The 115343-nt window shown below is 49.1% G+C and carries 102 protein-coding genes and 2 riboswitches (1 of these 104 running past the window's edge); of the genes, 39 read left to right on the top strand and 63 right to left on the bottom strand.

What is annotated here, in order from left to right:
* A protein-coding gene (locus tag OCV68_RS09085) for a hypothetical protein (RefSeq protein WP_022474728.1) crosses the window boundary here: on the bottom strand, window positions 1-149 show its 5' end (the start). Its footprint begins 1387 nt before the window's first position; the window shows 149 of its 1536 coding nt (coding positions 1-149); its start codon is at window positions 147-149; its stop codon lies beyond the left edge, outside the window.
* A 53-nt stretch (window positions 150-202) separates the two neighbouring features.
* Window positions 203-859 (bottom strand): orotate phosphoribosyltransferase, encoded by a 657-nt coding sequence (gene pyrE, locus OCV68_RS09080; RefSeq protein WP_022474727.1) that lies wholly within the window; start codon window positions 857-859, stop codon window positions 203-205.
* A gap of 318 nt (window positions 860-1177) precedes the next feature.
* On the opposite strand from pyrE, the gene murD reads away from it, so the two are divergent.
* From murD to ftsH, 16 genes are all read left to right on the top strand, one after another.
* A complete protein-coding gene (murD, locus tag OCV68_RS09075) occupies window positions 1178-2572 on the top strand; it encodes a UDP-N-acetylmuramoyl-L-alanine--D-glutamate ligase (RefSeq protein ID WP_147621889.1) in 1395 nt (464 codons plus the stop codon).
* 22 nt (window positions 2573-2594) lie between these two features.
* Window positions 2595-3629 (top strand): M42 family metallopeptidase, encoded by a 1035-nt coding sequence (locus OCV68_RS09070; RefSeq protein WP_022474725.1) that lies wholly within the window; start codon window positions 2595-2597, stop codon window positions 3627-3629.
* Window positions 3626-4672 (top strand): M42 family metallopeptidase, encoded by a 1047-nt coding sequence (locus OCV68_RS09065; protein ID WP_262572127.1) that lies wholly within the window; start codon window positions 3626-3628, stop codon window positions 4670-4672. Before OCV68_RS09070 ends, OCV68_RS09065 begins: the two co-directional genes overlap by 4 nt.
* A gap of 17 nt (window positions 4673-4689) precedes the next feature.
* On the top strand, window positions 4690-5433 hold the full coding sequence (locus OCV68_RS09060; protein WP_147621892.1) for a GNAT family N-acetyltransferase: 744 nt from the start codon (window positions 4690-4692) through the stop codon (window positions 5431-5433).
* A gap of 13 nt (window positions 5434-5446) precedes the next feature.
* Window positions 5447-6745, top strand: coding sequence for a methionine gamma-lyase family protein (locus tag OCV68_RS09055; RefSeq protein ID WP_022474722.1), 1299 nt, complete (start codon window positions 5447-5449; stop codon window positions 6743-6745).
* 20 nt (window positions 6746-6765) lie between these two features.
* Window positions 6766-7893, top strand: coding sequence for a glycoside hydrolase family 5 protein (locus OCV68_RS09050; RefSeq protein WP_262572126.1), 1128 nt, complete (start codon window positions 6766-6768; stop codon window positions 7891-7893).
* The gene (locus tag OCV68_RS09045; protein ID WP_262572125.1) at window positions 7890-8696 is read left to right on the top strand and encodes an alpha/beta hydrolase; all 807 of its coding nucleotides are present in this window, start codon (window positions 7890-7892) and stop codon (window positions 8694-8696) included. Before OCV68_RS09050 ends, OCV68_RS09045 begins: the two co-directional genes overlap by 4 nt.
* Window positions 8693-9184, top strand: a complete 492-nt coding sequence (locus tag OCV68_RS09040; protein ID WP_262572123.1) for a GNAT family N-acetyltransferase — start codon at window positions 8693-8695, stop codon at window positions 9182-9184. Before OCV68_RS09045 ends, OCV68_RS09040 begins: the two co-directional genes overlap by 4 nt.
* A gap of 957 nt (window positions 9185-10141) precedes the next feature.
* The gene (locus tag OCV68_RS09035) at window positions 10142-11923 is read left to right on the top strand and encodes a ribonuclease J (protein WP_394803507.1); all 1782 of its coding nucleotides are present in this window, start codon (window positions 10142-10144) and stop codon (window positions 11921-11923) included.
* 22 nt (window positions 11924-11945) lie between these two features.
* Window positions 11946-13931 carry a DHH family phosphoesterase gene (locus tag OCV68_RS09030; RefSeq protein ID WP_147621897.1) on the top strand — a complete coding sequence of 662 codons (1986 nt, stop codon included), beginning with the start codon at window positions 11946-11948 and terminating at the stop codon, window positions 13929-13931.
* A gap of 11 nt (window positions 13932-13942) precedes the next feature.
* Window positions 13943-14707, top strand: a complete 765-nt coding sequence (locus OCV68_RS09025) for a suppressor of fused domain protein (protein WP_262572121.1) — start codon at window positions 13943-13945, stop codon at window positions 14705-14707.
* Window positions 14708-14741: 34 nt separating this feature from the next.
* Complete coding sequence (rplI, locus tag OCV68_RS09020; RefSeq protein WP_022474715.1) at window positions 14742-15188, top strand: 50S ribosomal protein L9; 447 nt, start codon at window positions 14742-14744, stop codon at window positions 15186-15188.
* Between the two features lie 71 nt (window positions 15189-15259).
* Window positions 15260-16612 carry a replicative DNA helicase gene (gene dnaB, locus OCV68_RS09015; RefSeq protein WP_022474714.1) on the top strand — a complete coding sequence of 451 codons (1353 nt, stop codon included), beginning with the start codon at window positions 15260-15262 and terminating at the stop codon, window positions 16610-16612.
* Between the two features lie 9 nt (window positions 16613-16621).
* The gene (gene tilS / locus OCV68_RS09010) at window positions 16622-17971 is read left to right on the top strand and encodes a tRNA lysidine(34) synthetase TilS (RefSeq protein WP_262572119.1); all 1350 of its coding nucleotides are present in this window, start codon (window positions 16622-16624) and stop codon (window positions 17969-17971) included.
* Entirely contained in the window at window positions 17961-18524 is a 564-nt protein-coding gene (gene hpt, locus OCV68_RS09005) for a hypoxanthine phosphoribosyltransferase (RefSeq protein ID WP_262572118.1), read from the top strand. Before tilS ends, hpt begins: the two co-directional genes overlap by 11 nt.
* Window positions 18525-18612: 88 nt before the next feature.
* Window positions 18613-20580 carry an ATP-dependent zinc metalloprotease FtsH gene (gene ftsH, locus OCV68_RS09000; protein ID WP_262572117.1) on the top strand — a complete coding sequence of 656 codons (1968 nt, stop codon included), beginning with the start codon at window positions 18613-18615 and terminating at the stop codon, window positions 20578-20580.
* Between the two features lie 152 nt (window positions 20581-20732).
* Here the strand turns inward: ftsH and OCV68_RS08995 are convergent, their stop codons facing one another.
* The 6 genes from OCV68_RS08995 to OCV68_RS08970 form a co-directional block, all read right to left on the bottom strand.
* Window positions 20733-21353, bottom strand: a complete 621-nt coding sequence (locus OCV68_RS08995; RefSeq protein WP_262572116.1) for a flavin reductase — start codon at window positions 21351-21353, stop codon at window positions 20733-20735.
* Between the two features lie 10 nt (window positions 21354-21363).
* Window positions 21364-21837 carry a 2-C-methyl-D-erythritol 2,4-cyclodiphosphate synthase gene (gene ispF / locus OCV68_RS08990; RefSeq protein ID WP_262572147.1) on the bottom strand — a complete coding sequence of 158 codons (474 nt, stop codon included), beginning with the start codon at window positions 21835-21837 and terminating at the stop codon, window positions 21364-21366.
* An 18-nt stretch (window positions 21838-21855) separates the two neighbouring features.
* The gene (gene ispD, locus OCV68_RS08985) at window positions 21856-22533 is read right to left on the bottom strand and encodes a 2-C-methyl-D-erythritol 4-phosphate cytidylyltransferase (protein WP_022474708.1); all 678 of its coding nucleotides are present in this window, start codon (window positions 22531-22533) and stop codon (window positions 21856-21858) included.
* Between the two features lie 3 nt (window positions 22534-22536).
* Window positions 22537-22884: a hypothetical protein gene (locus tag OCV68_RS08980; protein WP_262572114.1), complete on the bottom strand. Its 348-nt coding sequence runs from the start codon at window positions 22882-22884 to the stop codon at window positions 22537-22539.
* 28 nt (window positions 22885-22912) lie between these two features.
* Window positions 22913-23662, bottom strand: a complete 750-nt coding sequence (locus OCV68_RS08975) for a TPM domain-containing protein (RefSeq protein ID WP_262572113.1) — start codon at window positions 23660-23662, stop codon at window positions 22913-22915.
* A gap of 129 nt (window positions 23663-23791) precedes the next feature.
* Window positions 23792-24859, bottom strand: coding sequence for a zinc ribbon domain-containing protein (locus OCV68_RS08970; RefSeq protein ID WP_262572112.1), 1068 nt, complete (start codon window positions 24857-24859; stop codon window positions 23792-23794).
* A 202-nt stretch (window positions 24860-25061) separates the two neighbouring features.
* Here OCV68_RS08970 and OCV68_RS08965 point away from each other — a divergent pair, with 202 nt between their 5' ends.
* Window positions 25062-25892 (top strand): purine-nucleoside phosphorylase, encoded by an 831-nt coding sequence (locus tag OCV68_RS08965; RefSeq protein WP_147621908.1) that lies wholly within the window; start codon window positions 25062-25064, stop codon window positions 25890-25892.
* A 75-nt stretch (window positions 25893-25967) separates the two neighbouring features.
* Here the strand turns inward: OCV68_RS08965 and OCV68_RS08960 are convergent, their stop codons facing one another.
* The 32 genes from OCV68_RS08960 to rapZ form a co-directional block, all read right to left on the bottom strand.
* Entirely contained in the window at window positions 25968-28940 is a 2973-nt protein-coding gene (locus tag OCV68_RS08960; protein ID WP_262572111.1) for a hybrid sensor histidine kinase/response regulator, read from the bottom strand.
* A 56-nt stretch (window positions 28941-28996) separates the two neighbouring features.
* Entirely contained in the window at window positions 28997-30484 is a 1488-nt protein-coding gene (locus tag OCV68_RS08955) for an extracellular solute-binding protein (RefSeq protein ID WP_262572110.1), read from the bottom strand.
* A 435-nt stretch (window positions 30485-30919) separates the two neighbouring features.
* Window positions 30920-33175, bottom strand: coding sequence for a YfbK domain-containing protein (locus tag OCV68_RS08950; protein ID WP_262572108.1), 2256 nt, complete (start codon window positions 33173-33175; stop codon window positions 30920-30922).
* A gap of 196 nt (window positions 33176-33371) precedes the next feature.
* Entirely contained in the window at window positions 33372-34052 is a 681-nt protein-coding gene (locus OCV68_RS08945) for a DUF6796 family protein (protein ID WP_262572106.1), read from the bottom strand.
* A 209-nt stretch (window positions 34053-34261) separates the two neighbouring features.
* Window positions 34262-35191 carry a translation elongation factor Ts gene (tsf, locus tag OCV68_RS08940; protein WP_262572105.1) on the bottom strand — a complete coding sequence of 310 codons (930 nt, stop codon included), beginning with the start codon at window positions 35189-35191 and terminating at the stop codon, window positions 34262-34264.
* Window positions 35192-35306: 115 nt separating this feature from the next.
* The gene (gene rpsB / locus OCV68_RS08935) at window positions 35307-36041 is read right to left on the bottom strand and encodes a 30S ribosomal protein S2 (protein WP_022474432.1); all 735 of its coding nucleotides are present in this window, start codon (window positions 36039-36041) and stop codon (window positions 35307-35309) included.
* 163 nt (window positions 36042-36204) lie between these two features.
* Window positions 36205-36492 carry a PRC-barrel domain-containing protein gene (locus tag OCV68_RS08930; RefSeq protein WP_262572104.1) on the bottom strand — a complete coding sequence of 96 codons (288 nt, stop codon included), beginning with the start codon at window positions 36490-36492 and terminating at the stop codon, window positions 36205-36207.
* 65 nt (window positions 36493-36557) lie between these two features.
* Window positions 36558-36650, bottom strand: coding sequence for a stage V sporulation protein SpoVM (gene spoVM / locus OCV68_RS08925; RefSeq protein ID WP_022474430.1), 93 nt, complete (start codon window positions 36648-36650; stop codon window positions 36558-36560).
* A gap of 57 nt (window positions 36651-36707) precedes the next feature.
* The gene (locus OCV68_RS08920; protein ID WP_262572103.1) at window positions 36708-37316 is read right to left on the bottom strand and encodes a thiamine diphosphokinase; all 609 of its coding nucleotides are present in this window, start codon (window positions 37314-37316) and stop codon (window positions 36708-36710) included.
* Entirely contained in the window at window positions 37313-38179 is an 867-nt protein-coding gene (gene rsgA, locus OCV68_RS08915; RefSeq protein ID WP_262572102.1) for a ribosome small subunit-dependent GTPase A, read from the bottom strand. The genes OCV68_RS08920 and rsgA overlap by 4 nt, the downstream gene beginning before the upstream one ends.
* 75 nt (window positions 38180-38254) lie before the next feature.
* Window positions 38255-40501, bottom strand: a complete 2247-nt coding sequence (gene pknB, locus OCV68_RS08910; protein WP_262572101.1) for a Stk1 family PASTA domain-containing Ser/Thr kinase — start codon at window positions 40499-40501, stop codon at window positions 38255-38257.
* A gap of 40 nt (window positions 40502-40541) precedes the next feature.
* A complete protein-coding gene (locus OCV68_RS08905; protein ID WP_147621916.1) occupies window positions 40542-41261 on the bottom strand; it encodes a Stp1/IreP family PP2C-type Ser/Thr phosphatase in 720 nt (239 codons plus the stop codon).
* 51 nt (window positions 41262-41312) lie between these two features.
* Window positions 41313-42341: a 23S rRNA (adenine(2503)-C(2))-methyltransferase RlmN gene (gene rlmN, locus OCV68_RS08900; protein WP_022474426.1), complete on the bottom strand. Its 1029-nt coding sequence runs from the start codon at window positions 42339-42341 to the stop codon at window positions 41313-41315.
* Window positions 42341-43663: a 16S rRNA (cytosine(967)-C(5))-methyltransferase RsmB gene (gene rsmB, locus OCV68_RS08895; protein ID WP_262572100.1), complete on the bottom strand. Its 1323-nt coding sequence runs from the start codon at window positions 43661-43663 to the stop codon at window positions 42341-42343. Before rsmB ends, rlmN begins: the two co-directional genes overlap by 1 nt.
* Before the next feature lie 24 nt (window positions 43664-43687).
* Window positions 43688-44365: a zinc metallopeptidase gene (locus OCV68_RS08890; protein WP_262572098.1), complete on the bottom strand. Its 678-nt coding sequence runs from the start codon at window positions 44363-44365 to the stop codon at window positions 43688-43690.
* A 32-nt stretch (window positions 44366-44397) separates the two neighbouring features.
* A complete protein-coding gene (locus OCV68_RS08885; protein WP_262572097.1) occupies window positions 44398-45084 on the bottom strand; it encodes a zinc metallopeptidase in 687 nt (228 codons plus the stop codon).
* Between the two features lie 26 nt (window positions 45085-45110).
* Complete coding sequence (fmt, locus tag OCV68_RS08880; protein WP_178086066.1) at window positions 45111-46031, bottom strand: methionyl-tRNA formyltransferase; 921 nt, start codon at window positions 46029-46031, stop codon at window positions 45111-45113.
* A 23-nt stretch (window positions 46032-46054) separates the two neighbouring features.
* Window positions 46055-46573 (bottom strand): peptide deformylase, encoded by a 519-nt coding sequence (def, locus tag OCV68_RS08875; protein ID WP_022474421.1) that lies wholly within the window; start codon window positions 46571-46573, stop codon window positions 46055-46057.
* A 17-nt stretch (window positions 46574-46590) separates the two neighbouring features.
* The gene (gene priA, locus OCV68_RS08870) at window positions 46591-49011 is read right to left on the bottom strand and encodes a replication restart helicase PriA (RefSeq protein WP_262572096.1); all 2421 of its coding nucleotides are present in this window, start codon (window positions 49009-49011) and stop codon (window positions 46591-46593) included.
* A 5-nt stretch (window positions 49012-49016) separates the two neighbouring features.
* A complete protein-coding gene (locus OCV68_RS08865; RefSeq protein ID WP_022474419.1) occupies window positions 49017-49247 on the bottom strand; it encodes a DNA-directed RNA polymerase subunit omega in 231 nt (76 codons plus the stop codon).
* Between the two features lie 18 nt (window positions 49248-49265).
* Window positions 49266-49868, bottom strand: coding sequence for a guanylate kinase (gmk, locus tag OCV68_RS08860; RefSeq protein WP_022474418.1), 603 nt, complete (start codon window positions 49866-49868; stop codon window positions 49266-49268).
* 38 nt (window positions 49869-49906) lie between these two features.
* Complete coding sequence (locus tag OCV68_RS08855) at window positions 49907-50164, bottom strand: DUF370 domain-containing protein (RefSeq protein WP_022474417.1); 258 nt, start codon at window positions 50162-50164, stop codon at window positions 49907-49909.
* 17 nt (window positions 50165-50181) lie between these two features.
* Window positions 50182-51060 (bottom strand): YicC/YloC family endoribonuclease, encoded by an 879-nt coding sequence (locus OCV68_RS08850; protein ID WP_022474416.1) that lies wholly within the window; start codon window positions 51058-51060, stop codon window positions 50182-50184.
* Between the two features lie 226 nt (window positions 51061-51286).
* On the bottom strand, window positions 51287-52147 hold the full coding sequence (locus OCV68_RS08845; RefSeq protein ID WP_147621919.1) for a YesL family protein: 861 nt from the start codon (window positions 52145-52147) through the stop codon (window positions 51287-51289).
* 78 nt (window positions 52148-52225) lie between these two features.
* The gene (locus tag OCV68_RS08840; RefSeq protein WP_147621920.1) at window positions 52226-52816 is read right to left on the bottom strand and encodes a hypothetical protein; all 591 of its coding nucleotides are present in this window, start codon (window positions 52814-52816) and stop codon (window positions 52226-52228) included.
* Window positions 52817-52893: 77 nt separating this feature from the next.
* Entirely contained in the window at window positions 52894-53691 is a 798-nt protein-coding gene (gene proC / locus OCV68_RS08835) for a pyrroline-5-carboxylate reductase (protein ID WP_262572095.1), read from the bottom strand.
* Window positions 53692-53706: 15 nt separating this feature from the next.
* On the bottom strand, window positions 53707-54333 hold the full coding sequence (locus tag OCV68_RS08830) for a folate family ECF transporter S component (RefSeq protein WP_022474412.1): 627 nt from the start codon (window positions 54331-54333) through the stop codon (window positions 53707-53709).
* Window positions 54334-54419: 86 nt separating this feature from the next.
* Window positions 54420-54551: riboswitch (THF riboswitch) on the bottom strand.
* A 12-nt stretch (window positions 54552-54563) separates the two neighbouring features.
* Window positions 54564-55529, bottom strand: coding sequence for a 6-phosphofructokinase (gene pfkA / locus OCV68_RS08825; protein WP_022474411.1), 966 nt, complete (start codon window positions 55527-55529; stop codon window positions 54564-54566).
* A gap of 194 nt (window positions 55530-55723) precedes the next feature.
* Window positions 55724-59146: a DNA polymerase III subunit alpha gene (locus OCV68_RS08820; protein WP_262572093.1), complete on the bottom strand. Its 3423-nt coding sequence runs from the start codon at window positions 59144-59146 to the stop codon at window positions 55724-55726.
* Window positions 59147-59194: 48 nt separating this feature from the next.
* Window positions 59195-59623: a hypothetical protein gene (locus OCV68_RS08815; RefSeq protein WP_262572092.1), complete on the bottom strand. Its 429-nt coding sequence runs from the start codon at window positions 59621-59623 to the stop codon at window positions 59195-59197.
* A 16-nt stretch (window positions 59624-59639) separates the two neighbouring features.
* Entirely contained in the window at window positions 59640-60572 is a 933-nt protein-coding gene (gene whiA, locus OCV68_RS08810; protein ID WP_262572090.1) for a DNA-binding protein WhiA, read from the bottom strand.
* A 26-nt stretch (window positions 60573-60598) separates the two neighbouring features.
* Entirely contained in the window at window positions 60599-61465 is an 867-nt protein-coding gene (gene rapZ / locus OCV68_RS08805; RefSeq protein ID WP_147621926.1) for an RNase adapter RapZ, read from the bottom strand.
* 356 nt (window positions 61466-61821) lie between these two features.
* Here rapZ and OCV68_RS08800 point away from each other — a divergent pair, with 356 nt between their 5' ends.
* The 5 genes from OCV68_RS08800 (at window position 61822) to OCV68_RS08780 (ending at window position 67375) form a co-directional block, all read left to right on the top strand.
* Window positions 61822-62397, top strand: coding sequence for a xanthine phosphoribosyltransferase (locus OCV68_RS08800; RefSeq protein ID WP_147621927.1), 576 nt, complete (start codon window positions 61822-61824; stop codon window positions 62395-62397).
* Between the two features lie 69 nt (window positions 62398-62466).
* The gene (locus OCV68_RS08795) at window positions 62467-63645 is read left to right on the top strand and encodes a BMP family ABC transporter substrate-binding protein (protein ID WP_262572089.1); all 1179 of its coding nucleotides are present in this window, start codon (window positions 62467-62469) and stop codon (window positions 63643-63645) included.
* 140 nt (window positions 63646-63785) lie between these two features.
* The gene (locus OCV68_RS08790; RefSeq protein ID WP_022474404.1) at window positions 63786-65312 is read left to right on the top strand and encodes an ABC transporter ATP-binding protein; all 1527 of its coding nucleotides are present in this window, start codon (window positions 63786-63788) and stop codon (window positions 65310-65312) included.
* A complete protein-coding gene (locus OCV68_RS08785; protein WP_262572088.1) occupies window positions 65305-66414 on the top strand; it encodes an ABC transporter permease in 1110 nt (369 codons plus the stop codon). The genes OCV68_RS08790 and OCV68_RS08785 overlap by 8 nt, the downstream gene beginning before the upstream one ends.
* Before the next feature lies 1 nt (window position 66415).
* The gene (locus OCV68_RS08780) at window positions 66416-67375 is read left to right on the top strand and encodes an ABC transporter permease (protein WP_022474402.1); all 960 of its coding nucleotides are present in this window, start codon (window positions 66416-66418) and stop codon (window positions 67373-67375) included.
* Window positions 67376-67589: 214 nt separating this feature from the next.
* Here OCV68_RS08780 and OCV68_RS08775 read toward each other — a convergent pair whose 3' ends face one another.
* Window positions 67590-68924: an MATE family efflux transporter gene (locus OCV68_RS08775; protein WP_262572087.1), complete on the bottom strand. Its 1335-nt coding sequence runs from the start codon at window positions 68922-68924 to the stop codon at window positions 67590-67592.
* A 181-nt stretch (window positions 68925-69105) separates the two neighbouring features.
* Between OCV68_RS08775 and OCV68_RS08770 the strand changes: the two genes are divergently transcribed.
* From OCV68_RS08770 to OCV68_RS08760, 3 genes are read left to right on the top strand one after another with little or no spacing between them, the layout of a single operon-like run.
* On the top strand, window positions 69106-70782 hold the full coding sequence (locus OCV68_RS08770) for an Hsp70 family protein (RefSeq protein ID WP_262572086.1): 1677 nt from the start codon (window positions 69106-69108) through the stop codon (window positions 70780-70782).
* 1 nt (window position 70783) lies between these two features.
* Complete coding sequence (locus tag OCV68_RS08765) at window positions 70784-71542, top strand: J domain-containing protein (RefSeq protein ID WP_262572084.1); 759 nt, start codon at window positions 70784-70786, stop codon at window positions 71540-71542.
* A gap of 31 nt (window positions 71543-71573) precedes the next feature.
* Window positions 71574-73268, top strand: coding sequence for a J domain-containing protein (locus tag OCV68_RS08760; RefSeq protein ID WP_262572083.1), 1695 nt, complete (start codon window positions 71574-71576; stop codon window positions 73266-73268).
* Window positions 73269-73770: 502 nt separating this feature from the next.
* Here OCV68_RS08760 and OCV68_RS08755 read toward each other — a convergent pair.
* Window positions 73771-74553, bottom strand: coding sequence for an alpha/beta hydrolase (locus OCV68_RS08755; protein WP_262572081.1), 783 nt, complete (start codon window positions 74551-74553; stop codon window positions 73771-73773).
* Between the two features lie 122 nt (window positions 74554-74675).
* Between OCV68_RS08755 and OCV68_RS08750 the strand changes: the two genes are divergently transcribed.
* The 6 genes from OCV68_RS08750 to OCV68_RS08725 all read left to right on the top strand — a co-directional run bounded on the left by OCV68_RS08750 (window position 74676) and on the right by OCV68_RS08725 (window position 82799).
* A complete protein-coding gene (locus tag OCV68_RS08750) occupies window positions 74676-75584 on the top strand; it encodes a tyrosine-type recombinase/integrase (protein ID WP_262572079.1) in 909 nt (302 codons plus the stop codon).
* A 126-nt stretch (window positions 75585-75710) separates the two neighbouring features.
* Entirely contained in the window at window positions 75711-77657 is a 1947-nt protein-coding gene (locus OCV68_RS08745) for an NAD(+) synthase (protein WP_262572078.1), read from the top strand.
* A gap of 11 nt (window positions 77658-77668) precedes the next feature.
* Complete coding sequence (locus OCV68_RS08740; protein ID WP_262572077.1) at window positions 77669-80326, top strand: ABC transporter permease; 2658 nt, start codon at window positions 77669-77671, stop codon at window positions 80324-80326.
* A gap of 9 nt (window positions 80327-80335) precedes the next feature.
* On the top strand, window positions 80336-81001 hold the full coding sequence (locus OCV68_RS08735) for a hypothetical protein (RefSeq protein ID WP_262572076.1): 666 nt from the start codon (window positions 80336-80338) through the stop codon (window positions 80999-81001).
* Between the two features lie 125 nt (window positions 81002-81126).
* Window positions 81127-82350 (top strand): DUF975 family protein, encoded by a 1224-nt coding sequence (locus OCV68_RS08730; RefSeq protein WP_262572075.1) that lies wholly within the window; start codon window positions 81127-81129, stop codon window positions 82348-82350.
* Between the two features lie 86 nt (window positions 82351-82436).
* Window positions 82437-82799 (top strand): nuclear transport factor 2 family protein, encoded by a 363-nt coding sequence (locus tag OCV68_RS08725; RefSeq protein ID WP_262572074.1) that lies wholly within the window; start codon window positions 82437-82439, stop codon window positions 82797-82799.
* A gap of 49 nt (window positions 82800-82848) precedes the next feature.
* Here the strand turns inward: OCV68_RS08725 and OCV68_RS08720 are convergent, their stop codons facing one another.
* The 17 genes from OCV68_RS08720 to OCV68_RS08640 all read right to left on the bottom strand — a co-directional run bounded on the left by OCV68_RS08720 (window position 82849) and on the right by OCV68_RS08640 (window position 99917).
* Window positions 82849-83301, bottom strand: coding sequence for a nucleoside deaminase (locus OCV68_RS08720; protein ID WP_147621941.1), 453 nt, complete (start codon window positions 83299-83301; stop codon window positions 82849-82851).
* The gene (locus OCV68_RS08715; RefSeq protein WP_147621942.1) at window positions 83298-84545 is read right to left on the bottom strand and encodes a signal peptidase I; all 1248 of its coding nucleotides are present in this window, start codon (window positions 84543-84545) and stop codon (window positions 83298-83300) included. Before OCV68_RS08715 ends, OCV68_RS08720 begins: the two co-directional genes overlap by 4 nt.
* 229 nt (window positions 84546-84774) lie before the next feature.
* Entirely contained in the window at window positions 84775-86562 is a 1788-nt protein-coding gene (locus tag OCV68_RS08710) for an ammonium transporter (RefSeq protein WP_147621943.1), read from the bottom strand.
* Between the two features lie 340 nt (window positions 86563-86902).
* Complete coding sequence (phoU, locus tag OCV68_RS08705; RefSeq protein ID WP_317259210.1) at window positions 86903-87565, bottom strand: phosphate signaling complex protein PhoU; 663 nt, start codon at window positions 87563-87565, stop codon at window positions 86903-86905.
* Window positions 87566-87575: 10 nt separating this feature from the next.
* Window positions 87576-88355, bottom strand: coding sequence for a phosphate ABC transporter ATP-binding protein PstB (pstB, locus tag OCV68_RS08700; RefSeq protein ID WP_022474386.1), 780 nt, complete (start codon window positions 88353-88355; stop codon window positions 87576-87578).
* Window positions 88356-88377: 22 nt separating this feature from the next.
* Complete coding sequence (gene pstA, locus OCV68_RS08695; RefSeq protein ID WP_262572071.1) at window positions 88378-89268, bottom strand: phosphate ABC transporter permease PstA; 891 nt, start codon at window positions 89266-89268, stop codon at window positions 88378-88380.
* 11 nt (window positions 89269-89279) lie between these two features.
* Complete coding sequence (pstC, locus tag OCV68_RS08690; protein ID WP_449555766.1) at window positions 89280-90155, bottom strand: phosphate ABC transporter permease subunit PstC; 876 nt, start codon at window positions 90153-90155, stop codon at window positions 89280-89282.
* A 35-nt stretch (window positions 90156-90190) separates the two neighbouring features.
* Window positions 90191-91132: a substrate-binding domain-containing protein gene (locus tag OCV68_RS08685; RefSeq protein ID WP_262572069.1), complete on the bottom strand. Its 942-nt coding sequence runs from the start codon at window positions 91130-91132 to the stop codon at window positions 90191-90193.
* Between the two features lie 214 nt (window positions 91133-91346).
* Window positions 91347-91967, bottom strand: coding sequence for a GDSL-type esterase/lipase family protein (locus OCV68_RS08680; protein WP_262572067.1), 621 nt, complete (start codon window positions 91965-91967; stop codon window positions 91347-91349).
* Between the two features lie 288 nt (window positions 91968-92255).
* Entirely contained in the window at window positions 92256-93164 is a 909-nt protein-coding gene (locus OCV68_RS08675; protein ID WP_262572065.1) for a hypothetical protein, read from the bottom strand.
* A gap of 174 nt (window positions 93165-93338) precedes the next feature.
* Window positions 93339-94544 carry a cation:proton antiporter gene (locus tag OCV68_RS08670; RefSeq protein WP_262572064.1) on the bottom strand — a complete coding sequence of 402 codons (1206 nt, stop codon included), beginning with the start codon at window positions 94542-94544 and terminating at the stop codon, window positions 93339-93341.
* A gap of 42 nt (window positions 94545-94586) precedes the next feature.
* Window positions 94587-94657, bottom strand: a riboswitch (Fluoride riboswitch).
* A 48-nt stretch (window positions 94658-94705) separates the two neighbouring features.
* Window positions 94706-95128, bottom strand: a complete 423-nt coding sequence (gene sufU / locus OCV68_RS08665; RefSeq protein ID WP_022474378.1) for a Fe-S cluster assembly sulfur transfer protein SufU — start codon at window positions 95126-95128, stop codon at window positions 94706-94708.
* Window positions 95106-96338, bottom strand: a complete 1233-nt coding sequence (locus OCV68_RS08660) for an aminotransferase class V-fold PLP-dependent enzyme (RefSeq protein ID WP_178086069.1) — start codon at window positions 96336-96338, stop codon at window positions 95106-95108. The genes sufU and OCV68_RS08660 overlap by 23 nt, the downstream gene beginning before the upstream one ends.
* Window positions 96339-96341: 3 nt before the next feature.
* Window positions 96342-97247: a SufB/SufD family protein gene (locus tag OCV68_RS08655; protein WP_262572063.1), complete on the bottom strand. Its 906-nt coding sequence runs from the start codon at window positions 97245-97247 to the stop codon at window positions 96342-96344.
* Window positions 97248-97262: 15 nt separating this feature from the next.
* The gene (sufB, locus tag OCV68_RS08650) at window positions 97263-98669 is read right to left on the bottom strand and encodes a Fe-S cluster assembly protein SufB (RefSeq protein WP_022474375.1); all 1407 of its coding nucleotides are present in this window, start codon (window positions 98667-98669) and stop codon (window positions 97263-97265) included.
* 24 nt (window positions 98670-98693) lie between these two features.
* On the bottom strand, window positions 98694-99446 hold the full coding sequence (sufC, locus tag OCV68_RS08645; protein ID WP_262572062.1) for a Fe-S cluster assembly ATPase SufC: 753 nt from the start codon (window positions 99444-99446) through the stop codon (window positions 98694-98696).
* Between the two features lie 18 nt (window positions 99447-99464).
* Window positions 99465-99917 carry an RrF2 family transcriptional regulator gene (locus OCV68_RS08640; protein ID WP_262572061.1) on the bottom strand — a complete coding sequence of 151 codons (453 nt, stop codon included), beginning with the start codon at window positions 99915-99917 and terminating at the stop codon, window positions 99465-99467.
* 480 nt (window positions 99918-100397) lie between these two features.
* On the opposite strand from OCV68_RS08640, the gene OCV68_RS08635 reads away from it, so the two are divergent.
* Together OCV68_RS08635 and OCV68_RS08630 are read left to right on the top strand one after the other, a co-directional pair.
* Entirely contained in the window at window positions 100398-102281 is a 1884-nt protein-coding gene (locus OCV68_RS08635) for an ATP-binding protein (protein ID WP_262572060.1), read from the top strand.
* Window positions 102282-102411: 130 nt separating this feature from the next.
* Window positions 102412-105090 carry a cation-translocating P-type ATPase gene (locus tag OCV68_RS08630; RefSeq protein WP_262572059.1) on the top strand — a complete coding sequence of 893 codons (2679 nt, stop codon included), beginning with the start codon at window positions 102412-102414 and terminating at the stop codon, window positions 105088-105090.
* Window positions 105091-105181: 91 nt separating this feature from the next.
* Here the strand turns inward: OCV68_RS08630 and OCV68_RS08625 are convergent, their stop codons facing one another.
* The 4 genes from OCV68_RS08625 to OCV68_RS08610 are packed head-to-tail and all read right to left on the bottom strand — an operon-like array spanning window position 105182 to window position 108255.
* Window positions 105182-105676, bottom strand: a complete 495-nt coding sequence (locus tag OCV68_RS08625; protein ID WP_262572058.1) for a YunG family protein — start codon at window positions 105674-105676, stop codon at window positions 105182-105184.
* Between the two features lies 1 nt (window position 105677).
* A complete protein-coding gene (locus OCV68_RS08620) occupies window positions 105678-106112 on the bottom strand; it encodes a YaiI/YqxD family protein (protein ID WP_262572057.1) in 435 nt (144 codons plus the stop codon).
* A gap of 1 nt (window position 106113) precedes the next feature.
* Complete coding sequence (locus OCV68_RS08615; RefSeq protein ID WP_147621954.1) at window positions 106114-107550, bottom strand: nicotinate phosphoribosyltransferase; 1437 nt, start codon at window positions 107548-107550, stop codon at window positions 106114-106116.
* 36 nt (window positions 107551-107586) lie between these two features.
* Window positions 107587-108255 carry a cysteine hydrolase family protein gene (locus tag OCV68_RS08610; protein WP_262572056.1) on the bottom strand — a complete coding sequence of 223 codons (669 nt, stop codon included), beginning with the start codon at window positions 108253-108255 and terminating at the stop codon, window positions 107587-107589.
* Between the two features lie 256 nt (window positions 108256-108511).
* On the opposite strand from OCV68_RS08610, the gene OCV68_RS08605 reads away from it, so the two are divergent.
* The 6 genes from OCV68_RS08605 to OCV68_RS08585 form a co-directional block, all read left to right on the top strand.
* Complete coding sequence (locus OCV68_RS08605) at window positions 108512-109834, top strand: threonine/serine exporter family protein (RefSeq protein WP_262572055.1); 1323 nt, start codon at window positions 108512-108514, stop codon at window positions 109832-109834.
* Between the two features lie 867 nt (window positions 109835-110701).
* Complete coding sequence (locus OCV68_RS08600; protein WP_262572054.1) at window positions 110702-111106, top strand: hypothetical protein; 405 nt, start codon at window positions 110702-110704, stop codon at window positions 111104-111106.
* 240 nt (window positions 111107-111346) lie between these two features.
* Window positions 111347-111637 (top strand): hypothetical protein, encoded by a 291-nt coding sequence (locus tag OCV68_RS08595; RefSeq protein WP_262572053.1) that lies wholly within the window; start codon window positions 111347-111349, stop codon window positions 111635-111637.
* A gap of 59 nt (window positions 111638-111696) precedes the next feature.
* Window positions 111697-111822: an RNA polymerase sigma factor sigma-70 region 4 domain-containing protein gene (locus tag OCV68_RS14770; RefSeq protein WP_394803506.1), complete on the top strand. Its 126-nt coding sequence runs from the start codon at window positions 111697-111699 to the stop codon at window positions 111820-111822.
* A gap of 108 nt (window positions 111823-111930) precedes the next feature.
* Window positions 111931-113886, top strand: coding sequence for a phage portal protein (locus OCV68_RS08590; protein ID WP_262572052.1), 1956 nt, complete (start codon window positions 111931-111933; stop codon window positions 113884-113886).
* The coding region (locus tag OCV68_RS08585; protein ID WP_262572051.1) for a phage minor capsid protein at window positions 113886-115343 on the top strand (1458 nt) is incomplete at its 3' end. The genes OCV68_RS08590 and OCV68_RS08585, both read left to right, overlap by 1 nt.

Raw genomic sequence — 115343 nt, 5'->3', positions numbered from 1 at the left:
GAAGAGGAAAGATGTCCCGTTGCGTTGAAGTCGCTGAGGATAGCCTCTATCTCCTCCTTGAAAGCTGCATAGGACGGAGAATTATCCATGTAGATAACTGCATCCATAAGCTGGGGTGTGATCGCTGTAAGGTCAAAACGTACGCTCATTTATCAAGACAGTCCTTTCGGTTTAATTTTTTAAGATATATTTTACTCCTGAATCAGTTTACTCCATAGGTCTTGCGGTATTCCCTCATCTTTTCAAGGTACTCCTTGCCGTCAACAACGCCCTCCTCGATAGCTGCGATGATGTCGTTGATGTTAACGATGGAATATACTCTGATGCCGTAATCCTTATAAGCCTGCTGAACGGCGGAAAGCTCGGTATCAAGAGCCTTTTCCATTCTGTCAACGGTGATTATCATGCCTGTGATATCAACATCGGCAGCGTCCTTGAGCTTGGGATATACTTCCTTGAGAGCCTTGCCTGAGGTCATAACGTCCTCGATGATAACGACCTTTTCACCCTTTGCAGGCTGCTTGCCTACGAAAAGGCCGCCCTCGCCGTGATCCTTTACTTCCTTGCGGTCGAAGCAAAAGCTTACGTCCTTGTTATATTTCTCCGCCAGAGCGATGGCTGCACAGGAAGCAAGGGGGATACCCTTGTATGCGGGGCCGAAAAGGCACTCAACGTCGATATTATGCTCCATGATGCAGTCTGCATAGAAGCCGCCAAGCTTTGCCAGCTGTGCGCCTGTTTTATAGTTGCCCGTATTGATGAAATAGGGGGCCTTTCTGCCGCTCTTGAGGGTGAAATCACCGAAGGTCAGCACGCCGCAGTCTGCCATGAATTTGATAAAATCGTTTTTGTAGCTCATTTTTTTTACAACCTTTCAAACCTGAAACTGATACTCCACTGCTCTGCTTTCGGGGCAGAAATCCAGTGTAGTCATACATATGAAATAATTATATCATATTTTTCCGTCATTTTCAACAGTCAGGAGAAATATTGGCATAAAATATTTAAGCAATAAATTGTATATTTTGCGGCATTGTGATGCTTTACCCGCCAGGATATGTATAAGACCGTATATTTCCATGTACAGGAATTTATAAATAAAATCTATTGCCATTTTGGGAAAACAGTAGTATAATATATTGTGAGTTACTATTTTTATATGGAGGACTTTTTGAATATGAGAACGAAAGCCGAGATCTTTTTTGAAAATATGAAGGATAAAAAAATAGCGTTCATAGGCGTGGGTGTCAGCCACACCGACCTTATCAAGCTCTTTCTGAAAAAGGGGCTGAACGTTACCGTATGCGACAAGAAAACTGCGGAGCAGATGAAGGAATACGAGGAGCTTAAAGCCGCAGGTGCTGCCTTTTCTCTCGGAGAAAGCTACCTTGACGGCATGGCAGAGGGAAAATATGACGTTGTTTTCCGTACCCCCGGAATGTACTATAATAATGAAACACTTACTCAGGCAAGGCTTCACGGCACTGCCGTCACTTCCGAAATGGAGGTATTCTTCGACCTTTGTCCCTGCCCCATCTACGCAGTGACAGGCTCCGACGGAAAGACCACCACTACCACCATCATCGCCGAGCTGCTGGCAGCCGAGGGCGTTACCGTTCACAAGGGCGGAAACATCGGCCGTGCGCTGCTCCCTATCATCGAGGAGGTAAAGGATGACGATGCGGCTGTTGTGGAGCTTTCCAGCTTCCAGCTCATTTCCATGAGGAAGTCCCCCGATGTGGCGGCTATCACAAATATCCGCCCCAACCACCTGAACGTCCACAAGGATATGCAGGAATACATTGATTCAAAGGCAAATCTGCTGCTTCATCAGAATGCCTTTTCAAGAGCAGTGCTGAGCTACGACAACGAAACTGCCCGTGACCTTTCCCCTCTGGTGAGAGGTCAGCTTGCATATTTCAGCCGCTTTGAAAAGCCCGAAAACGGCGCATTCCTGGCTGATAACGGTATGCTCTGCTACAATGACTACGGCAAAGTCACCGAGATACTTGACATGAAGGATATCAAGATACCCGGTATGCACAACGTTGAAAATTACCTCACCGCCATTGCAGTCACATGGGGAAAAGTAAAGCCCGAGACCGTGAGAAAGATAGCAAAGGAATTCGGCGGCGTTGAGCACCGTATCGAATTTGTAAGGGAGCTGGACGGCGTAAAATACTACAACAACTCCATCGCATCAAGCCCCACAAGAGTTATCGCCTGCCTCAACACCTTCCCCCAGAAGCAGATAATGATAATGGGCGGCTCCGACAAGGGCATTTCCTTTGAGCCTATGGCAGACCTGGTATGCGAAAAGGTAAAGCTCCTTATCCTTATGGGTCAGACCAAGGAAAAGATAAAGGCAGCTGTGGAGGCATCTTCCAAGTTTGCTGACAGCGGCCTTGAAATAATCATCGTAAACGACATGGCGGAAGCTGTTAACACCGCAAGGGCAAAGGCAAAGGAGGGCGACATCGTTTCCCTTTCCCCTGCCTGCGCAAGCTTTGATATGTACAGAATGTTCGAGGACAGAGGAAACCACTTCAAGAGCCTTGTCAATGCGTTATAAGAAAGGAAAAGTAAGGAAAACTATGGATAAAAAGGAACTTACATCTCTTATAAAGCAGATAGCGGACTGCAGGGGCGTTTCGGGCAGTGAGGAGCCTGTGGCTCAGCTGTGCCGTGACATCATGAGCCGCTACACCTGCAATGCTGAGATAAAAAACGGCAACGTACTCGCCCACTTCGGCAGCCGCTCCCCCGAAAAGCCCCATGTGCTCATTGACGCTCACCTTGACAGGGTGGGTCTCATTGCCACATACATCACCGAGGAGGGCTTTGTAAAGGCAGACTGCCTCGGCGGTCTCGACAGAAGAATATTTCCTGCACAGAGGGTCATCATTCACGGAGAAGAGGACATCTGCGGAGTTATCTGCACCCTGCCCCCTCACCTGAAAAAAGACAGCTCCGTAATGGATAAGGATCAGATATATATTGACACCATGCTTTCCCCCGCAAGGGCACGAAAGCTCATTCACCCGGGCGACGGCATTTCATTTGACTCCCCCTGCCACGAGCTTATCCCGGACAGCGGCAGGATATGCGGAGCGGCTCTTGATGACCGCTGCGGAATTGCCTGCATAATTGCGGCTGTTGATGCTCTGGGCGGAAAGTATGATGAGCTGCCCTTTACCTTTACGGTAATGTTCTCCACTCAGGAGGAGCTGGGCGAAAGGGGTGCCTGCATAGGCGCATTTGAAGTTGATCCCGATATTTCCATTGCGGTAGATGTAAGCTTTGCCATGAGCATGGGCGAAAATCCCAGAAAGTGCGGAGAAATGGCAAAGGGCTGTATGATAGGCTATGCTCCCTCTCTTGACCGCAGGCTTTCAAAGTGGTTCACCGAATATGCCGAAAAGAACAATATCCCATTCCAGTATGAGGTGATGAACGGCACTACGGGAACCAATGCGGACAGATTTTCCGTAAACCGCTGCGGCTCAAGGGCAGTCACCCTGTCCATACCCCTCAGATATATGCACACCCCTGCCGAGGTAATCGACGCAGAGGACGTTATCCTTACCGCAAAGCTTATAACTGCATTTTTAAAGGAGGGCGCAATATGAACATCAACAAGGAACTGCTGCGCACTCTCTTAAAAGAGCTGTGCGAGATAAACGGCGCTTCGGGACGAGAAGATAATGTACGTGAATATATCCTCGATAAAATAAGAGACAAGTGCAGCTGCACCATACTCCCCTCGGGCTGCATAGTGGCAGAATACAAGGGCAGAAAAACGCCCGAAAAGAAGCTTATGATATCCGCCCACATGGACGAGGTGGGGCTTATCATCACAGGGATAAACTCCGACGGAACGCTGGCTTTCAACTGTGTGGGCGGCGTTGAGGCGGACGCTGTTATCGGCAGGCAGGTAATGACCGAAAACGGCATTTACGGCTCTGTGGGCTCCAAGGCTGTTCACAACATGACCGAGGACGAGAGAAAAGCTCCCCCTAAATTCGACGGGCTTTACATCGACATCGGCGCAAAGGACAAGGCGGAAGCCGAGAAATTTATCCGCCCAGGCGATTATGCTTATTACACCTGCGGATATGCCCTTTCGCAGGACGGCTATGTGCGCTCCAAGGCAATAGACGACCGTGCAGGCTGTGCGGTAATGATTGCAATGATACTGGAGGATATTCCCGAGTACGACTGCACATTTACCTTTGTGACCCAGGAAGAGATAGGTCTCAGAGGCGCAAGGACGGCAGCATTTTATGCCGCTCCCGATTTTGCCATAGTGCTCGAAGCTACCACAGCGGCGGATATTCCCCTTTCCGAGGGCGACAAGCGCTGCTGCCTGCTGGGAAAAGGCCCCGTGGTATCCTATATGGACCGCTCCACCGTTTATGACAGGAAGCTTTTTGACCTGTCGCAGGAAATCGCAAAGGACAACAGCATCGGCTGGCAGACAAAAACACTCATCGCAGGCGGAAACGACAGCGGCGCAATTCACATCAGCCGCAGCGGCGTGAGAACGATAGCAATATCCGTTCCCTGCCGATATCTGCACACCCCCTGCTGCGTTATAGACGAAAACGACTACTTCGATACATTTGCCCTTGCCTGCGCAATGGCGGATAAGATACTTGACTCCGAGATCTGAAAGGTAAGGGACATTCAATGATATTGCGGGCATACGAGCGCTCCGAACTGAGACTGACTGACGACTATTACTGCGGTAAAATTGAGGCCGCGGTAAATGCCTACGGAATGAGCTACGATTTTTGCAGGCTATATTCCGTAAACGAGGGGCTTACATGGGGAAATATCCTGCTGTATAACTCCGCCGCAGTGCTGGGCGGCAGCCTGATAAATGAAGACGAGCTGGCGGATTTTATCCGCATAAACGCTCCCCAGACGGTGGAATGCCCCAGATATACGGGAAATCATCTGGCCATAGAGGGATATGAGCAGAAAAAGCGCCTGCTTTTCAGAATGGTGCCCGACAAGGATTTTGACGAAAAGGAATTTGTAAAGGGCGTTGACAAGCCCGTATCTCTCCAGCAGATGTTCATTATCCTGAACAGCAGCTTTCAGGGGCTGCAATACGACCTGTGGTATGCGGATATGTCCCACAGGATAAGGCACGAGGTGTCAAGGGCGTTCACGTACAAGTCCGCTTCCTGCGCAAATATTGAGTTCTGCCTCAACGGAAAGGCATATATCTCAAGCGTGGCAACACTTCCCGCCGCAAGAGGACATGGCGGAGCGTCGGGGCTTTTAAAGCACATTGCCGCCATGCTGTCCCGCTACAAAATTGAAGGCTATCTGTGGTGCTATGAGGAGCTGGCAGATTTTTACACAAAGCTGGGCTTCAAGCTCACAGATGATGATATCATACTTATAAAAAAAGATAACACATGAAAGGAAAATTCTGATGGCTGAAATATTTGACCCCAAGCCCGTTGTTCAGAAGGGCTTTGAAATTGAAGAAAGAATACTTAAAGCGGCTGCAAAGGCAGAGGAATCCTGCGAGGCTGCATTCAAGGAGATCGACCGCACAGCACGATACAACGGCGAAAAGGTACTGAAAGCTTTTATCGACAACAAGGTAAGCGATGTCTGCATGAAGGGCAGCTCGGGCTACGGCTACGGCGACGTGGGCAGAGACACCCTTGACGCTGTTTTTGCTCAGGCAGTGGGCGCTGAGGACGCTCTTGTGCGCCACAGCATAGTTTCGGGCACACATGCTCTCACCATTGCGCTGTTCGGACTGCTTAGAAAGGGCGACAGAATGGTATCCCTTACAGGCAGACCCTACGATACTCTTGAAGAGGTCATCGGTCTGAGAGGTTCGGGCAACGGCTCTCTGGCTGACTACGGCGTGGAATATGAGCAGGTTGACCTTACCCCCGAGGGCAAGCCCAACGTTGCGGAGATATTCCAGAAGGTAAAGGGCGCAAAGCTTGCTTATATCCAGCGTTCAAGAGGCTACAGCCTCCGTCCCTCCCTTACCGTAAGCGACATTGCCGAGATAGTAAAGGCTGCAAAGGGCGCAAACCCAGATATCATCGTAATGGTAGATAACTGCTACGGTGAATTTACCGAAAAGACCGAGCCTGTTTCCGCAGGTGCCGATATCATCGTCGGCTCACTTATCAAGAACCCGGGCGGCGGGATCGCCGAAACAGGCGGATATATCGCAGGAACAAAGAAGCTGGTGGAGCAGTGCTCCTACAGGCTCACCTGCCCAGGCGTGGGAAGAGAAGCAGGCTGCTCTCTTGACCAGAACAAGCGTATGTATCAGGGACTTTTCTTTGCTCCCGAGGTAGTGGCAAACGCTCTCAAAACAGCTACATTCACCGCTGCGATAATGACACAGCTGGGCTTTGAGTGCTTCCCCAAGCCCAATGAGCCAAGAGGAGATATCATCACAGCAGTGCTTATGAAAAATCCCGAAAATCTCATCGCATTCTGTCAGGGCGTTCAGAAAGGCTCCCCTGTTGACAGCTTTGTTGCTCCCGAGCCTTGGGATATGCCCGGCTACGACAGCCAGGTGATCATGGCGGCAGGCGCATTCAACAACGGCGCTTCCATCGAGCTTTCCGCCGATGCTCCTCTCCGTGAGCCCTATGCGGCTTATGTTCAGGGCGGACTTACCTACGCAACAGGCAGAATGGGCATTCTCTGCGCACTTCAGGAAATGTTCGAGAAAAGATGCCTTAAACTTTTCTGATAATAAAAAGGACTGATAATATGAAGCTCTTCCGACTGGCAGCCGCTGTAATGTCTGCGGCAATGCTCTTTACCTCCTGTGGGGCTGATACGACTGAGCCAAAGGACTACAGCTCCCGCAGCTCTGCCGATATAGTCAGCAATATGAAGATAGGCTGGAACCTGGGCAACACCCTTGACGTGTGCGCCGCCGACAGAGACGGTGACGGCATCATCAACGATGTTCCCGAAAACGGCATCGTTGACGAGACGCTGTGGGGCAATCCCATGACCGACAGCTCACTTTTTGAGGCACTGAAAGCTGACGGAATAAACGCCGTGAGAATACCTATTACCTGGCGTGACCATCTGGGCGACGCTCCCGACTACAAAGTAGATGAGGACTGGATGAACCGTGTCAAGGAAGTTGTGAACTACGCCTACGACCTTGATATGTACGTTATCATAAACATTCACCACGACGGCGGAGACGACAGCAAGTTCGGCGCATGGGTACGCAGCGCATCGGAGGATTATGACAAATTCAGCGAAAAATATAATGCTCTCTGGAAGCAGATATGCGCAGAGTTTTCCGAGTATGACGACCGCCTTATTATGGAGAGCGCCAACGAGATAGGCTTTGACGACCTCCCTCAGGACGACGCATATGCGCTTCTGAACAAGATAAATCAGCAGTTTGTCGATCTGGTAAGAGCAAGCGGAGGCTACAACGCAACCCGTCCCCTGCTTATTGCAGGCTACTGGACGGATATCGCAAAGACCTGCGACAGCCGCTATCAGATGCCCGCAGACCCTGCAAATAATCTTATTCTTTCCGTTCATTACTACACTCCCTGGGAGTTCTGCATCATCAACAAAAAGATGACATGGGGCAGCGAGGCTGATGTTAAGGAGCTTGAAAGGAACATGAACAAGCTGAAAGAAAACTTCGTTGACAAGGGCGTTCCCGTTATCATCGGAGAGTACGGCTTCAATAATGGAGTTCAGCCCGAGAGCAAGGTGAAATTCGCCTCTGCAGTCTCAAAGACCTGCTATGATATGGGAATACGCACATTCCTGTGGGATAACGGCGAGGTATATGACCGCACAAACCACGTATGGCGTGTGGAAGGTCTTATAGAAGCTCTCAGAGAAAGCGTGGGCTTATGATAACGAAAACGATCCCCCTTACACCGCCATACGAAAAGGCAGGACTAAACAGTGAAGGTCTTTCCCCCACCCTCACCTGCATTATCCACGACAGCCAGCCCGAAAGGAAATATCCCGCTCTTATAGCTATCCCCGGCGGAAGCTATGAGCACTGCTCCAAGCGAGAGGGAGAGCCATGCGCCGCAAGGTGGTATTCCTACGGCTACAACGGCTTTGTGCCGGACTACAGCTGCGTGAACAAGCCGTTCCCCACGGCTTTGCTGGAGCTGTGCGCTGCGGTGGAATATATAAAAAGCCATGCAGATGAGCTTTGCTGTGACGGCAGAGTTATCCTCTGTGGATTTTCTGCGGGAGGTCATCTGGCGGCAAGTCTGGGAGTGCATTTCGGAAAATATCAGGAGCTTTTTAAAGAAAATATCCGCCCTGACGGCATGGTGCTGTGCTACCCTGTGATAACAGCGGGAAAATACACTCACCCGTTATCAGCGCAGAATATTGCTCCCACGGAAGAGCTTAGGAAGCTCGCTTCGCTGGAAGATCACGTTTCGGCTGACGTTTGCCCCACATTCATCTGGCACTGTGCGGACGACAACATCGTCCCTGTGGAAAACAGCCTGATGTTTGCATCGGCGCTGTCGGGAAGCAATGTTCCCTTTGAACTGCATATTTTCCCCAAGGGCGGTCACGGAATAGCCATGTGCGACATAACCACCATAAAGGACGGAAACGAAAGATATCTTAATCCCACTGCGGCACAGTGGTTCGCCCTTGCCCTGGACTGGGCAGAAAGGATACTGAAATGAATATCGAGATGAGAAGAATAACCTCGGAGAAAGTTCACGAGGCAGTTATGATATGGAACAAGGTAGTTGAGGACGGCGTGGCATTCCCCCAGACAGAGCCTCTTGATGACGACACGGGAGCGGAGTTCTTTGCCTCTCAGGACTACACAGCCGTTGCCTTTGACACCGATACAGCCGAGGTAGTGGGAATGTACATTCTTCACCCCAACAACGTGGGCAGATGCGGTCATATCTGCAACGCAAGCTATGCAGTGCGCTCCGATATGAGAGGAAAGCACATAGGCGAGCTGCTTGTCACAGACTGCCTTAAAAAGGCAAAGGAGCTTGGCTACAAGATACTCCAGTTCAATGCGGTAGTTGCCACAAACACCTCTGCCCTGGAGCTTTACAAGAAGCTGGGCTTTGTTCAGCTGGGCGTTATCCCGGGCGGATTTTTAATGAAGGACGGTCACTACGAGGATATCATCGTTCATTATCATACCCTGTAAAAGGCTGTCGGACAAGGGCGCTTTTACGGTATATATGCGTTTTGTTAAAAAGAAATTTGCTTGACAAAACAGGATAGATACGGTATAATAAAAATAATTATTGTGTTCGGATATTATGCGGATATTCCCGTGAGGTATTATCGGAATTTCCGTGATTGATTATTGATTGTTGAATTGCCGCTGTTTTTTGTGATGTTTTGCGGTGCGCTGAAATTATGTCTCCGCCGTTTTTGCTGTTGTTATTTAATGGTGCGGGGAATGATAGTTTTTGTTTGGTTTGCGGAAGAGGGATCGTTATGCTTCCGTATGATGTTTTATGCGCCGATAAATGCGGACAGGCTGTCGGATCGTTTTAACCATGTGATCTCCGAACATAATAACAAATAACAGGCAGAGTTTTTTATGTGCGTTTATCGGAAACCTGCCATATGTATTGGAAACCTGCTATAAATATGCAGTCAGATGAATTGATTTGAAATGAGGTATTTAAAATTGTCAGAAAACCAGAATAAGGGAAACGATATCGCCGTTAACGAGTACGGCGAAAGAATTGCTCCGAAGCCTGAAAAATCGGAAAACACAGCAAGAAACAATGCTTCGGCAAATAACAGATCCTACAGCAGATATCAGAAGCCTTTCCGCCGCCCCGCTCTCCCTCCCAAGGGAGTTTCCGCCGCAGCTTTCGGCAGGCAGCAGGCTGAAAATGCAAGCAATAATAACAATAATGTAAATGCGGAAGCACCCGAAAAGCCCCATCAGGAATATCAGCAGCAGAACGGCTACAGATCTTACCGCAATAAGCCTTACAACAAGAACTATAACAAGAATTATAAGGCTCCCCGCCAGCAGAATGACGCTGCGGTAACTGAGATACCCGCTCAGCCCTTTACCTTTGAAAAGACCGCTTTTGAAAAGAGCTATGAGCAGAGCAAGCCCTACGGCAGAAAGAATCAGGAGATAAAGAACTACAATCAGGAGAGAAGATATCAGCCCAGAAACAATTACAGGGACGATCAGCAGGCTGCTCCCGAGGAAAAGTATCAGCACGTTGTTTATCACTCCAACCACAGGGCTGTAAAGCGCACACCCCTTAGAATAATCCCCCTGGGCGGACTTAACGAGATAGGCAAGAACATGACCGTTTTCGAGTGCGGAAACGATATGTTCATCGTTGACTGCGGTCTTGCTTTCCCAGACAGCGATATGCCGGGCGTTGACCTTGTTATCCCCGATTTCACCTATGTTGAGCAGAACATCGACAAGGTAAGAGGCATCGTTATCACCCACGGTCATGAGGACCACATCGGCGGACTTGCATATCTGCTGAAAAAGGTGAATATCCCCGTTTATGCCACCCGTCTTACCATCGGTCTTATCGAGGGCAAGCTCAAGGAGCATAATCTTCTGAGCCAGACAAAGCTGAACGTTGTAACTCCCAGACAGACCGTTAAAATGGGCTGCATGGCAGTTGAATTTATCCACGTAAACCACTCTATCCCCGACGCTGTGGGTCTTGCAATCCACACTCCTGCGGGAATAGTTATCCACACAGGAGACTTCAAGGTGGATTTCACACCCATTGAGGGCGGAATTATCGACCTTGCACGCTTCGGCGAGCTGGGCAACAGGGGCGTTCTTGCACTCATGTCCGACTCCACAAATGCCGAGAAGCCCGGTCACACCGCTTCCGAGCGCAAGGTAGGCAGCTCCTTTGAAAACCTCTTTGCAAAGGCTGAGGGCAAGCGTATCATCATTGCGACATTTGCTTCAAATATCCACAGAATACAGCAGATAATCAACAACGCTGTCCGCACGGACAGAAAGGTCGCTGTTTTCGGAAGAAGTATGCTCAACGTTATCTCCACAGCTATGGAGCTGGGATATCTGAGCGTGCCCGAGGGCGTTATCATTGATCTGGAGGCTATGAACAAGTATCCTCCCGAGAAGATAGTTCTTATCACCACAGGCAGCCAGGGCGAGCCTATGTCTGCACTTACCAGAATGGCGATGAACGAGCACAGAAGCGTCACCATCACACCCATGGACTATATCATCATCAGCGCAACTCCTATCCCCGGCAACGAGAAGTACGTTACAAGAGTTGTGAACGAGCTGCTCAAGGCAGGGGCTGAGGTAATTTACGAATCTATGTATGATGTTCACGTTTCGGGTCATGCGTGCCAGGAAGAGCTGAAGCTTATAATGGCTCTCACCCGCCCCAGATTTTTCATTCCCGTTCACGGCGAGTACAAGCACCTGAAAAAGAGCGCAGGCCTTGCAAATTCCATCGGTATCCCCGAGAGCAATATCATCATCGGCTCCATAGGCGATGTTATCGAAACTGACGGCACCGACCTGAGAATAACAGGCAAGGTAACGGCAGGCAGAGTTCTGGTTGACGGTCTGGGCGTTGGCGATGTTGGTTCTATCGTGCTCCGTGACAGAAAGCATCTTGCTGAGGACGGCCTTATCGTTGTAGTTGCCACTATTGAGAGCGAGAGCGGCACTATCCTTGCAGGACCCGACATTCTTTCAAGAGGTTTTGTATATGTCCGTGAGAGCGAGGAAATGATGGAAGCCGCAAGGGATATCCTTAGAAAAACTCTGGAAAGCTGCCTTGCAGGCGGAGTAAGGGACTGGAACGGCATCAAGTCCAGCCTGAGAGACTCCCTCAGCGACTATATTTATATGAAAACAAAGCGCAATCCCATGATCCTCCCCATTATCGAGGAAATATGAAATCGAAAGCAGGTGATATTCAATGACAGGCAGAGGCTGGCGGCTTTTTAAGCTGGTTTCAATGCTCCTCGTGGCGGCGGCTGTTTCATGCGCCTTTTCACTGGCAGGCACGGACGAGGTGAAGTTCTGGTCCATGCTGGCGGTGGTATGCCTGATAAGCCTTGCGTACATCGCACTGTTTATCCGCTGTGAGCAGAACCTCCACAGCTTCGTTTCGGAAATGGAATCGCAACTGAACCTTACCGAAAGGGACTCACTGTACAAATTCCCCGCTCCCGCACTTATCGTTGACAGCGACGGGATAATCATATGGTTCAACAAGGCGTTCACCGAGCAGATACACGCTTCTGATGCTTACGGAGTCCACCTGAGCCAGATCATTGATATCGACCTTTCAACAACATTTTCAAAAATAGACACTGTAGTGGAATATAACGCAGGCCACTACAGGATAAGAGCTGTCACAACCGAGAAAAAGGACGAGAGCAACACTCCCGTCTCCGAGCTTACCCTCCTTTATTTCCAGGACGTAAGCGAGCTTATCGACGTGAAGAACGAGTATGCACGCAGCCGAAACTGGGTGGCAATGCTGCTCATCGACAGCTACGACGAGCTTTTTGCCAAGGTAAAGGACTCTGACAAGGCTCACATCACCATGCAGATAGACAAGCTGGCGGAATCTTTCATTGAAGAGCACAACGGTCTTATGAAAAAGATATCCTCCGACCGCTATTTTGCCATAATCAGCGAAAATGAACTGATAAAGCTTGAAGAGGAAAAGTTCAAGTCAATTCTCGATAAGGTGCATCAGATACTTGTTGCCGAGCATACTCCAGTTACCCTTTCCATCGGTATCGGCAGAGGCGGCAGCAACCTGAGGGAAAGCGAGGAAATGGCACGTCAGGCGCTGGATATGACCCAGGGCAGAGGCGGCGACCAGGTAGCTGTAAAGGACGAAAAGGACTTCACCTTCTTCGGCGGCAACTCCTCGGGAATCGAAAAGAGCACAAAGGTAAAGACACGTATATTCAGCTCGGGTCTTATAAGCCTTATCCGTGCGGCTGACAGGACTATCCTTATGGGCCACGCATGGGGCGACCTTGACGCAATAGGCGCAGCTGCGGGTCTGTGCGGCGCAATAAGAGCCATAGGCGCAGATGCCTATGTGTTCTCAGACACCGACCACACCCTTGCAATGCCCATAATCGACCGCCTGAGAGAAAACCTTGAAGACGGCTCCGACCTTATCATAAACGAGGAAACCGCCCTTGAAATGATGACAGAGAACACTCTGCTCATCATCTGCGACACAAACAACAAGGACCTGCTGGACAGCAGGCAGATATACGAAAAAGCAAAGAACATTGTATTCATCGACCACCACAGGCAGGTCGTTAACTGCATAGACAATGCAGTTCTCAGCCTCCACGAGCCATACGCATCTTCCGCCAGCGAAATGGTGGCGGAGGTCATTCAGTATTTCGGCTACGAGCAGCTTTCCAGCTATTACGCCGACGCAATGCTTGCGGGCATAATGCTGGATACCAAGGATTTCGTTATGAAAACAGGCGTGCGCACCTTTGAGGCTGCGGCTTACCTGAAAAAGCTCGGTGCGGACACCGTTGCGGTAAAGAGGCTTTTTGCCATCTCCATCGAAACGGGCATAAAGCGCTCTCAGCTTGTCGAAACAGCAGAGATATACAACCGCTGCGCCATTGCTGCCAGCGAGGATTCCTCCGACGGCATACGCATTGCCACTTCTCAGGCAGCCGATGAGCTGCTGGGCATTCAGGGCGTTGACGCAAGCTTTGTCATCTATGCGGCAGGCACAGGCGCAAACATCTCCGCACGCTCCTTCGGCATAATGAACGTTCAGATAATCATGGAGCATCTGGGCGGCGGCGGTCATCAGACCATGGCGGCGGCTCAGCTGAAGGATATCTCGGTATCCGACGCCAAGAAGCAGCTTATGGCAGCCATCGACGAATACATCAGAAGCATAAGCTGACAGGAGCAGATATGGGATTAAAACAAGTTATCTATGCAGCAATAGGAATGTTCAGGATACTTACAAAAAAGGTGGCTCCCACCGTTTATATGGAAGAGATCGAGGATCATTTCTCCGAACTTTTCGATATAAAGGAAGAGGATCACCGTGTGATACATGAGCTTATGTCCGAAAAGGTGCATATCGACCTGCACATCATAGCTCCCGATGAAAACAGACCCTTTTACGTGGTATTCACCACAGGAATGAGCGACCTGCCCATGACCATGGGCGAGGACGTTCCATGGGATCTGCGCAAGACCCACGAAAGGGCAGAGCTTTTCTGCCTGCTCCCTCCCGACTGGAAAACGGAGTTTTCAAAGGGCAGTCAAAAGGACTATGACCGCTTCTGGTGGATATTTGCCGCAATAAAGCAGGCGGCACGCTATCCACACCTTTCAGGCACATGGATAGGAAGCAATCACACTCTCCAGTATTCCGAGGATAACACCCCATTCCACGAAAGCACAAAGCTGTGCTCCGCTATCTTCCTCCACCTTGACGAGAAGGACTTCGGCGGAAAGTACGGCGACCGCATGAACTACATGCGAACCAAAGACGGCAGCTACATAAATCTGCTGTGCTTCATTCCTCTGTATGCGGAGGAAATAGATTTCAAGCTTGATAACGGCTCGGACGAGCTGTTTATGAGAATGTTCGGCAGCACGGTAACGGATATGCTCCAGCTGGTGCTGGATCCCCAAAGAAAAAATTACTGCACTGCCGAAACAGCATAAATTTGCAGAAAGCTATAAGAAAGGATAGATAATCATGAAAGTAATTTTTGTACAGGACGTTAAAGGCTCAGGCAAAAAGGGCGAAGTAAAGGAAGTTTCCGACGGCTACGCAAGAAATTTCCTTATCGGCAAAGGTCTTGCAGTTGAAGCTACCGCAAAGAACCTCTCCGACCTTAACGGAAAGAAATCCTCCGAGCAGCACAAGGCTGACGTTGCAAAGCAGGAAGCTATCGACAACGCCGCTAAGATAAAGGGCAAGAGCGTTACCATCAAGGGCAAGGCAGGCGCAGGCGGAAAGCTCTTCGGAGCAGTTACCGCAGGCCACGTTGCCGACGCTATCGCTGAGCAGCTGGGCGTTAAGGTAGAAAAGAAAAAGGTAACACTCAATATGGAAATAAAGGCATTCGGCGGCTACACCGCAGAGATAAAGCTTTACCCCGGCATTTCCGAAAAGATCACGGTAAGTGTTGTCGAGGCATAATTTCCGATATCCGTTGACGTCGGTGCTCCCGACGTCAATTCTGCGTATAATAAGAGTAAAGGAGAGCGTTTATGGAATTTGATGATATTTCCGCCAGAGAAATGCCCCACAGCATAGAAGCCGAACAGACCGTTCTGGGCGCTGTTTTGCTGGACTCGGAGCTGCTGGGCACGGTTATGAACTACGTAAAGCCCGAAAGCTTTTACGTTTCAAAGCACCGTGAGCTTTTTTCCATAATCCTCCGACAGTTCACTCTGGGAGTAAACTCGGACATTATCACCGTTCTGAACGAAGCCGTTCAGGAGGGCATTTTCGAGGACTCCGCATCGGGAAAGGAATATCTTGGCGCAATAACCGAGAGCATTCCCTCCCTTGCAAACATCGAAAGCTACTGCAAGATAGTCGAGGAAAAATATTACCTGCGCTCCCTTGCTGAAGCTGCAAAAAAGATAATCTCCAACTGCACCGAAAGCGCCGAGCCTGCTTCCGTCATACTTGATTCCGCCGAGCAGATGATATATGACATCAGGCAGGGCAAGGAGGTCGATGGCCTTACAAAGGTAGATGAAGTTCTGCTTGAGACCTATGACCACTTGAACCGAATATCTGGCGCTGACAAGGAAAAATATCAGGGTGCAAAATCAGGCTATGCCGACCTGGACAGCGTTATAAGCGGTCTCAACAAATCCGACCTGCTTATCCTTGCTGCCCGTCCCGGTATGGGAAAAACTTCATTTGCGCTGAACATTGCCTCCAACGTGTGCCGCAGAAGCACCGACAAAGAGGTCGTGGTGTTCTCGCTGGAAATGTCAAAGGAGCAGCTTGTAACACGTATGCTCTCCGCCGAGAGCCTTGTTACCAGCGACCACCTTATCAAGGGCAACATCGACGAAAAGGACTGGGAAAAGCTTGCTCAGGGCGCTGACCGCATGGCTGGCATGAACCTGTACCTTGACGATACGGCGGGCATCACCGTAGTTCAGATGAAAGCAAAGCTCAGACGTCTTAAAAACGTGGGGCTTGTTATCATCGACTACTTACAGCTCATGAACTCCAGCAAGCGCATCGATAACCGTGTAAACGAAATTTCCGATATCACCCGTCAGCTCAAGCTTATGGCAAAGGAGCTGAACGTTCCCGTTATCACCCTTTCACAGCTTTCACGTTCCGTTGAGTCACGTCCCGACAAGCGGCCTCTGCTCTCCGACCTGAGAGAATCAGGCTCTATCGAGCAGGATGCGGATATCGTAATGTTCCTCTACCGTGACGGCTACTACAACAAGGACAAGGTGGAGGACGTTAACCTTGCGGAATGTATCGTTGCCAAGAACCGTCACGGCGAAACAGGCACTGTAAACCTCAGGTGGAACGGTCAATATACCCTGTTCCTCAGCGAGGACAGACGGCCTGCTCCCGCAGAATAAGAGGTCGGCATGAACGTTTCGGACAAGGTGCGTGAGACAATAACACGCCGCTGTATGATACAAAAGGGCGACACTGTTACCGCAGGGCTTTCGGGCGGTGCGGACAGCGTTTGCCTTGTAACAGTCCTGCATGGGCTTTCCCATGAAATGGGCTTTACGCTGATGGCAGTTCACGTAAATCACTGCCTGAGAGGCGAGGAAAGTGACCGTGACCAGCATTTCTGCGAGGAGCTGTGCAAAAGGCTTGATATCCCCCTTGAAGTCTGCCGAGTAGATGTGACGGGCTTTGCCAAGGAAAGCGGAAGATCCACCGAGGAGGCCGCACGTATCCTGCGTTACGGCGCATTTGACAAGGTTTCCTGCGGGGGAAAGACAGCCACCGCTCACAATAAAAATGACAACGCCGAAACGGTGCTTTTCAACATCGTAAGAGGCTCGGGGCTTAAAGGTCTCGGGGGCATACCATATGTGAGAGGGAACATTATCCGTCCCCTGCTGGACGTTTCCAGGAGCGAGATAGAGGAATACCTCTCCCAAATGGGTCAGGGCTTTGTCACCGACAGCACCAATCTCACCGAAGATTACTCACGAAACAAGCTGCGCAGGCGTATCATACCCCAGCTTGAAGAGATAAATGCAGATGTCACCGACGCACTTTGCAGGCTTTCACTATCGGCAGAGGAGGACGAGTCATTTCTCTCTCAGCTGACAGACGATATCGACCCACAGCGCCTTTGTGAATATGCACCGTCTCTGCGGAAAAGGTATATACGCAGGCTGCTGAGCGAAAACAATATCCCCATAAGCCGTGACAGGATAGAGGAAATAGACGCAGCTGTCAAATCAGGCAGAAAAACACGCTTTGACCTCAGCCGTGATATTTTCGCCGTAACTGACGGAAAAAGCGTTGTTATAAGGAAAATGAGCAGAACGGAAAACTTCCGCACAAATGTTGTTTTCAGCAGTGATAAAGAGATAATTGTCCCCGAATATGATAAAAAGGTGATAATTGAACGACCTTCAAATGATATTTTTCAAAAGCAGGGCATTGTTAAAGGAAAATTAACAAACGGACTTGTAAATTATGATAAAATACAAGGTGTTGTTATTCTACGGAATAAGCAGGACGGCGACAGCATAAGGTTTGCCCGCCGTGATCATACCACAAAGCTGAAAAAGCTGTACAACTCCCTTAAACTGACCGATGAGGAAAGGCAGTCCGCCCTTGTTATGGAGGACGATGAGGGAATATTCTGGAGCGAATACGGCGGCGCAAGCGACCGTGTTTCCCCCGATAAAAATGAAACTTCGGAAAATTTATATATTATTTCAGTAAGGCGGAAGATAAATGATAACTAAGGAAAATGCACCCGTTGCCGAGGATTACGGCTACGGCTCCATCAAGAGAGTTCTTATCACCGAGGAAGAGATCGCACAGGCTGTAAAGAAAACAGGTCAGCTCATTTCCGAGGAATATGCGGGCAAGCCCCTGCTTATCATCGGCATTCTCAAGGGCTGCTATGTTTTTATTGCGGACTTCTGCAGAGCTATCAAGATTCCCTGCGAGATCGCATTCATGGCTGCTGAAAGCTATGGTCAAAGCTCCGTTTCCTCAGGCGATGTAAAGATAACACTGGACCTGAAATGCGATATCTCCAAATATCACGTAATAATTGCTGAGGATATCGTTGACACAGGCAACACCCTCTCCAAAATATGCAAAATACTGAAGGAGAGAAATCCCCTTTCGCTGAAGGTTTACACCCTTCTCAACAAGCCCGACCGCAGAACAGTGGATTTTACGCCGGATTATTCCATTTTCACTATCCCCGACCTTTTTGTTGTGGGATACGGTCTCGACTACGGCGAGCAGATGCGCAACCTGCCTTACATTGCTGAGGCTGAGCTGTAAGCGCACATCAGGCACGACAGAATATTTTTAACGGACGGTATCGGAAGTGACTGCAATCCGATATCGGGAAAAGGAAGGTTTTAGTCACATGAAAAAAGGCAGCGGTTTATTTATCTACATCATAATTGCCATTGTGCTGATGTTTTCAATGGTATATTTCCTTAGGCAGTCCTCTCACCCCCAGGCTGAGTACACCTATTCCGAGATAATGTCCTACTTCGACAACTATCAGGTATCGCAGTACACATTTGATCTTGGCACAGGCGATCTGGAAATGACTGTTGACGATAACGGCACAAGCAAGCAGATCAGCTACACCGTTCCCAACGTTAATCTCTTCGTTGACGAGATCCAGTACAGCCAGAGCGGCGAGGACAACTACCGTCAGGCTTACAACAAGCTCCACCCCGATGCTCCCCTGAACCAGGAATACTACAAGATACAGGATACCTCATGGCTCTACAATCTTCTCCCCTCACTGATAATGCTTATCCTCATGTTCGTGCTCTTCTTCTTTATGATGAGGCAGGCAGGCGGCGGAGCTAAGATCAACAGCTTCGGCAAGGCAAATATCAAGAACCAGTCCAAGAAGAAAAACACATTTAAGGACGTTGCAGGCGCAGATGAAGAAAAGCAGGAGCTTGCGGAGATCGTTGATTTCCTCAAGAACCCCAAGAAATATAACGACATCGGCGCAAGAATCCCCAAGGGCGTTCTGCTCATGGGCCCTCCGGGTACAGGTAAAACACTGCTTGCAAAGGCAGTCGCAGGTGAAGCAGGCGTTCCCTTCTTCTCCATCTCAGGTTCAGACTTCGTTGAGATGTTTGTCGGCGTCGGTGCTTCCAGAGTAAGAGACCTTTTTGAAACAGCAAAGAAAAACGCTCCCTCTATCATCTTCATCGACGAGATCGACGCAGTAGGCCGCCAGAGAGGCGCAGGACTGGGCGGCGGTCACGATGAGCGTGAGCAGACCCTTAACCAGCTCCTTGTTGAAATGGACGGCTTTGAGGGCAACGAGGGCGTTATCGTAATTGCGGCAACAAACCGCCGTGATATCCTTGACCCCGCACTTCTCCGTCCCGGACGTTTCGACAGAGAGGTAATGGTAGGCTATCCCGATGTTAAGGGAAGAGAGGAGATACTCAAGGTACACGCAAAGAACAAGCCCCTTGCTCCCGACGTTGACCTTAACGTTATCGCAAAGACAACTCAGCAGTTCACAGGTGCTGACCTGGAAAACCTGCTTAACGAGGCTGCCCTCCTTGCCGCAAGAAACGACCGCAAGGCAATCACCGAGGCAGATATCGAGGAAGCTACCGTCAAGGTCGTTTCAGGCCCCGAAAAGAGATCTCACATCGTTACCGACCGTGACAGACGCATCACCGCTTATCACGAGGCAGGCCATGCAGTTGCTGCATATAACCTCCCCCTCGCAGATAAGGTGCACATGGTAACAATTATCCCCAGAGGCGATGCAGGCGGCTTTACAATGGCTCGTCCCACAACAGACGACCAGTTCAAGACCAAAAATCAGCTCATCCAGCAGATCGTATGGGCAATGGGCGGCCGTGTTGCCGAGTCGATCGTATTTGACGACATCACATGGGGCGCATCGGGCGATATCCAGTCCGCAACAAGAATCGCAAAGACAATGATAACCAGATGCGGCTTCTCAGAAAAGCTTGGACCTATCCAGTACGGCAGCAGCGACGAGGTATTCCTCGGCAGAGACTTCGGTCACACTCAGGATTACAGCGAAAGCACTGCAGCTCTCATTGATGACGAGGTAAAGAACATCGTGGAAAGTGCATATGCAGACTGCGAAAAGATACTCAAGGAACACCGTCACCAGCTTGACGAGCTTGCAGATTACCTGCTTGAATACGAAAAGATCGACGGTGAAAGCTTTGATAAGCTTATGAAAGACCAGCTCGACTGGCGCAAGGATATCAAGAAGGCTGAACCTGCAGCAGAGCCTGTAAAGGAAACTGAAACAGAAGCTCCCGCAGAGACAGATTCCCCCGCAGAAGCTGACGAAAACAAAACAGAAGAATAAATATCAAATGAGCTGTTGCACAAGATGCAGCAGCTCATTTTTTATGTCCGCAAAGAGAAAAGTACACACAAATAAGGCACAGGTACGGACAAATAAAAGGGCTTTTGCGGTGTTAAGCTGCAAAAGCCCTTTTATTTATGCGTTATAAAATATCAGCCTATCTTTTCAAAATCCACAGCACCGTGCTTGCATATCGGACAAACAAAATCAGCAGGAAGCTCTTCTCCCTCATAGATGTATCCGCATATCTTGCAAACCCAGCCCTTTTTCTTTTCAGCCTGAGCAGGCTTAGGCTTTACATTGCTGTGATAATACTCGTATGTCATTGAGGGATTGCCTGAAAGCACTGCTCCGTCTGTCATTTCAGCAATGAACATGGTGTGAGTGCCAAGGTCAATCTCACGAACCACCTTGCCCGACATAAAGGCGTTTGTACCGCTCTTTACATAAAGCAGACCGTTATCGCTGTAGTGCGGGGCAAATTTGTAGGAATCGGAAGTGCCGAACTTCTGCACCTCTCTGCCGCTCTGGAAGCCGAAATGCCTGAACAATCCGAAATCGGCAGTCTTATCAATGACAGAAACGTTGAACTTGCCTGTGTTCTTTATCATATCGTGGGTAAGATTTGCCTTGTTCACAGTGACGGCTATCTGCATGGGGCTGCTTGTAAGCTGGATAAGAGTGTTTATGATGCAGCCGTTATCCTTGTCTCCCTCCGAAGCCGTCAGCACATACAGTCCGTATGATATCTTGTAAACAGATTTAGCGTCCATATTAGCCTCCTTATTTTTTCACGATAATGCACACCGCATGGGCGGAAATGCCCTCACCCGAGCCTGTGAAGCCCAGCTTTTCCTCTGTGGTGGCTTTGACACTTACGTTGTCAATGTCCGTTCCGCAGGCGTTGGCAATGTTTCTGCGCATATTTTCAATATACGGCGCAAGCTTGGGGCGCTGGCAGATGATCGTGCTGTCGATGTTCCCTACCTTATAACCCTTTTCACCGATAAGCTCAATTACATGACGGAGCATTTTAATGCTGTCCGCACCGATCCACTTCTCGTCAGTGTCGGGGAAATGCTCTCCGATGTCCCCCAGAGCACAGGCTCCGAGAAGTGCGTCCATCACCGCATGAGTCAGAACGTCCGCATCGGAATGCCCCAACAGACCCAGCTCGTAAGGTATCTCCTCGCCGCCGATAATAAGCTTTCGATTCTCCACAAGCCTGTGAACGTCATATCCGTGACCTATCCTCATCATATCCGCCTTTCAATATCACTGGTTCATTATGGCTTCTGCTATAGCCATGTCTTCGGGAGTGGTTATCTTGATGTTCTTGTAGTCAGAGGGGGTCATGTTTATCTTGACGCCCATTGCCTCCACAAGCTGGCAGTCGTCTGTAAAATCAAGGTCATGCTCGGCGGCAAAGTTCACGCCGTCAAAGTAATACTTTTTCTTGAATATCTGAGGTGTCTGGGTGATGTAAAGCTTGCTCCTGTCGGGAGTGTCGCATATCATTCCGCCCTCAACGTGCTTGATGGTGTCCTTTACGGGAACGCCCAGCACTGCTCCCCCGAATATGGAAGCGTCCCTTATGCACTGCCTGATATTATCGGAATTTACCAGAGGACGTGCCGCATCATGCACAGCTATGAGAGTAGTCTCCCTGGAAACCAGCTTCAGCGCATTTATAACCGACTGCTGACGGGTCTCTCCCCCGCCTGCACAGCCTGCAAACTTGGTTATGCCGTTATCAAGAGCGATGTTTGCGATAATGTCCGCATCGCACTCACGGGCAGCGACGATTATCTCGCTGACCTCCTCCACAGCCTGAAAAGCAAGCATAGAATAAGCAATAACAGGCTTTCCTTTGAGCATAGCAAGCTGCTTGTTAAGCCCCTGCATACGCTCAGCATGACCTGCTGCCGCAATAATTACCGAAACCGTATCCATACCTTAATATCCTTTCTTCAAGGTCACAGTTACCTCGGGCGAAATATTGCTGCCCGCAAAGCTGTAATGAACCGTGTATTTTTCTTCGTTGACCGTTATCCCGTAGTTTTCCTCAAGATATGAAAGTTCCTCGGGATATGCCCCCTCAGCCGCATAGCACATAGCCGCAGCCCTGACGATATTCTGCCGCAGACTGCTTGTCATATATGCGCTTTCCGCACTTTCGGAGCGGTCTATACCCACTGCTGCGATCACTGCGACAGCGGCAAATATCATAAGTGGGATAGCAGTGCAGAACCTGACAGCATAAAAGCTCAGTTTCTTTCGCTTTCCCGTCCATATGTTTTTCATATTATTATACCCGCTTTAAGGCAATGTATCAGAAGCTTCCGCTGGAATGTCCGCTGTCGCTGCTTCCCGAGGAGTCGGAATCAGTCTCACGCTTTGTTCTGGTGATGCTGGTGTAAAGGAAAATATCCCTTGCCCTGTCAAGGCTGAATCCGTCCTTTCGCAGATACTCGTTTGCCATGGGATTTGTTTTGAGGGTGTTCATCTGGCTCTTCATAATAAGCACAGTTATAAGAGCAATGACCAGTCCGCAGCCGATTCCGATGGGAACAGCATATGAAGGCTCGGCGTTGGGGCCGTTCTCATATACGTTGTATATTTCCTCTTCCACCTTGTCGGCATAGCCCATAAAGGCGGTGTAATACTCACCGTCGGTGAGATAAGGCTGAAGATCGGACGCAAGGTCGTTACGAATGCTCTTTATCATTATCTCATCTTTCATCTGACCGAAAGCGTAGATATCATACTTGCGCTCGTTCATCGCCACAAGATAGATGATTCCGCTGCCGTTTATGCCTGCGTCCAGCTCGGAAGCCAGCCGTTCATTGTAGCTTTCCACCTCATAGCCCTCAAGGTCATCAGTGGTATAAACAATAACGTCCTGACTGTATGTGTATGCGATCTCCTCAAGGCGTGTCTCGATCTCACGAGCATCCTCCTCGGCAAGGAGACCGGCCTCATCATAAAGCTTGTATTCGCTTTCTGCGCTTACAGCCACACCTGACATAAGCATAACAGCCGCCGCTGAAATCGCACAGAATATCTTTGATACTTTTTTCATGCCATGTCCCCCTTACTTGTCATTGCGCTTATTCAGCTTGATAAGCAGAACGTTCACTGCCGCAGAAGTCAGGGCAGCAACGGCAAATGTAACAACGATCTTCATAAAATTAGACATACCGCAGCCTCCTTATATGCCAAGCATACCGAGTATCAGAGCTATAATAACAGCCGATACCGCAGCCACAGCCACAAACATTGCCGCTGCACGCCTGGGGGACACGGGAAGCTCACCCACGAATCTGCCTGTCTGACCGTTCATTGCAAAAGTATATTTCTTATCGCCGAACTGTACGGACATGAGCCACATGGGCATAAGGGCATATCCCGTCTTGCCGTCCTTCATTCTGAGGTTGGCGCTTTCCACGGTCACGGCTGAATAATCTGCCGTGGTAGCCATGAAAGCGTTCTCGGTGCTTACCTTGATACGCTGATTTGCACGCTCACGGCAGTCCTCGGCGGGAATATCATATCTGTCGGCAAGGTAGCCGGAAAGATACGCCGCATTATAGCCCGTAGCTGCGTCCATGGCAAAAGGCTCGATAGCTTCCGTTATCTCGCTGCCAAGCTTTGTGGTTCCGTCAACGGGAACGTGCTCAAAGCCTACCTTTCCGCCTCTTATGAGCAGGAAATGGTCGGTCTTTGTAACGTCATAATCACCCTCTGTCCAGCTGGTGACCTTTTCGCCTCTGAAACGATAGTCAGCGTCAACATCGCAGTCGAAAAGCCAGTAGGGAACATACATTCCCTCTACCTTTTCGATCCTGTTGCCGTTTATAAAATCAGAGGGAAGCAGGGGGCGGCCCTTGCAGAATGACTTGAACTTCTCAACTGCCTGCTCCTTGCTCACCTTGAAGGGAATAACATAATCGGGACGGAGCATACCGTCAAACTTGTCGTTCATTACAAAGGGATTGCCGCAGTAGGGGCAGTATGTGGCGCCAAGGCTCTTATCGCCTGTGACCTCTGCTCCGCAGGAAGAGCAGGTGTATGTGCAGATGTCGCCGTCCATATCAACAGTAGTGTCACTGTGGTCGCTCCACTCCATATCAGTGCTTGAAGGCTCGGCTGACGAAAGGGCATTAACGGCCTCAACGTCCAGCTCGGTGCCGCAGTATTCGCATGTCATTTTCTGGGACTGTGATGAGAATGTCAGCTCCGCACCACAGCAGGGGCATTTAAATGCAGTTGTACTCATATGATGTCCACCTTTCCGACATTTGTTGAAAATATCTGATTAAAAGCGTATATTACTGCTATTATTTTACCATATTATTACATTTAAGTCAATAGAATTTATAAATTTGGCAAAGTGCAGGGCGTTATCATTCTCCTCCCCTTGCAAATCACAGCCCGATAGTGTATAATGATAACAAACAAATCTGAAAGGCGGCTGTTATATGTCAAAGGTTTATGAAAGACTTTTAAAATGCTACCAATGCTTCAAGGAAAAGATCGACTTTACCCCCAAGATAGCACTTATCCTCGGCTCGGGACTGGGCGATTACGCTGAGCAGGCGGATATAAAGGCTGTGCTTGATTACAAGGACATCGAGGGCTTCCCCGTTTCCACCGCTCCCGGTCACAAGGGCCGCTTTGTTTTCGGCTACGTGGGCGGCGTTCCCGTGGTAATTATGCAGGGAAGAGTGCATTATTACGAGGGCTACTCCATGGAGGACGTTGTGCTCCCCACCAGACTTATGAAGATGATGGGTGCAGAGGTATTGTTCCTTACCAATGCGGCAGGCGGCGTGAACTGGCAGTTTGAATGCGGCGATTTTATGCTCATCAACGACCAGATCTGCATGGCTCCCTCTCCCCTTATCGGCGAAAATCCCGATGAGCTTGGCCCCCGCTTCCCCGATATGAGCGAGATATACAGCAAGGAGCTGCGTGAGGTGATCCGCCACACTGCAAGAGACCTTGACATCAGGCTCAGAGAGGGTGTATATATCCAGCTCACAGGCCCCAATTACGAGTCACCCTCTGAGGTAAGAATGGTGCGCACCCTTGGCGCAGACGCCGTGGGAATGTCCACCGCCTGCGAAGCCATTGCGGCAAATCACATGGGAATGAAGATAGCGGGGATCTCCTGCATCTCGAACCTTGCCTGCGGCGTATCCAACCGTCCTCTTTCCCATGCGGAGGTGCAGGAAACAGCTGACAAAGCTGCTCCCCTTTTCACAAAGCTTATCACCGAGTCCATAAAGAATATTTACGCACAGATGTGATAATAACCAAAATAAAACGCATACATCAAAAAATCCATGGAAGTTTTCCTTTCCATGGATTTTTTGTTTGCATTATCAGCTGAGCCATTTTTGCAGCACCTTGACAAGCTTATCAATGTCAAGAGGCTTTGCAATGTGTTCGTCCATGCCTGAGCTGCGGGCTTTCTTAACGTCCTCAGCAAAGGCATCGGCAGTCATGGCGATGATAGGTATGGTTCGTGCGTCCGCTCTGGGCTGGCTCCTGATGGTAAGGGCGGCGTTATAGCCGTTCATCACAGGCATCTGGATATCCATAAAGATAAGTCCGTAATAGCCTGCCTTTGAAGCCAGGAACTTATCCACAGCCTCCTGACCGTTCTCCGCCATTTCAACGGTTATGCCTGTCATTTCAAGCAACTCGCCTGCTATTTCACGGTTAAGCTCATTATCATCTACCAGCAGCACCCGCTTGTCCTTGAAATGGGCTTTTTTAAGGTTATCCACATTTTTCGAAGATGGTGTGAGGGCTGTGGGAAGCGCATTTCCGCCGTTGCCGCCGAATTTAAGGAACAGCGTAACGGTGAACACAGTGCCCTTTCCCGGCTTGCTCTTTACCTGGATATCGCCGTTCATCATCTTAACAAGGTTGTAGGTTATCGCCATGCCAAGACCTGTGCCCTGCTGCTTGTTGACACGCTCGTCATCTGCTCTTTCAAAAGGCTCGAAGATGTTTTTCAGGAATTCTTCCGACATTCCTATGCCGTTGTCCTTGAAAACAAACTCATAGCAGCCAACGTTCTTGTTGCCCACAGGCTTTTCGGTAACGTCAATGGTGATAGTGCCGCCGTTGTTGGTGTATTTGACAGAGTTGCTTACGATATTCACGAACATCTGCTGTATTCTCAGTCCGTCGCCTATGACTGTGGGGTGAACTATGTCGTGCTTGTGCATGATTATCTGGTGATCCTTTGCCTTGGCATCGGGCTTCACCATTTCAAGCAGGCTGTCAAGGAGGGCATTAAGGTCTATCTTATCCTCGATAAGCTCAAACTTGCCTGATTCGATCTTGCTCATATCAAGAACATCGTTCAGTATTGAAAGCAGATAATTGCCCGATACGGATATTTTTTCAAGGCAGTCCGCAACCTTTTCCTTGTCGTCGATATGGCTGTTTGCGATAACGGTCATGCCCACAATGGCGTTCATAGGCGTTCTGATATCGTGGCTCATTCTGGAAAGGAAGTCAGTCTTGGCATTGTCCGCACGCCTTGCGTTCTCGTAAGCGTCACGGAGCGCTCTGTTTGCCTTCAGGAGCTTTTCGGTGTACTCATTGTCCTTGTACTCGGCTATCTTCTTCTTTTCGGCAACAGTTTCGGAAATATCCTGAACAAGTCCGATAACGTCCTTGTTTAGAGTGGAAAGGGTTATCTTGTACCACACTTCCTTGCCGTTCTTTTCTCTCTTTATCTCCACGCTGCTTCCCGATTCTGGAACGGAAGCGGCATCGCAGTACTGCTCAAGTATCTTTCCGTCAGTGTCTATCTTCTCGAACTGGTGACTGAATATCTCCTCGGAAACGGTGATGTCGCTGTGAGGGATATCGTCAAAATCCATTATCCTTGTAAGGCTTTCGCTGACGAAAACGGTGTGGGCACGCATATTTACCATGAATACGCCTATCTTGCTATCCGTAAGGGTGATTATCCTTGACACACGGGAGGCATATTCATTGGCGCTGACTTGGAGCTGGACTATTGCCGAAGCCAGCCTGTCGATCTCGGTGATGCCCGAGTTGCCGAAGTTCAGCAGCGCACCCTCGTTCTGCTGTGCGTTGTTGAGGGTGTTTATCATAGCCGCAACGGGCTTGCTTATCTTGCGTCCTGTGTAAAATGAGAACGCAATGCCGCACACTACCGTAATAGACACGGATATGATGAACACATTGATAAGGAACCAGTAAATACTCAGTATCCCCGACTTATCCGCCGCAGATATCAGCGCCCAGTGCTGCTGATTATAGGGTGAGCCTGAGTTATAGATGTTCATTCGCTGTATGCAGCCGAGGGATGAGCTTTTGTGCCCTGCCGCAAATTCATAAATGCCGTAGCTGTTGTCCGCATTTTCATCAAACACGGTATCAGCGCTCACAAGTCTTGTGTAGATAGGGCCTGAGTGAAGCTCGGGAGTATATATGCCGTCTCCCTCAATATCGCTGCTGATGATATAGCAGGCAGACTCATTGAAGAAGTCGTTTGCGGGTATATTTTTAAGTATTGTCTTTTCCATAAGACCAATTCCTACAACGCCATACACACGGCCGTCAGATGAAACCAGGGGAAAGGTATATTTCATGCTCTTCTGAGCCGAAGGGGATATTTTGGAAAATCCGCTCCAGTAGCCCAGATTATACACGGGCTTGTCTGGATAAAGCTCCTTAGACTCCATGGGAACTGTGTAAAAGCTGAAATCATTATCATCATTTATCACCAGATGCGGCGCCCATTCGGAATCGAGAGCCGTTCCAAGCTCATGTGCGATATCAGAGCTGCCCATCTCCATGTATATGTCCTTTATATCTGTGGTGCTGTTCTCATAGGCATCCGTATCACGCAGATACAGTCCCGCACGTACGGTATCCGTATCGGTATCGTAAAGGCTGCCCGTATCGAGAATGATAAAGGCATCGTTCACCATATCTCTTCTGATAAGGGATACAATGGCATCTGATGAACGTATCAGCAGCTCCTTGTTTACCTCCTTATCCTCCGAAAGCTGATCCAGCGTAATGCCGTTTTCGTCCAGATATTCCTCGGTTATATGGTTTATCTCCACCGCAGTCTCATATACCGGCGAGGTCTTCTGATTGAGCATATACTCCACATAGCTTGCTCTGTTGGCTGTCTTTTCGATAAGCAGATTATAGGAATATTTCTTTATGTAGGTAAGCTCGCCGCTGACCAGCATTACTATCGCAAAAACAGCTACCTCCAGGATACCGAGTATAAGCATTGGAATCATTACCTTGGAGAGCATTGATTTTCCATGTACCTTTTCAGACTTACCGTTCATACCCGAAACCTCCTTTCACGTTATACCGTTCTCAACAGCTCTTATTATCAGTTTGTTCAGCTGATCGCAAAGCCGGAATTTTTAACATTGCCAAGACCTGCCGCAAAATCGCTGTACCACTTTTCAAAAGCGGCATCATTGGTGTATTCGTCCTGCACAGCAGTGCGGTCCTCGCCTGCGTCTATCCTGCTGCTTGCCTCTTCATAAGCGTCCTTTGCGGTGTTTGTGAGAGTGCTGTCAATGTAGGAACGAACATCGGCGGAAGCCTCATAAGGCACGCTGGTGTAAAGATTGTAGCTGTTTATCTCGCCGATAGCCACCTCAAAGGTGCCCTTGAGATTGTCGGAGATATCACTCTTGTAGCTTATGATCTTGTTGATGTCATTTGCAGACTTCTTAACAGGCAGATAGCCGGAGTTTACGGCAAACTCAATGTTTCTCTCTTCCTCGGTGAACCATTTGAGGAACACAGCGCAGGCATATTCGGTCTTGTCGTCCGACTTTACAACGGACATTCCCGCACCCTGCTGAACGATATATGGGTCGCAGCCCTCGAAATTGGGCACCTGAAGCACGGCAATGTCAATGGGATAGGTATGGTCATCGTTGATAGTTACCTCGTTGGGGCAGTAGGAAGCGGCTGAGTTGGAGCATACCATGGCAATGATATTGCCTGTTTTCATATCATCGCTCCTGAAACGGCTGTCCGCAGCGTAATATCCCTTAACAAAGGGAACGTAGTAGTTTTCCCACAGGCGGCGGAGAACTTCCTTGTCAGCACTGACCACAACGTTTCCGTCACCGTCAGGCTCGGCAAATGCACAGCCCAGCTGCTTTGCGCCTGTTACCATGTAGTTTGCGATGGAATCCCTGCCGAAAAATGCCTTGCCGTCGTTGGGGATATCGGGGGTAAGTCCGTCGGTGTAGTTGTAATACTTCTCGGCGGTGGCTGCCAGACCCTCCCATGTGGAAAGATCATCAAAGAAAACATTCTCAGCCTCGGCAAATTTTGCCCAGTCTGTAACGTTTATCATCATTATCTCGGTGCTTTTCGCAACGGGGAAAATTTTAAGGGACTCATCACCGCTGCCTGAATTTATCCTGCCCTCGGCTATGTATTCGTCAACATATTCACCAAGCTCCTCATCGGTGAAGAACCTTGATATATCAGCCAGAGCGCCCTTTTTATCTGCGATATAAGCTGTCTCGGCGTATGTTCCGAAGATATTGGGGAGTGTATCGGCGCCCGCATCATTGTTGAGAGAAGCCACAACGCTGTCTGCCAGCTCGTTTACGGAGTTCTTGGAAAAAGCCTCCACGATAATGCCCTTTTCCATTCCCACGGTGTTGTTGAACTCAGCCACCATATCGTCAAACTGGGTCTGCTGGATACCGTTATAGTAATGCCAGATGGTTATTGCCACTGGCGAATCCTTATCAAGGAGCTTATCGTAATTTTTTGTTCCTGTATCTCCGCAACCCGAAAGAACAGACGAAAGAATGACGCAGGCAGCGGCAAGCGCTGTTTTTCTGTAATTTCTCATTTATTTTCCCCTTTTCTTTATTTGTATGCCCCACAGAACTGCTGTCTCATCAGAGCATGAAAAGACATACTGTAATTATAGCGCACTATTGTTAATAAAGTCTTGTATTTAAAATAAAATCGAATAAATAATTATGGATTTTATTTCAGGCTGACAACAAAAATCCGCCTGCCCCGAAAGACAGACGGATTTTTAGAACCTGTCTTCATAAGAAATGTGTGCGGATTTTCGAGCATAATTTTGTTGCAGAGTAGGCAAAAATCCGCAGGCGGGCTTTCGTCCGGCAAGGATTTTTAACGCAGTCTAAGGCAAAATTTGCCGAAAAGACGTTCGCATACGCTTGTGAAGACAGGTTCTTATTTGTGATCAGTATAACACCTCAAAAATGCCGCCCCAAAGCATTGCTCCGGAGCGGCATGTCATACTGATCTTTAATTATTCACCGTATTTTTCCTCGTAAAGCCTTACAAGCTCTTCAAGATCATCACTGCAGCCGATCTTGCTTCCTATGCCCGAAAGCAGCTTTTTGATGTCGGAAAGGCTTGCCGTGCCCTTGTAGTCGCTGTCTTTAAGTATAAGCCCGAACTCGGTGACAGCGCAGGCAAACCTCATTCTTGTGCTCATCTTCTCCGCAGGCGAGTACAGGCTGCCCTTTATGGCTGCGGATATCATTCTGGACTTTGTTTCCTCCGGGAGCTTGTAGCGCACCTTTAATGTACACCACTCGTCGGAATTTTTGCCTGTGTTCTGCTGATATTTAAGTCCGCCTGTTTTGCTGCCGTCGGCGGGGATTATCTCGTAAAGCACGGTCACGCTGTGACCTGCGCCCACATCTCCTGCGTCCTTATCATCATTTTCAAAGTCCTCATTGTTAAGTCTGCGGTTGTCATAGCCTACCAGGCGATAGCTCTTAACGTTCTGCGGATTGAACTCCACCTGGAGCTTAACGTCCTTGGCAATGGTGTAAATGGTGCTGTTCCGCTCCTCCAAAAGAACCTTTTGTGCTTCCTTTGCGGAGTCGATATAGTGATAGCTTCCGTTGCCGTTGTCAGCCAGGGCTTCCATCTTCTCGTCCTTGAGATTATCTCCGCCGAAGCCCAGAGTGGTGAGATATATGCCGCTCTCACGCTTTTCCTCAATAAGCTTCACCAGCTCGTCGGTGTCGGTTATGCCCACGTTAAGGTCGCCGTCGGAGGCGAGGATAATGCGGTTGTTGCCACCCTTGATGTAATACTTCTCAGCCAGCTCATATGCAGCCCTTATGCCGCTTTCGCCGTCAGTACAGCCGTTTGCATCAAGCATACCTGTCACAGTTTCCACAGTCTTTGTCTGATTGCCCCTTGCCCCTGCAAGAACAATGCGCTCATTGCCCGAATAGGTTATGACGGAGATCCTGTCATTCTCCGTCATAGTGTCCATAAGAGTGTTCACGGACTTGATTACCAGCGGCAGCTTATCATCGCTGTACATCGAACCGCTGACATCAATAAGGAACACCAGATTTGAATCGGGAGTTTTCTCCTCGGGGATATCCCTGCCCTGAACGCCTATCATCATAAGCTTGCTGTCCTTGTTCCAGGGGCAGTCGGAAAGCTCATAGGTAAGGGAAAAGGGCGACTCTCCCGTGGGCTGAACGTAGTTGTAGTCAAAATAATTGAGCATTTCCTCAATGCGGACAGCATCTTCGGGGATAGTATCTCCGCCCTTTATGAGCCGCCTGAGATTTGCGTATGAAGCCGTATCCACGTCAGCGGAGAATGTGGACACAGGGTCGGTAGCGGCATTTTTATAACCGCTTTCCTTTGCGTCGGAATATTCCTCGGTATTTTCGGCATAGCGCTCACTGTCATAATAATCATCTGTTTCTTCCAATATTTCCGAACCCTCGCTAGCAACGCCCTCTCCCGCATCAATGTCGATTCCTCCGTGATTGGACGGCCGTGGACGTCTCACCTTTACTGTGTTTGAAAAAGCTGTCTCGACCTTTTCGCCCTCATCGGTCACAGCAACTGCGGTTATGCAGTATTCCGCCGATTTTCCCACATAATCTTCGTATTCCGTCCCGAACAGTGATGCGTCAAGAGAATATTCCTTTTCTCCATTTTTCTTGACATAAATATTGTAATACAGCGCATTTTTCACAGGCTTCCAGTAAAGCTCCACTCTGTTGCTGCCCTCTTGGAGACCGCCTTTGAGCCTGGGCTTTGACTTTTTGAAAGCCTTTACAGCCGTTTCATCAGATGAAAGGGTGGAAACAGATGCGTGCACAGTGTTTGAAAAACCCGTCTCCACCATCTCATCGTCATAGGTAAAGGTTACGGCTGTGACACGATAGGACGTGAATTTGTAGATATTCTCACTGTAATTCGTGTCAAAAGTCGCTTCGACAAGCTTGTAACCGTAATCTCCGACTTTCTTGTAAACATTGTAATACAGTGCATTTTTGACAGGCTCCCACTCCAGACTTACCTCTGCAAATGCGCCCTCCCAGTTCATATAACCGCTGTCGGGCTTCTCACAGGTGACGGCAAGCCTGGGCTTTGATTCCTTAAAACTCTTTACCGCCTTTGTATCAGAAGAAATTGGCGTGGGAAGCTCATTCATATCTATCTCAGCCGATGTATTCCCTGCCATGGGTACAGTTCCTGCCGCAATAAGCACTGCAAGTAAAAATGACGCTGCCTTTTTCAAAATACGACACTCCTTTATGACAAATGAAAATCCAAATAATATTTTGTAATTTCATTATACAACATATTACCGATATTTTCAACAATTATTAAATTTTGTAACCGTATTTTGATAAAAAAAAGAGCGGAACAAAATGTCCCGCCCTTTGCAGTTTCCTACAGTATTTCTCCGAACCCATAAAGCCTTTTTTATAAACTTATTTTTTGCGGTTTATAATTATGATCCATACGGTGAAAATTATTATTGCGCCAAGGCTCATATTGGAGCAGGCAACGCCGTTCCAGAATGCAGATGTGCTCAGCTTTCCAAGCATATTAAGCAGTATTTTGAACATCAGCGGATTGATTAGCCATAGACAACTCGGGAGCATAGTTTTTTTCTTGGCAATGATAATGATAAACGTTACGACATTCACTAAATATGCTGCAAAGAAAATTACCATACAAGGAATAACATATCCGCCCTGCTCGTTCAGTATGACTGTCATCATATCGGACTGGCTTGTACCTGTTTCAAGGGCTTTTTTCATGCCAGTAACAAGGTAGCAGCAGATTATATGTATCGCACCGCCGAAAGCGATAAATCCATAGACAGAAGCCTTGTAAAGCTTTGCAAGAGTTGTTGTTTTATCGCCCATAAGCTCATATAATGCAAAATATCCGAACGCTGTAATGGGGATACCCACAAATCCGAATGAGCCTGCAAGACCTATTCTTGTGTAGCTGAGCTTTTCTGCGGCAATGATATACTGTCCGAGAGTGCCCTCTGCTCCCACCGAATCAACGCCCAGCAGCAGGAAGTCGCCAATCATTGTCAGTATTGCGCCGATCAGGCCATAGATAAGGTATCGGCTCTGTTTGGCATAAGTTTTATCCATAAATAAATCTCCTTTCACAAAACAGCCCAAACCTGTGTTGACCTCAGGTTTGGGCTGTTGAGTTTTTTTATTAAGGCTCTTCATTGTTTTAAAGAGCGGTATAACACAAATCGCAGGTTAATGTGTAAGAAGCATATCTGTTTCAGGCACACTGAGGAAGCCCTCGCTTGCGGTTTGCTTCAAACACCCGCTTTATAGGGATCCTTAAATCAATTGCCCTTAGCCATTGCAGCAACTTCAGCAGCGAAATCGTCTGCCTTCTTCTCAACGCCTTCGCCACGCTCGTAACGAATGCACTCAACAACTTCGATGGTGCCGCCCAGCTTCTTAGCTGCATCTGCAACATACTTAGCAACAGTGCCGTCGAAAAGGTCGCTTCTTACGAAGGTCTGCTCGAGGAGGCAGTTCTCAGAGTAGTACTTGCCAACCTTGCCTTCAGCGATCTTAGCTCTTACCTGCTCGGGCTTGGAAGCCATCTTAGGATCCTCAGCCATCTGAGCCATGATGATGGTCTTTTCGTTCTCGAGAACTTCAGCAGGAACAGCCTCTCTGTTGAGGTAGGAAGCGTTCATAGCAGCGGACTGCATTGCAACGTTCTTACCAACTTCTGCAACCTGGTCAGCAGTAAGATTGGTTTCCATTCTTACGAGAACGCCGATAGAACCGCCATTGTGGATATAGGAAGCGAGAACGCCCTCTCTTCTCTCGAAACGACGGATAACGATGTTTTCTCTGATCTTCATACCAGCAAGCTCAGTGAGAACTTCGCCAACGGTGGAAGTACCGCCGCTGATGGTCTTGGTCTTGAGGTCCTCAACGTCAGCAGGATTGGTCTCGATGATAGTCTTAGCAACAGCAGCAACGAAGTTCTTGATATCGTCAGTGTTAGCTGCGAAGTCAGTCTCGGTGTTTACCTCGAGAAGAACGCCCACATTGCCGTCAACGATAGCGGTAACGATACCCTCTGCTGCAGCTCTGCCGCTCTTCTTAGCCTGGGTAGCGAGACCCTTTTCACGGAGAAGAGTGATTGCCTTTTCCTTATCGCCGTCAGCCTCTTCGATAGCCTTCTTGCACTCCATCATGCCAACGCCGGTTGCTTTCATAAGTTCCTTGATTTCAGCAGGTGATGCCTTTGCCATAACTTTATCCTCCTAAAATTTTTCGAGTTTTCGTATTTTATCTTACATTCTTAAAATGCCCGAACGCTTTTCGGTCATTCGGGCATTTCGCATTACATTTATTGCTATTGCTTGATTATTCAGCAGCCTCTTCGGACTCAGCCTCAGCAGCTTCTGCAGCCTGCTGCTCGCCCTGTCTGCCTTCGATGATAGCGTCAGCCATTGCGCCTGCAATGAGCTTAACGGCTCTGATAGCATCATCGTTGCCGGGGATCACATAATCAGCGTCATCGGGATCGCAGTTTGTATCTACGATTGCAACAACGGGGATACCGAGCTTCTTAGCTTCGGAAACAGCGATCTTTTCCTTGCGGGGGTCAACGATAAAGAGAGCGCCGGGGAGCTTCTTCATGTCCTTGATACCGCCGAGGTACTTCTCGAGCTTCTCGATCTCGAGCTCAAGCTTAACAACTTCCTTCTTGGGGAGGAGGTTGAAAGTGCCGTCTTCCTGCATGGTGTGGAGCTGCTCAAGTCTTGCGATTCTTCTCTGAATGGTCTTGAAGTTAGTCATCATACCGCCGAGCCATCTTGCGTTTACATAGTAAGCGCCTGCACGGAGAGCTTCTTCCTTAACGGAATCGCCTGCCTGCTTCTTGGTTCCTACGAAAAGAACATTGTCGCCGTTCTCAGCAACGCTCTTGATGAAAGCATAAGCTTCGTCGAGCTTCTTTACAGTCTTCTGGAGATCGATAATGTAGATACCGTTTCTCTCGGTGAAGATGTAGGGAGCCATTTTAGGGTTCCATCTTCTTGTCTGATGACCAAAGTGTACGCCAGCTTCGAGGAGCTGCTTCATTGATACTACGCCCATTTTAATTTCCTCCTGGTTAGTAAAAAAATAAATTTTCCTCCGCCGTGTTTAGCTCGGTTAAAATCCCTCCGTGAGAAGAGACACCATCACCGAAAACGTCGGCGTGCGAATTGCTTTAATATTATACCATATCACCCGTTTGTTTTCAATAGGCTTTTTAACATTATTCAAACAAACTTACGCCTCTGTTTTTAGTGCTTTTATACAATTCATCGTCCTTTACCGACACCAGCACCGTATCTGTGCCTATTTTTTCGATGTCCGAGCAGGGTATCACTATGTCCTCATCTCTGCCCAGAAGCCCCATCATGCGTGGTCTGCCGCAGATAATGAGCGACTTTATCTTTCCCGACTCCGTGTCTATCTCCATGTCATCGATATAGCCTATCCTTGTGCCGCTGGACGTGCTTATGACCTCTCTGTCCCTCAGTTCGGAAAATGTGCATTTCATTGAAAGCCCTCCATTCATGACAAAACCGTCTCATACATAGGTATGAAACGGTCTGCGATAATATGTCAGCTTTCGTCAAGGGGTTCTTTTTTTATCCTGAAAATTATCCTGAACAGACCTGCCAGAAACTTTGGGCTCTTCACAACTACCATTTTCATAAAAGCACCTCCGAAATGTTTATATCTTATATTATTCGGTTTTATGCTTTTTGACACTCAGTATTCGATAATTACGAGAATTTTTCCCTCATATACCTGTATCTCGCCGTATTCTTCCCTGAAATTGTTGCTTACGCCCAAGGGGAAGTCACGGGTGACGGTCATATCCTCGCCGCCGTATTTCAGCCCACGCATGGCAAGCCGTGAGCTGTCAGTCAGGGAAAACACGGAGATATACCCCGCTCCCCTGCCCTCGTATCGCCTTGTGCCCTCGGTCTGCACGAACATCTTGCAGCTGCTGTCGATGATGCAGCCCTCGCCGCCGTGATCTGCGATATATTCAAGGGAGGATATGGCAGCAAGCGTGTGGTCAAGCCTTTTTCCGCCTGTAACGCCTGTCAGCACAAAATCCCTGTATCCACGCTCAAAGCCTATCTTTATGGCAAGCATAGTGTCCGTATCGTCCTTTTCGCAGGGGGCACGGACTATGGGGATATCCGAAGCATCGGGGACGCTGCCCTTTATGCTGTCCATATCCCCCACCAGCAGGTCGGGGGCGATGTTATTTTCCACGCACCTGTTATATCCGCTGTCCGCAGCGATAACAAAAGCGTCCTTTGTGTCGGGAAAGCGAGCTTCTCCGCCGCCTGCAATAACGCATATCATCTGCCTATCTCCCATTCCTTGATATTCTTTGCTTCCTCAAACATTTCCAGATAGCTTTCGTATCTGCTTTTTGAAATATCTCCGTTTTCTGCGGCAGCAGCCACAGCGCAGCCCTTTTCGCCGATGTGATTGCAGTCCGCAAAGCGGCATTTGCCCTCGTACTCCTCAAACTCACGGAAGCAGTATTTCAGCTCATCTTTCAGAATGACCGCATACTGCATTGTCTCAAAGCTGGAAAAGCCGGGGGTGTCGGCAATATATCCGCCGAAAAGCTTGTAGAGCCTTGAAACTCTTGTTGTGTGGCGGCCTCTGCCAAGCTTTCGGCTTATCTCCGCCGTTTTAAGCTCCAGCTCGGGAGCAATGTGGTTCAGAAGTGTGGATTTTCCCGCACCCGTGTTGCCTGTGAATGCGCATATATTCCCCTCCACAGCCGCCTTGACAGGTTCAAGGCTCGCAGGGTCGCTGTAGTCGCACACGATCGTCGGAATGCCTATTTTTCCGTAAATGTCAGGGATATTGCCGCACTCTTTCAGATCAACCTTTGTTATGGCGATCATGGGCTGTATGGACTTATACTCGCACACCGCTATGAACTTATCCACCAGCGTCAGGTTGGGCGACGGCTCGCAGGTGGAGATAACAAACACCATCACGTCCAGATTTGCCAGCGGCGGACGGATAATGCTGTTTTTGCGCTCGTCAATGCTGCTGATAACTCCGCCCTCAACGGTGCATCTGTCGCCTGCGCAGGGGGAAAGCCCGTCCTTTCTGAATATTCCTCTCGCTTTGAGCTGGACAATGCCGCTTTCGGTCTCCACAGTGTAAAGTCCGCCAAGGGATTCAAGTATAAGCCCTTTTTCCATTCAGTACGTTCCTTTCAAACAAGCGCCTGCAAAAGCCGATGTTTTGCAGGCGCCGCTGTAGTTTTATAAAAGTTATCAATAAGCGTTGATGATGCTGTTCCACCAGTCATCATATCCGCCGTTTCCGTCAAGGTTCGGGTCATAAGGGTCACTGAAGCTTCCGCCGCCGATGGGCTGAGTTACTGTAGTGGTTTCCCCGGGAACGCCGAACATCTGCCTGAGCAGATCCTTGTCGAATTTAAGCTCGGTAACGGTCTGAGCAGTGAAGTCGATGGTATATTCACCGATGATGTTTGTATCGCCCTTGCTGTCCGCAGCTTCAAGAACTACCTTCTGGGTATCGGTGCCCTCAACGGGAACGGAGATAGTGGAAACATATGCGATGTTATCCACAGATATTGTTCCTGCAATGTTGCCGTTGACATAGGCATTGAATGTTGCCTTGCCCTTGAGGTTGTCGGGAACTGCAAATGTGATGCTTACCTCTGCAGTGGGAAGCTTTCCTGAGCTGTATGTGAGCACCACTGTCTGGTCAGGGCTTACAACGTTGGACTCGCCGTCCTCGGTAAGAGCGGGAATGCTCTGCGAAATAACGGTATCCTCTTCCTCGGCTGAATCCTCTGCCTGGAGCTGTACTGTAAAGCCCATGCCCTCCAGAGTAGCCACAGCCTCTGCTTTCTTTGTACCCACAACGTTAGGCATTACCACGTCATATATCTCGGGGCCAAGGCTTACGTACATAAGGACTGTAGAACCTATCTCTGCCTCGGAGTTTCTGGGAGGATCGGTCTCGATGACCGTGTTCTTGTCGATATCGCTGTTCTGCATTACGATGCTTACGTTAAGTCCCGCACCCTTCAGCATACTTGTAGCCGTATTCGGCTCCAGCGAGTAAACGTTTGGCACAATTACCATCTGAGGACCCTTGCTGACAACTGCCTTTACCTGGGTGTTGCCCACGATGATAGGCGTGCCTGCCTTGGGTGTATGTGAAATGATGCAGCCCTGAGGTATCTCGGAATCGTACTTTTCCTGATCTACAACCAGGTCAAAATACTGGGCATATGTGCTCTTGCACTCCTGATAGTCATATCCTACCAGATTAACCATTTCCTCGGTATCGGTGCTTCCGCCGAAATTCTTGAGAATAACGATAGTGATGAAAACCACCGCAATGATTATGACTGCCGCTGCAATAGCTGTAAGGGCAACTACGAAATAAGATGACTTGGATACCTCGGTATCCTCCTCGTCCTCATCGTAATCATCGTCCTCGTCATATTCGGGTTCCTGTATCTTCTGTTTCTGTGGCTTTGCGGTCTTCGTTTTTCTCACCTCTTTTTTCTGAGCCTTTTTCTCAGGCTCAGGATCCTTGAATCTGGGACCTGCGGGTATCTCCTCTTCCGTAACAGCCTGAACGGCATCGGGCTTGCGGAAATACTGGGTCTTTTCCTCCTCCCCTGCGGGAAGGTTATATTCAAAAACAATGCTGGGATTTCGCTTGAATTCCTCGATATCCTTTATCATTTCCGATGCAGACTGATATCGCTTTGAAGCGTCCTTCTGCATGGCTCTGAGAACTATGGCCTCCAGCCCCTCGGGAATGGTGTCGTTTATCTGTCTGGGAGGTCTGGGAGCGTTCTGCATGTGCATAACAGCCACAGCAACGGGAGTATCCGCATCAAAGGGCTTCACACCTGTGAGCATCTCGTACATCATAACGCCTACGGAGTAGATATCGCTCTTTTCGTCGGTGATATCTCCCCTTGCCTGCTCGGGGCTGATGTAGTGAACGCTGCCTATCGCCTTGTCGGAGATGGTCTTTCCCTCTTCACGGGCAAACCGTGCGATGCCGAAATCCATGACCTTTATGGTGCCGTCGGGGAAAAGCATGATGTTCTGGGGCTTGATGTCTCTGTGAACTATTCCCCTGTCGTGAGCGTGCTGCAATGCCCTCAGTATCTGGATTATGAAGTGAACGGTGTCCTTCCATTTAAGAACGCCCTGCTGCTCCATAAATTCCTTGAGGGTGATGCCGTCGATATATTCCATTACGATGAACTGGATCTTGTCGCTGAATCCAACGTCGTATATCTTAACGATATTGGGGTGGCTGAGAACGGCAATAGCCTTTGACTCGTTCCTGAATCTGCGGACGAAATCGTCGTTGTCGGCAAATTCGCTCTTGAGGATCTTTACTGCCACGACCTTGTTGTCCTCCATAAGGTCAACAGCCTTGTAAACGTCAGCCATTCCGCCGATGCCGATAAGCTCGGTTATCTCGTAACGGCCGTCCAGCTTTTTGCCGATATATTTATCCATCAATCAAATTCACTCCAATTATTTCTGTTATGGGTGTGCGTCACTTCATGAGCACAGCTGTAATATTGTCAGAACCGCCGTTGTCAAGAGCGACCTTAACAAGCGCATGAGGCACTTCCTCGGGGGGAAGATCCTTCACTGTCCTGAAAATAACGCCCTCATCGCAAAAGTTTGACAGTCCGTCCGAACACAGAAGAACAGCAGCTCCCTTGGGAAGCTCGCTTTCAAAATAGTCGGGCTCCACGTCCTGCGCAACACCCACAGCTCTGGTGATGATGTTTTTCTTCGGGTGATTTTTAAGCTGCTCCTTGGTGATATCCCCACGCTCGTAAAGGTTCATTACCATTGAATGATCCTTCGTTATCTGGGATATCTGGTGGGTGATAAGATACCCTCTGGAATCGCCCACATTCACCGTATGCAGCATATCTCCCCTGGCAATGGCAGCAACACAGGTAGTACCCATGCCCCTCCATTCGGGCACAGCCGAAGCAAGGTCATATATGACCGCATTGGCAGTCTTTACAGCCGCAACAAGGAGATTTCGTATCTTGTTGTCATCGTAATCGCTGCGGTAGCTTTTCTGAATCCTTTCGGTAATAACGGAAACAGCACGGCTGCTTGCCTCGCTGCCCGCATTTGAGCCGCCCATACCATCGCACACGACCGCAAACACAGCACCGTCAAGCACAGCAACACCCGTGCTGTCCTGATTTTCAGAACGCTTGTGCCCTATATCTGTGTGAGTATAGACCATCATAGCCTACTTCCGTCCTTTCACCGCAAGACCCGTGCCGAAACGCCGTGATCTTTAAATTTCGTATTCCCGTCTGAGCTGACCGCAGGCTGCGTTGATATCAGCACCCAGCGTTCTTCTCACGGTAACGTTCATCCCCAGATCAGTGAGTCTCTTTGCAAACACCGCCACGCACTGCCTGTCGGCGGTATAGCTCCTCTCCTTGATCTTGTTTACGGGAATGAGATTTATATGGCAATTTATCCCACGGAGCAGCGCCGCAAGCCTGCGTGCGTCCTCCGAAGAATCGTTGACTCCGCTTATGACCGCATATTCAAAGGATATGCGCCTGCCCGTATCCCTTATGTAATCCCTGCAGGCACCAAGCAGCTCGGATATCTGCCACGCATTGTTTACGGGCATTATCTCGCTCCTGCTCTTGTCGTCCGCAGCGTGAAGGGAGACCGACAGTGTAAGTCCCGTTCTGAGCTTTGCAAGCTCCCTTATTTTTGGCACGACTCCACAGGTGGAGAGGGAAACGTGCCGCAGGCTCATATTCCTGCCCTTGGGAGATGAAAGCAGCTCCAGGAACTTTATAACATTATCGTAATTATCCAGCGGCTCGCCTATGCCCATGAGCACAAGGCTGTCCACATGCCTGCCGCTGTCCTTTTCCGCCATGTATATCTGCATGAGCATTTCCGACGGAGCAAGGTTTCTTCTGAATCCTGCAATGGTGGAAGCGCAGAACTTGCAGCCCATTTTGCAGCCCACCTGAGTGGATATGCAGATGCTGTTTCCGTGCTTATATTCCATCAGAACTGTCTCGATATGATTGCCGTCGTCCAACTCATAAAGATATTTTATCGTATTATCCGTACAAGATTCAAGCCTTTTAGCAATATTTAGTCGTTTTATATAAAAATTTTCAGATAACTTTGTGCGAAGTTCCAAGGAAATATTAGTCATTTCTTCAAATTCTGTGACTTTTTTTACGTGAAGCCATGAAAAAATTTGTTCGGCACGGAATTTCTTCTCTCCCAGAGCGTCAAGGGCAATGATAAGCTCCTCAAGGCTGAGGGATAAAATATCGGTCTTTTCCATTACTTTTTTCCTTTCCTCATGCGGCAGATGAAAAATCCGTCGCCGCCGAACTGCTTTGAAAAAATGGCTGTCATGAATTTTCCCCGGAAGAAATCTCCCATATCCTCGGGGAACTCCTCGCCGTGAAAATCGCTGTTTTCCGCAAGGAATTTTTCGATAACACACTCGTTTTCCTCTATATTCACCGTGCAGGTGGAATATACCAGAAGTCCGCCGTCCTTTACATATCGGCAGGCTGTCCGCAGGATATCCAGCTGTATCTCGGGGAGGCGCTGCGCTTCCGAAAGGGGCTTGTACCTTATCTCGGGCTTTCCTCTTATAACTCCGTATCCGCTGCAAGGCACATCGCATAGAACTCTGTCCGCCGTGGGCAGCTTTTCGTTATAAACCCTCGCATCGTTGGTGACAGCTTCAATGCAGCTTATGCCAAGCCGCTCTGCTCCCTTTACTATAAGTCCCGTCCGCTTTTCGTGAAGCTCGCAGGCGAATATCCTGCCCTCATCGCCCATCATCTCCGCCATGGTGAAGGTCTTTCCTCCCGGAGCGGCGCAGATGTCGATGACCGTTTCTCCCTTTCGGGGAGAGACCGCCTTGCAGCAAAGCTGAGAGGAATAGTCCTGAACGTGATAATTTCCCGCAATAAAATCAGGGTCACGCTCCACGTCCCGCAGGTCGTCACAGATGACCGCATTTTCCTCAAATTCGCTTGCCTTTGCTGATATCCCTCTGCTTTTAAGAGAAGCTATAAGCTCCTCAGATGAGGTTTTCAGCACATTTGTCCTGAGAACCGTCACCGAGGTAAGCAATGATGCTTCCAATAAAGATACTGTGTTTTCCTCGCCGTAGCCCTTGCATATCCGCCTGATAAGCTCGGCGGGGCAGGAGTATTCCACAGCCATTTTATCGTATTTATCGCCCTTAACAGGCGGTATTTTCTTACCGTCACGGATAATACTTCTCAGCACCGCATTGACCATTCCCGAAGCCGATGCCTTGCCAAGCTTTTTGACCAGGCTCACCGACTCGTTGACCGCAGCGCTGTCGGGCACATTATCCATGTACATTATCTGATAAACGCCCATCATAAGCGTTATGCGCACCTGCCTGTCAAGCTTTTGCAGGGGCTTTGAAACATATGCGCCTATGATGTGCTCCAGCGTAAGCTTCCGCTCGGTAACACCGTAAAACAGCCTTGCCGCAAACGCCTTATCCCTGTCGGAAAGGGAGTCTGATTTTGAGAACATACCGCCCAGAGCGATATTGGAGTATCCTCCCGTTTCGACTTTTTCGATAAGCTTGTATGCAGCATACCTTGCGGACATTTTATCACACCTTTACATTAAAAATCATTTGTTGTTTGCGCCTGTCATCATGCGCACCAGTGACGCAAGAAGCGATGCAAGCGCCGCAGCGTAAACAAGAGAGGCAGTCCTTATGACCTTCTGCGCACCTTCAAGCTCGCTGTCATCAAGGATATTTTCCTGACGAAGAGAGGCAATGGCACGCTTTCCCGCATCTGCCTCCGAAATGAACATCACAGCCTGAAATACTGCCATTACGATAAACAGCACAGTTCCCAGCCTGATAAGCGGTTCTATAGAAAACAGTGAACCGAGAAAAAGCACGACAACAAGGAACTGCGAACATATCGCCGATACATTTTCCGCAGCGCCTGTCAGACTGTTAAGGCTGTAGCCGTCAGCCCGCTGCATCACATGACCTGCCTGATAAGCAGCCATGCCTACCGCCGCCACACTGTCACTGTCAAAGGTGCTTTCGGAAAGCTCCACTCTCATGAGCGTGCTGCCGTCTGAAAGCTCCGACCTGATACGCTCCACAGAAACATACGAAAGTCCCCTGCCGTCAAGAACAGCCCTTGCCGCCTCAGCGCCGGATATCTTTTTGGCTGTTTCGATATCATCATATTTCAAAAAAGTAAGCTTTATCATCAGACGTGCGCCGATGCTCACCGCATAGGAAAGAATGATGATAAAAAGCGTCATTCCCCAGTTCAATCCGTTCACTCCTTCGCAAATACAAGCTGTCCAAAAAAATGTTATCTTCTGCTATTGTTCCTGTTCCTTATGAGCAGCAGTCTTGCAAGGGAAGCAAGAGCCGAGAACATTGCCGCCACATATGTGAGCGCCGCCGCTGTAAGAACGCTTTTTGCGCCCTTCATCTCATCATCGTCAAGGAAATGCTCTTCTCTGAGAACTTTAAGGGCACGTCCGCTGGCATTGAACTCCACAGGCAAGGTTATCGCCTGAAAAAGCACCACCGTGCAGAAAAGCAGGATACCTGCTGTAATAAGCACGTTGCTTGAAAATATTATGCCAAGTATTACCAGGGGCGTTGAAAGATTGGAGCCGAACTGGGTTATGGGGATAATGGCGCTCCTTACCTTTATGGGACCGTAGCCCTCCGCATACTGTACCGCATGGCCTGCCTCATGAGCCGCAACGCCCACAGCCGCCACGCTGTCATTGTTATAAACGCTGTCCGACAGGCGGATAACGTTGGCTCCAGGGTCATAATGGTCGGTAAGCTCGCCGTTTATATGCTCGATGCGGATATAGGAAAGTCCGTTCCTGTCCAGAATGGCTCTGGCAGCGTCCGCTCCCGTGTATCCTCTGCTGTTCCTCACTCCGCTGTATTTTGAAAAAGCGCCCTTTACCATCAGCTGTGCAATAAGGCTGAATATCAAGGCAGGAATGAGGATTATAATTGTCTGATCCCAGTACATGAAGCATTCTCCTTTAAATCAATAAATCAAAGCTTGTTTCCCCTGAGATAATCCGCTGTTTTCATGCGCTTGCCGCCATCTGCCTGCACCTCGGTGAAGGTGATGCCGAAGCCGTCGCCGCATACAACGGTGAACTTGTCTTTGTCGCAAATATCCCCCGCAGCATAGCCCTCGTGACGCTTTCCGTCAAGCTCGCTGTGATATACCTTTAAGCGTCTTCCCGCTATCTGTGCCACAGCGCAGGGCCATGAGGAAAGACCTCTTATCTGATCGTGTATCTCTTTTGCCGTCTTGCTGAAGTCAATGGGGCAAAGCTCCTTGGTGAGCATTGGCGCATAGCATGACATCTCATCGTCCTGCGGCTGGGGATGGATATCCCCTGTCTTTACAGCCTTTACCGTTTCAAGCAGCACGTCCGCACCAATTACGGCAAGCCTGTCATGAAGCTCGTCGGCAGTTTCGTTTACGCCGATCTCGGTGGCAGCCTTGATGAGCATATCGCCTGTGTCAAGACCCTCGCCCATTATCATAGAGGTAACACCGGTCTCGCTCTCGCCCTTGAGTATGCACCACTGAATGGGGCCGGCACCTCTGTATTTGGGCAGCAGCGAAGCGTGGATATTTATACAATATGTCTTAGGCAGGTCCAATATACGCTTGGGAAGTATCTTTCCGTAAGCCACAACCACAATAAGGTCGGGAGCAAGCTTTTTCAGCGTTTCATATGCTTCCTCAGCGTCATCGCCCTTTTTAAGGCTTGCAGGCTGATATACGGGTATATTCTGCGAGACCGCATATTCCTTTACAGGCGGCGGAGTGAGCTTGTAGCCTCTTCCCTTGGGCTTATCGGGCTGAGAAAATACCGCCGTAACGTTTTCGCCGCTTTCCACCAGAGCTTTAAGGCAGGGAACGGCAAAATCGGGAGTTCCCATAAATACAATGTTCATCGTGGCACCGCCTTTCAAAAAACTTATTCTGCGCTCTTTACCTTAACTTTGAGCTTCTTTCTTGTTTTGCGCTCCTCCTGCATATCCTCGGGGCGCACAAATTCCTCAACTATATCAACGAAAAGCTGACCGTCCAGATGAGCGTTCTCGTGGCATACGCACTGAGCGCCCAGATCCTCGAACTCTCTTTCATACCAGTTTCCGTTTCTGTCCTGCGCTCTGAGCACAGCCTTTTTGGGGCGTGTTACATATCCCCACTTGTCGGGGCAGGAAAGGCAGCCTTCAACAACGTGCTGAGATCCGCTGGTTTTGAGTATCTCGGGGTTGATAGCCTCCACCTTGTCATCATCTCCAAGGTGCATGATGAATATGCGCCTGCACATTCCCACCTGTGGAGCGGCAAGTCCTACGCCCTCTGCCTTGTCAAGGGTCTCGTGCATATCGTCGAGGAGCGTTGCCAGCTTCTCGTCAAACTTTTCCACAGGGCGGCAGACCTTTCTGAGAATAGGGTCGCCCTCAACATAGATATTGCGAAGTGCCATATTAACTTTCCTTTCAGTTACAGCGAAATATCGCCGTTCATATCAATAAAAACGGAAATCTTTCTCATCTGCCCCGCTGTTTCATTCCTGATACCGCTTATAAAGCTGCGGAATGCGGAATTGTTGCGGCATTTGATGATTATCCTGTAGCGGAATTTTCCGTTGATCTTTTCAAAAGTGCATTTTGACGGACCCAGCACACGTATGGGCATCTTTTCCGCCATCTTCTCCACGCCCTCGGCAATTTTCGCAGCAAAAAGCTCTGCCGCAGCCGAGACTTCCTTTTCATCAGCGCCCGAGAAGCCTATCACGCATATGTCGCAGAAAGGCGGATAGATAAGCGCCCGCCTCATGGCTATCTCCTGGCTGTAAAAGGCTGTGTAATTCTGCTGTGCCGCAAGATTGATGACGTAGTGGTCGGGAACATAGGTCTGTATTATCGCCCGTCCCCCTGCCTTTGCTCTGCCGCTTCGTCCCACTACCTGAGTAATGAGAGAGAACGTCCGCTCATAGCTGCGGAAATCTCCCGAAAAGAGAGCCTTATCCGCATTGAGCACGCCTGCAAGGGTAACGTTGGGGAAATCCAGTCCCTTTGCTATCATCTGGGTGCCCACCATAATGTCATACTCCCCATTGCCGAAAGCGGTGAACCGCTTGTCATATGCGTAGCGGGAATATGTGGTGTCAGCGTCCATTCGCAGGATACGGGCATTGGGAAAGAACTCCGCCAGCTCGTCCTCAAGCCGCTGAGTGCCCATTCCGCTGGCTTTCAGGTGAGTGCTGCCGCACTTGGGGCACTTCTGCACATAGTCCTCGGAATATCCGCAGTAGTGGCATATTAGACGGTTGTTCACCTTATGATAGGTCATTGGAACGCTGCAGTTAGGGCAGGAAACAGGCTCTTTGCAGTCACAGCAGGAAATATAGGTGTGGTATCCTCTGCGGTTAAGGAGCAGTATGGACTGCTCTCCCCTTTCAAGATTGCCGTTGACAGCCTCGATAAGCTCGGTGCTGAACACCCGTCCCGTTCCCGTCATATCGACTATCTCGGCACGGGGCATCTCAGGCTTTCTGTAAGGGTCGGCGCAGTAGCGCTCAGGCATAACAAACAGCTTTGATCTTCCTCTAAGCGCATTGTAATAGCTTTCTATGGACGGCGTTGCCGACGCACACAGAAGCACGCTCTTATGATAAAGGCACCGCCTTGCGGCAGCGTCCTTTGCGTTGTATCTGGGGCTGGACTCGGATTTGTAGGTGCGTTCGCCCTCCTCGTCCACGATTATAAGCCCTATGTTATCAAGGGGAGCAAAAACGGCGCTTCTTGTCCCAACGACTATCCTGCACTGCCCTGACTTAACCCTCTTGTACTCGTTTGAGCGCATGGAAAGGGAAAGTCCGCTGTGCATAACAGCCACAGTCTCTCCGAAAAGCCCCCTGAAACGGTTGAGCGTCTGGGGAGTGAGAGATATTTCGGGAATGAGCATTATAACGTTTCTGCCCATGTTCAGCGTGTATTCTATCAGCTTTGCGAATACGGGAGTTTTTCCGCTGCCCGTAACGCCGAAAAGCAAAGCCGCAGCAGGCTTTTTCTCGGCTATCATCTGGGATATGCCCTCAAAAGCCGCCTGCTGGTAATGGTTCAGGGTTATTTTTGAGATATCGTCACGCTGCACCGCCTCGGGCGTTTTCAGCACCTCATAGTCGAAAAGCTCCGCAGCGCCGCACTTGACCATATTCTTTACCACCTGAGCCGTGCAGCCGCACATATAGCAAAGCTCCTTGACGGAAGCACAGCCCTCACGCTCAAGTATCTGAGCGGCGGCAGTCTGCTTTGAGGTGAGCTTTATACTGCCCTGTGCATATGCGTCGGTAAGGCGCACCATGCTTACGGTGTCGTCCTTCACCCTCTGCTTTGCAATGTCGGTTTCCTCAACAAAGCCGCCGGAAACAAGCTCGTTTGCAAGGGTAAGGTCGGAGGAAAGTATCATATCCAGCTCATCGCCGTCCTCCGCCTCGGCTGCGGACATATAAAGCCCCAGCGCCTTATCGGAGACCTGATCTTTCTTCGGCTTTTTTGCACCCAGGCGGTACTTGCTCACAAAGTTCACGCCAAGTCCAGGCGGGATAAGGGCACGGAACGCCTCAAAATAGGTGCAGAACACCGTATCTTTGAGCCACATGAGCAGCTCCAGCTGTTCTTCACCGATAACAGGCTCGCTGTCGATAACGGAGCTTATCTCCTTGCAGCCCTTGCCGTCGGAGACCTCCATACCCACCACGATGCCCGTCCTGCGGCGGTTTCCTCTGCCGAAAGGGACTATGACCCTTTTTCCAACAGAGACTTTGCCCTCAAGCTCAGGCGGAACGATGTAGCTGTAGGCAATGTCGAAAGCGTCATTTGTGCCGCTGACGCCCACCAGTGCAGTAATGCAGTCCACTTGGCTCAGACTGTGCCCTCTGTGGATTTGCCGGGTCTTACAGCAGGATCCTCAATGATAGAGAACTTGTGAGCCGCAAACTCGTCAACAGCAGTCTTAACAGGCTTTTCTTCAAGTATCTGATTGTTCTCGCTAAGCTCGTCAGCGATCTCTCTTGCACGCTTTGCAACGCCGATAACTACAGAATAGCAGCTTTCACCGTGAGTAGCGATCTGATTCATAGCAGGTCTTAACATAATAAATTACCTCCAAAATTATTTGTTTAATATTTCATCTATTGTTTCGGAAGAACGCTTTACGGTCATTTTCTCAGCCTTTACGACTGCAAGAAAATCAGCCACAGCGTCATCCAGATCGTCGTTGACTATGATATAATCATAATTGTGAGCCTTTTCTATCTCGCCCGCAGCCTCGCCCACACGCTTGTCTATGACCTCGGGAGTTTCGGTGCCACGCTTTTCAAGGCGGTGGCGGAGGGTTCCCAACGATGGAGGGAGAATGAACACGAACACAGCATCGGGGCATTTTTCCTTGATCTTCATAGCGCCCTGCACTTCAATTTCAAGTATAACGTCCTTGCCCTCTTCAAGCTTGTCGAAAACAGCCTTGCGAGGAGTGCCGTAGTAGTTGCCGCAGTAGCAGGCGTGCTCAAGCATACCGTCCTCAGCAATGAGCTTCTCGAAGCCCTCCTTGGTGAGAAAATGGTAGTTCACGCCGTCAACCTCGCCCTCTCTGGGGGAACGGGTGGTAGCGGATACGGAATAGTAGAAATTATCATTTTTGAGCACCTGTGCAAGAATAGTGCCCTTTCCGCAGCCTGACGGTGCGGAAACAACAATTAAAAGTCCTTTTGACATTTTAATGTTCCTTTCGGTGTGTATTTTAAGAGAATATGTTACTCCTCTTCCTCATCTTCCTCCGTGTCCTCGGCACGGCCGGAAATGGACGCAGGCGATGAAGCGGAGAGGATAACATGGTCGCTGTCCATAACAAGAACGGACTTGGTCTTTCTGCCGTAGGTGGCGTCAATGAGCATTCCTCTGTCACGGGCGTCCTGGATTATGCGCTTTATGGGCGCTGATTCGGGACTTACCACTGCCACAAGGCGTGAAGCCGAAACGGCATTTCCGTAGCCGATGGGGATAAGCTGCATATCTGTTCCTCCGTCCGTTATTCTATGTTCTGAATCTGCTCTCTTATCTTTTCGATCTCGGATTTAAGATCGACCACAAGCTTAGTAATGGCGATATCCTGTGCCTTGGAGCCGATAGTGTTTGCCTCACGGTTGAACTCCTGGATAAGGAAATCAAGCTTCCTGCCCACAGGCTCGCTGAGACTGAGCATATCGTTCAGCTGCTTCAGATGGCTCTTCAGGCGGACAGTCTCCTCTGCAACGGCAGTCTTATCTGCAAAAATGGCAGCCTCGGTAACTATCCTCTGTTCATCAATATTCTTGTCGGCAAGCACCTCGCATAAACGTGCGTAGAGCTTGTTTCTGTAGCTTTCTGCGGAAATGGGGGAAAGTCTTTCTATCTCGAACACCATTTCTTCAATAGCGTCCGCTCTTTCAAGGACGTCCTCCTTCATCTTCTCGCCTTCGGTCTCACGCATCTTGATGAAGCAGTCGGAAGCCTTGTCGGCAACGGTCTTTACATCATTCCAGATGACCTCTTCATCCTCGGCAGTTTTTCTGACGGAGAAGATATCGGGCAGGCGGATAAGCTTTGAAAGAGTCAGGTCATCGGTAAGACCAAGCTCTTCGTTGGCGCTTCTGAGAGCATCAACATAGCCCTTGGCAACGCTCTTGTTGACCTCGATAAGCGCATCGCTTGTCTCCACAGCGGTGACAGTAACGCTCACCTCCACCTTTCCACGGGATATCTTTCCGCTTATGTAGCTCTTGAGTTTTTCCTCAAGGTAGCCGTAAGCTCTGGGAACACGGGCGGAAAATTCAAAATAGCGGTGATTTACGGAGCGGATCTCAACAATAATGTCTCTGCCGCTGATAATTTCCTCGGCTCTGCCGAAGCCTGTCATGCTCTTTATCATTGTAAATACTCCCTGAATCATTTATTTTTACGAACAGGTGCGAACCTATAGGCACGCACACGTACATTATGCCATAACTTATTTTATTATAGCACACTTTACGGCGTAAATCAAGCGAATACGAAAAAATATAATAGTTTTCGGTAAGTAAACAAATTGTGAATGTAGAAAATTCATTTCACTCTACATACAAAAACGGCTGCATCAAGTGATACAGCCGTATATATCAGGATATTGTCCTGCCCTTGGATTTTTTCTTTTTGCCCTCGATGGGAGCTTCCTCGCCGCCCTTGTCAAGGAACACAGCGTCCTCGGCATCAAGGGGCTTGAGATAGTCATACTCAGGATTATCCTGACCCTTTTCCGCATAGAACGGATCTATAACGTACTTCTGGATAAGAGGATAGCTGTTGAAGATGACCACAAATCCCATAAAGCTCAGCGCCCACACGGGCACAAGGATAAGCGTCAGAGGACTTACCACCGTTCCGACAACGATTATCGCTGTGATAAGGAACAGGATAAGCAGTGTGATTATATTCTTTTTAAGCCCGAGACAGGTAAGGAAAAAGGAATTTTTGATGATATTCTTGAATGAAAGCTCTGTGGCAACTATCATGGGGAATGCGTAAAAATTCATCATAAGTACTGTCAGCGCAAAGCTTACGGATATCACGCACAGAACATAGTAGATGGTTCCGCTGCCGCCCGACTGCGCCGCTGCCTTAGCCATGGCAGGATACACGTTCAGTGCGCATATGAGCGACACTCCGAACGCCACGTCGATAAGTCCAGCAGGGAGAGATTTCTTCCAGTTCTGGGAGAAGCCCTTCCAGAACTCGTGCCAGATGAACGTATCCTTATCCAGCTGATAGCACCGCAGCACCTTTGTCATGCCCGCTATGGCAGGACCAATGGTAACAACAGGGATACAGAACACAAAGGTCAGGAGACTCAGCTTGATAAGCTTCCAGAATCTTCCGAAATACATTTCCCAGAACAGGAAAAACGGTTTCTTTTTTGGGGCATTTTTGGATATGCCCGAGCCTGCTTTTTCATAGTCGGCTCCGAAGCCTAAGAATGACAATGACTACACTTCCTTAAATATTTTATTCCCCGTTTGATACTAAGCGCCAATTAAAAACCGGTTTTGTTGGTGCTTGGTTTAAAGCACTGCTGCCATAAGTCCACGCATCGCAGCTGCGGCGATGCCGGTAAGCAATATCAGCGCAAATTTTGCAAGATAAAGCCGCAGGCTGCCCTCGTCGGAGGCTTCGCCCGAAGCTCCGAATGACCTGCCCGAAATGTAGGAGGACATTCTTATATTTTCCCTAGCCCCAAAAATGACCGTTACCATGCTCACAGCCTCAAAGGGAAAAATGTTCAGAGCAGCGCAGACATCTCCGCTTTTCATTGCGCAGGCAGCATATGCAGCCAGATACCCTGTGCCAAGCCCTTTAAAAAAGCACAGTATATATCCCATAGGCTGACCCACAGCGGAAAGTCCGCCGAAAAAGAACAGCAGAACGTATATCCCCACAGAGCAAAGGCTTGTCACAAAGGCGGACACAAAGCCGCCCCCGGCATTTACCTCCCCGCCGCTGTAGGTATATGCTCCAACAAACACCCCTGCCGCCGCAATAACTGTCAGCAGCATATAAAGCCGTCTGCCGGGGGACATCTCCCTTTCGGCAGGCAGTTCACGGGTCATGCGGCGCACTCTGTACCGCCGTCTTTTCTGAACATTTACGGTCATATTATCAATCGTCCTTTGTTTTGTATTTGCAGTATTGCTTATACAAAGCTTATGCGGACGACCGCAATAAAATTACTTTATTTTGAAAGCTCGTATGCTCTCTTTGTGCATCTCTCGCAGCAGTCCTTGACAACATCGGTAAGCTTGCCCTGATACAGTCCGTCAAGACCTGCAAGGGTGGTTCCTCCGGGAGAGGATACCATTTTGATAAGCTCGTCAATGGTCTTGCCCGACTCGGTCATCATCTTTGCGGAGCCGATAAGGGACTTTGCAAACAGCCTGAGAGCAGCGTCGCCGTCAATGCCGTTTTCCTTAGCGTAGTCGATAAAGCCCTTGGCATACAGATAGATGAATGCAGGAGAGCTGCCGTTGATCGCGATGATCTCCTTCATCTTGTCCATGGGAACTACCTCAGCGATACCGCCTGTGGAGAAGATGCTCTTTACCACCTCAAATTCCTCGTCGGTGGTGTAGGTTCCCTTTGCAAGAGCGGATGCGCCCTCGCCCAGCAGGAAAGGAGTATTGGGCATTACGATAACGGTATGCACCTTGTCCTTTGTGGTCTTCATGATGTACTCTTCCGTGATGCCTGCTGCGATGGATACGATGACCGAATCCTCCTTAACGTGATCGGCAAGCTTGGGGAGAACGGAATCAAACACCTGAGGCTTTATTGCAAGGAACACATATTTGCACTTGTCGCATATCTCGCCCTCGGAGGAAACAGCCTTTACGCCCTGCTTTTCAAGCTCGGCAAGCTTTGCAGCGTCGAGGTCGTATGCGTATATTTCCGCTTCTGACTTGTATGCTGCGGCAATTCCTCTGATAATGGCGCCGCCCATATTTCCAGTGCCGAGAAAACCAACTTTTATCATAAGTCAAGCTCCTTTTTATTTTGCCTGCCCGTACTGCGACCGCACTCTGCAATACGCTGCCTGAGCCGCAGGCACCGTCATAGACAGAAGCGCCACGTCAATGGGGAACTGTCCCAGATTTTTCACAACTCTCGGGAGTATCCAAACAAAGAATCCGTTCATCATGGTCTCGTTTGCTCCAAGAAGAGTAAAATCGGGATTTACGTAGAGTGTGTATATAAAGTACGAATTAAGGCATATGTTGCAGATGAGTATTACCGAAAATCTTGCCAGTGCAACTCTGAGAATATCGCTCCACTGGGGCTTAATGGTCTGCTTGTAAAGGAATATGCCGTAGATGATGCCCGAAAGAATGACCACCAGTGCCAGCTCTATGCTGTAGCCTCTTGCCGACTTGTTGTCGATAAGGAAGCCGATAAGGTCAAGGGCAAATGTGGACATTCCGCACACCACGGGGCCGTAAAGCAGTCCGATAAGGCTTATGGGTATGCAGGTGAACACTATTCTGAGATCCGGTGTTACCTGTATTGCCAGCGAGCGGATAGCTATCGCCATTGCAAGCAGCATACCTGTTGTGGCGATAGTCCTCAGATTTTTCAGCGATTTTGCCGACTCGGCAAATAAATTAAAAAAGCTTTTCATTATAGAACCTCCTTAAAATAATGCGCAGCTCTCTTGCCTTGTGCATTATATCTGAGGAGAATGAAAAGCTCCTTTTGTATAATGCATTCAGCGGGATGCGATGACTGTACCGCATTTCCGCTTTTCAGCGGAAAATTTCGTCCCCGACACAACTCCCCGTTGTCGGGACACTGCGGTGCCTGTATTCAGGCTCCAAACGCACAGCCATCTACTCTGTAATGCGTGATTTTTTAGAATGTGATCTCGTTGCAGACTCTGTAAAGCTCAGTATCAAAGGGCTTCTTCATAGCAAGAGCTTCCTGGATATCAACGTCGATGATCTTGTTATCCTTCATGCCTACGACTCTGTTTGTAGCGCCGCTGTCGATAAGCTCAACAGCACGGTAGCCCATCTGGCTTGCAGCAACTCTGTCTCTCAGGGTAGGCATACCGCCTCTCTGAACGTGACCGAGAACTGTAAGTCTGGTCTCAATGCCTGTAAGCTCCTGGATTCCCTTGGTGATGCCCTCAGAGTTGTTAACGCCCTCGGCAACAACAACGATGAAGTGCTCCTTCTGAGCCTCATGTGCCTTCTTGATTTTTTCTGCGATAGCATTCATATCATAAGGCATCTCGGGAGTGATGCAGGCAATAGCACCTGAAGCGATGGCAACGTTAAGAGCGATCCAGCCTGCATTTCTGCCCATTACCTCAACAACAGAGCATCTGTCGTGGGACTGGCTGGTGTCTCTCAGCTTGTCGATCATTTCCATAGCGGTGTTCATTGCAGTATCGTAGCCAATAGTGTACTCGGTACACTGGATATCGTTATCAATGGTTCCGGGGAGACCTATGCAACGGATATTGCCCAGACGGGAAAGATCTGCAGCGCCTCTGAATGAACCGTCGCCGCCGATTACAACAAGGCCTTCCATATTAAGGCTCTTGCACTTTTCAGCAGCCTTGAGAATATATTCCTCTTCCTTGAATTCGAGACATCTTGCGGTGTAAAGGATAGTGCCGCCTCTCTGAATGATATCTGAAACGTCACGGCAGCTGAGTTCAACGCATTCGCCATGAAGCAGACCGTTGTAACCTCTCTGGATACCGATAACTCTGTATCCCTTGTTGATAGCAGCTCTTGTTACGGCTCTTACAGCCGCATTCATTCCGGGAGCGTCGCCTCCGCTTGTTAATACGCCAATAGCCTTCTGCATAATTCTTTCCTCCGATTTTTTATAATCAGCGGCAATATGCTTTAACAAAGCCCTGCCGCCTTTCAGACAAAAATATAGAAAACGTTTTACGTTCCTCTACTATTTTACACATATCGCCCCTCTTTGTCAAGGGGGGAATGCTTATTTTCTGTAAACTTTCACAACATTAAAGCGCTGACGCACACCCAGATGTGCTAAATCACAACCGAAAGCGCCGTATTTTCCGTTCCCGCAGCCACAGACAGCTCCTCTATCAGCTCCGCCGATATGCCGCAGGTCTTTATCTTCCTGTGGGCAATGGTTCGGCTGATGTCGGAAAACCTGAACAACACGGGCGAGCTGCCTTGGTGCTTTCGCAGGATATCGGTGCAGGCGGAGATTATATCCCCGTCGGTGCTTTTGCACCTGATAAACAGCTTGCCGCCGCATACCTTCTTTGTAAACTCCTCCTCCGAAAGTATCCTGTCCGCCAGAATGTTCATTCCGCCGTCCCTTGAGGGCGAAAGCCTGCCCTCGATGTAAACACGCCTGCCGCTTTCAAGCAGTGGCTTTGCGGTCACATATACCGATGGGAACACCACACACTCACATTCGCCGCTCATATCCTCCACGGAAAGGAAAGCCATCTCTCCGCTTTTGGCAGCGTGCTTTTTTACCCCCGTAAGAGTGCATACGAAAGCGGTCTTTGCGCCCTCTTTAAGCTTCATCGCCGATGCGATATCTGGCAGGCGCATTGCCTGAGCCAGTGTGCGCATATTTTTAAGAGGGTGCCCCGAAATGTAAATGCCCAGTATCTCCTTTTCCATTTCCAGCAGCTCGGAGGAACTGAACTCATCACTTTTGGGGAGGGTGCTTTCGATATCCGCCGCAGAGCTTCCGCTGTCGGACATTCCGAAAAAGTCCAGCTGACCCTCTATAGCGCCCCTTGAATAATCGGCGCAGGCATTTGCGATAAGGTCATAGTTTTCAAGCATCTGCCGCCTGTTGAGGGCAAAGCCGTCCAGCGCCCCGCATTTTATAAGGCTCTCGGCACATCTGCGGCTGAAATCATGACCGTTCATTCGTTTTACAAGGTCGGTGAGGCTCACATATCTGCCGTTTTTCTCACGCTCTTCTATTATCTCGCTTATCATTCCCCTGCCGAGATTTTTCGCCGCCAGCAGTGAAAAGCGAATGCCGTCCTCTGCGGCGGTAAAGCCCATATCGCTTTCGTTGATGTCTGGGCGGAGTATCTTCACCCCATGCCTGCCGCACTCGGAGATATATTCCATGAGCTTGCCCGTATATTCCGTAAAGGCGGACATAAGCGCCGCCATATATTCCTTATAGAAGTGGCATTTTAGGTACGCCGTTCGGTATGCCACCACCGAATAAGCCGCCGCATGGGACTTGTTGAAAGCATAGGAAGCAAAGCCCGCCATCTCGCCGAAAACGTCCTGAGCCACCTTTTCGGGCACGTTGTTCTTCACCGCTCCCGCAATGAAGATATCCCGCTCCTTTTCCATAACATCGTGCTTTTTCTTTGCCATGGCACGGCGCACAAGGTCGGCTCTGCCATAGGAATAGCCCGCCATTTTGCGGCAAATCTCCATTACCTGCTCCTGATAAACTATGCAGCCGCAGGTAACGTCCAGGATATCCTTTAAAATGGGGTGAGCATAGGTTATCTTTTCGGGGTGACGGCGGTTTTCAAGGTACTTTGGAATGCTGTCCATAGGTCCGGGACGGTAAAGCGACAATGCCGCAGTCAGATCCTCTATCGAACGGGGTCTGAGCTTCATCAGAAGGCTTGTCATGCCGCCGCTTTCAAACTGAAACACGCCCGACGTATCCCCTGCGGAAAGCATCGCAAAGGTCTCGGCATCATCATCGGGGACTTTTCTTATATCAAAGTCGGGGATATGCTTCCTTACCGCCTTTTCGCAGTCATGGATAATGGTAAGGTTGCGAAGCCCCAGAAAGTCCATTTTGAGCAGTCCCACGCTTTCAAGGGCTGTCATGGTGTATTGTGTGGCAACCACACCGTCACGGCACACCAGCGGAACATAATCGCTGACGGGAGCATCGCATATAACAACTCCCGCCGCATGGGTGGAGGTGTTTCGTGGCATTCCCTCAATGGAGCGTGCCGTGTCTATAAGCTCATGCACCTTCATATCGGTCTCGTAAAGACTTTTAAGCTCCGCAGAACCATCAAGCGCCTTGTCAAGAGTCATATGCAGCGACTGTGGGATAAGCTTTGAAACTGTGTCTCCCACGCTGTAAGGCAGGTCGGACACACGGGCAATATCACGTATGGCAGCCTTTGCCGCCATGGTTCCGAAAGTAACTATCTGCGCCACTCTGTCGCTGCCGTACCGCCTGATAACATAGTCAATGACCTCCTGCCGCCTTTCGTAGCAGAAGTCGATATCAAAGTCGGGCATGGAAACTCTTTCGGGGTTGAGGAAACGCTCAAACAGCAGATTGTATCTGATAGGGTCAATGTCCGTGATGCCAATGCAGTACGCCGCAAGGGAACCTGCTCCCGAACCACGTCCCGGGCCTACGGGGATATCCTTGCTTTTGGCGTATGCGATAAAATCCCACACAATAAGATAGTAGTCGGTGTAGCCCATCCTGACCACCACGTCCAGCTCATATTCCAGCCGTTCTTTTATCTCGGGGGTAATGTTATCGTAGCGCTTTTTAAGCCCCATATGGCACATATTCCTGAAAAAAGTCTCATTATCTGCGCCTATCTGCTTCTGTTTTTCGGAAAGGTCAAAGCGTGGGAGCTTCAGCTTGCCGAACTCCATTTCAAAGGAGCACATCTCCGCAATTTTTGCGGTGTTCGCCACAGCATCGGGTCTGCCTCGGAAAAGAGGAAGCATCTCTTCCTCGCTTTTAAGGTAAAATTCATCGTTGGGAAAGGCGATGTTCAGCCTGTCCGCCAGAGTGGTATTGGTCTGGATAGCAAGCAAGACCTTCTGCACCCTTGCATCTTCCCTGCGCACATAATGAGCGTCATTTGTGGCGGCAAGGGGGATATTGGTCTGCGCCGAAAGCCTATAAAGGGCAGGAAGAATTTTTGCGTCCTCGGGAGTGGAATGGTTCTGCACCTCGATATAATAGTTGCCTGCGCCGAAAATATCGTTGTATAAAAGAGCTGTCTGCTTTGCCTTTTCAAAGTCGTCCTCGGCAATATGCCTTGGCACTTCTCCCGCAATACAGCCCGACAGACAGACAAGCCCCTCAGAATGTTCCCTGAGAAGCTCAAGATCAACTCTCGGCTTGCTGTAAAAGCCTTCGGTATAGCTCAGCGACACCATTTTTATAAGATTTTTGTAGCCCTTTTCATTTTTGCACAGCAGTATAAGATGATATGGGTGGGAATCCAGCCCGAAATCCTTGTCGAACCTTGTTCTGCGGGCAACATATACCTCACAGCCGATGATAGGCTTTATCCCCTGAGCTTTGCACTCGTTGTAAAAATCCACAGCCGCAAACATATTTCCGTGATCGGTCACGGCAAGGGCAGTCTGCCCCATTTCCTTTGCACGGCTCACCATATCCTTTATGCGGCAGGCGCCGTCAAGCAGGCTGTATTCGCTGTGAACATGAAGATTAACAAACATTGCGGCGGCTCCTTTCCCGTAATTATCGCATATAATTGCCGCATAAAATCAGTGTCCCATGATATTATCCCCGAATGGCGCAGGACATATTATTTCCGCAATATAATATCCGTCCTCCGCAGGGATATCCATTTTTTCCGTAATATCAAACATATAAAAGTGCTCCTCCGCTTCGGAAGCGGGATATACATAAGCACTTCCCACATTGGAAAGCTCCTTTTCTATCCCCCGTGGTCCGTTGGTACGCACCACAAAAAGCAGCTGATTTTCCGTGTGATTTCCCGTTCCGCTTGTGTTGCCCGTGTAAACACAGCTTCCGCATATTTCGCCGCCCATATCAACTATGTGCCGCTTTGCCCTGTCCGCACGGATATGCCCGTCCGCAATGTTCACAGCTGCGCCGATAATGGGCAGTGCACATATTATTAGGAAAACACACCCTAAAACAATTCCCGTTATCCTTGCAGCCTTTTTCATGTCATTACTCCCGAAATTATTCTTTTCCTGCCTTGCTCCTGTCCTCACGTATCTGGTCGGCTATCTCCATAAGCTTTTTCAGCCTGTGATTTGCCCCCGAACGTCCCACGGGCTTGTCAAGCATTTCTCCCAGCTCTTTCAGCGAAACATCGGGATTTTCCAGCCGCAGCTCCGCCATGTTCCGAAGCTCGGGGGTAAGGCTCTCAAGTCCCTCGGTGTTCATTATGTACTCAATGTCCTCTATCTGCTTCTCGGAAGCTTTGAGGGTCCGCTCGATGTTTGCCGCATCGCAGTTTGCTATGCGGTTCGCCTTGTTGCGCACGTCTTTGAGAATTTTCACGTTCATCAGCTCGATGGAGGATTTTGTGGCACCCATGAGGGTGAGCATATCCTCGATATCCTCGCTGCCCTTGAAATACAGCACGTAAAGCCCCTTGCGCTCCACGTATTTTGACATTATGCCCAGCCGTTCCAGCAGATTTTTCAGGTCGGTGCAAAGCTCCTCAAAGGGCACCGCAAATTCCAGATGATACTCCTTTATCGGCTCGGTAACGCTTCCGCATGAAATGAACGCCCCTGCAAGGAACGCAAAGACGTTGTTATTGTCTATGATATCCTCCTGAATGCGGTGTATGAGCTTGCTGGAGGATATCCTGAAACGGAATATCAGCTCTTCCCTGTCAGGCTCGGCAGGAACTGTAAGGCTGTAGAGCGATGAGCCGTTTTTCTTTTTGGTCTCGTTTATGGCAACAGTGCCGCTCCTGCCGATTATCTTGTCGGAAAGCCTTGAAAACATATCCGCCGCCAGGCGGTTTTCTGTCTGGAACTGTATCTCCTCCGCACCGAAACGGCGGCAGAAGAGCAGCATTCCGTAAAGGCAGGCATATTCCTTGTCACGGTCGGTTATAACAGAGCAAAGCTCCTCTTTTACGCTTTGTGAAAATGACATCTTATCCCTCTTTCATTGCTTCCAAATTACAGCTTTCCGACCTCGATATCCCTGTGGCACACTCTTGATTTAACGCCCTTGTCATCAAGATAATGATAGATATTTTCCGCAAAGGTAACGCTTCTGTGCTTTCCGCCGGTGCAGCCGAATGCGATGACAAGAGAGGTCTTTCCCTCGTGGCGGTACAAGGGGAGAAGGAAGTCGATAAGGTCTTTGAGCTTTTTGTCAAGCTCCTTGGAGCTGTCAAAGCTCATAACATAGTCCCTTACGCAGCTTTCAAGCCCTGTGTGCTTTTTAAGCTCGGGGATATAAAAGGGGTTTGGCAGGCATCTTACATCGAAAACAAGGTCAGCCTCACGGCAGTTTCCGTACTTGAAGCCGAAGGACATTACCTTGACGGACATTCTGTCGTCGGGATTATCCATAAAGAGGTCGAAAATAGTCTCTCTCAGCTGGGCAATGGTCATGTCGGAGGTGTCTATGGTGTAGTCGGAAGCCTCCCTGATGTGGGAAAGTATGCCTCTTTCCATGGTTATAGCCTTTTGCAGGCTGCCGTGGGACTGTTCGTCCAGCGGGTGACGGCGGCGTGTCTCCTTATAGCGCTTGATAAGTACCTCGTCCGATGCGTCGAGGAAAAGCACCTTTACTTCAAGTCCCGATTTTCTGAGATAATCAAGGCTGCTGTCCAGCTCATAGAAAAGCTCACCGCCACGGATATCGGTAACTATAGCCACCTTGCTCATATGTCCGTGGGATTTTACGCAGATATCCGCGAATTTCGGTATAAGCTGGGGAGGGATATTATCTATGCAGTAGTAGCCGATATCCTCAAGAGCGTTCACCGCACCCGATTTGCCTGAGCCTGAAAGACCCGTAACTATCAAAAAATTCATAATATCCTCCATTCCGCCTGTTTATGCAGGGCATATGTTTATGCCGGACATAAACGACATAACTATATCATTATATAACTATATCATTATATAAGATTACCACAAATCGGCTAAGAAATCAACAGGACAGGGCAAGTTATTTTTGAACATTAAACATAACGTTTTCACCTGAGTTTCACCGTATTAACGTATCACCCTCATAAATTTTATAACAAATCAGCGTAATATTCACAAAAAAATAATAATTTGATATCCTATATTAAATGAATATTGAAAAGAAAAGGTATATAATTTTTTTATATAGTCTTTTTTTGATGAATTTTGTAATTTTTGTTATTTTTACGGGAGAAAATGAAATGGAGATTTTAAAGCAGCGAATTTTAAAGGACGGCGTTGTAAAAGAGGGAAACGTCCTTAAAGTGGATAAGTTCCTCAATCACCAGATGGACGTTAAGCTTTTTAACGACATCGGCGAGGAATTTGCAAGGCGTTTTGCGGGTCTGGGCGTAAACAAGATACTTACCATCGAGGCTTCGGGTATCGGAATCGCCTGCATCGCAGCCCAGCATTTTAACAACTGTCCCATTATCTTTGCCAAAAAGACCCTCAGCCAGAACCTTGACGGTCAGATGTACATCACTCAGGTAAAGTCCTACACAAAGGGCGTTACTTATGATGTAATGGTCTCAAAGAAATACCTCGGCAAGGGCGATAAGGTCCTTATCATTGATGATTTCCTTGCAAACGGCTGCGCTCTTATGGGTCTTATACATATCGTCGAGCAGTCAGGCGCCGATCTGGTAGGTGCAGGCATCGTTATTGAAAAGGGCTTCCAGGTGGGCGGACAGACTATCCGTGACATGGGAATAAAGCTGGAATCCCTTGCAATAATAGATTCCATGGACGACGGCAAGATCGTGTTCAGAGATTAACGCAAAAGGCGTTAATATAGCTGTTATAACTGACAGCGTACAGGAAAAAAGTTTTATGGAGGAAGAAAAATGAAGAAAAAACGCTTTCTGGCACTTGCTCTCTCAGCGCTCATGTCTGCATTCGCATTCACTGCCTGCACAACAGCCGCTGACGATACAGCAAATGCAGGCACAGACGCAGCAGGCTCCGACGGAGCTGACACAGCTGCTGTTCAGACACTCACCTATGACGATGTAAAGATCGGCGTTATCCACATCGGCAACCCTGCTGACGGCTCCGGATATACATACGCTCACGATCAGGGTATCGTAGGTATGCAGCAGGAGCTTGGTCTCAGAGATGACCAGATCGTAAGAAAGAACAACGTAAGCGACAGCGACCCTGCCGCAACCGAAACAGCTATCCGTGAGTGCATCGAGGAAGGCTGCAACATCATCTTCGGCACAAGCTGGGGCTACATGGACAAGATGGAGTCTCTGGCAGCTGAGTTCCCCGACGTTTACTTCTGCCACGGCACAGGTTACAAGAACAACGGCACTAACCTCAACAACTACTTCGGCAGAATCTACCAGGCAAGATATCTTTCCGGTATCGTTGCAGGTATGAAGACCGAGTCCAACCTCATCGGCTACGTTTCCGCAATGGGCGTTGAGAACTCCGAGTGCACAGGCGGCATTGACGCTTTTGCAATGGGCGTTTATTCCGTAAATCCCGACGCTAAGGTTTATGTAAAGGTAACAAACAGCTGGTACTCCCCCACAGAGGAGACAAACGCTGCCAAGGCTCTTCTTTCCGAGGGCTGCGACGTTATCGCTCAGCACTGCGATACCCCCAACCCCCAGCTCGAAGCTGAGAGCGCAGGCAAGTGGGGCGTAGGCTACAACACCGATATGTCCAAGGACGCTCCCAAGGCTACCCTTACTTCCACTATCTGGCACTGGGACGCTTACTACACCTATCAGGTAAAGCAGATCGTTGATGGCGGCTGGACCTGCGAGAACTACTACGGCGGCATGGCTGACGGTCTCGTTGATATCTCTCCCCTCAATATGGACATCTGCACCGATGAGATGCAGGCAGCTGTTGACGCAGCAAAAGCAAAGATCATGGACGGTTCCTTCAACGTATTTGACGGCGTTATCGAAACAAACGACGGTCAGACCGTAGGCGAGGAAGGCTCCACTCTCGACGATGCAACCATCACAGGCGGCATCAACTGGTACTTCAAGACTGTTGAAGTAAAGTAATCGACAATAAAACCAAACAGAGCGGCAGGATTTATATTATATTGATTCTGCCGCCCTATTTTTATGGTATCCATGAGAAAACGGCAGCTGATACCGCCGCTTTCTGATGAATATCAAACTGAAAAGGAAAGGAAGATCATATGAGCGGGAATGAGATCGCCGTAAAATGCAGCGGGATAACCAAGACCTTCGGCGGCGTTGTGGCAAACGACGATATAAATCTCGAAGTAAAATACGGCGAGATACTGGCTCTTCTGGGCGAGAACGGCTCGGGCAAAACAACTCTTATGAATATGCTCTCGGGCATCTATCACCCCGACAAGGGCACCATAGCCATTTCGGGCAAAACTGTTGCCATAAATTCACCCAAGGACTCCATTGCACTGGGAATAGGCATGATACATCAGCACTTCAAGCTGGTGGAGGTGTTCACCGCAGCGGACAACATCGTTGCAGGCACAAAGGGCAGCCTTAAAGGCAAGGGAGCTGTAAGGGACGAGATAAACAAGATATCCGAACAGCTGGGGCTGGAAGTTGACCCCGACAAAAAGGTATATAATATGTCCGTCAGCGAAAAGCAGACGGTGGAGATACTTAAAGTCCTTTACAGAGGCGCAAAAATACTTATCCTTGACGAGCCTACCGCCGTGCTTACCCCTCAGGAAACGGAAAAGCTCTTCGCTATCCTTAAAAAGATGAAAGCTCAGGGCTGTGCCATTATCATCATCACCCACAAGCTGGACGAGGTAATGGAGATATCCGACAGAGTTACCATTCTCCGCAAGGGAAAGAGCGTTGAAACGGTGCAGACCGCCGAAAGCAGTGAGAAAAAGCTCACCGAGCTTATGGTGGGCAAGCCGGTTGACCTTTCCATCGAGCGCCCCGAGCCTGAGAATGTCACACCCATACTCAATGTAGTTGACCTGACGGTAAAAAACTCCGAAGGAAGCATCGCCCTCAACGACGTAAGCTTTGTCATCAACAGGGGCGAGATACTGGGCGTTGCAGGCATCGCAGGCAGCGGTCAGAAGGAGCTTTGCGAGACTATCGCAGGACTACAGAAGATAGAAAAGGGCGCTGTGCTTTATAACAAGGAAAACATCATCGGCAAAACTCCCAAGCAGATAATAGAGCTTGGCATAAGCATGAGCTTTATCCCCGAGGACCGTCTGGGAATGGGTCTGGTGGCTTCCGCAGGAATGACGGACAATATGCTTCTGAAAACCTACAAAAAAGGAAAGTTCTGCTTTGTGGACAGAAAGCCTGCAAGAGCGCTCTCCAAGGAGCTTATCGACAGCCTTGAGATAAAGACAGCCTCCACCGAGCAGCCCGTAAGAATGCTTTCGGGCGGAAATGTTCAGAAAGTTCTGCTGGGACGTGAGATACACAGCCAGCCCGACCTGCTCATAACCGCATATCCCGTAAGAGGTCTGGACATCAACTCCTCTTACATGATATACTCCCTGCTCAACGAGCAGAAAAAGAAAAACACTGCCGTGCTGTTTATCGGCGAGAGCCTTGACGTTCTGCTGGAGCTGTGCGACAGGATAATGGTGCTGTGCCACGGAAAGATAACGGGCATATGCGACGCAAAGAAGCTTACAAAGGAAAAGATAGGCCTTATGATGACAGGCTCAACTATGGAGGAGGTAATGGGCGATGAGTGAGGCTAAAGCCATAAAAAAAGAACCCCTTATCAGAATTGCCAAAAGAGCCGAGCGCTCCAACAGGGAAAAGCTGGTTTTAAGGCTTCTCTCCGTGCTTCTTGCCATATGCGCAGGCGGAATTTTCATTCTGATACTGGGTAAAAATCCGTTTCTTTACTACAGCAAGATGGCTGCGGGAGCATTCATAGGCAAGAACCCAAAAAATCCCATGATGCCTTTCCGTGAGACCATAAAGATAATGATACCCCTGCTCATATCCTCTCTGGGCATAACGCTGGCGTTCAAGATGAAATTCTGGAACATTGGCGCAGAGGGTCAGATAATCATGGGCGGCATATTCGCTTCATACTTTGCACTTTTCCACTATGACCTGCCCCATTATCTGCTGTTCATACTAATGTTTATAGCGGCAATGATAGGCGGCGGACTTTACGGAATGATACCCGCATTCTTTAAGGCAAAGTTTGATACAAACGAAACTCTGCTGACGCTGATGCTAAACTACATCGCCCTGTACATTATCGACTGGCTGACAAAGGGCGCTTGGCAGGATCCCGAATCAAAGGGCTATCCCAAGATAGCGACCTTTGACAAAAACGCTTGGCTTGACTCGCTGGTCGGCATTCAGATCGGCTGGGTAATAGGTCTTGTGCTGGCGGCAGTTATATTCGTATATCTCCGATACACCAAGCAGGGCTATGAGATAATGGTAGTTTCCGACAGCCACGCCACAGCAAGATACGCCGGCATGAACCCCGGAAAGATAACCATTAGAACAATGTTCCTCAGCGGCGCTGTCTGCGGAATCGCAGGCATGGTGCAGGCGTGCGGAACAGAACATACCCTTTCCAGATCGGTCGCAGGCGGCGTGGGCTTCACAGCAATCATCGTTGCATGGCTTGCAAACCTCAGCCCCGTAGGCATTGTGATAGTTTCCTTCCTCTTTGCAGTGCTCCAGAAGGGAAGCACGGTAGTTTCCTCCGAATTTAATCTGTCACCCTACTGTTCACCCGTATTGCAGGGAATAATCCTGTTCTTCGTGCTGGGCTGCGAGTTCTTTATCAGATATAAATTCATCTTCCGTCATAAGGAGGAAAAGTGATATGGAAAGACTTATTGCATTTCTTGCTCATGCGGTATATATGGGCACTCCCCTGCTTTTCGGCACTGTGGGTGAGATACAGAACGAGAAGTCGGGCCACCTTAACCTGGGCGTTGAGGGCATTATGGCTATGGGAGCCTGCGCAGGCTTTATGACCGCCTACAAAACGGGCAGCCTTGTGCTGGCGCTGATAATGGCTTTTATTGTCGGAATGGCAGTTTCGCTAATCTACGCATTCCTTACCATCACCATGATGGCAAACCAGAACGTTACGGGTCTTACCCTTACCATTTTCGGCACAGGTCTTTCAAACTTCATCGGCGAGCAGATGATAACCGCTTCGGAAACAGGAAACCTGAAGCTGCCCGAAAATGTATCGGCAGCGCTGAAAAACATTAAGATTCCTCTGCTTGGCGATATCCCCGTGCTGGGCGGTGTGCTTTTCAACCAGAACATATTCACATATATCAGCATCGTAATTGCGATAATCATGTTCATCTACCTGAACAAGACAAAAACAGGTCTTAATCTGAGGACTATCGGCGAAAGTCCCGCAGTTGCGGACGCTGTGGGAATAAACGTTGTGAAGTACAAGTACATCAACGTGCTTATCGGCGGCGGAATATGCGGCATCGGCGGAGCGTTCTGCTCAATGGTAATAAACGGCGGCGTTTGGATGGCAAACAGCGTAAACGGACTGGGCTGGATAGCCGTTGCGCTGGTAATATTCGCAGTATGGAACCCCGCAAAGGCAATATACGGCGCATACATCTTCGGCGCATTCATGGTGCTGAAATATTACTTCCCCAAAGACCTGGGATTTACCGTTCCCGAATCATTCTTTGATATGCTCCCCTACCTTGTAACGGCGCTGGTGCTTGTCATCACCTCCGTAAAGAAGTCCAAGGAGCGTTCACAGCCAGCTTCCTGCGGCGTGAACTATTTCCGTGAGGAAAGATAATTAAACTAACCAAAACCGCCGTATCGGATATTTCCGATACGGCGGCATTTTTAGAACCTGTCTTCACAAGCATATGCGCACGTCTTTTCGGCAAATTTTGCCGCAGACTGCGTTAAAAATCCTTGCCGGGCGAAAGCCCGCCTGCGGATTTTTGCCTACTCTGCAACAAAATTATGCTCGAAAATCCGCACACATTTCTTATGAAGACAGGTTCTTATTTATCCAAGCCCTTTTGCACATAAGGCGTTTTAAGAAATCTATGGTAAAAGATAAATCCGACTGTGGTTGTGATGATCTCCGTAACAGGGAATGTGAGCCAGAACCTTTCCAGTCCGAACCGTGAGAAGATATATCCCAGCGGAACGAACAGTATGACCGTTCTTATAACTGTCAGCAGTGAGCTTTTCACGCTGCTTCCCACCGCCTGAAAGAACACGGGGAAAATAAGCGACGTAACCATGGGGATAAAGCTTATGCCGATTATCCTGAGCCCGAATGTTCCTATCGCCACCACCTGCTCGTCAGAACTGAACACCCTCAGCATCTGCTCGGGGATAACTGCAAAACATAATGTTCCCAGCGACATAAGCGCTATGCCGAATATGACCGAGGCGGACAATGTCTTTTTGCAGCGCTCGATATTGTGCGCCGCATAGTTGAAGCTTATGACAGGCACTATGCAGGTCTGCATTGCTCCCAGGGGGATAAAGAAGAAGGTCTGCCACTTGTAGTAAAGTCCCAGCGCTGTGACTGCCTGATCCGAAAAGCCTGAAAGTATGAGGTTAAGTCCAAGAATATAGAACGTGTATGCGGACTGCATAAGGATATTCGGCGTGCCCAGAGCGAATATGCGCTTTATGTATGCAGGGTATTTTCTCCTGTCGGGAGACCTGCGGAAGCCTTTTTTCATGACCACCAGCGCTGCAGCTATCTGACCCGCAACTGTGGCGGCAGCCGCTCCCGATATGCCCATTTTGGGAAGCCCGAACATTCCGAAAATAAGCAGAGGGTCAAGGATAATGTTGGTGATCGCACCTATTATCTGCGCCGCCATAGGCGTTTTCATATCGCCGTGAGCTTGCAGGATCTTTGTCCACACGCTTTCAAGGAAAAGCCCGAAGCTGAACACGCACACTATCCTGCCGTATGCGATAACATCGGCAATGACCGCAGGCGAGTCGGTGGACATTTTTGCATATGCGGGCATTATTGCATAGCACACAGCGGCAAACAGCAGCCACATCACCACAGCCAGCGGAGTTCCCACTCCCGCATACTCGTCGGCTTCCTTTGTTCCGCCCGTGCCAAGCTTTGCTGCCATGGCGGTGTTTATCCCCACGCCCGTTCCCACGGCAAAGGCTATCATCAGCAGCTGTATGGGATAGATCATTGAAAGGGCGGTAAGTCCCGAATCGGAAGCCCTGCCAACGAAAAAGCTGTCAACTATGTTATAAAGCGCCTGAATAAGCTGCGCCAGCATTACAGGCGGAGCAAGCTTCAGCAGAACTTTGCTTATCTTCTCCTTGCCAAACAGTTCGTTTGTATCCATTTTATGACCATTCCTTTCGGAAATAATATGCAGCTTTAATATAATATCACATCAGCACAAATATTTCAAGCTGTGCCGACGCTGCTTGATGTGAACTTTATTCAATTAAAATCCCTGCAAATCATTGACATCAATGTTACAATAGTGTTATAATCATTAAAAGACATTTTTGGGGGTAATTATGGCTATCATAGGAATTGATCTGGGAACTACAAACAGCCTTGCCGTATGCTACAGGAACGAAAAGGCTGAGATTATAAAAAACAGTCTGGGAGATAACTATCTTCCCTCTGTTGTCAGCATTGACGACAATGGCGAGATACTTGTGGGCAGGGTGGCAAAGGAGCGGCTTATATCCCACCCCAGCGCCACAGCGGCAGAGTTCAAGCGGATAATGGGTCTGCGCCAGACCGTAACTCTCAGCGGACGGAGCTTCTCTCCCGAGGAGCTGTCCTCCCTTGTGCTGCGCAGGATAAAGGAAGATGCGGAAGCCTATCTGGGCGAGCCTGTGACCGAGGCTGTCATCAGCGTGCCCGCATATTTTGACGATAACTGCCGAACCGCCACCAAGCTTGCCGCAAAGCTTTCCGGCATTTATGTTGAAAGGCTGGTAAATGAGCCATCCGCCGCAGCACTTGCCTATCAGGCACGTCACGGCTTCGGGGACGGCACATATATGATAGTGGATTTCGGCGGAGGCACCCTTGATATCTCCATAGTCGATTCCTTTGACAGCGTTATGGAGATACTTGCCGTTGCAGGCGACAATCATCTGGGCGGTAAGGACTTTAACGAAGCCATTGCCTACTACTTCTGCAAGGAAAACGGCATTGACATGAACACCCTCTCCCCCGATGACAAGGCGATAGTATATAGGCTGGCAGAGGAATGCAAAATATCCCTCACCACCCAGCCAATGGCAATGATGATAGCAAACATCGGCGGCAAGCAGCTTTCTCTGACCCTTGACAACAACAAGCTCATAGAGGTCTGCTCCGCAGTGTTTGAGAGAGTGGCATCGCCTGTAAGAAAAGCGCTCCACGACAGCCGTCTCAGTATTGATGATATCGACGATATAATACTTGTGGGCGGCTCATGCAAAATGCCCACAGTCAGGGCATTCATCGAAAAGATAACAGGCAAGCGCCCCTGTACAGATATCGACCCGGATACTGCCATTGCTCAGGGAGCGGGCATTTTTGCAGGCATAAAGGACAGAAACGACAAGCTGAAAGACATTATCCTCACCGATATCTGCCCCTTTTCCCTGGGAACGGACGTTCTTGACATACAGAGCCGTGAATCGGTAATGGACTTCATCATCGACCGCAACTCTCCCCTGCCCACCAGCCGTGAGCATATCTACAGCGCCGTGAACGACGGTCAGACCGTGTCAAAGTTCAAGTTCTATCAGGGCGAGAGCCGTGTGCCCTCACGCAACCTGTACATAGGCGAGCTTTGTGTAAAGCACCCGCCTGCACGAAAGCATCAGCCCACCTGCACCGCCCGCATGACCTATGACATCAACGGGATACTTGTGGTCGATGTCACCACTTTAGCGGATAACAAGCACTACAGCCACGTAATGCTCAGCAGTTCCAACAATATGAGCGATGAGGAGATAAACGCCGCCCTCAAAAAAATGGAAACTCTTAAAATAAGCCCTGCGGACAAGGAAGAGAACCGTCTGCTCATTGCCCGTGCCGAGCGCATTTATGAGGAAGCTCTGCCCGAGGAGCGCTATATGATAGACAATGCTCTGGGCAGCTTCAAGGCAGCACTTAATATGCAGAACAACCGCCGCATTCACGAAGCTGCGGAGGATCTGACCGCTCTTCTGTACAATCTGGAATACTGATATGTGGGAGATACTTGGAATTGAGCCAACAACGGACATAAGGGAGATAAAGCGTGCCTATGCCCGCCTGGCAAAGCAGTACAATCCCGAAGAACACCCCGAGGAGTTCAAACGGATTTTTGACGCTTACAAGTCCGCCTCTGCCCTGGCAAGATCGGTAAATGAGCACCGCAGCGATCCGATCGTTGCGATCACAGCAGCTGCTACCGAAGCGAAAGAGCAGGAACAGCTACAGCCCGAGCAGCATGAGCAGTCCACACAGTCCCAACAGCCTGAGTTCAACTTCACCTCCGTGGATATTTTCCCCGACTTTGAGATAACTCCACAGCTGGCTCAGGAAAAGTTTTTGCAGAACATGGCTCTCATACTTTCCGACAAAAACAAGCGTGACGATATCTCCTGCTGGAAATGGCTGCTGGGAAAGCCCACATTTCTGTCCGTATGCGATGACAAGGGCTTCAGAAAAAAGGCTCAGAAGCTGCTTGACAAGGAGCTTCTTGCACCGAATGTATCGTCATACATTGCAAGCAGGTTCAGCCGTGGCTCACGGGCTTTGCCGCAGAAAAAGGGCGACAAATGGACGGTTTACATCTCCCACAGCGGCAAAAAGCCCCCGGAAAGCTACAAGGTGCCAAGCTATATGGGCGGCCCAAGCCTGCTTCATCGCACCGCTCCGCAGCTTATGACCATGGTTATCATATCTTTAATATTCTTTGCTCTTGTACTGGCAGGCAGCCTGTTACAGCAGTATTTTTCATAAGCCAAAACTAACGAAAGGCATTTACATATAAATGTGGAATATACTTGGAATTGAACCTACAAAGGACATAAAAACCATAAAAGCGGCTTACGCAAAGCTTGCAAAGCAGTACAATCCCGAAGAACACCCCGAGGAGTTCAAGCGGATATTTGACGCTTACAAGTCCGCCTGCGCATATGCACGTTCGAAGAACACGCCAGAGCCGCAGAAGCCCGACACCACCCAAGAGGGTCTGAACCTTTCCTTTGCACCAAAACAGGAGCAGTCTCAGTCAGAGGAAAACGGGCAGGAAAATGCCTTTGATTTCTCCAATGTAAATGATAGCGCAAAGCCTCAGCCGCAAAGGGAAGATAAAAAAGAGGATAATGCCCTTGACTTTTCCTCTGTAGATGAAGCACCAAAGCCTGACGCCGACGATGAAGAAATCGGCGGCTTTGATTTCAGCTCCCTTGACCCCGAAAAGCTCAATCAGACAGATGAAGAGCGCATGGAAGCTATGCGGAAGTTCTATCTTGAAAAGATACGCCGCATGGTAATGAAAAAATCCACTGCCGACAATTATCAGCTGTGGTACGAGCTGCTGAACAGCCACGACTTTTCCCGTCTGGCAGCAGATGAGGACTTCCGCCTGGAAGCCACCTCGCTGCTTTACCGCACCACATACACCAAGGAAGTGGCAAACCTTATCGCCTACTGCTTCGGTCACGGCGCTTCATACATCTGCGTCAACTCCATTTCCAACGAGTGGCAGGTTCGGCTGATAATACCTAAGGCATCACGCCGCCGCACACGCTTTATATCCGAAAGCCCCTCAAATATGCCCAAATGGGTGGGCGTTGCAGCCGTCATCATAGCTATCATGCTGTTTATCGTCTGGCCCATGTCTATACTCGCCTCGGACAACAGCTCATCGAACAGAATGCCTGAATACACTCCGCAGGAGCAGGCACATGACCCTGACGAATATCTTATCGACGCATTTGTAGATGCCGCCAACGACCATTCCTATGACCTTGAAACCCTTTACCCCATGTGCGTGGGCAAGTGGGAAAATGAGCAGGGATATATCATCATTGACGAAAGCTACGGCTATGCGCTGTGTTTCAACGGCGACACCGCCGCAGGCTCCGTTTCCGCAGTTCCCGCCGAAAAGGGCACAACGGTTTATGCCAGCCTTACATCGGATAATCCAAAATATGACGGCACCCTGCTCGGCATAGTTTTAATTTCAAAGGACGGCAAAAGTCTTTCCGTCATATTCCCCGACAAAACCACCACCGTTATGTATAAGGCTGATGAAGCGGAAACGGAAGTGACCGCCGCACAGACCGAAGAGACGCAGGCAGAGACCTCACAGACGGAAGACGAGGGAATATCCGAAAGCTATGATATCGACGGCTTTTCAGTAACAGTCACTGCCTACAAGAATAAGTCCTACACCGATATAGACATGACAAACACAAGCGATAACCCTTGTCTCAGCGCTCCAAAGGTGCTTTATGAAAATCGCTTCTTTGAGGACTGCACCGAAGCAATGCTCTACTACCCCAGCGGAATGTGCGAAAGGGTGCCGATAAACGACGGCATACCCGACACGCAGAACAACGAGGTCTATCTCCCCGTGCTGTGGGAGGACACTGACAAGTACAGGCAGGACGACATCACAAGTCTCAGGCGGGTCGAGCCGGGCGAAACCATGAGCGCCCGCTGCATTTTTGAAAAATAATATCAAACAGGGCTGCTGCGGATATACCGTAACAGCCCTGTTTCTTGCATTATTACTTTTTTCAATGAGATACTTTTGATGATTTTACAAATACCAAACTTACAATCAAAACGATAGCCTCCACAACCGGCATTACCACCCATAAGCTGCTGCCGCCGAATAATATGTGGGAATGTAATGATGGCAATGCTGCTGAGCAGGATATTCCTGAGCAGTGATATGCACAATGATCTTTGAACGCTTAAAACTGATTAGTATAAGTCCATAGCTATTCCTCCAAAAAATAAAGCCAGATAAGAATAACATCTTATCTGGCTCATGATGATCATGTCCATCCGGGAATCTCACTTAAAAAGTGAAATACCTTGCAAAGTGCTTGTATGCACCGTCCGACTTTGCTGATTATAGCAAATGATATATGCAATGTTAATATTTATATCCACGACTTATTTTTTGACTGTTAGTGTGTTTTTGTGCAAAATCATGGCGGCGAACCGCCTATTTACCCGAACATCATCTCGCCAAACTTTATGGCATATTCGTTCCAGAAAGTCATATCATGACCGCCCTTGCTTTCAAGATATATATGCTTTGCGCCTATGCTGTCAAGGAACGAGTGGAACTGCCTGTTTTCAGCCAGAAGAAAATCCTCTGTTCCGCAGGCCATGAATATCTCGGGAAGCCTGCCGCTTTTGTGAAGTCTTTCCGCCAGCACCTCGGGATTGTTGTCGCTTTGCTCCACAGTATCAAGGTCACCGAAGCAGCTGCGGTAATAGTCATAATTGGCAACGCCGTTGTTCTCCCCCTCTTTCATGTGTGCGATCCGGTGCACTATCAGCGCAGAGGAAAGAGCTGTGACCTTGCCGAAATTATCGGGGTACGCAAATGCCGTGTGAAGTGCGCCGAAGCCGCCCATGGAAAGCCCCATTATATATGTCTCATCGGCGCTCATTGCCAGACCGAAGGTCTTTCGCACATATCTTACCAGCTCATCACCCACATAGGTGCAGAACTTCCGCCCTGTGGCAGCTCCGTTCAGCCAGAAGGAATTCTCGCCGCTGGGCATGACCACGGCAAAATTATACTTCTCCGCCACCCATGTCGGCATCCAGTTGAAAGCCTTATCCGTGTAGCCATGGAGCAGAAAAAGAGTTTTCATTTTCCGCTTTGAATACTCCGTTTCCTCCCGTGGGATATCCGCACGAAAATCATTCGGGATATACATTTTAAAAGTAACGCTGCGCATCAGCGAATTTGAAAAGAAGTCTATTGAAATATCAGCCATAAAAAAGCCCCCTTTTCAAATATTATACGTTATTATAATACCTTTGTAAAGAACATTAAAGAAAAAATCCCCTTATTTGCCTTATAATAAATAGAAAATTATTATATAAGGAGTTATGTAAAATGAAGGATCTGTCGATCTACACAAATGATTTTATAAACTATTGCAGGCTGCACAAGGGGCTTAGCGCCAAAACACTGCGGGCATATTCCATTGACCTGAACCAGCTGTGGGAACGCACCCACGGCGACCTGAGCAAAGCATCTATCTGCCGGTACATATCCCATCTTCACAAAAGCTATAAGCCCCGAACCTGCCGCCGAAAGATCGCCGTTATCAAGGCTTTTGTGCATTTTCTGCTTATAGACGACATCATAGACAGCAACCCCTTTGACAAAATAGACGCATCATTCCGTGAACCGTCGCTGCTGCCGAGGACGATACCGCTGAACATCATAAACGGCATACTCAAAGCGGCGTACAACGAACGCAAGCTTGCCAAAAACGCCTATTCGGACAAAATGTGCCTGCGTGACATCGCCATTCTGGAAATGCTCTTTGCCACAGGCGCAAGGGTGTCGGAAATGTGCTCCCTTACTCCCGATGACATTGATCTGGAGTACCATTCCGTCAGGATATTCGGCAAAGGCTCAAGGGAGCGCATAGTGCAGATAGAAAATACAGACGTGCTGGAGATTCTCAGGGAATACAGCAGCGCATTCAGCTCGGATATCATATTCTCTGGATATTTCTTTGTAAACAGGCTCCACAGGCGGCTTTCCGAGCAGTCCGTGCGGGAGATAATAAACAAATACGCCCTTTTGTGCCGTGAGGACATACACATCACACCCCATATGTTCAGGCATTCCTTTGCCACGCTTCTGCTGGAGGAGGACGTGGATATCCGCTACATACAGCGGCTTCTTGGGCACAGCTCCATCACCACCACCCAGATATACACCCACGTTGCCATGTCAAAACAGCGTGAGATACTTTCCGCCAAGCACCCGAGGAATAAGATAGATATTTGACCCGATCTGCTCCCCCATGCAGTGCCAAACCCTGATTTTTTTATTGCTATTTCAGCCCCTATATGTTATAATAATAAATAATGTCATTTTATAAATATACTTCTCAGAAAGGAACGATAATATATTATGAACGACGGATTTGTAAGATGCGGCAGTGCTGTGCCCGATATCAAGGTGGCAGACTGCGCCTTCAATGCCGAAAAGATAATCGAAAAGGTTCGTGAAGCTGCCGAAAACGGCTGTTCGGTGCTGGTTTTCCCCGAGCTTTGCATCACAGGCTACACCTGCGGAGACCTTTTCCTCTCCGAAACACTGAAAAACGGCGCTGCTGCTGCGCTCAAAACCATACTTGCCGCCACAGCCGAGCTTGATATACTTTTCATTGTCGGACTTCCCGTCCCCCACCTCAACAGGCTCTATAACTGCGCCGCAGTGTGCTGCAAGGGCAGGCTGCTGGGTCTTGTCCCCAAGCGCAATATCCCCAACTACTCCGAATTTTACGAGGCAAGGCATTTTTCCCGCTGGGAAATGGGCTTGGACGAAAATGACTGTGTTAATATTGATATGGGTCTGGGCTATACCGTTCCCATGGGCGAACTTATCTTCTCGTGCCAAAACTTCCCACAGCTTATGATAGCTGCTGAGATATGCGAGGACCTGTGGGTACCCGAGCCCCCCTCGGTAACGCTGTCAGAGGGCGGCGCTGTTATCATCTGCAATCCCTCCGCTTCCGATGAGGTCATAGGCAAAAAGGAATACCGCCGTGACCTGGTAAGAATGCAGAGTGCACGGCTTGTGGGCGGATATATCTACACCGACTGCGGCTTCGGTGAGTCAACCCAGGACATGGTCTTTTCGGGTCATTGCCTTATCTGCGAGAACGGATCCGTTCTTTCTGAGAAAAGGACATTCAGCGGCAGCGGCATCATTTACGCCGACCTCGACCTTGAACGTCTGGCAAGCGAGCGCAGAAAGATGACCACCTACGGAAATTCCGCAGAATATAAGCTTCCTCTTATCACTTTCAGCATGGATATCCCCGAAAATAAGGAGATAAAGCGTTTTTACGCACCAATGCCCTTTGTCCCCGCAGACAAGGCAGATCTTTCCGCACGCTGCGAGGAGATCCTCACCATGCAGGCAACAGGACTTGCCACACGCCTTAGGCACATCGGCTGCAAGACCTGCGTTATCGGTCTATCGGGCGGACTGGACTCCACTCTTGCTCTTATCGTCACTGTTCACGCCTTTGATATGCTCTCCCTTGACCGCAAGGGCATAATCGCCGTGACCATGCCATGCTTCGGCACCACAAAGCGCACCAAGAGCAATGCGCTTATCCTGGCGGAAGCCTATGGCGCTTCTATCCGTGAGATAGATATTACCAAGTCCGTAAGGCAGCATTTTGAGGATATCGGTCAGGAGGAAAGCGTTCACGACGTTACCTACGAAAACTGCCAGGCAAGAGAGCGCACTCAGGTGATAATGGATATCGCCAACAAATCAGGCGGCATAGTTATCGGCACCGGAGACCTTTCCGAGCTGGCGCTGGGCTGGGCTACCTACAACGGCGACCATATGTCCATGTACGGCGTTAACTGCTCTATCCCCAAGACCCTTGTTCGCCATCTGGTGGCATATGAGGCGCAGATGTCGGAGGGTCAGCTTTCCGAGGTGCTTCGTGATATCCTTGACACCCCCGTTTCCCCCGAGCTGCTCCCCCCCTCCGAGGACGGCACGATTTCACAGAAAACAGAGGATATCGTAGGCCCCTACGAGCTGCACGATTTCTTTCTTTACTACACCGTCCGCATGGGCTTTACCCCCAAGAAAATATTCCGCATTGCAAAATGCGCCTTTGCAGGCAGATATGACGATGCTACTATCCTCAAATGGCTCAGGACATTCACATGGAGATTTTTCTCCCAGCAGTTCAAGCGCTCCTGTCTCCCCGACGGCCCCAAAGTGGGAAGCGTTACGCTTTCACCCCGTGGTGACTGGCGTATGCCCTCCGACGCATCGGCTGCCCTCTGGCTCGCCCAGCTGGACGAGCTGAAATCAAAGATAAACTGAAAGGCGGTGCTATGATGAAGCTCAATGAAATAGTTCTGCGATACCTTAAAGGTCAGAAAAAGCATACGGTGCTGACTGTCCTTGCCATAATCGTTTCAGTTGCGTTCATGACCATAATCCTGTCCGCAGTTTCGGTTTACCGTGCGGCTTCGCTGAATATCTCCCGTGAGACTAACGGCACATATCATATAGTATTCAACGGTCTGGACAAGCAGCAGCTCATTGATATCCGCAGCATGGATATTTTTGAAAAAACTGAGATATACAGCATTTCCTCCTATTCGAGCAGCGTTGATATGGACTTCGTTAAAATGGCGGAAGACAACGCAAAGGTGGAATATCTGCTGGTGAACGGTCTGCCTGTTGATGATAACTTTCTGAGGCTCAACGCCGATGACTGCGACCTGCTGCCCCCCTCCATGCGCACTGTGACCGGCGGACGGCTTCCCGAAAAGGACGGCGAGCTTGTTATCAACAGTGCCAACGCCGAGCAGTGGGGATACCCCGAAATAGGCAGCACCGTCAATGCGGAGCTGTTTGTCTGCGGCGTTAAAACGGGAGCTGAAACTCCTGCGGGCACGCCTATGATACTGGCTGAGAATTTCGACATCACAGAGATAAGGGAGATTTCCTTTACCGTTGTTGGCTACAGCGATACTATAAATATGGTAAGCTACAACGATACTCAGCTCAAATCCTACAACTATCTTTCGGACAATCTTGTTGCCCGCTTCTCCGACAGCGCCAATGACTTTTACTGGGATATGGACAGGTCATTTTCCGCTCTGGGCTATGAGATAGATGACTTTGACTACGGCATGAATCAGGAGCTGCTTAACATGGAGGGCAGAGGCGTTACCGCCCGCTTCTCCCAGGCGCTTTCCTTTGCTGTGGAATATCTGGTAGTGCTGTTCTTTATGTTCTGCATAAGAATGGTAATAGACAACTCCTTTGAGCTGGCTTCAAAGGAGCGCATAAAGCAGTTCGGTCTGCTCAAAGCCGTGGGTGCTTCCAAAAAGCAGGTGTTCTCCCTTGTAATGTGGGAGGCATTTTATCTGGCAGTTCCCGGCGTTATCCTTGGTATCCTTGCAGGTCTGGGCAGCTCGGCAGCTATATTCTCCGCAGTAAAGAACCTGCCCTATCTCCACGATGTTTCCCTTGATTACGATCTGGCTTCCATGCTGAAATTTGATATCAAGCCTTATGTTTATATCTCCTCAGCTATTATCGGCTTCCTGTGGGTGTTCGTTTCGGCAATATCCACCGGTATGCGCTCTATCAAGGCTTCCCCTGTAGATGCAATGAGAGCCGCTGCCAAGAAGGAGAAGATAAAGCCCTCACGCCACGGCTCGGGAATCGAGCAGGGTCACGGCTTTATCGGCGCATACTCCGCACTCAGCGCAAAGCGCAACAAAAAGCGCTATATCATCACGCTGGTATCAATGGTAATGAGTATCGTGCTTTTCACTGTGTTCTCCTACGGAATTGAGATCGCAACGGGCAATCTGCAGAATGAGTTCGATGTTAAGCGTATGCCCTATGACTACACCGCAAACCTCAGCGTTACCGACCCTCAGACCGTTTATGAAAGAGCGGAGCTGATGAAGCAGTCGGGATATTTCACCGATGTTCAGTATGACACTCACCTGTCGCTGTTCGGCATGACATCTTCCGCAGGCGTTGACAACGGAACGGAGCTTTCAAAGAGCGAGACTGTTTTCATCGACATTCACCCCGTAAACCGTGAGACATATGAGAAATACATTCAGTCCGATGTAAGCTACGAAGACCTTTCAAACGGTCAGCTCATGCTTTGCAGCGGAATGTACTCCACCGCAGGAAAGCTGCTTTATACCGTTTACAGCAGTTCCCCCGAAAGCATCTCCGCCGCTCCCTTTGCGGATTACAAAGTAGATCTCCTTGACGAGCGCAGCTTTGATACGGCAGGCATCTACACCACCGACAACAGGGTATATCGCTCTACAGACGGCCGTATTTCCGCTGTTATGGCAGAGGAAAGCTACAATGAGCTTTTTGCTCAGTGCGGTGCAGACTCCGGCACATCATCAATAGCCGTTTCCGACGGCAGCGAGATAATAGTTTACAGCAGAACTATCTCGGCAAATGCAGCAGTCGGCATGGAAGAGCAGGCAGAGGTTTATATGAACAACCACTTCTACAATTCCTACAGCAACAATCTCTCCGATATGAACCTTTCCTACGCACTGCTCAGCATGATAAAAACAGCAGGCTATGCGGTGATAGTGCTTATCGCCCTCATTGCCCTTATCAACGTAGTGAATATCATCTCCTCCAACGTTACGGGCAGAACTTCCGAGCTTGCAATGCTCCGTGCCTGTGGAATGTCCAAAAAGCAGCTGAGCAGGCTTATGCTCACCGAAAGCCTTTTCTATGCGGTAATGGCAGGCATCGCCTCACTTCTGATTACCGAGCTTGCGATTTTGGTGATACAGATACCCTTTATGACCCATTTCCACGACCTGGATATGGACGATTTGGGCTTTGCATTCTCCTATCTTGCCCCCATAAAGTACATCGTTATCGCAACGGCTGTGTCCTATCTGGCGGCAGCTGTATCCTCCGTTATCCCAGGCTCGCACATAGCAAAGGCACCTATCGTTGAAAGCATTGAAAGCGCAGAAATATAAGGAGCGGCAATGAACGAATTTGATAACATTTATCACACCGATGAATACCGCCGCTTCATGGTACAAAAAGAGGAAAACATATCCGACCTGTGCCGTGAAGAGCGGACTATCCCCCTTGACCTCGGCTACAGCCTGTGGTGCGGAGAATATGCCCACCGAACCGACAACGGCCGCTCATACAGATGCAGGCTGTTTTCCCCCGAGGGCAAAATGATCTATGGCTACACATTTTATTACAGCAGCTTTCATGAGACTGCGGTACAGGTGTTATCCGCTCCCGAGGGACTGTACTTTTTCTATACCGAGGGGCATTACGGCTACAGCGTGCTGCGGCTTTCCGATATGGAACAAATGCACTATGTCCCCCGTGGCAATTCGGGTGAGTCATTTATCATCACCGACCTGCACTATTGCAGCGAAAACCGAATTGCGGCAGCAGGCGGCTGCTTCTGGGCATATCCGTATGATGTGGCACTTATCGACCTATCAGAGCCCATGAAAGAGCCTGAGAAGATGACCACGCTCTTCCCTATAGTAAATCCCGAGCATGATTATGACAGGTTTGAGGATATCGACTTTGTTCGCTGGGAAAAGGGCGGCAGGCTCATTGTCCGCACCGATACGGGCGAAGAATTTGCCTTTAATACTAACGACCTGAGAAAATTTATGGATTAAAATAGGATTAAAATGCTAAAAAATCATTGCTATTTTGTGTAACTTATGATATCATAATAATTGTTAAGAAAAACAAACGCCCCGTTATTATCTGACGGGGCATCATGACGAAAGGATTATGTTTTATGTGGACAGTTTCAATGCTTAAAGAGAATGCAAAAGCGGCACTGAAAAACTTTTACTGGCCTGCTTTTCTCGTTTCTCTCATCTTTATCCTGCTGACAGGCACAGGTTCAAGCAGCTCGGGAGGCGGCTCCTCAGACGAGTTCATAAACGAGTATTACAACAACTACAGCAATTCATCCGACAGCAGCTACGACTATGGCGATTACAGCAGCGACGATGATTATGATTACAGCTACGACTACGATGATGATGATATCGACAGCTCATTCTCTCAGGACGATTATGAGCAGATATTCAACGATATGTTCTCGGGCTTCAGCGATATGCTGGGCGATACCAGTGTCTCGGCAATAATATCTGTAGCTATCGCAGTGGTGATCATTGTAATGATAGTTGCGCTGGCTTACAACATCTTCTTTGCAAATCCCCTTACAGTCGGCTACAACAATTTCTTCCTCAACGCACGCACGGGAAATGCTGGCGTGGGCGAACTCTTCTCCCAGTTTAAGCATGGTCATTACATGGCAACCGTAAAAAATATGTTCTTCCTCAAGCTTAGGCTTTTCCTCTGGTCGCTGCTGGTTCTTATCCCTATCGGCATCGGAGTTCTGATTTTTGCAAAATCCGACAGCAGAGATATAATGGGATCGCTTGTTCTTTCAATTCTTATAGTTATTCCCCTGTATTTTGTAGCACTTATCCCTCAGATAATAAAGAAGTACGAGTACTTTCTTGTTCCCTACATAACCGCAGAAAACCCCAACATCACCCCCAACCGTGCCTTTGAGATAAGCTCTCAGACAATGAAGGGCGAGAAAATGCACTGCTTCGGTCTCCAGATGTCCTTTATCGGCTGGCTTATCCTCGGCGGACTGGCAGGAAGCATCTTTACTGCGTTCCTCGGCGTTCTGCTTGGCAGCGCTGCCACCGCAGCGGGAATGGCTCTCATTTACCCATATCTTTACGCAACACTTGCAGAGTTCTACTGCTGCATGAAGGAAAAAGCTATTGCAACAGGCATTTCTTCCAGAGATGAGCTTGACGGACTGTACGGCCGTGCCGCAAACGCACAGCCTTTCGGTCAGCCCATGGGCTACTCCGATCATCAGCGCTACGAGCCATATCAACCCACTGCTCCCTCTCAGCCTGCTGACAACGGACTTTTCGGTGAGTCAAAAAGAGACGATAATGATGACAACTACAACGGACCTGAGATAAAGTAACACCTGAATAAGATACAATGGCTGCTGCGGTAATGCGGCAGCTTTTGTTTTTTCAGTAACACGCATTTTTTATTGGAGGCTATTTGATGATAAAAGATATTATTATTAGCCACGAAGCCGCTATGTGGGAAGCTGCAAGACGCTGTGACAGCTCCGCTTTTCTTGAGGCCGTAAGCGGATCTGCGGTCATGGTATGCGGCGGATCCAAATGCACCGGTGCTGACTACGCCCGCATCATAAGCGAATTTGACTGCAAGTCCTACAAAATATCCGATTTTGAGGTCATCGCTCAAAGTGATGATATTGTTCAAGTTCACTACATCATTGAAACAGTGGCTGAAAAGCCTGAAAATCAGGATCTTGCAGGCAGGTTCCACATCACCTCCACATGGAAAAAGGGGGACAAATGGAAGCTTATTTTCAACATGGATTCAAGGATATATGAATAAATGCAAAAACGCACGGTTGAAGTTAAAAGTTCAACCGTGCGTTTTTTTATCAATATCTTTTGCCTTTGAGCTTACAATATTCCTCGAACACTTTCAGGCAATCTTCCCTCTGCTCACATTCCAGCGGGATAATTTCCATGCCGTTTTTCAGTGCGGTGTAGAAATCCTCGTCCCTGAAGCCTATTTCTGCGGTGTCGTGAGCGGTGCAGCCGTAAACTATGCGGCTGATATTTGCCCACATTGCTGCGCTCAGGCACATGGGGCAGGGGTAAGCGGTGGTATAAAGCGTACAACCGCTCAGGTCGTGGCTGCCGATATTTTTGCAGGCATCTCTTATTGCCGCAACCTCGCCGTGCATTGTTGGGTCATGGTCGGCAAGCACTCGGTTGTGACCTTTTCCGATCATCTCGCCGTCCCTTACGATAACGGCACCGAACGGACCGCCCTCGCCGTTTCTGATACCCTTGTAAGCCTCATCGGCTGCTATATCCATATACATCATTTATGCAGTTTCTTCTCCTCTGCGTTTATCATGCCCATAAGCTCGCTTATTGCCTGATCTGTATTTCTGCGCTTTTGAGGTGCTGCGGGCTGAGGTGCCTTGACCTCCTTAACAGCTTCCCTGACGGGCTGTTTTACTTCCGGAATTACAGTGTGCTGTGCTTCATTGTGTGAAACCGCTTCCTGAACGGGAGCTGTCGGTGCCGCTTCAACAGCTGCAGGAGCTTCCTTAGATATATTCTCACTTGCTGTCTCGGGCTTCTTATCCTTATGAAGCTCGTGACCAATAGTGAAAAATCCTGCAGACTTTCTGTCGTTTACCTGCTCTTCCTCGTCCTCAACTATCTCCTGGCGCTTTATTCTGCCGCCGTAAAGCTGGTCATCAGCCTTATCGGAAAGGTAGGAATAGAAGCTGTCGGTATTGGGTGTCTTGGGCTTGGGGATAACGTGCTTGGGCTTTTCCTTTTTCTTCTCTGCCTCGGGCTTTTCAAAGGTGAAGATAGGACCGTCCTTATCTATCTCGGCAGCCTTGCCGCTGTCATCAACGGTGAGAACGCCTGCCGCCTCATCTGCCTTCTTGGCAATGGGTCTGAGCTTCGGCTCTTCATCGGCGGGAATATCGTCGCTGAACATATCCTCAAATCTGTTGTCGGAATCCTTCATTATCTCGTCCAGATCGTCCAGAGAGGAAGCGTCCTCTTCCTTGCGCTTTACGTTGATTATCCTTATCACCTGGAACACTATTATAATAAAGCTGGGGATAATGATTATCAGCATTATTCCGAAAGTAGAAGTTACAAAGCCCAGCATTGAGCCAAGGCCTGCGCTCTGGTAGATAGCCTTTGCAATAACATTATCCCCGGGTATCTTGAACGTATCCGCAGCGGGAGCTGTGTCAAACTTTACCACGTAGGAAAGCTGACCGTTCTCGTTCACTATCTGCACAACTCTGGTAAGCACCGTGGTCTCATCGACCTTGCAAAGCACCACGCTGCCCTCCTTGATATTGTCTATCTCGGAAGCCTTTGCGATTATCGCCGTGCCTGCGGGGATATCGGTCTCCATATTAACCGCCATTGTGCGGTAGAAGGTGTATCCGAAGAACTTGGGTGTGGCGCCTGTTTTGCTGAACGCAAAATAAACCACCAGCATAAAGATTATAAGCACGATAAGAACTGTTATCACTATACCCTCAATAATATTGACGGGTGAGCGCTTTTTATCAGCAGAAAATTTTTTAGCCATAATTACCTCCGAAAGCTATAATTTTTTGTCTCTTCATAATTCGATACCTTTTATCATTATAGCATATCTGTCGGCAAATTTCAAACATTTTTTCATTATTTTTGTAATTGGTCTGAAAACAGGAAAATGCGCCCCTAAGGGGGCACAGTACCGATAAAATATGCTTATCGGTATTACCCTATCGGAGCGCATTTCCTTGCATTGTTATTTTCAGGGATGGAGATAGCTTTTAGTCCTCTTCGTTATCCTGGAGAGCGTCGTATCCGACTTCACCGGTTCTTACACGAACAACGTCCTCAACATTGTAAACGAAGATCTTACCGTCACCGATGTGGCCGGAGTAAAGTGCCTTTCTTGCGGCTGTGATAACTGTTTCAACAGGAACCTTGCAAACCACAACATCGACCTTTACCTTAGGAAGCAGTGAGGGTTCAACAGGAGTACCTCTGTAGTACTCGGCAGCACCTCTCTGAGTACCGCAGCCAAGTACCTGTGTAACTGTGATACCTGTTACGCCGATATCTGCAAGAGATCTCTTGAGAGTCTCGAACTTGTTCTGCTTGCACACAATGGAGATCTGAGTGTATTTGAGTCCGCCTTCGGGAATTGCTGCATCAGAAGCCTTGGAAGGCTTGTAGGTCTCAACGGGAACAGCTGCATTTACGGGAACAGGCTCGCCTGCTTCAGCATATGCCTCTGTATCAACTGCCATAACAAATCCGGAGTAAGAGCTTTCGATACCGTGCTCTTCGATATCCAGACCAACAACCTCTTCGTGAGCGGAAACTCTCAGACCGATAGTTGCCTTGATGATAAGGAATGTAATTGTGATAGTGATAGCTGCCCAAGCGCCTACTGTAAGAACGCCGAGAGCCTGACGGCCGAGAAGCTGGAAGCCGCCGCCGTAGAAAAGACCGTTAAGTGCTGTGAACTCATCTGCACTTGCATTTACGGGGATAGAATAGCCGGGAGCCTTAGATGTTGCGAAAAGACCAACTGCAAGAGTTCCCCAGATACCGTTAAGGCAGTGTACTGCGACCGCACCAACGGGGTCATCAATGTGGAGCTTGTAATCAAGGAACCATACACCGAAGGGAACCAGAAGTCCTGAAACGATGCCGACCATGATAGCGCCGAAGCAATCCATAACATCGCAGCCTGCGGTGATACCAACAAGACCTGCAAGGGAAGCGTTAAGGCACATTGAAACATCGGGCTTGCCGTACTTGAGCCATGTGAAGATCATGCAGACTACTGTTGCAACTGCGGGAGCAACTGTTGTGGTAAGGAATATAGATCCGAGCTGAGGGCCGCTTGTTGCAGCAGCACCGTTGAAGCCGTACCAACCGAACCAGAGAATGAAGCAGCCGAGAGCACCGATCGTCAGAGAGTGACCGGGGATAGCCTTTACCTTTACGATCTTGCCGTCCTTGTCCTTAACGAACTTGCCGATACGGGGACCAAGGAGCTTTGCGCCGATGAGAGCGGAGATACCGCCGACCATGTGGATAGCACAGGAACCTGCAAAATCGTGGAAGCCCATCTGAGCCAGCCAGCCGCCGCCCCAGATCCAGTGAGCCTCAATGGGATAGATAAGAGCGGAGATAACGCCCGAATAGATGCAGTAAGAAAGGAACTTTGTTCTTTCTGCCATAGCTCCCGAAACGATGGTAGCTGCTGTTGCGCAGAACACAAGGTTGAATACGAAGCCTGAGAAGTTGAAGTTATCATATGCTGTGAAAAGATCAAAGCCGGGCTTGCCGATAAATCCTGCAACGTCCTCACCAAGAAGGAATCCGAAACCGATAAGAATGAACATTACTGTACCGATACAGAAGTCCATCAGGTTTTTCATGATGATGTTGCCGGCGTTCTTTGCTCTTGTAAAGCCCGTCTCAACCATTGCGAAGCCTGCCTGCATAAAGAACACCAGTGCAGCTCCTATGAGGAACCATATACCGAAGGCCTCGGCATTGACTGCCTCACTTATTGTTGATAAGATATTTGCTTCAGTCATTTTTAATCACCCTCCATTAAAACACACAACGGCACCGTAAAAATGAGTATTCCCTGACAGATACACATTTTTTCAGCGCCGTTGCTGTTTTTTTCTTTATGTCTGTATTATACTCCTTAATTCCGCCCATGTCAAGGGGTTTTTGAAAATTTATGCAATTAAATATATTTTAACTTGCATTTTAAGGCTATATTATCCGTTTTATACAGTTGCTTCCACAAAATTATGACATTTTATTATATTTATCATTCATTTTTGTGTATAGCCTATTTGCATATGGGCATAAAAAAAGCACCGCAGTGATGCGATGCCCTCATATTCATATAAGATGTGTGTTGACTCAGATGAGCTGTGCGTCCTTGTGTACGCCTGTGATGGAAAATACCACCCATTCCGCAATATTTGTGGCATGGTCAGCGATACGCTCCATATATTTTGCTATCATAAGCAGGTCAAGGGCGCTGTTTGCCTTGCTGCTGTCCTTGACTATCATATCGGTAAGCTCGGTCTTTACACGCAGGAAAAGATCATCTACTATGTCGTCGGACTCGATAACGCTCTTTGCAAGGGCTTCATCGTTATACACATATGCGTTTATTGCCCCTGTGAGCATCTTGACAGCTTCATCAGCCATTTTGGGTATATCCGCCAAGTCGGGCTTGTCGGGGCCTTCGTCCAGAAACAAAGCTATCTCGGAGATATCCACCGCATGGTCGCCTATGCGCTCCATATCGGTTATCATTTTAAGCGCTGCGGAAACACGTCTCAGGTCGGAAGCCACAGGCTGCTGCTGGAGGATTATTCTCAGGCAGCGGCTCTCTATCTGCTTTTCCATCTCGTCAATGTTGCAGTCAGCCTCTATCGCCTTTTTGTTAAGCTCATCATCACGGCGCACCAGTCCGTTGACAGCGGCAGTTATGGCGTTTTCAACCATTCCGCCCATGCGCACCATTTCAAGATTAAGCTCCTTGAGCTGTTCGTCAAATTGCCTTCTCAATGCCATCTTCCTTTCATTAACCGAATCTGCCTGTGATGTAGTCCTCTGTTCTCTTGTCTGTAGGCATGGAGAACAGCTTTTCGGTCTCACCGAATTCCACTATCTCGCCGTGAAGGAAAAATGCAGTCTTGTCGGAAATACGGGTGGCCTGCTGCATATTATGTGTAACTATTACGATGGTATAATCTTTTTTCAGGTCAAAGCAAAGCTCCTCTATCTTCATGGTGGAGATAGGGTCTAGGGCAGATGTAGGTTCGTCCATGAGTATTACCTCAGGCTTTACTGCCAGCGCTCTTGCAATACAAAGTCTCTGCTGCTGACCGCCTGACATTCCAAGGGCGGACTTTTTCAGTCTGTCCTTTACCTCGTCCCAGATAGATGCCTGCCTGAGGCTCTTTTCGATTATCTCATCAAGGTCAGCCTTTCTGCGGATACCGTGGGTGCGGGGGCCGTAGGCGATATTGTCATAAATGCTCATAGGGAAAGGATTGGGCTTCTGGAAAACCATGCCCACACGTCTTCTCAGCTCTGTTATCTCAATGTCCTTGTATATGTTCTGACCGTCAAGGAGAAATTCTCCCGTGATCTTGCAGCCCTCAACAAGGTCGTTCATGCGGTTGATGGATTTGAGCAGTGTGGATTTGCCACAGCCTGAGGGGCCAATGAATGCCGTTACTTCGTTGGGTGCGATGTTAAGGCTCACATTTTTCAGGGCGTGAAAATCCCCGTAATAAAGGTCGCAGCCCGATATGCTGAGTTTATAGTCGGAAGGCTTTACAATATTTTCATTATCCATAAAATAGCTCCTAATAATTTTATCATGCTCCCTGACGGGCGGCAAATCTTCGTGCGATCATCTCTGCAATGGTGTTAAGGAGAAGAACTGTAACCAGCAGGATAACAGCCGTTGCGGAAGCCTCACCCATGTGAAGTCCCTCTCTTGAAAGGGAGTACATATGAATGGACATGGTTCTTGCGGAGTCGAAAACGGATTCGGGTATCTTTGCCACAGTACCTGCAGTGTAGATAAGGGCAGCTGTTTCACCCACGATACGGCCTATGGAAAGGATTATTCCCGAAAGGATACCGCTTGCAGCGGAGGGGAGAACTATTACGAACACAGTTCTCAGCTTGCCTGCTCCAAGACCGAAGCTTCCCTCACGGTAGCTGTCATCAACGGCGAGGAGAGCCTCCTCGGTGGAGCGGATCATGGTGGGAAGCACCATTATAGCCAGCGTAAATGATCCTGCCAGAATGGAATATCCCCACTTGATAGCTGTTACGAAGAAGAGCATTCCGAAAAGTCCATAGATGATAGAGGGAATGCCCGAAAGCGTCTCGGTGGCAAGTCTGATGATCTTTACCAGCTTGTTGCCTCTCTTTGCATATTCGCAGAGGTATATTGCACAGAACACGCCCAGAGGCACTGCGATAAGCAGCGTGATGCCTACCATCTCAACGGTGGTGATGATAGAGGGCAGCATTGATACGTTTTCCGTGGTATAGTTCAGAGCGAAAAGGCTGGGTTTAAGGTAAGGTATTCCCTTTACGCACACATATCCTACCAGCGCAATGAACAGGAATATCGTAACTGCGCAGGCAAGTGTTACAAGTATCATCATTATCAGCGAAAAGGGGTGGGTCTTGTATGTTCTCAGCTTTTCCCTGAGCTTTGTCTTAAAAAGTTCGGCTTTTTCTGCCTTTGTCATAATGAGCCTCCTCAGTTCTTCTGCTTATTGAGCAGTGAGAAGCAGATATTGAGAATGAGTATGAATACGAACAGCACAACGCCTGTTCCGATAAGTGCGTCATAGTGAAGATCTGCTGCATAGCCCATTTCGGTAACGATGTTTGCTGTAAGGGTCCTTACGCCCTTGAGTATTCCCTTGGGCATTCTTGCCTGGTTGCCCGCAACCATGATAACTGCCATGGTCTCGCCGATAGCACGTCCTATGCCGAGAATAACCGAGGACATTATGCCCGATCTTGCGGCAGGGAAAATAACCGTTGCAACGGCTCTTTCGTGAGTTGCTCCCAGAGCAAGCGCACCCTCATAATAGCTGGAGGGCACTGCGTTCATGCTGCTCTCGGAAAGTCCCACAACGGTGGGAAGTATCATTATACCCAGCAGCACGGAGGCTGTGAGAATGCTGTTTCCGTCTTCGCCGATATGCTGTCTTACCAGAGGAACGATAACGATCATTCCGAAGAAGCCGTAAACGATGGAGGGAATGCCTGCCAGCAGGTTAATCATGGGCTTGAACACGCCGTACAGCTTCTTTGGGCAGAAGTGTGACATGAATATTGCTGTGAGAAGTCCTATGGGCACGCCCACCAGAACCGCTCCTGCGGTGATGTAGATACTGCCCAGTATCATGGGGAGTATGCCATAGCTTGCAGGCGTGTCGTTGGGCTTCCACTTTTCGCCCAGCAGGAAGTCAAAAACGCCTATTTTTGAAATAGCGGGAACGCCGTTTACGAAAATAAACAGGCAGATAAGTACAACTGCAAGTATGGAAACACACGCCGCAAGTAAAAATACGACGTGCATTACAATTTCAAGTATTTTATGTGATGATCTTGTTTTAGTTTCCATGCTCTTCTCTGCGGCAGTTGTCATTGCCGCCTCACTCACTGAACGTCTCCCCAGGAAGTGATCTCGCCTGTGAAGATACCCTTGATCTGATCCATAGTAATGTTATCAAGGCCGTTCCGGTTGTTTACGATGATTGCGATACCGTCCATTGCGATAGCGGTAGGAGTAAGACCTGCTTCAAGCTCGCTGTCCTTAAGGTCACGGGAAGCCATTCCGATATCGCAGGTGCCCTCGATAGCTGCCTTCATACCGGAGGTGGAGTCGGACTGCTGAACTTCGATAGTAACATCGGGGTTAAGTGCCTTGTATGCTTCTGCAAGCTTTTCCATAACAGGTGTTACGGAGGAGGAGCCTGCTACAACGATCTTTCCGGAAGCGCCGCTTGCGGTGTAGCTCTGGGTATCGTCGGAAGGAATGTACTTGTTTTCCTCAATTACCTTCTGACCCTCGGTGCTCATGATGAAGTCGATGAAATCCTGGGACTGTGCGCTGAGACCTTCCTTGACTGCAATGTTGAAAGGTCTTGCTACGGAGTAGGTGCCTGCCTTGATGTTTTCAACGGAAGCCTCTGTGCCGTCAACGCTGAGAGCCTTTACGGTGTTGTTAAGGGAGCCGAGGGAGATGTATCCGATAGCGGACTCATTGCCTGCTACCTGTGTCATAACAACATCGGTGCTGTTTGCGATGATAGCGTCTTCTGTGGTGCGGTCAGCCTTGTTGCCGTCAGCGTCCTTTTCCTCAACGCCTGTAAGCTCAACGAAAGCGCCTCTTGTGCCGGAGCCGTCCTCACGGGAAACAACGGTGATGTCTGTAGTGAGCTTTGCTGCAGCAGCTGTTTCTGCATTTGCTGCGGAATCGGCAGCAGCAGAGGTTGTTGCAGCAGAACCGCTGTCAGTGCTTCCGCAGGCAGTTGCAGATACAGCCATGGTCATAGCCGCTGCAATATATGCGATCTTTTTTACAATAGAAGTTTTCATAATTTTCTTTCCTTTCAGGCAGCTCTTGCTGCCTCTGTTATTTGTCCTTTCAGGTACAGTTATTATGATACTACCCTATTGTAAAATCCAAAACCACAGAAAAGTGAAAACAGGGTGATTTGTATTTCACTTTGATTTTACAAATATAAACAAGTCTGAACAGAAATAAAAAAATACCTGTCACCGCAATGATAACAGGTATTTTGGTATGATGTTATTCCTTTACATATTTCATTATGTCGTCGTAAATGGCTCTGTAGCCCTCTTCCTTGATGTGCATTCCCTCGATGGTGTATTCCGCTTTCAGCCTGCCCCGGTCATCTTTCAGGTTGCGGCTGATGTCGATATAGCGCTGACCGTGCCTCTCGGCAAGCTTCTTCACCTCGGCATTGGCAGCAGCTATCTTCTCATTGGTGCGTATTTTCAGGCACTCTTTCATTTCGGGAGCGGCAGCCTCGTAATTTACGGGATAATATGCCATGAGGTATATCTTCACATTTGGGACTTTTTCTATCTCGTCAAGTATCTTGCTGTAGTTGTCAATGACCTGACTTATGGGGATAGATGACCGGCTAAGGTCATTTGTGCCGATATTGATGAACACCTTTGAGGGCATAAGGTCAACAGCACACACATCTATCACTTTGAGCAGCTCGTCAGTGATAAATCCGCCAACGGCTCTGTTGTAGATAACCGTGCTGTCGTGATGCTCCTCCAGCAGCTGGTTTATGGGGAACATCTCCATAAGCGAAGAGCCTGTGAAAACTACCTGTCCTTTAAGGGCGGTCTTGTTAAGTTCTCTGTAGCGTTCTACTTTCATTTCCTTGTCTGTCATAATAATTCTCCTTGGTCTATATTATTAGAACCCGTCTTCACAAGCATATGCGCACGTCTTTTCGGCAAATTTTGTCGCAGACTGCGTTAAAAATCCTCGCCGGGCGAAAGCCCGCCTGCAGATTTTTGCCTACTCTGCAACAAAATTATGCTCGAAAATCCGCACACATTTCTTATGAAGACAGGTTCTTATACTTACAACTTAACACTAAACATCTTAACAAATCAGAATTATACCACGTCCGCAGGGAATTTGCAGCCAAAACAGCTTACCCGTTTGTGAACAGTATCAGAACAGATCAAGCATACTGTCAAGATAGATCTTTTCTCTCACCCGCAGCTGATACTCGGGCTTTGTCATATAATAAAGCAGAAATTCCAGTATCAGTGCACTGCCCAGTCCCCTGCCCTCTATCTTGAAGTTGGAAAAGTCCATTGGCAGATAGATGTTCAGGATATCGTCCGTGCCGATAAATGCAGGGTTTTCCATTGCCTTTGAAAACAGATATCCATCGGCGGAATTCGGAGCGGTGCAGATGTGGTCGGGGCAGCTTTCCCCAAGGTTCTTGCGGCACACGTTCTCGTAGCAGACTTTTCTGTCCCTGCAGCCGATATAGCAGCACTCGTTGCACAGAAATTCCGTCTTGCCCTTCTGTTCCCGTGTCATGGCACTTAGCCTGTCAAACGCCTTGTTTAAGCGAAAATCGGGCACAACATACATAAAATCATCACGCTTGGTCTCATCTTCAAACTGTGAAAAATCCGTCAGCACCTTTGTGGTGGAGGATACAAAATAAAAGCTCGGGTAATGCTTTTTAAGATATTCCATCAGCATATCCGAGCAGATGATAACTCCGCTTGCAGGCTCGCTTTCGGAAAACAACTCGCACAGAGCGTTGCATTTTCTGTCCGCAAGATGCTCTTCCCTAAGAAGCGAATTGCTGAACGTGAGCCGTGGGGAGATATGATATTCCCTCATCAGCGCCAGCACATCACGGGGGTCATGGTCGCCGAACCCCACACGTCCGCCGCCCCAGATACAGTCCGAGGGAGCGCCGTACATGGAGCCGATGTCGCACCAATCATAGAAATACTCCCTATGCTCACGATACAGCGGCAAAAATGCGCTGTACAGCTCATAAAACTCAAACAGCCCCGGAAGGTGGTAATGTGCTGTGTTTTTTTGTGGGATATTCATATTTATTCACCTCGAATGTGTTGGTTTTGAAATTTGCTGTTCATACAAACTAATGTTGTCAAGCCGCAAATATGTCTCTGCGAGACGGCAGCGGCGACACGCCGCCAAGTAAGCATTTTCCGCAAAACATATCCGTATTTCCGATTATACCACACCGCCGCACATTTTTCAAGCTCAGCCGTTTTCATCATGGGTCAGCAGTTTTTTATATGCAGAGTCAATGCCGATAGCACCGAGCGGGGCGGTTATGAGTATGGCAAGCACCGCAACGGAAAGCACTATCTTGCCGCAGGGAAGCCCCATTGCCAGCGGAACGGAGCCTATAGCCGCCTGAACGGTCGCCTTGGGCAGATATGCGATGATGCAGAAAAGCCGCTCCTTAAAGCTGAGGGACGTTTTTACCAGGCAAAGCGAAACGCCTATGCCACGGAAGATGAGCGCCGCAAATATCATCGCCACCGCTGCAATGCCCGCTTCAAGGGTGTAGCGGATATCCACAGCTGCGCCTACCAGCACAAAGAGTATGACCTCCGCCGCAAGCCACAGCTTTCCGAACTTCTCCGAAAGCCTTGCCGTCACCTGCGGAACGCAGCGTATCCTTATAACGCACGCCATGCTTACCACAGCCAGCAGTCCCGAAACGGAAACTATGCCCTTGAGCCATGTCTCCACCGCCATCAGCAGGAATGACACGCCCAGAACTATTATCACCTTGACGCTGTTTCTTACGCAGTGCCTGTGGGCATATGATGTCTCAAAAAATACGCTCAGCACAAAGCCTGCGGCAGCTCCCAGAGCTATGCCCATAACTATTGATACGGGGATATTCACAAAGCCCATGACATTTGCATGGCCGCCCTGTGCCATTCCCGAAAATGTGGAAAAAAGCACTATTACAAAGATATCATCGCAGGAAGCTCCTGCAAGAATAAGCTGAGGTATGCTTTTTTTCGTGCCGTATTTTTCGTCCATGAGCCGCACCATTCTGGGCACCACTACCGCAGGCGATACCGCAGCCAGCACCGCTCCCATGACTGCCGCCTCGATGCGTGTTACCCCCAGCAGAGAGGGCGCCAGCAGGAAAAACGCCAGTATCTCGCAGCTTGCGGGAACACATGACATCATTATCGCAGGTCTGCCCACCTTTTTCAGGTCGGACAGATCAAGCGACAGCCCCGCTTTGAGCAGGATAATGATAAGCGCCATCTGCCGCAGGTCCGAGGATACCGAAAGTATCGACGGGTCAAGCAGGTCAAGCACATACGGCCCCAGCACAATTCCCGTTATAAGCATACCGATTATCCCGGGCAGCTTCAGCCGCTTGCACACAGCCGCCATAAGCAGCCCCGCAAGGAAAATAAAAGCCAGTGATGTTAACATATTACTCCTCCTTAAAAACAAAAAAGCCGACAGCTTCTGCGTAATATCGCAGAAGTCATCAGCTAATAAGCGGTTTTGGTTTCCCAAGGGAGCACTTCATTCCCTTTGTTAAGTTGTATCTTGATTATACACCCGTTTTTCGGATTTGTCAAGGGAAAATTTTATCCGTTAAGCGCCTCGGAAAGAGTTCTCCAGCCAAGCATAGCGCACTTTACTCTTGCGGGCATATGGGAAATGTCCCTGAGAGCGGAGGCTTCTTCAAGGCTTTCTATCTCCTCTTCCGTTGCCTCGCCCCTTATCATTCTCATGAAGATGTCGCTCTTTTTGAGGGCATCTTCCTTCTTACATCCTATTACCATTCCAAGCATGATATCAGCAGATGCCTGAGAAATGGCGCAGCCGTCGCCCACAAATGCGCCGTCGGTGATGATGTCGCCGTCGGTTTTCAGCTTAAGCTGTATCTCATCGCCGCAGCTGGGGTTTACTCCGTCAAGCACAATGTCCGCATCCGGAATGTCATGCTTGAAGTCGGGGTGCATATTGTGTTCGGTCAGTATCTCATTATAAAAGCTTCTGTTTTCCATATCCCATACGCTCCCTGACAGTCGAAAGACTGTTTATAAATTTATCTGCATCATCAAAGGTGTTGTAGAATGCAAAGCTTGCACGGACTGTTGAACGGCAGCCAAGGAAGCTGAGCAGCGGCTGTGCGCAGTGATGTCCCGCACGCACCGCAACGCCGTCGGCAGCCATTATCTCGCTTACGTCGTGAGGGTGAACATCGTCCACGGTAAAGGTGATTATCTCGCTGTGATCCTCCGCCCTGTCCGAGCCGATGATATTTATGCCCTCCATCTGCTGCATCTTCTTGAAGGTGTAAGCGGTAACGCTGCTTTCAAGCTCATGTATCTTATCAAATCCAATGCTGTTTATATACCCAATGGCAGCTTTAAGTCCTGCCGCACCAGCTGCGTTTACGGTTCCCGCCTCGAACTTGTGGGGAAGCTCCGCATAGACCGCAGATGTTCTTGTAACGGATTCTATCATCTCGCCGCCTGTAAGGAACGGAGGCATTTTATCCAGCAGCTCTTTTTTGCCGTAAAGCACGCCTATTCCCATAGGGGCATAAAGCTTGTGACCCGAGAATGCAAAGAAATCTGCTCCCAGCTCCCTTACGTTAACGGGGATATGGGGAGTGCTCTGTGCGCCGTCCACCAGCATTACAGCTCCCTTGCGGTGAGCGATCTCAGCCACCTGACGAATGGGATTTTCTCTGCCCAGCACGTTTGAAAGCTGGGTCATGGCAACTATTTTGGTCTTATCGGTAATGATATCCTCCACCTTGTTAAGGTCAACGCTGCCGTCCTTTTCGCACTCGATGAATTTCAGCACCGCACCTGTCTGACGGCAGACCATCTGCCAGGGAAGCAGATTGCTGTGATGCTCCATTATGGAAACAACCACCTCGTCCCCCGCATGAACTGCGGAAAGACCGTAGCTGTACGCCACAAGATTTATGCTCTCTGTGGTGTTGCGGGTGAAGATCATCTCCTGAGAGGACTGTGCGCCGATAAAATCACGCACAGCATCCCTTGCGCTTTCGTATGCCTCGGTAGCCGCCACGCTGAGGTCATAAATGCCTCTCAGCGGATTGGCGTTGTGCTTTTCGTAAAACTCACGCTCAGCGTCAAGAACGCACCCGGGGCGCTGAGTTGTGGCAGCGTTGTCAATATATATGGTGGGGTCCTGCATAAGCAGGGGAAAATCCGCCTTGTAATCCTTCACTGTTATCATTTTTTATTCCTCATCGGTATCTATTATTCCAAGGGCATTCTGTGCCTGCTCCGCAAATCCCTTATCGTCCGACAGACGGATAAGGCGCTTGAGAGCGGCATATGCCATTATGCGCTCAGCCTCTTCCCTGCCTATTCCACGGCTCTCGAAATAGAAGAGCGTGTCATCGTCCAGCTCGCCGATAGTTGCGCCGTGAGAGCCTTCAACGTTCTCCTCCGAGCAGAGGATAAGGGGAACGGTCTTGTTTACCACATCGTCGCCCAGCATGATGACTGTCTCGTTCTCGCTGCCCTTTGAATCGGAAGAGCCTGTCTTGAAGTCGATAGTTCCTCTGAACACCTTTTTTGCGCTGTCCATAAGCGCACCTGCGGCATTTATCCCGCTGTGAGTGTCCTTGCCCCAGTGGTTTACGGCGATATTATAATCAATAGTCTGGGAATTTTTGCCCAGATATGCGACTTCAACATTTATGGAGCTGCTGTCGCCCTCCAGCTCGGTGCGGTTATCCGAATAAATGTTGCCGTCGCCTGTCATAATGGTCATTATCTGAAATTTGCCGCCCTTGGAGCAGTTTGCAAATGTCTCATGGCGGAGCTTTTCTGTGGGATTTAAAAGCTGTACGAGCTTTACGGAAGCATTCTTTCCGATATCAAAGCTCAGCTTCACGGCGCTGTTGCTTCTGTGCAGCTCATATACCGTAATGCTGCTGTTCTCCTCTGCGGTAAAGGAGACCTCCTTGTCGCCCGCTTCCGAAAAATCCAGCCTGAAAGGCTCGGGAGCTTCGCCGCTTTTTACTGTGATGCTCTGCTTTGCGGGAGCGGTCTCTTCCCACTCCACCTCAGCATAATTTACGCCCAGCCTGTTCCATGTGTTCACAGGCAGCTTGTTTATCTGTATCTTTTCTGACATATCAAACACCCTTTATCAGCCGATGCTGCCTTTCATTTCAAGACGGATAAGATTGTTCATCTCTACCGCATATTCCAGCGGCAGCTCCTTGGAAACATTGTCCGCAAAACCGCTTACGATAAGCGCACGGGCATCTTCCTCGGTCATTCCTCGGCTCATAAGATAGAATATCGCATCTCCGCTTATGCTGCCGATCTTTGCCTCGTGTCCCACAGCAGCGTCCTTTGTGCGGATATCCATTGCGGGGATAGTATCCGAGCGTGACTCGGAATCCAGCATCAGCGACTGGCAGGATACGGAGGACTTTGCCTTTTTGGCGCTCTTTTCCACCACAACGCTGCTGCGGAATGTGCTTATGCCGCCGCTCTTGCTGATGGAACGTGTATTCATAAAGGAGCTTGTGTTCTTTCCGATGTGTACTACCTTTGCGCCTGTGTCAAGGTTCTGACCTGCGCCTGCAAAGGTAACGCCTGTGAACTCCATTTTGGAGTTATCGCCCTTGAGAATGCTCATGGGATAAAGGCAGCCCACATGAGAACCGAATGAGCCTGATACCCATTCAATAGTGCCGCCCTCTTCAACAAGTGCACGCTTGGTATTAAGATTGTACATATTCTTTGACCAGTTCTCGATAGTGGAGTAGCGGAGCTTTGCGCCCTTTTTAACAAACAGCTCAACGCAGCCTGCGTGGAGGTTTGCCACATTGTACTTGGGTGCGGAGCAGCCCTCGATGAAGTGGAGGCTTGCGCCCTCGTCAACGATTATAAGGGTATGCTCGAACTGACCTGCGCCCTTTGCATTCAGTCTGAAATAGGACTGGAGGGGGATAGAAAGCTGAACGCCCTTGGGCACATACACAAATGAGCCGCCCGACCACACAGCACCGTGGAGAGCTGCAAACTTGTGGTCACGGGGAGTTACCAGCTTCATGAAATATTTCTTCACCATATCGGCATATTCGCCCTTCATGGCGCTTTCGATATCCATATAAACAACGCCCTCGGCAGCGACCTCCGCCCTTACGTTGTGATAAACAAGCTCGGAGTCATACTGAGCGCCCACGCCTGCAAGGGACTTTCTTTCCGCCTGAGGTATTCCCAGACGGTCAAAGGTGTCCTTGATATCCTTGGGCACGTTTTCCCAGTTGTTCTGCATCTTTGTGTTGGGACGGACGTATGTGGCAATGTTGTCAATGTCCAGACCTTCAAGTGAGGGCCCCCAGTCGGGAACGGGAGTTTCGTTGTATATCTGCAAGGACTGTAATCTGAACTGCTGCATCCAGACAGGGTCGTTCTTTTCCTTGGAGAGCTTTTCGATTATTTCGGGAGTAAGGCCGCTCTGCATACGGTATGCGTCGTTTTCCTCGTCCCGTATATCATATATGCTGCGGTCAATATCCGCAACCTGACTTTTTTCTTTCATGTGAGGTCATTCCTTTCCGTGGGATCAAACGCCAGCAAAGCCGTTGCTGTTTATCTCTTCAACCAGCTCTGCACCGCCGCTGCGGACAATAACGCCTTTTTCCATAACATGGGTCTCATCAACGGTAAGTGCTTCAAGTATCCTTGTGCTGTGGGTGATGATGAGCAGTGAGCCGTGAACTCTCTCACGGAATATCCTTACGCCGTTGGAAACTGTACGTACAGCGTCAACGTCAAGGCCTGAGTCGGTCTCGTCAAGGATAGCAAGCTGAGGTTCAAGCATAAGCATCTGGAGAATTTCAGCCTTTTTCTTTTCGCCGCCCGAGAAGCCGACGTTAAGGTCACGCTCGGCATAGGACTCGTCCATATTAAGGAGTTTCATTGTCTCAGCAAGCTTCTTCTTGAAGTCCCACAGGCGGATACGGCTGCCTGTTTTCTGCTCAAGAGCGCTGCGGATAAAGGAGCTGAGTGTAACTCCGGGAACTTCCAGAGGATTCTGGAAAGAAAGGAAAATGCCCTTCTTTGCTCTTTCGTTAACGGGCATATCCGTGATGTTCCCGCCGTTGAAGATTATCTCGCCCTGAGTAACGTCGTAAGCGGGATTTCCCGTTATGGCATATCCGAGAGTGGATTTGCCCGTACCGTTGGGGCCCATGAGAACGTGGGTCTCGTCATGATCTATTTCAAGGTCAACGCCGTGGAGTATCTCCTTTTCGCCGATATTTGCATCGCCTACGCTTACGTGGAGATCATGTATTTCAAGCAGTTTCTTTTTCATAAGTCTGTTTCCTTTCAATTATTGGTTATCGGTATGAAAATCACCGCAGCAGCAGTGAGTTTTTTCCTTGTCGTCCAGCAGGTCTTTCAGTGTGTAGCTGTCAACATAAGCGTTGATCTGCTCTGCAAGCCCGTTCCAGAACGGAAATGTGTAGCATGTACAGTTTCCCGTACACTTTTTGCCGTCCTTTGCAAGGCAGGCAACGGGGATAAGGTCGCCCTCGACGGCTTTGAGTATCTCCCCCACGGTGTATTCCGATGGAGAACGCACGAGCCTGTAGCCCCCCACCTTGCCGATGGAGCTTTGCACCAGCTCTTTCTTGCAAAGCTCGGTCATAATGCTTTCCAGATACTTTCTGGAAATATCCTGCCGCTGTGCAATATCCTTGAGCCTGATATTTTCATTGCCCTGCTGCTCTGCCATATCAAGCATCACACGCAGCGCATACCGCCCCTTAGACGATATCATCATAGGCACCGCTCCTTTCACAGCAAAGTTTATCATATCTTACCGATAGACATTATATAGCCGCAATAAACCGCATACCGAGTGCGTTTTATCATAACAAGGCTGTAAATTCATACCTTTTCAATAAGTATTATACCACAAATTCCTACAAAGTCAATAGGAGTTTATAATAAGTCGTTGTATCAAAGCTGAAAATTTTATGAACAGGGCAGAATAATACTGAACACCAATAAAACTATAGACAAAAATCATCACATGATCCATATACGCAAGATCATGCTCGATTTTTTGTATAGTTTTTAATTGGTGCTTAGTATAAAAGCATTTTCAATTACAGATATTTATTTCAGTCAGAAATTTTTTATCTCACAGCCGGACAGGAATATTGACACCCGAGCGTTTATGTTATATAATTAACTATATATGTTTGCAACGGTTTAAAGCAAAAAAAGCATAATACTAATTATAAACGAGGTGCCGGAATTGACCGCAGAAGAATTCATCGCCAATAATCTTGCCCCTATAATGGGTCTGCTTTTCCTGCTGATGACTATAGTAAAAAATGATACCATGGATCTGCCCGACAGGAAGCTGTTTTTGCATATCTGGATATTTGAGCTGCTGGAGCTTACAGCATATAACCTTGAGCTTGTTACCGCATCATACGACCACCCCACCAATATGCGGATATTTCTTTCCGCCCTGGGCTATTCACTGCGGCCGCTGATACCGTACATACTTATCAAGCTGATAAATCGTGTGGAAGACAAGAAAATATACGAGGTGCTGCTGATATTGCCGTGGGTACTGGCTGTGATACTGTCGTTCTCCGCATTCTTTACGAATATCGCCTACAGCTATGATGCACAGAACGTGTTCCACAGAGGTCCGCTGGGCTACTTCTGCCAGGTGATAACCGTATTGTATATGTTCATACTGATGATACGTGCTATCCGCTCCCATATCTTTGACAAAAGGATAGAATCAAAGGTAATGCTGCTGGTGATGGCATATATCACTGTTGCCATGGTGCTGGAAGCAGCTTTCGGCATAAGGAGCATAGGCAGGACTTCCATGGTGTATAGCACCGTTTTCTTCATGTTCGCCCTGCAGACAAACAAGCTGAGGAAGATGATACCCGCCGTCAGCGAGAACGAAGCGCTGAAAAACGCTCTTGCCGATGTTGAGCGTGCAAAGCAGGAGGCAGAAAGAGCAAACGCCGCAAAATCACGTTTTCTTTCAAGAATGTCCCATGATATCAGAACACCCCTTAACGGAATAATCGGTATCCTTGAAATAAACAGCAAGTGCCATGATGAACAGATCGAGCAGGAAAACCGTGATAAGGCAATGGTAGCCGCAAATCACCTGCTGAGCCTTATAAACGACGTTCTGGAAATGAGCAAGCTGGAGGACGAGAACACCAAGCTTGAACACACGGCTTTTGATCTTAAGGCTCTCACCGAGGACGTGCTTGTCATCACGGGAATGCGTGCCGCCGAAGAGGGCATCACCCTTGTTCACAGCGACTGCTCCTCTCAGTTCCAATATCCGTATGTTTACGGCAGTCCTCTTCACGTCCGCCAGATTTTCCTGAACATTTTCAGCAATGCCATAAAGTACAACAAGCCCTCCGGTCAGATATCCTGCAAGGTCATGCTTGAAGGCAATGACGATAAGACCGTTCATTACAGGTGCATCATCGCCGACACGGGCATAGGAATGAGCAAGGATTACCTTGAACACATTTTCGAGCCGTTCTCCCAGGAAGAAAGCGACACCCGCACAAGCTACCGTGGAACAGGTCTGGGCATGGCAATAGTCAAGACCCTTATCGACAAAATGGGCGGAACTATCGACATACAGAGCGAGCCTGATGTGGGAACGACCTTCACCGTGTCCCTCCCCTTTGAGATAGCAAGCGTGGAAGATGTACACACCCTTACCGATGACGAGACCAAGGCGGATATCTCGGGAATGAAGCTGCTTATCGTTGAGGATAACGAGCTTAACCTTGAAATAGCAAAATATCTCCTTGAAGACGCAGGCGCAGTTACCGACACTGTCGCTGACGGCGAGCAGGCTGTGAAGAAGTTCACCCAATCGCCCGAGGGCACATATGACGCTATCCTTATGGATATAATGATGCCCGTTATGGACGGATATGCCGCCACAAAGGCGATAAGAGAGTATGACAGACCCGACGCCAAAACTATCCCCATAATCGCCATGACCGCCAACGCCTTTGCGGAGGACGTTCTGAAGTGCAAAAGCGCAGGCATGAACGACCATCTGGCAAAGCCACTGGTGCTTGACACTGTTATGAAAACACTTGCAAAGTACAAAGCCCCCGCTAAAGCGCAATAATTAGTATAACATATCGGCTGCTGCAGTTTTTACTGTAACAGCCGTTTTTTTGTCTCCTGTTCTTTAAACGGCTGTCCGTACATATAAATTACCAACCAAGGATAATCATACAGCCAAAGGAGACGCAGATATGTCACAAAGCATATTGGAACGGGAATATGAAGTCCGCCCGAAAAAGCAGGGCGGCGGAATGGGACTTACCTCGGAAGAGGCGGCGGCACTGTTAAAGGAATACGGCGAGAACACTCTGCTATCGGACAAGAAAGCAAAGCCTCTCAGGATATTCTTAGGGCAGTTCAGGGACATTATGGTCATGATACTCCTTATTGCCGCAGGGATATCCGCATTCATCGGCGAAACTGCGGATGCTGTGACCATTATAATCATAGTGATGCTCAACGCCATACTGGGCTTTATCCAGGAGTACCGCACGGAAAAAACTTTGCTGGCGCTTAAAAGTATGTCAGCCCCCAGTGCAAAGGTCTGCCGTGACGGTCATATGACAGTTATCCCCGCTTCCCAGCTTGTTCCGGGAGACATCATCTCGGTGGAGGCAGGCGACAAGGTGGCAGCGGACGCAGTTCTGCTCACCGCCAAGGGACTTATGGCGGAGGAAAGCATTCTAACAGGGGAAAGCGAGCCTGTTGCCAAGCGCTGCGGCAACACATCGGACAAGGATAACTTCGCAGGCAAGGAGAACATCATCTACAGCGGCACCATGATAACCAAAGGCACAGCCCGTGCAAAGGTCATAGCCACAGGCGTTAATGCCCAGATGGGCAAAATATCCGATATGCTCACCGACATCGAGGACGAGGAAACTCCCCTGCAAAAGCGCCTCGGAGAGCTGGGAAAGATCGTTGCCATAATCTGCATAGCCGTCTGCTTCATTGTGGCAGGGGCAGGCATTTTAAAGGGCGAGCCTGTTTTCGATATGCTCATGACAGGCATAACGATCGCCATAGCGGCTATCCCCGAGGGGCTTCCCGCCACAGTCACCATTGCGCTTGCGCTGGCTGTCAACCGAATGCTCAGCAAAAATGCCCTTGTTCACAAGCTCCACTCCGTGGAAACTCTGGGCTGCACATCGGTCATCTGCACCGACAAGACGGGAACTATCACCGAAAACAAAATGACCGTCCGCAAGGCGTGGACAGATGAGGGCGAATACGATTTTTCGGGTCAGGGCTACCGCCGTGGGGGAAATATCCGCTGCGGAGAAGATATCGTCACAAAAATGTCCTCCAAGCCCCTGTGCGAAATGCTCCGCTGCGGAGTGCTCTGCAACAATGGCGATATTGCCACCCAAGATAGCATTGCAAGCGATACATCTGACATCGGCGAATGGTCAGCCGCAGGCGACCCCACCGAAACAGCTCTCCTTATTGCCGCAGCCAAGGGCGGAATGAGCCACAGCGCCGAAAGGACAGCTTTCAGGCGCTTGGACGAGATCCCCTTTGACAGCGACACAAGGCGAATGACCGTGACCGTCCGCACTCCCTCGGGGGACACATCATCATACACCAAGGGCGCTGCGGATATTATCCTCAGCCGCTGCACGGAGATACTTACCTCAGGCGGCGTAAAGCCTCTGGGCTACAGCACACGCAAAAGGATAGAAGATGCCTGCGCCGAAATGTCCTCAGCAGCACTGCGGGTATTGGCATTTGCATACAAGCCCAAGGGGGATAACAGCCCCGACTCGGGAATGGTATTTCTCGGACTTATGGGAATGTCCGACCCTCCCCGTGAAGAGGCAAAAAAAGCCGTCCGACTCTGCCGTGAAGCAGGTATCAGGACGGTAATGATAACAGGCGACCACAGGAACACCGCTGCCGCCGTAGCAAGGCAGGCAGGCATTTTAAGGGAAAACTCCCCCGAAAGCGCAGTCATCACGGGAGCGGAGCTGGAAAATATGTCCGACAGCGAGCTTGAAAAGGCAGCCGCAGGCGCAAACGTGTTTGCACGGGTCTCCCCTGCCGACAAGCTGAGGATAGTCAGGGCCTACAAGCGTCTGGGGCACATAGTCACCATGACAGGCGACGGCGTGAACGACGCTCCTGCCGTAAAGGAGGCGGACATCGGCGTTGCCATGGGCATCACAGGCACGGACGTTACCCGTCAGGCGGCGGATATGGTGCTGCTGGACGATAACTTTGCCACCCTTGTAAGCGCCGTGGAGCAGGGCCGTGGCATATATGCAAATATCCGCAAATTTGTCCGCTACCTGCTTTCCTGCAACATAGGCGAGGTGCTGACCATGTTTCTCGGCATAATCTCGGGAATGCCCATGGTGCTTATGCCCTCACAGATACTGCTGGTAAATCTGGTAACCGACGGTCTGCCTGCCGTGGCGCTGGGCGTAGAGCCTTGCGGCGAGGAGAATATGAGAAAGCCCCCACGCCACAAGGACGAAAGCTTTTTCTCAGGCGGACTTATGTTCCGCATAGTTTTCAGGGGCATACTCATCGGCATATGCACCCTTGCATGCTTCACGGTAATGCTCCGCACAGGCGCAGGTCTGGGAGCCGCCCGCACGGGAGCGCTGCTGACGCTGGTAATGTCACAGCTTTTCCACGTTTTCGAGTGCAAATCCGAGACAAAGAACATCTTCACCGTTCCCTACTTCAACAACCCCAAGCTTATACTTGCGGTGCTGTGCTCGGCAGCGGCAATATTCGGCGCAATCTATTTTCCGCCCCTCCAGACCGTGTTCAGAACAGTTCCTCTGAACGGCAAGCAGGTGCTCATCTCTCTGGGGCTTACCTTTGCCGCTCCCCTCTTGCAGTGCTTTGCAAGGCACAGGTAATGAAATATAGACAAAACACGCCCCGCAGGCTTACTGTGGGGCGTGTTGTCATATTCCTGTTTTTTCTTTCATACTAAGAACCAATTAAAAACTATACAAAAAATCGAGCATAATCTTGCGTATATGGATTATGCGATGATTTTTTGTCTATAGTTTTATTGGTGATTAGTATCAGGCGGTCTCTGAGATACTCATATCTCAGCTGCTTTTCTTCCTTGGCAAAATGCACTTCTCTGAGCTGTTCGGGGTTATTTTCGTAGCACAGCTTTTCATCGCCGAACTGCTCGCTGGTAAGGTCAAAAACGCAGTTGCCTATAACATTGTAGCAGTGATAATTGCCGCCGCTGCGAAGTATGCCGTAAACCTTTCCGCCGAAAATATCCTGAGCAAGGAATGCGGTTATTGAGCACTGACCCAGAGTTTTATTATCCTCCGACCACTTGTCCCTGAGCCTTGGGGCGCAGGTGTCTGCGCACCATATGCCGCACAGCATATCATAAAGCATTCTCGGGTCTTTTATCGCCTTGTATTCGTCATTTGCGGGAGGAACATCTGCCCTTTCCCAGCCGTAAAATTTATATTCCATATTATCCTTTCATAAGCAAGGCTTCAAGTGCTTTTTCAAACATCTCGTCCTGCTGCGGCGTGCGCTTGGGGCAGCCTTTAAGCCTGCCGCCGCTTCTGCGCACCTTTTTGCCTATGGCACGAAATTCCAGCAGACCCGAGATGTTCTCGTCCGAATACTGCTTTCCGTCCTGATTTATCACCAGCGCCGACCTGCCAAGGCACATTGCCGCCAGACCGTAATCCTGAGTGACGGCTATGTCCCCTGCCGAAAGCATATTCACCAGCCTGAAATCGACGCTGTCAGCGCCCTTTTCCACCACGATAGTTTCCGCTCCCTCACGCTCTATCCTGTGGCAGGTGTCGCAGAGGATAACGCAGCCAACGTGATATTTTTTCGCCAGCCTTACTGTGATATCCACCACAGGGCAGCCGTCTGCGTCAATATAAATTTTCATATCAAACGCTCATTTCGTTGAGCAGGTCATTTTTCTTGTCCCACAGCTTCTTTGAAAGGTCAACGTAATACTCGTGGGGATTTTCAAATCTTGTTACCTCGCTCCAGAGCGTGCCTATCTGCTCACGGCAGAAGTCACGTATCTCCGTTGCGGAGGGGGACTCATATACACACTCGCCCTTGTCAAATATCTGCACAAGAAGCTTCTTTGCGGTAAAGTCGGTGACAGTCTTTTTCTTGTAAGGGTGCTCAGGGTCAAAAATGGTGTAGGGCTTGGTGTCATCTACCTCTTCGCCGTAGCAGGTGATAAGGTCGGCAATAGCCTTGCCGGTGGTCTTGTCGTAAAATCTCCAAAGCTCCTTGAAATCGGGAGTGGTTATCTTGGTAACATTTTCCGAAAGCTTTATCTTGGGGATTATTTGCCCGTCCTTTTCAACGGCTGTGAGCTTGTAAACTCCGCCGAAAACAGGCTCGCTCCTTGATGTGATAAGGCGCTCGCCTACGCCGAAGCTGTCGATGCACGCACCCTGACGGAGAATATCCTCGATGATATATTCGTCAAGGGAGTTGGAAATGCAGATCTTTGCATTGGGGAAGCCCGCATCGTCCAGCATCTTTCTTGCTTTTCTTGAAAGGTATGTGATATCACCGCTGTCAATGCGTATGCCCGCAGGCTCATGGCCCTCTGCCCTAAGCTCGTTGAACACCTTGATAGCGTTGGGTATGCCCGATTTAAGCACATTGTAGGTATCCACCAGAAGCAGGCAGGCATCGGGATAGCACTTGGCATATGCCCTGAAAGCATCAAGCTCGGAATCGAACATCTGCACCCAGCTGTGAGCCATGGTTCCCAGAGCGGGAGTGCCCATTTCCTTGTCGGAGATGGTGCAGGCAGTTCCCGCACAGCCGCCGATATATGCAGCTCTTGCGCCGTAGATAGCGCCGTCGCTTCCCTGAGCACGCCTTGAGCCGAACTCCATAACAGCTCTGCCGTCAGCAGCCTTTACAATACGTGCAGCCTTTGTGGCGATAAGGCACTGGTGATTTATGCAGAGCAGCAGCATGGTCTCCATAAGCTGAGCCTGGATCGCAGGGCCTTTTACAATGACCAGCGGCTCATTTGGGAAAACGGGAGTTCCCTCGGGGATAGCCCACACGTCGCAGGAGAACTTGAAGTTTCTCAGATAATCAAGAAACTTTTCGGAAAATATCTTCTTGTCCCTGAGATATGCAATGTCCTCGTCTGTAAAGGACAGCTTTTTGATATAGTTTATAGCCTGCTCCAGTCCGCACATAACCGCAAAGCCGCCGTTATCGGGGACTTTTCTGAAATAAAGGTCAAAGCAGCACACGGTATCGGCAAGCCCGTTTTCAAGATATCCGTTGCCCATGGTCAGCTCGTAGAAATCTGTGAGAAGTGTAAGATTACGGTCGTTCATCACGCACATATCCTTTCATAAATTGTATTTATATTCTTACTCTGTAACAGCGCTTACAAACTTGATGCCGCTGTCCTTCATAAGCTTGTAGGCGGCAAGATTTGTGAAATCGCTGCTGTGATAGGGAGCGTCATAGGTCTCGACGCAGTTCACGGGAATGATTATGGACACCGCCTCGTTTTTCTGGGTAAAATATGTTTTAAGGCTCAGGCAGAACTGCATAACGCAGATATCGGTGCAGTCGCCTGTGACGATAAATGTATCTATCTCGGGGTGGCACTCCAGCAGGTCTCTGAACTTTTTCTCGTGAAAGCCGTTGGTGGAGTTTTTGGGGATAAGGATATAGTCCCCCGCAGCTTTAAGCTCATCGACCACTTCCGACTCGGAGGTATTTTCGATGCAGTGGGGAGGGAACGAAAGAAACTCAGCCGCATTTTCCTTGTGGCAGTCCGCAAAAGCAGCGGTAAGGATACCCGCATGAGAGCAGGCACTGAGCAGCCTTGCATTCGGCTTGATTATATCCTCTATCCGTGCGGAAGCCATAGCGCCCTCACGGATAAATCCGTTGACGATATCCATAAACACCGCCATGGCTGATTTCTTTGACACAGCTGACAGCTTCATTTCGGGGAGAGAGGCAATTTCATTAAGAAGCGACTGAGCCTCAGCTGCAATGCGGGAGGTACTGTTTTCGGTAAATTTCATATTATCGGCTTCCTTTCCGTATGAATGTTATATAAACATTATACCACGGCGTGCCAGAATTGTAAATAGCAAATTGGCAGGCAAAGAAGCTGCAGAGGTCAGGCAAATTATATTCACAGTTTATTTACCCATTGCTACCAATGTGAAAATCTTACATTGATTGACTTATCTGCCCGAAAGTTGTATAATAGACCTGATAATAGCTTCCGCAGAGGCGGAGGCAATACTGCAATGTTATTATGGGAGATAATACGCAATGAGCAAATTCAGGAAACAGCATATGTCCATCGACTGGCATGAGATCGTAGGAGAAGAAAACTACGAGCCTGCGGTGAACGCCACTCTTAAGGAAAAAGCCTCGCTGGTCGAGCGTGTGGGAATGATGATGCTTTCGGTGGGAACGGGAGCATGGAGAGTACGTGCTTCGATGAACAAAATAGCCCGTGCGCTGGGCATTGTGTGCAATGCGGATATCGGCCTGCTGACAATCGAATGTACCTGCATAGAAAACGGCGATACATATACAAATGAGATAACCCTCAGCACCACAGGCGTAAACACCGACAAGCTCAACGAGCTTGAGCATTTTGCGGATGGCTTTGCGGAAAGGGTCACAAAATACTCGGTACTGCAGTTTCATCGGATACTTGACAAAATTTCCGAGATACCGCCCAATTACAAGGCATGGAATTTGGGCCTGGCATCGGGTCTTGCCTGCTGCGGATTTACATTTCTTCTGGGCGGCGGGCCTGTCGAAATGATCCTTGCATTCTTCGGCGCAGGCGTGGGAATGTACGTCAGAAAAAAGCTGCTGGAGCGCCACATCACTCTGCTTGCAAACGTGGCTGCGGGTGTTGCCGCTGCCTGCTGTACATACCTGCTGCTTTTCAAGCTTTTTGAGGTGATTTTCAACGTCTCCAGTGTTCATCAGTCGGGATACATCTGCTCCATGCTGTTCGTGATACCCGGCTTCCCGCTGATAACCGGCGGCATCGACCTTGCAAAGCTGGATCTAAGATCGGGTCTGGAGCGCATCACATACGCTCTGCTGATAATACTGATGGCAACAATAACGGGCTGGGTGGTCGCACTGCTGCTCCACTTCTCGCCCGCAGATTTCCCCGAGCTGGAGATGGCTCCGCTGGTTAAAATGGCCATAAGGATCATCACAAGCTTCTGCGGAGTATATGGCTTCTCACTCATGTTCAACAGTAAGCGCAAAATGGCAGCCTGCGCAGGACTTATAGGAATGATAGCCAACACAACACGTCTGGAGCTTATTGATTTCACCCCCATACCCGCAGGCGTTGCTGCATTCATCGGAGCTATGATAGCAGGACTTCTTGCATCGGCGATGAAATCAAAGGCAGGCTATCCCAGAATAACCCTTACAGTTCCGTCAATAGTTATCATGGTCCCCGGAATGTTCCTGTACAAAGGCATCTATTATCTTGGCTCATATGATATCTCAACGGGCGGAATGTGGCTCACAAAGGCTTTCCTGATAATCATATCGCTTCCCTTGGGTCTGATTTTCGCAAGAATATTCACGGACAATAATTTCAGACAAAGCAGCTGATATTCTGAAAAACCTCCGTTCTCTTTACTGATGTTGTAAAGAAGGCGGAGGTTTTGCTGTTACCTCTATTTTCAATACAAAAGACATTAACCGAATCCTTAATTTATACTAATCCTCAATCAACCTATAGACAAATCCTCAGCTGAAATAAGCCCATCCTTCGTCAAGCTCCCTTGCCGGGCGACAAGCCCGCCTGCAGTCGCTTTCCTAGACTGGTCTTATTTCATCTGTCGGCTTTGTCTATAGAACGATTAAAGATTAGTATTATTGTGATTTATTCAGGCAAAACAATTCATTCAAAACAATTCATTACCACATTTAATCGTGAGTTCAAACCAAGCTTTTTTCTGAAATGAGCTATAAAATAAAAGAAGTCCGTAGATGACGTATCTACGGACTTCTTTTGGCAATATCTGCCAAGATATGGCAGGGGCAGAGAGCGCAAGTGCGAACAAGCTGTTTGCGGTATATTCAGAATGGTGTGAGCAATACTGCGAGTATCGTATGAGCAGCACGAAGTTTGGTATGGAGATGTCAAAGAGTTTTCCGAAGCTTCGTACAAAAGCAGGCTATGTTTATATGGGAATAGCTTTAAGTCAGATACCTCAAAGCAGGTTCACCGTAAATTATTGATGTATACCTTTACCCCTAAATAAAAAAGTATTTTATAAATTATATAGTATAATATAAAAGTTTAAAATACCCCTCATACTAAGCACCAATTAAAAACTATACAAAAAATTGAGCATAATCTTGCGTATATGGATTATGCGATGATTTTTTGTCTATAGTTTTATTGGTGATTAGTATCAAACCATACACCCTATACACTAACCCTACACCGAATATCAAAAGGAGTGATAAATTTTGACCGAGCAGGAGCTTAAAAGACTGATACATCAGGCATACGACGGCAGCATAAATCTTGATAATCTTCCCACTCCCGAATACCGATATTTTGACCGTATCCGCAGACTTTACAAAAGATACAAGTTTGACAAAAATATGCCCAAGGATTTTACTGAACGTATGAAACGTATAGCGTTCTCTGAATATATGCAGGACATTGAAGAGCACAAGAGGTACACTTCGATGTATGCACAGTATCAGTACAACATTAAGCAGGCGGATAAGCTTAAAATCGAGGCTGAAAAGGCTGACACGATATATCACATTGCCTGCTGCACTGCTGATATTGTTGGAATGCTGACGGGTGATGAGGGATATGGGAAAAGGATAAGGGAGAAGATCGGAGGAATGGATAAATGCTGAAATGCGAAAAGTGCATTCATAAGAAAATCTGCATTGACGAGGCAAATTACAAGAACGCCGAGGCTTGCAGGAATTTTATCAATGAAAATGATGTTGCGCCTGTGAAGCACGGACATTGGAATGTGGGATATTTTCACGATAGAGTTTGCAGTTGTTGCACAATCCAAGTAACGACCTTGGAAATTATCCATATAAATTCTGTCCTCACTGCGGGGCAAAGATGGACGGAGGTGAAAATTCGTGAAAACAGAAGAAATCTTACAACATCTCGGCGACCTGAAATCCGAAGCCGAGGGGCATTATACCGATGACGGCGATGATAAAATATTCCACCAGGACGCAGAAGCGCTGCAGGCTGCTATTGATGCCGTTAAGTCCAATGCAAAAATCGTTGATGCTATTGATCAGGAAATCGGAATCCGCAAGGCATCTGATAGCATACTGCAAGCTGAGGAACGCAGGGTGAATTATGGCGACCAAAAGTTAGTGCTTGGAAGCTTGCTTGAAATCCTAAATCTGAAAAAGGAGTGATGCATATTGACTGTGCAGGAAGTCAAGGCGGTGCTGAATGATGCACGAGAGGCAGGGAAGTGCTTAACCTGCATTATCTTTACTGCAAGTCTTGGGGACAGGTTGCTGCCAAAATGGGAATCAGTGTGCGGCACGTACATAGGCTTCACGGTAAGGCTCTTGTGAAAATTTCAAAAAATGCTTGACATGTCACTATGTTTGTACTAAAATGGGTATAATGAATTTTTATATCCGCTTACGGTTAAAGGCTGTAAGCGGATTTTTTTATCCTATTTTTCGGCAGGTGGTGACCCGTGAATGAAAAAAATTTAACTCCTTTTTCTGAACGAAGCGTGAGCGAAGCAAGAGAAGCAGGCTCCAAAGACGGCAAAGCTTCAGGAGAAACCCGTCGGCGCAAGAAGGATATGAAGCAGAAGATGAAGGCTCTGCTTGAACTTCCCGCTGCTGCCAATGACAGGGAGCAGCTTGAAGCTCTCGGCATTTCTCCCGATGATATGGACAACGAGATGGTACTTGTTATGTCTATGTTTCTCAGTGCTGCTCAGGGCGATACAAAGGCGTTTGACAGGGTAATACAGATACTCGGCAAGGATATTGCGCACGAGGAGCTTGCCCTTAAAAAGCGTGAGCTTAAGCTTAAGGAAGAATTTCCCGGGGATAACGGCTTTTACAGCGGATATATGGACAGGTGGCAGGACATTTACGAGGGTCGCCCCAAATGGCGTGAGGTGAAGCGTGCGGGGCTGAACAGGGGCACTGTGCGGCAGATGAATATGCTGAACACGGCAAAGATTTTATGCGATGAATTTTCTCACAAGTGCTTTGCGGAGCAGGTGGACATATCCTGCGGGTCAAAGGAATATGACGACTTTATCCTTGATTTCCTCTGTCGTGAGGGCTTCTGGAAGAACATTCCCCGACTGCTTTCGGCGGCGTTTGCTCAGGGTGGCTGTGTTCTGAGGGAATACATAGAACGGGGCAGGGTGCGGCTCTCGTTTGTTGAGGGGCGGCAGTTCTACCCATTGAAATGGGACAACAGGGACATTACCGAGGGCATTTTCGGCACGGTATCAGCCAAGGGCAAATATTATTACACGTTATTCGAGAAGCATTCCGTCAAGGATGATGATATCCTTGTGGAGTGCTTTTTGTTTCGTTCTTCTGACCCCAATGCTCCGGGTGACAGAGTGCCGCTGTCGGTGCTTTATCCCGATATGGCGGACACGTTCACATATGCTATGAACACTCCCCTGTTTCAGTATTTCAAGACCGATTTTCCAAGCAACATTCCCACGGCGCTGCCTTTGGGTATCAGCTGCTTTGCAAACTGCGAGGACACGCTCAAAGCCCTTGATGTGGCGTTTGACAGCTTTGCCCGTGAGTTTGTTCTCGGAAAGAAGAGAATAATCGTGCCAAGCTCCTGCATTCGTACTGTGGTCAATCCCGAAACGGGTAAGACAGAGCGGTATTTTGATGCTGATGACGAGGTATATCAGGCGCTCAAATGCGATGAGGACAAGGACCTGAAAATCACCGACAATACTGTGGAGCTGAGAATTTCAGAGCACGTTGACGGCATAAATGCGCTGCTGAATATTCTGTGCTTTCAAGTGGGGCTTTCTCCCGGCTCGCTGTCATTCGACAAGGCGGGCGGAGTTAAGACCGCAACCGAGGTGGTTTCCGAGGAAAACAAGACGGCTGTTACGATACGCTGTCAGAAAAATCTCCTCGTTGAGTTCATTGAGGAAATGTGCAGGGCTGTGCTCAGGCTTGCGATGATCACGGGTGAAGTCCCGAACGGTGATCTTGAGGTCACTGTGGCGTTCAAGGACAGCGTTGTTATTGATGACAACACGCTTATCGCAAACAACATCAGTCTTGTAACGGCGGGGCTAAAGTCAAAGATTTCTGCCATTATGGAGGTTATGAAATGCGATGAAGAGGCGGCAAGGCGAGAGCTTGAACGGATAAATGCGGAGAGTGCTGTTCTTGGAGTTTCGGACGGTGAGGGGTTTGTGACTTCGGGCGGTGATAATGTTGATGATACGGCAGGCACTGACGACATCATTGACAGTGCCGAAGAAGCCGCAGGCAAGACCCTGAACGGTGCACAGACACAGAGCCTTATTGCTGTTATGGCGCAGTATCAGTCGGGTGCTCTGAGTCTGGGACAGGCTATAAACGTCATTTCCGTAGCTATCGGCGTTTCCAAGGAAGAGGCAAAGAAAATTCTTGAAGGTGCTGAATAATGACAAGGGAACAGTATGACGAGCTGTCTGCTCCGCTTGTGCGGGTGCTGCTGGATATGGAGGACGATATCCTGCGGGAAATTGCGGCGCAGCTTTCACGGGACGGAGATATTTCCGACACGTCAAAATGGCGGATAAGGCAGCTGGCGAGGGCAGGACGCTTCGACAAGCGGGCGGCGGCTATCATTGCGGGATATTCTGAGGTCGAGGGCGGTCAGGCTATGGACGCTGTTCTGACGGCGGCTGAGACTGAGATAGGATATCTTGACAATGCGGTGCAGGCGGCGAATGCTGCGGGGCTGTCGGAATATTTCTCGGACATTCCTGCGGAGGAATCGGCTCTCGGTGCGGCCAAGGCGTTTCAGCGGCAGGCGGCGAGTGACCTTAACCTTGTGAACACGGTCATGGGGTACAAGGCAAAATCGGCGTATGTGAATGCTGTGAATGCCATTTATCGTGACACTGCCGAGGGCAGACAGGGCGCTCTTGACATTATGGGCAAGGGTGCGGCAAAGGCTGTATCGGGGCAGATGTCATTGCAGGAAGCAACAAGGAAAACCATACGGGAGCTTGCTCAAAAGGGCATTCCCGCTTTCGTTGACAAGCGTGGGCGTGAATGGTCTCCCGAGGCTTATGTTATGATGGATATGCGGTCAACGCTGGGGAATACAGCGAGGGCTGCACAGAATGCACGTTGTGACGAGTATAATATTCAGCTCATAGAGGTTTCTTCCCATATGGGCGCACGTCCTCTTTGTGCCCCATATCAGGGCAGGATATTCAGCCGTGACGGTTCAAAGGGTGTGACCACGGACGGAGCAGGCGGCAAGATATATTACACTCCCCTTTCGGAAACGAGCTACGGTCAGCCTGCGGGGCTTTTCGGCATAAACTGCGGGCACGTTCAATATCCGTTCGTTCCTGGCATCAACTTTCAGAGATATTTCCCCTATCCAAAAGAGGAAAATGACAGGCGGTATATGCAGTTTCAGCAGCAGAGAGCTATGGAACGGGGCATCAGAGCCGCCAAGCGGGAATGTATGATGCTGCAGGAGGTGGGCGACACTGAGGGCTTGCAGAAGGCTTCCTTGCGGCTCAGAAACCAAAAGGAGAAGTATTCCGTTTACTGCAAGGAGACGGGGCTTAAACAGCACAATGACCGCACTCAGGTTTATGGGTATGACAGGAGCAAGTCGAGCAAGACGGTTTGGGCGGAGAGGAAGGCGAAATCAGGGCTTGACAATGGCAGCAGAAGTGGTATAATGAATATGACTACAAACGCAAAAGGTACCCCTGTAAGAATCGTTAAAAGGACTGACCTTACAGGCGAACCCAACAGCATTACCCAAAGAGAAAATACCAAGGGCGGGATTGACAGAAACTATTATGATGGAAACGGCAAGCAGACCAAGCAAGTTTCAAATCATGATCATGGCAATCCCAAAAACCACCCGTTT

The organism is Huintestinicola butyrica (genome assembly GCF_025567215.1).
In the GTDB taxonomy this organism is placed as follows: domain Bacteria; phylum Bacillota; class Clostridia; order Oscillospirales; family Ruminococcaceae; genus Huintestinicola; species Huintestinicola butyrica.
This window is presented reverse-complemented; position numbering and strand designations above follow the sequence as displayed.

Excerpts from the sequence above, each read along its gene's own strand:
- pyrE (WP_022474727.1), bottom strand. The coding sequence starts at position 859 with ATGAGCTACAAAAACGATTTTATCAAATTCATGGCAGACTGCGGCGTG.
- murD (WP_147621889.1), top strand. The coding sequence starts at position 1,178 with ATGAGAACGAAAGCCGAGATCTTTTTTGAAAATATGAAGGATAAAAAA.
- OCV68_RS09070 (WP_022474725.1), top strand. The coding sequence starts at position 2,595 with ATGGATAAAAAGGAACTTACATCTCTTATAAAGCAGATAGCGGACTGC.
- OCV68_RS09065 (WP_262572127.1), top strand. The coding sequence starts at position 3,626 with ATGAACATCAACAAGGAACTGCTGCGCACTCTCTTAAAAGAGCTGTGC.
- OCV68_RS09060 (WP_147621892.1), top strand. The coding sequence starts at position 4,690 with ATGATATTGCGGGCATACGAGCGCTCCGAACTGAGACTGACTGACGAC.
- OCV68_RS09055 (WP_022474722.1), top strand. The coding sequence starts at position 5,447 with ATGGCTGAAATATTTGACCCCAAGCCCGTTGTTCAGAAGGGCTTTGAA.
- OCV68_RS09050 (WP_262572126.1), top strand. The coding sequence starts at position 6,766 with ATGAAGCTCTTCCGACTGGCAGCCGCTGTAATGTCTGCGGCAATGCTC.
- OCV68_RS09045 (WP_262572125.1), top strand. The coding sequence starts at position 7,890 with ATGATAACGAAAACGATCCCCCTTACACCGCCATACGAAAAGGCAGGA.
- OCV68_RS09040 (WP_262572123.1), top strand. The coding sequence starts at position 8,693 with ATGAATATCGAGATGAGAAGAATAACCTCGGAGAAAGTTCACGAGGCA.
- OCV68_RS09030 (WP_147621897.1), top strand. The coding sequence starts at position 11,946 with ATGACAGGCAGAGGCTGGCGGCTTTTTAAGCTGGTTTCAATGCTCCTC.
- OCV68_RS09025 (WP_262572121.1), top strand. The coding sequence starts at position 13,943 with ATGGGATTAAAACAAGTTATCTATGCAGCAATAGGAATGTTCAGGATA.
- rplI (WP_022474715.1), top strand. The coding sequence starts at position 14,742 with ATGAAAGTAATTTTTGTACAGGACGTTAAAGGCTCAGGCAAAAAGGGC.
- dnaB (WP_022474714.1), top strand. The coding sequence starts at position 15,260 with ATGGAATTTGATGATATTTCCGCCAGAGAAATGCCCCACAGCATAGAA.
- tilS (WP_262572119.1), top strand. The coding sequence starts at position 16,622 with ATGAACGTTTCGGACAAGGTGCGTGAGACAATAACACGCCGCTGTATG.
- hpt (WP_262572118.1), top strand. The coding sequence starts at position 17,961 with ATGATAACTAAGGAAAATGCACCCGTTGCCGAGGATTACGGCTACGGC.
- ftsH (WP_262572117.1), top strand. The coding sequence starts at position 18,613 with ATGAAAAAAGGCAGCGGTTTATTTATCTACATCATAATTGCCATTGTG.
- OCV68_RS08995 (WP_262572116.1), bottom strand. The coding sequence starts at position 21,353 with ATGGACGCTAAATCTGTTTACAAGATATCATACGGACTGTATGTGCTG.
- ispF (WP_262572147.1), bottom strand. The coding sequence starts at position 21,837 with ATGAGGATAGGTCACGGATATGACGTTCACAGGCTTGTGGAGAATCGA.
- ispD (WP_022474708.1), bottom strand. The coding sequence starts at position 22,533 with ATGGATACGGTTTCGGTAATTATTGCGGCAGCAGGTCATGCTGAGCGT.
- OCV68_RS08980 (WP_262572114.1), bottom strand. The coding sequence starts at position 22,884 with ATGAAAAACATATGGACGGGAAAGCGAAAGAAACTGAGCTTTTATGCT.
- OCV68_RS08975 (WP_262572113.1), bottom strand. The coding sequence starts at position 23,662 with ATGAAAAAAGTATCAAAGATATTCTGTGCGATTTCAGCGGCGGCTGTT.
- OCV68_RS08970 (WP_262572112.1), bottom strand. The coding sequence starts at position 24,859 with ATGAGTACAACTGCATTTAAATGCCCCTGCTGTGGTGCGGAGCTGACA.
- OCV68_RS08965 (WP_147621908.1), top strand. The coding sequence starts at position 25,062 with ATGTCAAAGGTTTATGAAAGACTTTTAAAATGCTACCAATGCTTCAAG.
- OCV68_RS08960 (WP_262572111.1), bottom strand. The coding sequence starts at position 28,940 with ATGAACGGTAAGTCTGAAAAGGTACATGGAAAATCAATGCTCTCCAAG.
- OCV68_RS08955 (WP_262572110.1), bottom strand. The coding sequence starts at position 30,484 with ATGAGAAATTACAGAAAAACAGCGCTTGCCGCTGCCTGCGTCATTCTT.
- OCV68_RS08945 (WP_262572106.1), bottom strand. The coding sequence starts at position 34,052 with ATGGATAAAACTTATGCCAAACAGAGCCGATACCTTATCTATGGCCTG.
- tsf (WP_262572105.1), bottom strand. The coding sequence starts at position 35,191 with ATGGCAAAGGCATCACCTGCTGAAATCAAGGAACTTATGAAAGCAACC.
- rpsB (WP_022474432.1), bottom strand. The coding sequence starts at position 36,041 with ATGGGCGTAGTATCAATGAAGCAGCTCCTCGAAGCTGGCGTACACTTT.
- OCV68_RS08930 (WP_262572104.1), bottom strand. The coding sequence starts at position 36,492 with ATGAAATGCACATTTTCCGAACTGAGGGACAGAGAGGTCATAAGCACG.
- spoVM (WP_022474430.1), bottom strand. The coding sequence starts at position 36,650 with ATGAAAATGGTAGTTGTGAAGAGCCCAAAGTTTCTGGCAGGTCTGTTC.
- OCV68_RS08920 (WP_262572103.1), bottom strand. The coding sequence starts at position 37,316 with ATGATATGCGTTATTGCAGGCGGCGGAGAAGCTCGCTTTCCCGACACA.
- rsgA (WP_262572102.1), bottom strand. The coding sequence starts at position 38,179 with ATGGAAAAAGGGCTTATACTTGAATCCCTTGGCGGACTTTACACTGTG.
- pknB (WP_262572101.1), bottom strand. The coding sequence starts at position 40,501 with ATGGATAAATATATCGGCAAAAAGCTGGACGGCCGTTACGAGATAACC.
- OCV68_RS08905 (WP_147621916.1), bottom strand. The coding sequence starts at position 41,261 with ATGATGGTCTATACTCACACAGATATAGGGCACAAGCGTTCTGAAAAT.
- rlmN (WP_022474426.1), bottom strand. The coding sequence starts at position 42,341 with ATGGAAAAGACCGATATTTTATCCCTCAGCCTTGAGGAGCTTATCATT.
- rsmB (WP_262572100.1), bottom strand. The coding sequence starts at position 43,663 with ATGTCCGCAAGGTATGCTGCATACAAGCTTATCGAAAAAGTCGAAACG.
- OCV68_RS08885 (WP_262572097.1), bottom strand. The coding sequence starts at position 45,084 with ATGTACTGGGATCAGACAATTATAATCCTCATTCCTGCCTTGATATTC.
- fmt (WP_178086066.1), bottom strand. The coding sequence starts at position 46,031 with ATGAACATTGTATTTATGGGAACTCCCGATTTTGCCGTTCCCTGCCTT.
- def (WP_022474421.1), bottom strand. The coding sequence starts at position 46,573 with ATGGCACTTCGCAATATCTATGTTGAGGGCGACCCTATTCTCAGAAAG.
- OCV68_RS08865 (WP_022474419.1), bottom strand. The coding sequence starts at position 49,247 with ATGTTAAGACCTGCTATGAATCAGATCGCTACTCACGGTGAAAGCTGC.
- gmk (WP_022474418.1), bottom strand. The coding sequence starts at position 49,868 with ATGTCAAAAGGACTTTTAATTGTTGTTTCCGCACCGTCAGGCTGCGGA.
- OCV68_RS08855 (WP_022474417.1), bottom strand. The coding sequence starts at position 50,164 with ATGCAGCTTATCCCCATCGGCTACGGAAATGCCGTTTCGGCTTCACGC.
- OCV68_RS08850 (WP_022474416.1), bottom strand. The coding sequence starts at position 51,060 with ATGATAAAGAGCATGACAGGCTTCGGCAGAGCCGAGGAAATTATCAGC.
- OCV68_RS08840 (WP_147621920.1), bottom strand. The coding sequence starts at position 52,816 with ATGACCGTAAATGTTCAGAAAAGACGGCGGTACAGAGTGCGCCGCATG.
- proC (WP_262572095.1), bottom strand. The coding sequence starts at position 53,691 with ATGATAAAAGTTGGTTTTCTCGGCACTGGAAATATGGGCGGCGCCATT.
- OCV68_RS08830 (WP_022474412.1), bottom strand. The coding sequence starts at position 54,333 with ATGAAAAGCTTTTTTAATTTATTTGCCGAGTCGGCAAAATCGCTGAAA.
- pfkA (WP_022474411.1), bottom strand. The coding sequence starts at position 55,529 with ATGCAGAAGGCTATTGGCGTATTAACAAGCGGAGGCGACGCTCCCGGA.
- OCV68_RS08820 (WP_262572093.1), bottom strand. The coding sequence starts at position 59,146 with ATGTTTGTTAATCTTCATGTTCACAGCGAATACAGCCTGCTTGACGGC.
- OCV68_RS08815 (WP_262572092.1), bottom strand. The coding sequence starts at position 59,623 with ATGAAAAAGGCTGCAAGGATAACGGGAATTGTTTTAGGGTGTGTTTTC.
- whiA (WP_262572090.1), bottom strand. The coding sequence starts at position 60,572 with ATGTCATTTTCACAAAGCGTAAAAGAGGAGCTTTGCTCTGTTATAACC.
- rapZ (WP_147621926.1), bottom strand. The coding sequence starts at position 61,465 with ATGAATTTTTTGATAGTTACGGGTCTTTCAGGCTCAGGCAAATCGGGT.
- OCV68_RS08800 (WP_147621927.1), top strand. The coding sequence starts at position 61,822 with ATGGAGATTTTAAAGCAGCGAATTTTAAAGGACGGCGTTGTAAAAGAG.
- OCV68_RS08795 (WP_262572089.1), top strand. The coding sequence starts at position 62,467 with ATGAAGAAAAAACGCTTTCTGGCACTTGCTCTCTCAGCGCTCATGTCT.
- OCV68_RS08790 (WP_022474404.1), top strand. The coding sequence starts at position 63,786 with ATGAGCGGGAATGAGATCGCCGTAAAATGCAGCGGGATAACCAAGACC.
- OCV68_RS08785 (WP_262572088.1), top strand. The coding sequence starts at position 65,305 with ATGAGTGAGGCTAAAGCCATAAAAAAAGAACCCCTTATCAGAATTGCC.
- OCV68_RS08780 (WP_022474402.1), top strand. The coding sequence starts at position 66,416 with ATGGAAAGACTTATTGCATTTCTTGCTCATGCGGTATATATGGGCACT.
- OCV68_RS08775 (WP_262572087.1), bottom strand. The coding sequence starts at position 68,924 with ATGGATACAAACGAACTGTTTGGCAAGGAGAAGATAAGCAAAGTTCTG.
- OCV68_RS08770 (WP_262572086.1), top strand. The coding sequence starts at position 69,106 with ATGGCTATCATAGGAATTGATCTGGGAACTACAAACAGCCTTGCCGTA.
- OCV68_RS08765 (WP_262572084.1), top strand. The coding sequence starts at position 70,784 with ATGTGGGAGATACTTGGAATTGAGCCAACAACGGACATAAGGGAGATA.
- OCV68_RS08760 (WP_262572083.1), top strand. The coding sequence starts at position 71,574 with ATGTGGAATATACTTGGAATTGAACCTACAAAGGACATAAAAACCATA.
- OCV68_RS08755 (WP_262572081.1), bottom strand. The coding sequence starts at position 74,553 with ATGGCTGATATTTCAATAGACTTCTTTTCAAATTCGCTGATGCGCAGC.
- OCV68_RS08750 (WP_262572079.1), top strand. The coding sequence starts at position 74,676 with ATGAAGGATCTGTCGATCTACACAAATGATTTTATAAACTATTGCAGG.
- OCV68_RS08745 (WP_262572078.1), top strand. The coding sequence starts at position 75,711 with ATGAACGACGGATTTGTAAGATGCGGCAGTGCTGTGCCCGATATCAAG.
- OCV68_RS08740 (WP_262572077.1), top strand. The coding sequence starts at position 77,669 with ATGATGAAGCTCAATGAAATAGTTCTGCGATACCTTAAAGGTCAGAAA.
- OCV68_RS08735 (WP_262572076.1), top strand. The coding sequence starts at position 80,336 with ATGAACGAATTTGATAACATTTATCACACCGATGAATACCGCCGCTTC.
- OCV68_RS08730 (WP_262572075.1), top strand. The coding sequence starts at position 81,127 with ATGTGGACAGTTTCAATGCTTAAAGAGAATGCAAAAGCGGCACTGAAA.
- OCV68_RS08725 (WP_262572074.1), top strand. The coding sequence starts at position 82,437 with ATGATAAAAGATATTATTATTAGCCACGAAGCCGCTATGTGGGAAGCT.
- OCV68_RS08720 (WP_147621941.1), bottom strand. The coding sequence starts at position 83,301 with ATGATGTATATGGATATAGCAGCCGATGAGGCTTACAAGGGTATCAGA.
- OCV68_RS08715 (WP_147621942.1), bottom strand. The coding sequence starts at position 84,545 with ATGGCTAAAAAATTTTCTGCTGATAAAAAGCGCTCACCCGTCAATATT.
- OCV68_RS08710 (WP_147621943.1), bottom strand. The coding sequence starts at position 86,562 with ATGACTGAAGCAAATATCTTATCAACAATAAGTGAGGCAGTCAATGCC.
- phoU (WP_317259210.1), bottom strand. The coding sequence starts at position 87,565 with ATGGCATTGAGAAGGCAATTTGACGAACAGCTCAAGGAGCTTAATCTT.
- pstB (WP_022474386.1), bottom strand. The coding sequence starts at position 88,355 with ATGGATAATGAAAATATTGTAAAGCCTTCCGACTATAAACTCAGCATA.
- pstA (WP_262572071.1), bottom strand. The coding sequence starts at position 89,268 with ATGACAAAGGCAGAAAAAGCCGAACTTTTTAAGACAAAGCTCAGGGAA.
- pstC (WP_449555766.1), bottom strand. The coding sequence starts at position 90,155 with ATGGAAACTAAAACAAGATCATCACATAAAATACTTGAAATTGTAATG.
- OCV68_RS08685 (WP_262572069.1), bottom strand. The coding sequence starts at position 91,132 with ATGAAAACTTCTATTGTAAAAAAGATCGCATATATTGCAGCGGCTATG.
- OCV68_RS08680 (WP_262572067.1), bottom strand. The coding sequence starts at position 91,967 with ATGACAGACAAGGAAATGAAAGTAGAACGCTACAGAGAACTTAACAAG.
- OCV68_RS08675 (WP_262572065.1), bottom strand. The coding sequence starts at position 93,164 with ATGAATATCCCACAAAAAAACACAGCACATTACCACCTTCCGGGGCTG.
- OCV68_RS08670 (WP_262572064.1), bottom strand. The coding sequence starts at position 94,544 with ATGTTAACATCACTGGCTTTTATTTTCCTTGCGGGGCTGCTTATGGCG.
- sufU (WP_022474378.1), bottom strand. The coding sequence starts at position 95,128 with ATGGAAAACAGAAGCTTTTATAATGAGATACTGACCGAACACAATATG.
- OCV68_RS08660 (WP_178086069.1), bottom strand. The coding sequence starts at position 96,338 with ATGATAACAGTGAAGGATTACAAGGCGGATTTTCCCCTGCTTATGCAG.
- OCV68_RS08655 (WP_262572063.1), bottom strand. The coding sequence starts at position 97,247 with ATGTCAGAAAAGATACAGATAAACAAGCTGCCTGTGAACACATGGAAC.
- sufB (WP_022474375.1), bottom strand. The coding sequence starts at position 98,669 with ATGAAAGAAAAAAGTCAGGTTGCGGATATTGACCGCAGCATATATGAT.
- sufC (WP_262572062.1), bottom strand. The coding sequence starts at position 99,446 with ATGAAAAAGAAACTGCTTGAAATACATGATCTCCACGTAAGCGTAGGC.
- OCV68_RS08640 (WP_262572061.1), bottom strand. The coding sequence starts at position 99,917 with ATGATGATATCGTCTAAGGGGCGGTATGCGCTGCGTGTGATGCTTGAT.
- OCV68_RS08630 (WP_262572059.1), top strand. The coding sequence starts at position 102,412 with ATGTCACAAAGCATATTGGAACGGGAATATGAAGTCCGCCCGAAAAAG.
- OCV68_RS08625 (WP_262572058.1), bottom strand. The coding sequence starts at position 105,676 with ATGGAATATAAATTTTACGGCTGGGAAAGGGCAGATGTTCCTCCCGCA.
- OCV68_RS08620 (WP_262572057.1), bottom strand. The coding sequence starts at position 106,112 with ATGAAAATTTATATTGACGCAGACGGCTGCCCTGTGGTGGATATCACA.
- OCV68_RS08615 (WP_147621954.1), bottom strand. The coding sequence starts at position 107,550 with ATGAACGACCGTAATCTTACACTTCTCACAGATTTCTACGAGCTGACC.
- OCV68_RS08610 (WP_262572056.1), bottom strand. The coding sequence starts at position 108,255 with ATGAAATTTACCGAAAACAGTACCTCCCGCATTGCAGCTGAGGCTCAG.
- OCV68_RS08605 (WP_262572055.1), top strand. The coding sequence starts at position 108,512 with ATGAGCAAATTCAGGAAACAGCATATGTCCATCGACTGGCATGAGATC.